Below are 87,069 nucleotides of genomic sequence, written 5' to 3'. Positions count from 1 at the left end.
AAATAAAACAAAAAGACAAGCATTATTGAGTCTTGCTTTTTTTGTTGATATTTGACATCATTTAAATGATAATGTTTTTACGTTTAAGATTATCAAGACAAGCATGGTAATATTGTGTATTATGTTCAGGATAAATAGGTGCTGTAATATCAACTTGAGCTAATACTGGATAGGCTGTCATATATTGACCGCGATAACATGGGTCAAACCATTTCATATCTGGATGATAACCGCGTTTAATCATTTCTGCCATAACGAGATAATGATACTGAAATAATTTATATGGGGAGTAGTTAAATACATAGTTAACCGTTTGGTGCGGGCGTTGCCAACCTTTGCCGCGCAATGCGCAACATTCACGATGCTGACCGAGTAACTGCTGACGCGGTAGACGAGCAATCAGCTTTTGGTGCCATAATCTCATGTATCCTCCAGTTTATAATTTTTCTATCTTAACAGCTGTACCATACGCTGCAACAGATTCTCCCAATTGTCCTGATGTTGTATCAAAACGAAACATGACAATAGCGTCGGCACCCAATTGTTCTGCAGTATCACGCATACGATTAACGGCTTCTTGTCGCGCATCATATTGTAGACGAGTATAACCCTTTATTTCACCACCAACAATTGATTTTAACCCTTGGCCAATATCCGAAATAATATTACGCGAACGGGTAGTTTGCCCGAAAACGTTACCCAGTGTTTCAGTTATCTTATAGCCAGCAATATGTTCTGATGTGATGACTATCATATCTGACATAAAAAATCCTCAATTCAATTTAATTTGTAACAATATACTTTTCATTTTAAACAGAAATAGATCATGATACAAACAAACTGATTGAGAAACATTTGATTAAATAACTAAGGAGTCGATGATGATCAAAATTATGATTGTAGAAGATGATAAAGATTTGCTATTGGCATTGAGTCAGGGACTTAGCAAATGGCAGTACGATATTATCCAAGTGCAAGATTGGCAACATGTTGCTCAAGAATGTTGGCAGGCAACACCAGCGCTTATTTTGATGGACATTAATTTACCTACTTATGATGGCTTTTATTGGACAGAGTGTATTCGTACAAAATCCAAAGTGCCAATTATTTTTATTTCAGCTTCTGCTATGGATCCTAATTTAGTCATTGCTATCAAGACTGGCGCTGATGACTACATTGTGAAACCCTTTAGCATGAATGTTCTGTTAGCTAAGATGCAGGCTTTGCTACGGCGAACAGTTGATTATTCAACGATACCGCAAGGTATTCAATTTGGGGACTATCAACTTAATGCAATGACAAATATATTGGGTAATGCGTCCCAGCAGGTAAAGTTAACAGCCACGGAAAGTATGATATTAAAATTGTTGATTATTAATATGCCACAAACTGTTTCAAAACAGCAACTATTAGAATTAATTTGGCAAAATGGCGCGTTTATAGATCAAAATATTTTGATGGTCAATATGAGTCGCTTGCGTGATAAATTAGCTCAGCTTGGATTAAGAGAAAATATCGTCACAGAACGTGGGAAGGGCTATCGTTTAGTAAATGACATTTAAACAAAAATATTTATACATTGCGCGTTTATTTTGGGATCAACGGTTATTTATTATTTTTTATATTGCCTTATTATTGTTGATTGCATTATTGTGCGCATTGTACGCACTACCCATGCAATTGTGCTGGGACTTAACACGTTTGACATGGTTACCAGTTATAGTGCTAGTCTTATACCGTGTTTATCAGGAGCATCAACAAATTAAGCAATGTCAATCTTATTTATCTGGTGTATCTCCAGATATTTATCATGCCAATAATATGGTAGAAAACAGTTATATTGATGTTATACATCAGTTTAAAGATAAAAGTGATACGACAAAAAACGATGCGTATCAAAGTATTCGAGAACATCAAGATTACTTAATGACGTGGAGTCATGCCATAAAAACGCCATTAACAGCTTTAAAAATACAAGCCGATTCACAAATGTTGTTATCAAATCATGCGGTTCGACAACAAGTCCTACTCATTGAACGACAATTAGAATTGTTATTAAATTATGAGCGCCTATCTGACTTTAATCATGACCTTGAGTTTGGATGGTTCGATTTGAAACGTATTGTTAATGACGTCGTGCAACGTTATGCGACATTTTTATTGCCAAAAATATATCGGTAAACGTTAAAATAGCTTCAGTTCAAATTTTGACGGATGAAAAGTGGTTAACATTCGTTTTGGACCAAATCATCTTTAATGCAATTAAATATTCTAAAAATGATAGTGAAATAACAATAAGTTGGCAAGTTAAGACGCTTAAAGTGATCGATACTGGTGTGGGGATTGCGGCAGCTGATTTACCACGAATATTTGAATCGGGATTTACCGGTCATAATGGTCGTCAATATAAAAAGGCAACGGGGATGGGTTTATATATGGCGCGTAAAGTTAGCGGGTATTTACAGCAGAACATTTCTATTACATCAATAGAACATGAAGGAACAATAGCGGCAATCCAATTTAGTACGCAACATATACGTTGAATATAACAAACTGTAAGGTTTCTAGCATTTCTGTAACTAGTGAAGTGTGAGGAAACCTTTTATAGTTAAGTTATGAATTGAAGGGGATGAATGAATATGACAATTTTAAGCTTACAGCATATACAAAAGCAGTACGATATATCGCAACAGAATGGCTTTTTAGCTTTACGAGATGTTTCCTTTAATGTGGATGAAGGCGAATACGTCGCTATTATGGGAGAATCAGGGGCCGGCAAAACAACATTGCTGAATATTATTGCGACTTTAGATAACGCAACAGGTGGCGAAATTATACTTAACAATCAGAATTTAAAGCAACTGAGTGAGAAGCATGCAGCACAATTTCGTCGCGAACATCTGGGCTTTGTTTTTCAAAATTTTAATTTATTAGATACCTTTAATAATGAAGAAAATATTTTATTGCCACTTGTCTTAGATAAAAAATCAGTTCCTGATATGAAAATGCGCCTAGCTACCTTGGCTAAGCAACTAGAAATTGAGGGCATTTTAAAACGTTTTCCTTATGAAATATCCGGTGGTCAAAAGCAACGTATTGCTGCGGCTAGGGCGCTGATTACACAACCAGATTTACTATTGGCTGATGAGCCAACTGGTGCGCTCGATTCACACAACACTGAGCGTTTATTAACAATATTTGAATCTGTCAATCAACAAGGACAAACTATACTAATGGTCACGCATAGTGCAAAGGCAGCGAGTCATGCTAAACGCACATTATTTATTAAAGACGGTAAAATTTTTCATGAAATATATCGTGGTGATCAATCAAGAACTGCATATATGAGTAAAATTAATGCCAGTTTAGAAGCGCTGAGTAATGACGATGAGGAGATGATGCAATCATGATTCATATTCGATTAGCTTGGCATGGTATCATACATCATCGCCAACAGTTTGGGCCTTTTTTACTAGCTAGTACTGTATTAATGGCAGTTAATTTTACATTTTTCGCTGTTCTAAATAACACAGGTTTAAAAACGATAGAGATGGGTGAAGCTATTCGGTCAGTGACCACTATTGGCACGGTATTTACAATTATCTTATCTGCTATTTTTATGTTATATGCCAATAATTTTTTGAATAAGCAGCGAAATCAAGATTTATCGATTTATAGTATGTTGGGCTTACGACTGCATGATTTACGGTTCATTGTAATCATTGAACAGATGATACTGTGGCTCTTAACAATAGTTATGGGTATTATTGCTGGGACAACATTTTTTAGATTATCTTTTCTTTTATTAAAGCACTTACTTGGATCCAATACCTTAGTGGAACAGTTACCAGTACGTGCTATCGTGAGTTGTTGTATTCTTTTTAGTGTGATATTTTGTTGCCTGATTATTTATAATATTTATCAATTGTATCAAGTTAAGCCGATTCAGTTAATGCGACAATCACAGGCTACTGAGAAAGCACCCAAGAATCGTTGGCTGATGAGTTGGTTTGGATTAGCCTTATTGGGTACTGGTTATGCCATATCTGTTATGACTAAACCAAATTTGAGTGCCATATTGCAGTTTATGCTTGCGGTGGTTTTAGTGACGGTGGGGACCTATATTCTGTTTATTATGGGTAGTATTACATTGCTCAAATATCTTAAAAGTCGACCTCATTTTTATTACCGCCCCAATCATTTTATTGCCGTATCGGGGATGTTATTTCGTATGAAGCAAAATGGGGCTAGTCTAGCTTCTATTTGCTTACTATGCGCTTCTATCTTAGTGACGATGGTTGCCTCTGTTAGTTTATTTGTTGGTGAAGGTCAATTGATTAAGCAGTGGAATCCGTTAGATATTATGACACTATCTCAATCAGATACACTGTTGCAACATGAGCAACAAATTGTACATTTAGGGCGTCAACATGATATTAAAATTGGTAACATCTATCAGGCAAGTATGACGACGCCGATAATTGGTGATTTTAGTGGTAATCAGTATATCAGTCATACCAATATATCGAAAGGTGTGTCACAGCTTTCGACAATGACGCTAGCAGATTATAATCAAATACAAGGGACGAAGCTTAAACTAAAAGATGATGAGGTATTGGTTTATACACAAGCTGATGATTTTCATCAGCAGACACTTAAAATTAATGGGCATACTTACCATAGCCAAACAATTGCTCACTTCAAATTAGCAGCTAACTACGGTCATAGCATCTTTAAGCCAATTTTCATTATTACAGCGAATCAGCAAGTAGCACAAACGATTAATCCACAAAAAATGGTTGCGCGTTAATGGCTTTAATCTGTATGGTGGTACCCAAAAGCAACGTTATCAGTTCGCTCAACAATTACAAACGCAACTTAAGTTGGATAACGCTAGTTATACAGCAAGTCCAATTTTAAGCTATACTTTTCATGCCATATTTGGTGGTTTAATTTTTGTTGGTGTATTAGTCAGTATGACAATGGCAATTGCAACAGCGTTGATGATTTACTATAAGCAGATTTCTGAAGGCTATGCTGATCGCTGGCGTTTTAAGACATTACAACAAGTGGGCTTGAGTTCAGATGAAACAAAGCAGGTCATCCATAGCCAAGTGCTATTGGTCTTTATGCTACCAATATTGGGTGCTACAATTCATCTGGGGTTTGCACTGCCTGCGCTTAAAAGTGTTTTGTCACTATTCTCAATGTATAATTTATCGTTATTACTAACCGTTAGTGGTGTCACGATTATATTATTAGTGGTCGGATACTTGATTATTTATGCGTTAACAACTAAAGCATATCAACGTATTGTCATACATCGTTAATCTGAATGGATACGGTATCTTGTTATCTAAGACTATCAATGCTAGACTATTCTATGTAAAATTTAGCTGATATAGTATCGAATAATGGTCGATTGTTTCTAGCCAGCACCCATGCTGGAACTATCATAAATGTTTTTATTTGATCGATAGCCATTTGTGCGTCGATTTTTTATTTGCCATAGTATTGAGATATCAATAAGCTAATACGTTACAGTATTGCATTGTATAGGAGAAAATAATGGAAAAATTATTTCAATTAAAGGAAAATAAGACCACCATTCGGCGTGAAATTATTGCCGGTATTACGACATTTGTATCCATGGCTTATATCTTCTTTTTAAACCCTCAAATTTTGGGCCAGGCTGGCGTGCCAACACAAGCGGTATTTTTAGCTGCTATTCTGGTTGCGGTTTTTGGTACATTGTTTATGGGCTTCTTTGCCAATGTGCCTTTTGCTTTAGCACCAGGTATTGGTATGCAAGCCTACTTTACCTACACCATTGTATTTGGCTTTGGTTTTACCTGGCAGCAAGCTTTAGCCATTGTCTTTTTGGTGGGTGTTGTCGATATTGTCATTACTTTAACACATGGTCGTCGTGCGATTGTTAAAGGGATTCCATCTGAGTTAAAAGCCGCTATTGGCGGTGGTATTGGATTATTTGTAACCTACATTGGTTTAAAAAATGCAGGTTTTATCAATTTTATTGTTGATCCAGGTAATATTGTGACATTGAACGGTAAGCCTTTTACTGGTGAAGCGCATGGGACACTTAATAGTATTTTAGCAAATGGCGGCGTAACACCAGAATTAACAAAATTTAATCATCCAAGTGCGCTGTTAGCACTTATTGGATTTATTATTTTGGTTGTATTAGTTATGCGTCGGGTACCAGGTGCTTTCCTAATATCATTGATTGTGACAACGCTAATCGGTATTCCAATGGGCGTTACGAATACGCATATTGGGGCAGGTACCTCTGTTGGTCACGCATTTAGTGAGTTGGGGCAGGTTTTTGGCCAATCACTGGGTGCACAAGGAATGGGTAGCTTATTCGATAGTTGGCATCATGCGTCGTTAGCATTAGTGACCATTTTTGCTATGGGATTGACAGGATTATTTGATGCAATTGGTACTTTGATTGGTATTGGTAATCAGACAGGGATTTTTTCAAAGCAAGATCAAAAGGCATTTGATTCAAGTACTGGTTTTAATTCTAAGATGGATCGTGCACTATTGGTTGATACATTTACGACAGCCTTTGCCGGTATTGTTGGCACATCAAATACGACGACGTTTATTGAATCAGCGTCTGGTGTTGCGGCTGGAGCAAGAACAGGATTGGCAAATATTGTGACTGCTATTGGGTTTGCCTTAATGATTTTATTTGCACCTTTTGTTGGTGTTGTACCAACAGCAGCCACTTCACCATTACTTATTCTAGTTGGGATTATGATGATGGGTGAGTTCAAGAAAATTTCTTGGGAATCGTTGGAAGTCGCTTTGCCAGCATTCTTTACATCCGTATTTATGGCATTTAGTTACTCTATTTCGTATGGTATTGCAGCTGGATTTATTTTCTTTATTATTGTGAAGTTTACCTTAGGAAAGTTTAAAGAAGTGTCACCTGTTTTATTGATTGTATCTGCTTTCTTTTTGGTTAATTTTGTGGTTCTGGCATTTATGTAAATAAAATGAAAACGCCTATTGTGGCGTTTTTTGATACAATTAAAATATGAAAATAGGAAAAGTAAAAATTTGGCAACAAGATCGTGGTTATGGTTATATCACACCTGATGAGGGTGGCGATGATATATTTGTACATTTTAATGGCATTGATATGCCGGGATTTAAATCACTGCATCAAGGTGAAGCAGTCACCTATGTTTTGGTTCAAGGCTACAAGGGCCTTCAAGCAGCTCAAGTGAGACCTGTTGATTCACAAGGAGCCTCATATTAATGGCTGAAAAAGAAACACTGATTGATGCTAAAGTATTATATGAGGGGCCAATCTTTGATATTGAAACACAAGCAGTTCAATTGGCCAGTGGCCAAACGGCTAAGAGAGATATTGTCCGGCATGTTCCAGCAATCGCGGTTTTAGCGTTTCAAGATAGTGATCATATTATTCTAGAGCGACAATGGCGAGCAACAATTGGTGATTTTATTTTAGAAATACCTGCTGGAAAGCTTGACCAACGTGATATTAATGATCCAATCCATGCTGTGAGACGCGAACTTAATGAAGAATTGAGAATGCATACTGATGATATCCATCAAGTGATGGGATTTTATGAAACGGTTGGCTTTTCAGATGCTTATATGCATTTGTATACGGCACATGATTTGCAACCTGTCCCAGAAGATGAACAATTACCGCGTGATGTTGGTGAAACAATGGATTTGGTAACTGTCAGTTATGATGAGATGCTTGCTATGTTTCAACGCGGTGAACTCAATGATCAAAAAACGATTACTGCATTTTTGTATTGGGCATTTATTAGAGGCAATTAAATGACAGATGAAGAAATGAGTCGTAGCGCACGGCATAGTGACCGTCTGAGCAAAAGGCAACGTGAAAAACAACGTGTTGCTGTTGAGCGAGAATATGCTAAAAGTCATCCCACAAAAGTAACAACTGTAACGCCAGAAACGCGGGAAGAAATGCGCTTGACGCGTAAAGGGCGTTATGAGTTGGGGAGTGATGGTAAATTAACAACTAAAGGTAAAGAAACAAGATTAAAGCATCGATACAATGTACTGATTATGTTTTTAATTATCTTGATTGTTTTATCGTATCTTTACTTCTTTTTTATCAATTAATGAATATGGAAAGGATCGTCTAGCAATATAATGCTAGACGTATTAATTATGAAAATTGGTATTATTACGCCTATGGCTGAAGAAAAAGGGTCTTTAGTTGCGGCTCTAGAAAATATTACTGTTAGGCAGTATGGCGGTTCAGAAATCATTGAAGGAACATATAAAAATCATGATGTTGTTTTGACTGAATCGGGTATTGGAAAGGTAGCTGCTGGTGCTGCTACTGCCATGCTTCTCAATAATTATGCACCCGATTTATTAGTGAATACAGGATCAGCCGGCGCTCTAGATGAAAACCTGGTGATTGGGGATGAGGTAATCGGGACACATTTAGCTTATCATGATGTTGATGTGACGGCATTTGGCTATGAATACGGTCAGTTACCTGCACAGCCATTGTATTTTGAATCAGATGCACAGGTTGTGACAGAGTTTACAGCGTTGACGACAACCCGTACTGGTCTGATTGTATCTGGTGACCAATTTATTCAACAAAGTCAAAAGGACAAAATTAAGGCAGCGTTCCCAACGGCACTATTAGCTGAAATGGAGTCGGCTGCAGTTGCACAGGTTGCAACACGCTTTGGTACGCCGTTTATCGTGTTACGTAGTGTTTCTGACTTAGCTGATGGGCACTCTGATGTGACATTTGATGAGTTCGTTGTTGAAGCAGGCCGTCGCTCAGCAGCGTTATTGCTACGCTATTTGGATAGTAAAACAGCATAAAGTTGCATAATATATTGAAATTAGTTATAATTATTATAGTTAATTTGCATATTATGTGAATGGGCGGGTCCATGGGGGACCGGCTCATTTTTTATGAAAATATGGCGTTGAATTAATGAAAGGAGTGAAATATGGCAAGTAAAGTCGAACAAACAGTAGCTCAACTAGTTAAACCGGTAATCGATGAGCATGGTGATATACTATGGGATTTGACTTTCGGTAACGAAGGTGGACAACGCGTCCTTAGAATTTTGATTGATAAAGCTGATCATGAATTTATTACCATGAATGATCTAACAAAATTAACAGAAGAAATTAATGAACTTCTAGACAATAGTGAACCGGATCCTATTCCAGGAACCTATATGTTGGATATTAGTTCACCTGGTGCAGATCGCCCGTTAAAAGCATTATGGCATTATCAATGGGCTCAAGAAGCAGATGAAAATATTTTGGTTTCCCTTTTTGTCGCAAAAAATGGACGTAAAAAATGGCAAGGCAAGATCAGTGAGATTAATGATGATGCTATCGTTTTGATAACTGACGATGAGACATTAACGCTTGCATTTTCTGAAATTGCAAAAGCATCGTTAGATGTACAATTTTAATTGATGAGGTTAATCTAATGAGTAAAGAATTAGTTGATGCACTAGATGCATTAGAAAACGAACGTGGCATTGATCGTCAAATCGTTGTGGATGCCTTAGAGCTAGCTTTAGCAGCAGCTTATAAGAAACAGTTTAACGCCACACAAAGTAATGTCGATGTCACATTCAATGATCGTAATGGTAGTATTACCATTAAGCAAATCAAGACAGTCGTGCTTGATGAAGATTTCGAAGATGAAGTGATTGAAATCCCATTATCTGAGGCATTGGCCATTAACCGTGCTTATGAAGCTGGTGATGAAATTCGCTTTGATGTGACACCAAAGAATTTTGGTAGAATCGCAGCTCAAACAGCTAAGCAAGTTATTATGCAAAAGCTTCGTGAAGCAGGTCGAGAAGCGATTTATAAGAAGTTCTCCGAATATCAAGACGAAATCATTACTGGAGAAGTTGAACGACAAGATGCGCGTTTCTTGTATGTTATGTTACCTGGTAATCAAGAAGCTGTTATGGCACAAAACGATCAAATGCCAAATGAACATTATCGGATGCATGATCGTATTAAGGTCTTGGTTTCAAAAGTTGAGAATAGTCCTAAGGGACCTCAGATTTTTGTATCAAGAGCAGCCGAAGATTTGGTAAAACGCTTATTTGAACAAGAAGTCCCTGAAGTTTATGATGGTACTGTTGAGATTATGAGTATTGCACGTGAAGCAGGAGACCGTTCTAAGATTGCGGTTTATACACATGATTCTGATTTAGATCCAGTCGGTGCCTTAGTGGGACAACGCGGTACGCGTGTACAGGCGGTGGTCAATGAGCTTGGTGGCGAAAATATGGACATCGTTGAATGGGTTGAAGACGAAGCACAATATATTGCTAATGCTTTGAATCCATCTGAAGTTGTTGATGTCATCTTTGATCCTGAAAATAATCATGCGGTGACAGTTATCGTTCCTGATAATCAATTATCTTTGGCAATTGGTAAAAAGGGGCAGAATGCACGTTTAGCCGCACGGTTAACAGGATTTAAAATTGATATTAAATCTGAAAGCGAAGCCGCAGATTTTCTAGCAAAAGTAGCCGAGCGTGAAGATACCAGTCAACCAGAAGAAAAGAACCAAAATTCTGATATGGATATGTAATAAGGAGGACTATATATGAAACCTCGTAAAATTCCAATGCGTAAAGATGTTGTAACAAGTGAAATGTTTCCTAAAAAAGATCTTGTTAGAGTAGTTAAAAATAAAGATGGTGAAATTAGCTTAGATCCAACGAGTAAAGCGAATGGTAGAGGCGCTTATATTAGTCTGAATGTTGACAATGCTAAAATGGCGAAAAGTAAAAAGGTACTTGATAAGGCATTTAGTATGAAAGTGAGCGATGAATTCTACGATGAACTTATTGCTTATGTTGATCACCAACAAGCACGTCGGGAACTTTTTGCTAATGATTCAGAATAATGATCAGAAAATATTGAATCTTTTAGGATTGGCAATGCGTGCTAATAAATTAGTATTGGGTACAGAACCAACACTAAGTGCAATCAAGTTGCAAAAAGTCGGCGTCGCTTTTTTCCCAAGTGATGGCGGTAAAAGCCAGGGAAAAAATTAGCTGATAAATCAAATACTTATGGTGTGACGCTAATTCAAAATTTCTCTCGCGAACAGTTGGTTCACGCAATTGGAGTTAATCGTTCTGTCTTTGCAATAGCAGATCGTGGATTTAGTCGGAAAATAAAAGCATTAATTTTAGAAAAGGAGCGGAACTAAATGGCAGAAGATAAAAATAAACTTACTAGCTCAAATCGTCCCGTAAGAAAGCAAGCAGTTCCAGAAAGAAAGGAATTACCTGCTTCACAACGTCGCCATGCGGCAAAGTTAGCAGATGGTTCGAAGCCTGTTAATAATCAAGCACGCCCAGCGCGTTCTGGTCGCCCAAATAATAGTAACAATAGTCAAGGACGTCCAAATACTAGTCGTCCAAATAATGGTGCAAATGCATCGTCAAAATCACAAACACGTGGTGGCGCTACGCGTCAACAAGGTCAAGGAGGACAGCAACGCAATAACAACAATGCTCGTCCAGGATCACGTGTAGCTCCCGCTCAGGGGCGTCCGGCAGTTCGCGAGAAGCGTTCATGGTCAACGAAGCCACGTGAGGGTCAAATCGATTACTCTGCAAAGCCTGATAACAGCCTTAAGCAGTATCGTGAAGAAAATGAAAAGAAGCGTGCGGCACAAAAGCCAGCACCAAAGAAGAAGCCAGCAACGCCTACAGCTGCTACAAAACCAGCTACAACAGCTAAACCTGAAGGTACTACTGCCAATGGTGCGGGTCGTTTTGGTGGTGCGTTGTCATCTGGCAATAACTCAGCACGTAATAACTCGCGTAAGCGTAATACGACAGGTACAGGCCAGCAAACACCACGTCGTAACGACCGTCCACGTGGTTCTAAAAAATCACGCCGTATTGCTGCTAAGCGCCGTTCAACAGCCCCAGTTACAGAACGTAAAGAGCAACCATTGCCACAGGTTCTTGAATACCGCGTTGGTATGAACGTTCAGGACCTATCTAAGTTGCTTCATCGTGATACAGCAGAAATTATCAAGAAATTATTCTTATTAGGTATTGTAACGAACCAAAACCAGAGCTTAGATCAGGATACGATTGAAATTTTGGCTGCTGATTATGGTATTGAATCTAAAGAAAAGATTCAAGAAGACGTTGCTGATATTGATAAATTCTTTGAAGATACGCATTTAGATGAATCAAAGATGGTACCTCGTCCACCAGTTGTAACAATTATGGGACACGTTGATCACGGTAAAACAACATTGTTGGATTACTTACGTCAATCGCATGTTACTGAAGGTGAAGCAGGTGGTATCACACAGCATATTGGTGCTTATCAGGCGCGTTTGAATGATCGCTTAATTACATTCTTAGACACACCAGGACACGCGGCCTTTACTGAAATGCGTGCACGTGGTGCAAATATTACTGATATTACAATTTTGGTTGTTGCCGCTGATGATGGTGTGATGCCTCAAACAATTGAAGCGATTAATCATGCTAAGGCAGCTGGGACACCAATTATCGTTGCTGTTAACAAGATCGATAAGCCCGGTGCGAACCCTGATGATGTGATGAACCAATTAATGGCCTATGATCTTGTACCAGAAGAATATGGTGGTGATACGATATTCGTTAAGATCTCTGCTAAGTTTGGTCAAAACGTTGATGCACTTTTGGAAATGGTCTTACTTCAAGCAGATGTTTTGGAGCTTAAGGCTGATCCACACACACGTGCGCGTGGTTCTGTGGTTGAAGCTCGTCTTGATAAAGGACGTGGCCCAGTGGCTACAGTATTGGTTCAACAAGGTACGATGCGTGTTGGAGATCCAATTGTTGTTGGTAATACTTATGGTCGTGTTCGTACAATGACAAATGAACGTGGTCAAGATGTTGCTGAGGCAACACCTGCAACACCTGTTCAGATTACTGGTTTGAATGATGTGCCACAAGCTGGCGATCGTTTCATTGTAATGGAAGATGAAAAGACGGCACGTGCAGCCGGTGAAGAACGTGCAAAACGTGCGCAAGAAGAAGAACGTCATTCTGGTTCTGTTGTAACATTGGATACATTGTTTAATAAGATGGCTGAAAATGCGATGAAGACGGTTCCTGTTATTGTTAAGGCCGATGTGCAAGGATCTGTTGAGGCTTTGACGGGCTCATTGAAGAAGATTGAAGTTGACGGTGTTCGTGTTGATATTATTCACACTGCTGCTGGTGCAATTAACGAATCCGATGTTACATTAGCTGAAGCTTCAGGTGCTATCATTATTGGATTTAATGTGCGTCCTACGCCATTGGCAAAATCACAAGCTGATAACGAAGCAGTTGATATTCGTCTATACAATGTTATCTATAATGCGATTGATGATGTTGAAGCAGCAATGAAGGGTCAACTTGAACCTGTATATGAAGAGAAGGTTATTGGTCAAGCCGAAATTCGTGAGTTGTTCAAGTTCTCTAAGGTTGGAACAATTGCAGGTTCTATTGTCACTGAAGGTAAAATTACAAATGATGCCAAAGTGAGATTGTTACGTAACAATGTTGTTGTTTACGATGGTGAACTTGGTTCATTGCAACGTGGTAAAGATTCAGTTAAGGAAGTGAAGTTTGGCTTCGAATTCGGATTCACAATTGCAAAGTATGATGATGTTAAGGTTGGCGACACAATCGAAGCTTATATTATGCAGGAAGTAAAGCCTAAGTAATTTTTTGAGGCGTTATCATCATAAAGTTTGGGAGGTACAAAGATGGCTAATCCACAACGTGCAGGACGTTTGAGTCAGGAAATTCAGCGTGATGTAACGGATTTACTGCTCAAAAGAGTGCGTGATCCACGTGTTCAGGATGTTACGATTACAAGTGTTGATGTTACGGGTGATTTGCAAGGTGCAACAATTTACTATTCTATTTTGTCTGATTTAGCAAGTGATGCTAAGAAGGCACAAGATGGTTTAGAGGCTGCAACTGGTTTAATTCGTAAAGAATTAGGTAGCCGTTTGACTGTATACAAAATCCCCGAACTTAAATTTGTTCGTGATACATCTGTGCAATATGGTAATCATATTGAAGAACTGATTAAGAAATTGCATAAAGAAAATTAATTCAAAAGCGATAATCAAGAGATTATCGCTTTTGTGTTAGAATAGTAACAAGTCATTAAATTAAAGGATGGAACTATGACAGAATTTACGCCATTACTTAACTCTAATATTACTGCCATGGCACCTGATAAATTATTAGGTTTTCAAGAAAAAGTACGTGATATTCCTGATTTGGTTCGCTTAACCTTAGGAGAGCCTGGGTTTGATGTTGATGAACGCATTAAGAAAGCTGCAATTAATGCAGTAGAACAGAACCGTTCGCATTATTCCGAAAGTCAAGGAGAGCGTGTTTTAAGGGAAGCTGCCGTTACTTATTTTAATAACACTTATCATTTAAATTATACAGATGAACGTAATGTTATTGTCACTTCTGGTGTAAGTGAAGCGATTAACGTGGTGTTTAATACATTGCTCAATGCCGGAGATGGTATTTTAATTCCGGAACCTGCATATGGTCCGTATTTTTCTTCTATTAAGTTAGCACGTGGTGAACGAATCACCATTGATACTGCCACAAACAATTTCAAATTAACACCGCAAATGATTATTGAAGCTGTCAAAAATGCAACAGTCCCAGTACGTGCTATTTTGATGAACTATCCCACTAATCCAACCGGCGTTACATATTCTCGTGAAGAGTTAGAAGCGTTAATAACAGTGTTCAAGCAAGAAAACCTATGGGTTATTTCTGATGAAATTTATTCAGTGCTAACCTATAACCAAGAGCATGTGTCATTAGCAGAATTATTACCGGAACAGACGATCTATATTAATGGTCTCTCTAAGTCGCATGCGATGACTGGTTACCGTATTGGGTTTATTCTGGCGCAAGCTGATGTCATCCAACAAATGCAAAAAGTACACGGTGCTTTAGTTTTTGCTGTGCCAACGGTAATTCAAGATGCTGCGCTCGTTGCATTACGTGATGTTCAAGACACGCCGTTAGCAATGCGCGATATCTACCAACATCGACGTGATTTTATTGTGGCACAGCTTGAAGCATTAGATTTTGATGTTGTTAATCCAGAGGGTGCCTTCTATGTATTTGCTAAGTTACCAGCTGATCTAGGCGAAGATGGTGATGCGTTTGCCTTGAAATTAGCCAATGAAGGTAAGGTAGCAGTGATTCCTGGTTCTGGTTTTAGTGATAGCGCCAAAGCCTACATTCGTATTTCTTATGCTGCCTCGGATGATGTCCTTAAAGAAGGTATGGCACGATTGAAAAAATATGTTGATAAATTACGGGAGAGATAAACATGGATTGGTGGCGTAAGCTTAGGCGTTTGCGAAAATCAAAATTAGTGACAATTAGTCGGCACCACAGTGATATGCAACCTTTGCGTATGGCAAAAACCGCGCACGACATCGCATTAGTTGCTCCGGCTACAGGCCAAATGCAACCACTGATAAATAGTAATTTAGAGCTATTTCGCAATAAAATGATGGGTGATGGTGTTATGATTTGGCCAATTGGCGGTAATATCATTGCGCCTGTATCAGGAATTGTTACAAATTCCTCTAGTGAACAATTGAATATTAAAACTGCCGATGATAAGGAAGTGATTTTGACGTTTGGCGGTGAAAATATTGGTATTGCGCATTTGGCACGATATCTAGCAGGACAACAACTTCATGCTGGAGATACAATAGGTACTTTAAATCAAAATATGTTAGCTGCTTATCCAAAGGGTATTGACATATATGTTATCTGGACAAATAATAATGTTCCGAGCATGACGTACGGATCGGTATATGCTGGACAGAATATCTGGAAAATCAACGGAGATAGTGATTATGAAGCCGCAACAGACGACTGATGGCATACTGGTAGTTAACAAACCAAAAGGTATGACATCTTTTGACGTTGTTGCTAAAATCAGAAAGAAGTTTAGCCAAAAAAGGTGGGACATGCTGGGACTTTAGATCCTAGTGTAGAAGGTGTTTTAGTCATTGCATTAGGTAAGGCAACAAAACTTATTGATGAATTGCAAACTCGACCTAAAACATATATTGGCGAAATATCTTTAGGGTTTTCTACGGAAACAGAAGATTTAGACGGTGATATTGTCGAAAAAGTACGCATTACACAACCGTTTACTGAGCAGCAAATTGATGACGCTATGGCAAGCTTAAATGGTAATATTATTCAAGTGCCACCTATGTATTCCGCGGTAAAGGTGGCTGGTAGAAGGCTTTACGAGTATGCACGTTCAGGTGAGCGTGTTGAACGCCCGCAACGTGATGCGACGATATATGATTATCATCGTACGTCGGCGACGACACTTGAGGATGATGTTCAGAAATTCAGCTTTGTAGCGCAGGTTTCCAAGGGAACGTATATTCGAACGCTGGCTGTAGATACTGGCAATGTCTTACAAATACCAGCTACAATGTCATATTTAAAAAGAGTGAGCGGTAGCGGTTTTGGTATTGACCAATCACACGATTTGGCGGACATTATTGCAACATCTGATACTGAATTACGCCAATTAGTCGTCCCAATTTCAGACGTGCTTACATGGTCACAACATAATCTATCTCAGGATGAATGGTTCAAAGTAAAAAATGGCCAAAAAATTTCGATTGATGATTGGCCTGCTAATGAAGAACCGAAGATGTTGTATTTTAACAGTGAGTTAAAGGCGGTTTATGTATTTGATCATGATAAATTGTTGTGGCGTTCACGATATGTATTTTCAAACGAGTAATGATGACAGAACTAATTAATTTACATTATCCAATTAAACAAGACATTGAACCCATGCCCCAAGTTGTGGCAATGGGATTTTTTGATGGTATACATTTGGGGCATCAAGCAGTATTGCAACAAGCCAAATCTGAAGCTGATGCACTTGGTATACCCAGTGCAATACTGACGTACGCGCCACATCCGGCGGTTGTATTCCAAAAATTTGATCAACCCATGCAATATTTGACACCATTGTCGGAAAAGCTAAGACTATTACAAGAAATTGGCATTGATTACATGTATGTGATGAACTTTACTTCACAATTGGCTAGAGTGAAGCCGCAAGCCTTTGTCGATGATGTTTTGATGCGTTTGAATCCAGTGACTGTTGTAGCCGGTTTTGATCACTTATATGGTCCTAAAAATAGCCAGGCGGACATGCAACATTTATCGAGTTATGCTCAGAATAGGTTTAACACGATTGTTGTTAATAAAGTTGATCATGATACAGAAAAAGTTGGTTCCCGACAGATTCGTCATCTTTTAAACAACGGACATGTAGATGAAGCGAATCAGCAGCTTGGCCGTATTTATGAAACAGCAGGATTGGTTGTTCATGGTGAAGCAAGAGGGCGAGAGCTAGGTTTTCCAACAGCTAATATTGAAACGACAATTCAACAGTTAGTGCCGGGTATTGGTATTTATGCGGTTGAAATTTTAGTCGCTGGATATTGGCGTTATGGCATGGCTTCAATTGGCCGAAATGTAACTTTTGGTGCAAAACGACCGATTACAATTGAAATCAACATTCTTGATTTTAATGAAGAAATATATGGTGAATTTGTTCGCGTTCGTTGGCACCATTATTTGCGTGGTGAAGTCAAGTTTGATAATGTTGAGACACTCATCCAACAGCTTCAACAAGATGAAATTGTTACACGAACATACTTTAAAAAGATTAAGCAAGAGATGGCTTAATCTTTTTTAGCATTCTAATAAAAGAGTGCTAAAAAGGGTTGCAATTTTTCTAGAATAGTGTATCATAATATTTGTTAGCAGTTAGAACTTAAGAGTGCTAAAAAGGTGTGTGGAATGTTAACAGAACGACAAAAATTAATATTAAATGCGATCATTTATGAATACACACAAACTGCACATGCTGTTGGATCGAAAACCTTGCAAAGTCAACTCAATATGAAAGTGAGCTCTGCAACGATTCGTAATGAAATGGCGGTACTAGAGTCAGAAAGTCTCATTAAAAAAGCGCATACATCTTCTGGACGTATGCCTTCGCATATTGGGTATCGCTACTACTTAGATCATTTAATGGTGAGACGTTATGCGACTGAGCAAGATGTCAATGCTGTGATTCAGTCGTTTCGTGGCAATTTCCATGAAATGGATGATTTATTGGATGAATGTGCACGTACTTTATCAACCTTGACTGATAGCACAGCAATCATCTTAAAACCGCAGCGACATGATTTGAAAGTTTCTGGCTTTCGTTTGGTACCATTAGAGGGACATCAGTTAATTGCTGTTCTTGTAACGAATGATGGCAAGGTAACAAGCCAAACATTTAAGTTGCCGCGTGAGCTATCGATATCGTCTTTGGATGATATGGTGTATTACATTAATAATCAAATTGTTGGACAACCAGTACACTATGTCTTGAAATTAATGCAATCCGATGAATTACCAACACAATTGTCGCGATTAATTCAAACACCGGCTGCTTTTCTACAGTTATTTGGAGATGTACTGGCACGTTCAGTAGTTGATCATGTCCATATTGGTGGCCGATTAAATGTCTTGGATTTTAGCGAACACGCTGACTCTAAAGATATTAAGCGTCTTTTGGAATTTTTAAGCGATCCATCATCAATTAGACGTATCGCAAATACATCTGGAGATAATGTAACGATTAAAATTAGCCAAGAAATAGGCGAACCATTATTAGCACCATTTACCTTATTGACGAGACGTTATACTATGCCAAATAATTCTCATGGCTTAATTGCCCTTTTGGGACCTATTCGTATGCCATATGCACGTAATATTTTATTGATGGATACATTTGGTGAAGCGCTTAGTCAGAAAATGATTGAATATATATAGGAGGTCACTTGCTGTGACGCAAAAACAAGAAGACATTCAAAAAGAAAATCAAAAAGACGAAGAAATCATTGAAGAAACATCATCTGTTGATGAAGTTAAAAATGAATCTGAAGAAACATCTGAAGTAGATCCATTACAAGAGAAGATAACTGAACTTGAAAAAGCAAACAAAAATCTTGAAGATAAAGAATTACGTTTGCAAGCTGAGATACAAAATATTCAGCAACGGAACGCACGTGAAACACAGGCATTACTTAAATACGACGGTCAAAAATTAGCAGCGGCTATTTTACCTGCCGTTGATAATCTGGAGCGTGCTTTAGATGTTAACGCTGAAGATGAAGTTGCACAACAAATTAAGAAAGGCGTAGAAATTACGCTAAATACTTTGAAACAAGCATTGAAGGATCGTGGTATTGAAGCGATTGGTACTGTTGGTGAATCGTTTGATCCAACAAAACATCAAGCCATTCAAAGTGTTGAATCTGACTTAGAGTCAGATAAAATTGCACAAGTTCTGCAGAAGGGCTATATGTTACACGACCGAGTTTTGAGACCAGCAATGGTTGCAGTTAGTCAGTAAGTATTAAGTATCTTGAGATTCAACGTTATTAACGTACCACTCATTAAAAAGCAAAATTGATTAAACTATTTAGAAAAGGAAGTATCAACATGTCAAAAATTATTGGTATTGATTTAGGAACAACCAATTCAGCTGTTGCCGTATTGGAAGGTGGTAGCCCAAAGATTATTACAAACCCAGATGGTGGCCGTACAACACCTTCTGTGGTTTCATTTAAGAATGGCGAAAGTCAAGTTGGTGATGTAGCTAAGCGTCAAGCAATCACAAACCCAGACACAATTATTTCAATCAAATCTCATATGGGTGAAGCTGGTTATAAGGTTAATGCCAATGGTAAAGACTATACACCGCAAGAAATTTCAGCGATGATTTTGCAATATATCAAAGGATATGCTGAAGATTACTTGGGCGAAAAAGTTGACAAGGCAGTTATCACAGTTCCTGCGTACTTCAATGACGCGCAACGTCAAGCAACTAAGGATGCAGGTAAGATTGCTGGGTTAGAAGTAGAACGTATTATTAACGAACCTACTGCTGCAGCCTTGGCATATGGTTTAGACAAAATTGACAAAGATGAAAAAATCTTAGTTTATGATTTGGGTGGTGGAACATTTGATGTTTCAATTCTTGAATTAGGAGATGGCGTTTTCGAAGTTTTGTCAACAAACGGTGACACACATCTTGGTGGTGACGATTTCGATGATAAGGTTATTGATTATTTGGCTAGCCAATTCAAGTCAGAAAATGGTATTGACTTGAAGGATGATAAGTTGGCATTACAGCGTTTGAAAGATGCTGCAGAGTCTGCCAAGAAGACTTTGTCATCTGCTAACGAAGCGCAAATCGATCTACCATTTATTGCCTCTGGTGCTAATGGGCCATTGCACTTGCAAACATCATTAACACGTGCTAAGTTTAATGAACTAACAGCAGATTTGATCAAGCGTGCTGAAGAACCTGTTAAGAACGCTTTGAAAGATGCTGGCTTGACAATGAACGATATTGATCAAGTGATTTTGAATGGTGGTTCAACACGTATTCCTGCTGTTCAAGAATCTGTTAAGAAGTTAACAGGTAAAGAACCAAATCATTCAATTAACCCTGATGAAGCCGTTGCGCTTGGTGCTGCTGTTCAAGGTGGTGTCATTACTGGTGACGTTAAGGATGTCGTATTGCTTGATGTGACACCATTATCATTAGGTATTGAAACAATGGGTGGCGTGTTTACTAAGTTAATTGATCGTAACACAACAATTCCAACATCTAAGTCACAAGTGTTCTCAACAGCTGCTGATAATCAACCGGCTGTTGATATCCATGTGCTACAAGGTGAGCGTTCAATGGCTACCGATAATAAGACATTGGGACGTTTCCAATTAGCAGATATTCCTGCTGCACCTCGTGGTGTACCACAAATTGAAGTGACATTTGATATTGACCGTAATGGTATTGTTAATGTATCAGCCAAAGACTTAGGCACACAAAAAGAACAAAAATTACAATTCAAGCAGCTGGTGGTTTGTCAGATGAAGAAATTGAAAAGATGATGAACGATGCTAAGGCAAACGAAGAAGCGGATGCTAAGAAGAAGGAAGCTGTTGATACACGTAATAAAGCTGATCAACTTATTTTCCAAACAGAAAAGACTTTGGAAGAAGTTGGTGACAAGTTGGGTGATGACGAAAAGAAGCCAACACAAGAAGCTTTGGATGCTTTGAAGAAGGCTAAGGAAGCTGCAACTGCTGAAGACGCTGATTTGACAGATTTGAAGGCGAAGTCAGAAGAATTAACAAAGGTAGCAGGCGAATTAGCTATGAAGCTATATCAACAGAATGCACCACAATCTGATGATGCTGATGCTGACAAAAAAGATGACAATACAGTAGATGGTGACTTCGAAGAAGTTAATCCAGATGACAAAAAGTAATTTTTAGAATTAATAAGTGCATTGCGTAAAATAACGCGATGCACGTACATATTAAAAAGGAGTTGGGGACGTGAATAACACTGAATATTATGATCGCTTGGGTATTGGCAAAGATGCTAGCCAAGATGAAATCAAAAAGGCTTATCGGAAGCTATCGAAAAAATACCATCCTGACTTAAATCACGAGCCTGGAGCCGAAGAGAAGTATAAAGAGATACAAGAGGCCTATGAAACATTAGGTGACGAGCAAAAACGTGCTCAATATGATCAATTTGGACCGGCAGGAGCTGCTGGCCAAGGTGGTTTTGGTGGTGGATTCCAGCAAGGTGGCTTTGGTGACTTTTCTGATTTGGGTGACATTTTTAGTCAAATGTTTGGCGGTGGCTTTGATCCAAATCGACCACGAAAAGGTCAAGATTTGCAATATCGTATGCACTTAACGTTTGAAGAAGCTATTTTTGGTAAAAAACAACCATTAAGTACTCTCGGACAGAAAATGGACAAACAAAGCAACATGAAGTATCTGTAACGGTGCCAGCAGGTGTTGAAACTGGTCAACAAATGCGTCTGGCTGGGCAGGGTGAAGCAGGTATCAATGGTGGACCACAAGGTGATTTGTTCGTTGTTTTCCAGGTAGATGCTTCGAAAGATGGTTTTGAAAGAGATGGTGCAGACGTCTATCTAGAGGTACCGATTAGTTTTGTCAGCGCAACATTGGGTGACGAAATTAATGTTAAAACGGTCCATGGCGATGTTAAGTTGAAAATACCTTCAGGTACACAAACCGGTACGGATTTCCGTTTGCGTGGTAAAGGAGCACCTCGATTGCGTGGTAACGGTAATGGTGATCAGTTTATTCGTGTCAAGGTTGAAGTGCCAACTAAATTAAATAAAGAGCAGAAAAAGGCGCTTGAAGAATTTCAATCAGCTACTAAAAGTAAAAAACGTGGATTTTTTGGTTAAGAAGTAAAGGCATGTGAAAACATGTCTTTTTGCATTTCATTTTAAGGTATACTGTAATGTATACAAAATTTTAACGGAGAATAACTTATGAATAAAGCGGTTGTTACTGTCGTAGGTCAAGATAAACCTGGTATTATTGCAGGTGTTGCAGCTAATTTAGCACAACACCAAGTTAATATTCTAGATGTTTCACAAACAATTATGGATGATATCTTTACGATGAGTATGTTAGTGAATTTAACACAATTGGATAAGCAATTTAACTTACTGCAAGATGATCTTAATGCTTTAGGCGAGAAACTTGGTGTAGAGATTCATACACAACGTGAAGAGATTTTTAAGGCAATGCAACAAGTCTAATAGTAAAAACTAAAACCACAATTTCTGGAGAAAACATGGATACAAGTCAGATCAAAGAAACCATTAATATGGTAGCTGAAGAACATCTCGATATTCGGACGATTACAATGGGTATTTCATTATTGGATACGATAGATTCAGATCCTAAAATGGCCGCCAAGAAGATTTATAACAAGATAACGCATTACGCGAAAGATTTGGTGCAAGTTGCTGATCAGATTGAGCGTGAATATGGCATACCCATCACTAATAAGCGTATTAGTGTGACACCCATTGCATTAATTGCTGGTAATACATCTGCGGAAGATATGTTGTACTACGCGCATGCACTTGATGATGCGGCTAAGGCAGTTGGTGTTGACTTTATTGGTGGCTATTCGGCACTAGTTCAAAAGGGCTTTAATAATGGTGATTTAGCACTTATTCATTCTATTCCAAAAGCCTTGACAGAAACAGATTTAGTCATGTCGTCCATTAATATTGGCTCAACTAAAGCAGGTATTAATTTAGATGCCATTAAATTAATGGGTGAAACAATAACGGAAGTATCAACTTTATCGAATACTGCAACGGCTAAGTTGGTTGTTTTTGCCAACGCTGTGGAAGACAATCCATTTATGGCGGGTGCTTTTCATGGTGTTAGTGAGCCAGATGTTGTGATTAATGTTGGTGTTTCTGGTCCTGGTGTTGTGAAACGCACTTTAGAAAAGGTGAAGCAACAACCCATTCATATCGTCTCTGAAACAATTAAGAAGACAGCTTTCAAAATTACTCGTGTTGGTCAAATGGTTGGTGCACTAGCAGCAGAGCGTCTCGGTGTTGAATTTGGTATTGTAGACCTTAGTTTGGCACCAACACCTGCGCGTGGTGACTCGGTTGCTGAAGTGTTGGAAGAAATCGGCCTTGAACAGGTCGGCACGCATGGGACAACTGCTGCTTTGATGCTTTTGAATGACGCTGTGAAAAAGGGCGGCGTTATGGCATCACAACGAGTGGGTGGCTTATCTGGTGCATTTATTCCGTTATCCGAAGATGCTGGTATGATTGATGCAGCACAAGAAGGCACATTATCATTATCTAAATTGGAGGCGATGACTTCTGTTTGCTCAGTTGGTTTAGATATGATTGCAATTCCAGGTGATACACCAGCAACTACAATTAGTGCTATGATTGCTGATGAAGCAGCAATTGGTGTTCAAAATAATAAAACGACGGCTGTACGTATTTTACCAGCGGTTGGTAAAAGCGTTGGGGAAATGGTTGATTATGGTGGCTTGCTAGGAACGTCTCCAGTAATGCCAGTCATAAACAAATCAAGTGCTGATTTTGTTAACCGTGGCGGACACATTCCGGCACCAATTCATTCTTTTAAAAACTAAACATGTGAAGAACCGTAAAGTATATTTTGCGGTTCTTTTTATTGAGGTGGCATGTTGTGAGCGAGTTAATTGACAGTCAAAATGGATAAATGATAAGGTAAACATAGTGAAAGCGTTCTATTGGTTTGATTTAGAAAGGAGTAGTAAATGACATTTACAACACCAGCATTACCTTACGAGGCGAATGCGTTAGAACCTTATATTGATGCCAAAACGATGACAGTACACCATGATAGGCATCATCAGACTTATGTGAATAACCTGAATAATGCTTTGAAAGACTATCCTGAATTCTCGGAATGGTCTTTGGAAAAGCTATTAACAAAAATTCACGAACTTCCAGAAGCATTACAAACGCCAGTACGTAATCAAGGCGGTGGTCATGCCAACCACAGTTTGTTTTGGGAGTTGCTAACACCTGATTTTGACCAAAAAATTCCAACGGACTTAGCTCAGGCTATTGATCAAAAATGGGGAGATTTTAACCAATTCAAATCAGAATTTACCCAGAAGGCAACGGGCGTGTTTGGTTCTGGATGGGCATGGTTGGTTAAAAATCAAGAGAATGAGTTGGAAATTATGACAACAGCGAACCAAGATTCACCTATTATGTCTGGCAAGAAACCATTGCTTGGGTTGGATGTTTGGGAACATGCCTATTACTTGAAGTATCAAAATCGACGACCTGAATATATTGAGGCATTTTGGCATATTGTTAATTGGCAAAAAGTAGATGAGTGTTTCAATCATTAGAATAAAAAGCAACCACAACTTTCGGACTACAGATTTGTGGTTGTTTTGTTATGCTAAAGATATCATGATCTAAAGGATGAATTATTTTGAGTCTAGATGAACAAGGTATTGGTAACTTTTTATTAGAAAGCGGTGATAGCTATTCGCATGAACAAGAACAAGTTATACAGCGCATAATGGATTTTATACAGAAAAATATTAATCGACAGCATGCTATTTTAACGATTAAGGGTGATGCCGGGACAGGCAAAAGCGTTGTGCTGTTTGAAGCTTTTTTGCAATTACAAGCATTTGCGTTAAATTCTTCAAAATCAGACTTGTTTAGAACAGAAAATCGCTTATTAGTAAACCATGCAGAGATGCTTAAGATATATCGTAAACTATCAGAGACATCAGCTATTCTAAAGAAAAAATACTTTATGAAGCCAACGCCGTTTATTAACCAAATGGATAAGTTGGACCAACTATGCGATGTTGTATTCATTGATGAAGCGCATTTATTGCTAACTGAATCGGATAATTACAATCAATTTCATCAGGAAAATCAGTTAATTGAAATTATTAAACATGCTAAAATTGTAATTTTGATTTTTGATAGTCATCAAGTTTTAAAGTTTAAAAGTCAGTGGTATGATGAGGACTTGAATCATATTTTATCGCAGTATACGCATGAAACGATGACGTTAAAAAAGCAGTATCGAATACAAGATAAGTACCAGGATGTTACGTCTTGGATTAACACATTAACAATGAATCGCATGATAGTCCCACATGTTCAAACAGACACATTTGATTTTCGGATTTATAATAGTGCGGCAAAACTTTATGAAGCAATTCAAAGACGAAATACTAGTAATGGCCTATCCAGAATGTTGGCGACAACTGATTATTCCTATACAGTTGGTAAGGGTAAATGGTATGTTTCGACTGCTGATTTTAAGTTACCATGGGATCAACTCAATGTCGGAACAGAGCCATGGGCTTTAAGACCGGAAACTATTCACGAAGTGGGATCAATTTATACCATTCAAGGATTTGATTTGAATTATGCGGGAGTCATTATCGGTCCAGGGATAACCTATGATAAAAATAAGCAAAAGATTATCGTTACATCGGATAGGTATCAAGATAAGGCGGCGTTTAGGGTAACCAAAGGGCACTGCTTTAATGAAAAGGATAAGCAACGCATTATGTTAAATGCCTTGAACGTTCTGCTAAAACGAGGACGGAAAGGGCTGTATATCTATGCTCATGATCAAGCGTTACGTGAGGCATTTAACAACATTAAGATTGATAAAGCTGTATAATTTACTATTAGTAAGTGATGAAAAAAGTATAAATTGAGGTGTAAGCTTATGACAGAAAAACAGCAATTTTTGCCGGTGGATGCTTTTGGTGTATGGTAGAGCCTTTTGATTCATTACCAGGCATTTTGAAAGTGAGATCTGGTTATACAGGTGGTCATACGGTTAATCCAACCTATGAAGCGGTTAGTTCACATACAACCGGTCATACAGAAGCTGTAAAAATTTGGTTTGATGATGCGTATATTTCCTATCAGGAATTAGTATCACTTTATTGGATGGTTGCTGATCCGACCGATGCCATGGGGCAATTTGCAGATCGTGGTGATAATTATCGACCTGTAATATTCGTAGCCGACGAATACCAAAAAAGCATTGCGGAACAATCGAAATTGGCGCTTGAAGCATCGAAGCGATTTGAAGATCCAATCGTTACTCAGATTGAACCAGCACAACCTTTCTATGAAGCTGAAGAATATCATCAAGATTTTTATAAGAAAGATCCAATTCGTGAGGCTGCTATGATGCGACCAAGAAAAGCCTATCAAAAGAAGTATTGGGCTGACAAGAAAGTGTGATAATGTGGCAAAATATGATAAAGAAACATTGCGAGACGAATTAAGTGCAGAAGCTTATGCAGTTACGCAAGAAGGTGCTACTGAACGACCTTTTACTGGCATGTATGATAATTGGTGGGAAGATGGTATTTTTGTAGATGTGGTTAGTGGTGAGCCATTATTTAGTTCCACGGATAAATATGATGCAGGTTGTGGCTGGCCATCATTTACACAGCCAATTAGCGCGCACCATATAAAAGAAAATGAAGATACCAGCTTTGGCATGGTTCGTACAGAAGTTAAATCAACAGAAGCACAATCTCATTTGGGGCATGTCTTTGATGATGGGCCAAAAGATAAAGGCGGCTTGAGATATTGTATCAATTCAGCAGCTTTAAAATTTATTCCAAAAGATCAGTTGGCTACTGAAGGATATGCGAGTTATTTAGCATTATTTAACTAAATTAGCATCAACGCTGACTGTATACGCCGCAGTTAAACGATATAGAAAGTAAATATATGCCGATGCTTAAGAAAAAACTAAAAATTCAAAATTAAAAACGAGTTTGTTTTGGTTATCAATTATTTTGTTACTCGTACTATCATTGGTACTTATTTTCAACCGACAAATTGCTTACTTTACAGTAAAGCATTATCAACCGCAGTTAACCACGAAATCAGTAGCCACTGCTAAAAAAGAAAAAACGAAACAAAAGAACTTTAATTGGTCAAAAGTGCATGCTTTAACACCACAACAGATTTTAGCAGCACGTACCAGCGCTAAGGATACACAATATATTGGCCTAGTAGCTGTTCCTGAAATTGGTGTGAATTTACCGATAGCTAAAGGTACAACAGATCGTAATTTGTCGTTAGGTGCGGGTACCTTATATCAAAATCAAAAAATGGGTAGTGGTAATTATGCTTTGGCTAGTCATTTTGTGCAAGGCAAAAGCTATAAAGATTTGTTATTTTCTCCCATTTACTATAAAGGTAAAGTTGGCCAAAAGATTTATTTGACGGACTTAAGTCACGTGTATACTTATTGTTGCACAACAGTCAAGACGGTTCAACCAACTGATGTTGCGGTAACGTATCCAGTTAGCGGGAAAAAATAGTGACACTCATTACTTGTGATTATACAGCAGAACGCGGTAGAGTAATCATGCAAGGTGAGCTCATTAAAACGACGACATGGCAACAAACGTCAAAACAGATTCAACAACAACTATCTGCAAAACAAAAGACACTATCTGAGTAGTGCCTTTTTATCTCTATATTTAATGGCGTAAGCATCATACAATACACAACGTCAGTACTATGTGTATTTTGGGAGTATAAAATGGAAAATGAAACCTTAAATATATTAAAACAACATATGTCAATCAGAGCTTTTACTGATCAAGTCATTACAGATGAACAAATAGCAACAATTCTGTCAGCTGCTGTTGCTGGTCCCAACATGGGTAATTTTCAACCTGTTACTTTTATTGAAATAACACAACAATCACTGAAACAAGCGATTACGGATGCTGTTAAAATGCATTATATTGCAACGGCAAAGCGTTTTTTCGTCGTTGTCATTGATTATAATAAAATATTAATAGGATTGAATGCAGAAGAAAGACAAAAAGCTGAAGATAAATTGAGTTATTATTCAATGCTAGAAGGTGCAATTATTAGTGCTGGTATTGCCCTAGGTCGAGCACAGGTTGCTGCAGAATCAATGGGGATTGGAACCGTGACGATGGCCGGTACTAATCGTGCACTTGAACTTTATCAGGCACATTTAAATTTGCCACGCTATGTTAAACCGGTAATGGGCTTTTCATTGGGTTACCCTGATCAAAATCCTGGCATTAAACCTAAGCTACCATTATCTGGTTTTTGGATGAAAGATACGTATCAACAAGTACAATTGGAAAAACAGTTGCGTTATATAACGAAACGATGAAAGATTATTATAAGAAACGCGAATTAGAACGGACCTGGACTAGTAACAATAGGGCATCGTTATTAGCTGATCAAAATTTAGCTGATTTTACGACATATGCCAAGCAACAAGGATTTAATTTAAAGTAACAATAAAAGCATGATTATCGATGTGTTGACCGGTAAACATGCTTTTTATTGTTATTATGAGCAATTCTTTTGAAAAAGTAGATGAAACAGATTAAAACATAGGTAACAATTAATGCGGTTAATGCATATAAATGAGGAGGTAAAAATAATGCCATGGACAAAAGATGATTTTCCACCATCACTTAAAAATCTGAAACCAGTTGTAAGAAACAAAGCAATTGAAATTGCGAATGCTTTGAAAGAAGATGGCTATAATGATCAGCGTTCAATTTCAATTGCAACACATCAAGCCGAAGAATGGTTCAAAAAACGACACCAAGATGAATCGGTTTATGATCAACGACGGCGAGATGATTAAATAGTGATTATTTATTCAAAAAGACAGTTAGCAGTTACAGTGATTTTCTTATTGGAATAGATTATGACTATGACGATTCAGTTAATGGATAGCTTACTTTTTATCTGTATATTTCAATACATGAGAGGGATCATTCGGTAATGTTACCGAATGATCTCTTTTTAATTATAATATTTCACAAAAGTATGTACATTTTAACTGTAACTATTTATGATGATAGAAGTGTTTATATGCATAGTACAATCAGAAAAGTAGGGGATATCAATGAATCAGTTAGTTTGGGATAATGTGTTTAAAAATGGTAGATTGCGATGGTGATTAGCACATTATATGTCGTCATATTTTCAATTCTATCAGCGCTATCGCGAGGTATTATCACCGTTATTGATCGTTATCAGATGGGATATCGTAAAAGTTCAGTGTTCACCGTCAACTTTTTCAATAATTTATTAAGTATGTTATTAGTAACTGTTGTTTTGATAATCATGACGATGCAACATCGTTTGGCTTTAAACATAACACCGTGGTTATTAGTGCGTATCATTATTTATGCTAGTCTCGTTCAAGCTGTGGCATTTGGCTATAGTGCCTTGTTTAGGCAAGTAACAGTTATGGATTCCGTGCTATTAAGCAAGTTGACAGACTTTGTGATTCCAATCGCTATCTTTATTACAACGTGTTATTTTAATTGGCATTCATATTTTATTTCCGTTGTGTCTACAATATTGGTTATCGGACTGTTTTTGTTACCAGCGAGGACAAATAATAGCAGTACTAAAATTTTGATTAAAAATTTTTGGCTAATTGGTCCGTTTTTAATTCTTCAGGCCGCATTATCGCCAGTGTTGGTTGCGGATATCAAAACGCCAGAGGCGTTGATTACTTTTACGATTTTAACGATTTATTTGCGATTTTTAATAACACTCACAGCTTTTTTGCGCCAACGTCATCAAGCCAATATGATACGGGAACAGGTGGGGAGCCGAGTTATGATGTTATATGGTACACGTGCAGTATTGACACTAGTAGCCCAACTAACTTTTACGTTAGCAACCTCTAGTCAAACATCAAGTATTGCATGGGTATTTCTCAACATGACATCGTTATTTAGCATTATATTATCGGGATTCTTTTTACGGGAAAAGGTGGATCTCAAATCGTTTGGTGTGATATTAACTATTATTGTATTAGGCATTGTTAGCAATTTTGTTTAAGATGGTATGAATGAAAAAACCAGTACATTAAGTACTGGTTTTTTGTATTTCTAACTGTACGGTATTGCACTTTGGAATAGCGTGTGGCTTAAATAAAACGAGCTTCCGTAATGTTAATTCGAGAGGAAATAATGAATTCCTAAAATAGTCAAAGACATATACAGTACTCTAATTATTTAATAAAAAATTGATGATTAAAAACTAATGTAAAATTAATAATAAATCCATTCATATATTATTTACAAAAATTGTTATCTCCTGATAATTTTGAGTAAAATTAAATTATTAATGAAAATATGATGAAATGTTATGCTTTGAACAAGATCATGGGGTATACTATCTAAGTGGACTAGACCACAAATACTATGAGGAGAGTCATATATGTCATTTGGAGAGAGAGTTTTACGCAAGAAACTTTACAAAGCTGGTAAGAGTTGGGTTATTGGTGGAAGTGCCGCGATGGTCATGGCACTAGCGATGGCGAGTGTACCTTTGCAGAGTGCATTCGCTGATGATGCAACAGTAACACCTAGTATCAGTGTAAAAGCAAATCAAGAACAAGATAACACAGTGTCAGATAAAGCTGTAAATGTTACAACAGAGAAAACAGATACTGCTGAACCGGTCACGACACCTAAGGGTGAAGAAAAAACTCAAACAAATGATTCGAATCAAGTAACAAAGAAAGATGTGTCACAATTAGAAAAGGCAACACAAAACGCTATTGTGTCACCAGCACAAGATACGAGCGATAAGCAAGTATCCGATGCTGATAAGCAAAACGCAGCATCCCCAGTCGCAAAAGATAGTGTCACTGATAAAGAACAGGCTGTGACGTCAGAGTCAAAAACAGCGAATATAGTTTCAGACAATCAAGTTCAGACTAAAACCACTAACGGTAAATATGTCGAAAATGATGGTCAATGGTCTTATGCATTTAGTAATGGTGAAAATGCTAAAGGTTTAACAAAAATTGATAATCATACGCAATATTTTGATAACAACGGCGTACAAGTTAAGGGGAAACTTGTCACAGTTGCAGGCAAGAATTATTATCTTGATCCAGATTCAGGTGATGCTGTCACTGGTGTTCAGCGTATTGATAATCAAGTTGCGGTTTTCAATACCACAGGTGAACAAGTAACAGATCAATTCTATCAAGACACCAATGGTGCCACTTACTATCTAGATGAAACAGGTAAGGCAGCCATTGGTTTGAAAACTATTGACGGTCACAATTACTATTTTGATAGCCTTGGTCAAATTAAGAAAGGCTTTTCAGGTGTATTTGACGGTAAAGTACTGTACTTTGATAAGGCTACTGGGCAAGAAGTTTCAGCAAATACTTCACAAATAAAAGAGGGCCTAGTGTCACAAAATACTGATTATACACAGCACAATGCTGCGCATAGTACAGATAAAGCAGATTTTGAAAATGTTGATGGTTACTTAACGGCCACATCATGGTACCGTCCCACTGATATTTTACGTGATGGGACACATTGGGAAGCATCTAAAGCAGATGATTTCCGACCAATTCTATCCGTTTGGTGGCCGGATAAACAAACACAAGTTAACTATTTGAATTATATGTCAGACATGAAATTGGTTAGTAATGATAACCAATTTAAGACAACAGATGATCAAGTTTCATTAAATGAAGCTGCAAATTATGTTCAGAAATCAATCGAAACTAAGATTAGTTTGAAAAAGAGTGTCGACTGGTTAAAAGAAGCAATCTCAGCTTTTGTTGTGACGCAACCACAATGGAATCAAAGCAGTGAAGATCCTAAGAATGACCATTTGCAAAATGGTGCATTGACATATGTGAATAGCCCATTAACACCAGATGCTAATTCTAATTTTAGATTGCTTAATCGTACACCAACAAATCAGACAGGCACACAAGCCTATAATTTAGATAATTCTAAAGGTGGCTTCGAGCTATTGTTAGCTAACGATGTTGATAATTCTAATCCTGTTGTTCAAGCAGAACAATTGAATTGGTTACACTACTTAATGAACTTTGGCTCAATAACAGCCAATGACGATACAGCTAATTTTGACGGTATCCGAGTAGATGCAGTGGATAATGTTGATGCTGATTTACTCCAAATTGCTGCTGACTATTTTAAGTTAGCTTATGGCGTAGATAAAAATGATGCAACAGCTAATCAACATCTTTCTATTTTAGAAGACTGGAGTCACAATGACCCATTGTATGTTTCCGATAAGGGAAACAATCAGTTAACAATGGATGATTATTTGCATACACAACTGATTTGGTCGCTAACAAAGTCATCTGATATTCGTGGCACGATGCAACGCTTTGTTGATTATTATATGGTTAATCGTAAGGATGATCATACTGAAAATGAGGCGATACCAAATTATAGTTTTGTACGAGCACATGATAGTGAGGTGCAGACAGTTATTGCGCAAATCGTTTCTGATTTGTATCCTGATGTTAAAAATAGCTTAGCACCAACTGAAGAGCAACTCGCTGCAGCTTTCAAGATTTATAATGAAGATCAAAAACTAGCTGATAAAAAGTATACACAATATAACATGGCTAGTGCCTATGCTATGTTATTAACGAATAAAGATACTGTACCACGTGTTTATTATGGTGATTTATATACCGATGATGGTCAGTACATGGCAACAAAGTCGCCATATTTTGATGCGATTAATACGTTACTTAAAGCGCGCGTTAAATATGTTGCAGGTGGTCAGTCAATGTCGGTTGATCAGCATGATATTCTAACAAGTGTTCGCTACGGCAAAGGCGCAATGACTAGCGCTGATAATGGTACTTCAGAGACACGCAATGAGGGTATCGGTACAATTGTTAGCAATAATAAAGATGTGAAACTTAATACTGGTGAAAATGTGATTTTGCATATGGGTGCAGCGCATAAGAATCAAGCGTATCGCGCCTTGCTTTCTACCACTGAATCTGGCTTGAATTACTATGATACCGATAATGGTGCACCAATACGTTATACCGATGGCAACGGTGATTTGATTTTTGGATCCCGAGATGTTTACGGTGTACAGAATCCGCAAGTTTCAGGATTCTTATCTGTATGGGTGCCTTTAGGAGCTGATGCCAATCAAGATGCTCGTACAGCATCAGATCAAACAGCAAGCACTGATGGTAAAGTATTCCATTCCAATGCCGGCTTGGACTCACAAGTGATTTACGAAGGATTTTCTAATTTCCAAGCATTTGCCACACAGGAAAATGAGTTTACAAACGCTGTGATTGCACAGAATGGTGACTTGTTTAAACAGTGGGGTATCACAAGTTTCCAATTAGCACCACAATACCGTTCAAGCACGGATACGAGTTTCTTAGATTCAATCATTCAAAATGGCTATGCGTTTACTGACCGTTATGATGTAGGTTATAAAACGCCAACTAAGTATGGTACTGATGAGCAATTACGTGATGCTATTAAAGCGTTGCATACAAGTGGCATTCAAGCTATTGCTGATTGGGTTCCAGATCAAATTTATAATTTGCCTGAACAAGAATTAGCGACAGTAACGCGGACAAATTCCTTCGGGGATGATGATGCGAACTCAGATATAGATAATGCCCTATATGTTGTCCAAAGCCGTGGTGGTGGTGAGTATCAAGCCCGTTATGGTGGTGCTTTCTTAGATCAACTACGAACACTTTATCCATCATTATTTAAAACAGCACAGATTTCAACAGGCGTACCAATTGATCCAACTGTTAAAATCAAAGAATGGTCAGCTAAATACTTTAATGGTTCTAATATTCAAGGTAAGGGTGAAGGCTACGTCTTGAAAGATAGTGGTTCTAATGCATATTACAAGGTAACATCTAATGATAGTAGTGGTAACTTTTTGCCTAAACAATTAACAGATGATCTATCATCAACAGGATTTACGCATGACAATAAAGGCATTATCTATTACACATTAAGCGGTTATAGAGCGCAAAATGCCTTTGTACAAGATGATAATGGTAATTATTATTACTTTGATAATACTGGACACCTAGTTACAGGCTTACAAAATATTAAGAATCATAATTACTTCTTTTTACCAAACGGTATTGAATTGGTTCAGAGTTTCTTACAAAAAGAAGATGGATCAACGATTTATTTTGGTAAGAATGGGCAACAAGTATTTAGTCAATATATTGTTGATCAAGATGGCATTGCCTACTATTTTGATGATGCTGGTAATATGCTAGATGACGGTTTTGCTACCATTGATGGGCATAAGCAATATTTCGATCAAAATGGCGTACAAGTTAAAGGCGAAATGATTAGTGATGATAAAGGACGTGCTTATTATCTACAATCAGGTAATGGTAATCTTGTAACACAGCGCTATATGCAAAATGAGGACGGCCAATGGTTCTATTTTGACGCTAATGGTGTTGCCGTAACTGGTATGAGAACGATTGATGGCATGAATAAGTATTTTTATCAAGATGGTCATCAGAGTAAAGGCAACTTCCTCAATATTGATGGACAGACATTGTACACTGATCCTACTGATGGGCATATTGTAACTGGTGTACAAACGATTGATGGTGAAGTTTATACTTTCGGTAATGATGGTGTGATGCTACGTAACCAATATCAGAGAAAGTCTAATGGTCAATGGTTATATCTTGATGATAATGGAAAAGCGGTTAAAGGCTTTATCACGCAAAATAATCAATTAAAGTATTTTGATGCGAATGGTGAACAAGTTAAAGATGGTATTGTCACTGATCCAAATACTCAGCTATCTTATTATTTTAATGGTACTGAAGGTGCAGCTGTAAAAAATGATTATTACTACTACCAAGATAACTGGTACTATGCTGATAAGAATTATCAAAGTGTGAAAGGATTTATTTCAATTGATGGTTATTTGCAACATTTTGATGAAGTAACGGGTATTCAAACAAAACAATCTAACTTAGATGGTAGTCATGGCACGAATTATTCATTTGATGATAAAGGAAATGCTGTACGAATTTAATGAATAAAGGATCCTGAATAAGTCATAATTTAGTGGATTCATAAAAATCTTGAGATTGACATGGTGTGATGATGCGCACTGGGCCAACTCAAGATTTTTTGTTTACTGTAAAAGGCTACTCAAATTAATAATTTGGAAAGCCTTTTTAAATTGTTATCGTATTATTTAAGAAATATATACACTAGAATTTGAGTTGACAAAATATATTCCATCAATTAATATAAACATTATTAATATTAATGATGTTTATATTAAAAGGGGAAGAAATGAAAAAATTGACATTACCGATAATATTTATTTTGGGTATATTCATTTGTATGTTGGATACAACAATTATGAATGTTAGTTTACCGAATATAAGTATTCATTTAAAATCGGGGTTAGATTCACTATCCTGGGCTTTGAACATATATCTTATTTTATTTGCTTCATTGACGATACCTTTAACGAGATTTGCTGAATTATATGGTATTCACAAATGGTTTTTAATCGGCGTATCTTTGTTTGCAATTGGGTCTCTCACATCAGCGTGCGCTAGTGGGTTACATATATTATTAATTGGTCGTGCCATTCAAAGTATAGGTGCGGCATTTGTGTTCCCTCTGTCTATGACATTGGGCATTAATTTAGTAGATGTAAGTAGCAGAACGAAAATGATAGCTATTTTGGGTATCACACAGGGACTAGCTGCAGCTTTGGGGCCAACGATTGGTGGTATCGTGACACAATTTTTGGGCTGGCGCTGGATTTTTTTGATTAATGTACCAATAACAATTGTGATTATTATTTTAGGTATCGCTAAGTTAACTTTTGATAAAGAAACGAATGCCAAACAGTCGATGGATGGTTTGGGTGCGGTGCTGAGTTTAGTATTTTTGTTTAGTCTTTCTTTAGGTATGATACAAGGGAGAAATTGGGGCTGGTTATCTTGGCCAACAGTGTTGTGCTTTATAATTAGTTTGGGTGGTTTTATTCTGTTTTTGATAACAGAAAAAACAAGTAAAAATCCTATGATACCATTACAACTTTTTGCTAATCCTTCATTTAGTCTTTCTGCAGTTATTATTATTTTGAGTAATTTATTTTTGGTTGCAACAACTGTTATTTTGCCTAGTTATTTTACAAATATTGAAAACTTTGATTCACTACATGCTTCTCTTTTGATTGCACCGATATCTATTTCTATTTTTATATTTTCACCAATATCTGGTTTTATGAGACAGAATATAAGTTCTAAATGGTTGCTAGCTGCTGGATTTTTAATAATGGTTTTGGGCTATTTTTGGTTGTCAAATGGGGCATTACGTCATCAAAATGATACGATAGTAGCCGGTATTGCAGTGGGAATGGGTTATGGTATGATTACAGGCTCTATTTTAATTATTTCAGCAGGTCACTTTACAGGTAGATTGTTAACGGCATCGCAAAGTGTTACCAGTGTTTTGCGTCAAGTTGGTGCAATGTTGGCTGTGGCTATTTTTATTACAGGATTATATAGCAATTTGAATACTGCTCGAGAGCATTCTATCTCATATGCTCAACAAAGCATTAAATCATTAAATATATCAGAAAAAAATCAAGATAATATATTAAAAACGATTAATATGAAAATGACTCAAACTGTTTTTCTACCCACGGATACATCACATTTACCTAAAACATTATCAACGTATATTTTGGAGACGGAGCAATATGCTAAGAACCAATTAACAAAAGCCTTTGAAAAATTGTACTTATTATCCATTCCATTTTTGTTGTTAGGTGTGTTGATCAGTTTATTTTTAAAAAATAAGTACTTATAATATTGTTTCATTGTTTAAAGTTACATTCCCATATCTAGCGGGGTATGGGTCCATTAATAGTAGTGTATAATGGCTAGTGACTTAAAAATGGAAGGTGTATTGATGACAATGAAAGGTAAAGAGATTATCTTAGGTATTCTAAAGGATAGCTCGCATACTGGCTATGAAATTAATGATATTTTACAAGAACGTTTAAACCACTTCTTTGATGGTACTTTTGGTATGATTTATCCAACTTTAAAAAAGTTAGAGCACGATGGCTTAGTAACAAAACAACAAATAACACAACATGATAAGCCCAACAAAAATGTGTATGCGATAACAAAGCAAGGGGAAAATGTTTTTTTGGAGGCATTGATAAAACCTACTACAGATGATGTGTTAAAATCGGACTTTTTAATGCGTATGTATTTTAGTGATTACTTAGATGCTCAAACGATAAAGCAATTTATCGAAGAAGAAATAGCACGAAAGCAATCTAAGCTGAGTAAATTAGAGTCTCAGTTGGATGGGTGGCGTAAGCAAGGAATGTCAGATACCAAAAAATAACCGTTGATTATGGCATAGCTCATTACTCAGCTACGTTGCAAATATTACGTAAAGCGTTAGAAGAATACGAATAATGATATATCAAAAATTACCTTTGCTTTGACATAGTAAAGGTAATTTTTTATTAGCTTTAAAAATGAATACAGGCGTAATAATGATATGATAAAAGTAATTTATAGATGTCATTGGAGTTGTTTATGAATCGAATCAAACAATATCGTCAAAAGAAAAAATTGTCGCAATACGAATTATCACAACGTATTGGTGTTGCTAGGCAGACCATTAATTTAATTGAAAATGATAAATATAATCCTTCATTGGCATTGTGCCTGAAACTAGCATATGCACTAGAAACCGATCTGAATACATTGTTTTGGGAAGTAGATGCATCATCAGCAGAATCATCACAGTAAGATCCTGATGTCTTTACATAAAACCTTGTTTACAAATGGTTCAGCGTCTTATTTACTGTTAAAATATAAGTACCAGAATTTTTAAATAACAAGATACTGGTTATCATTTAGAAAAGGTTAAATAAATATTTAATATGGAAAATTTTACATTTAAAAATGCAACAGACATCCGTTTCGGCGCGAATCGGATAGATAGTGAACTTCGTGATGCCGTGTCGCAATTCGGACAGAATATTTTGCTTGCGTATGGGGGCGGATCAATTAAAAAGTCAGGCTTATATGACCGTGTTATTAAAGCATTAGACGGCTTAAATGTTGTTGAATTGTCTGGTATTGAACCAAATCCCAAAATTGAGTCAGTACGAGATGGTCAACAGCTTGCTAAAGACAATGATATTGATGTTATTTTGGCCGTTGGCGGTGGCTCTGTTATTGACGCTGTAAAACTCATTGCCTCATCAAAATTTTATGCATCAGATCCGTGGGACTTAGTATTAGATTCAAGCAAGCGATTTGAAATGCCACAGGTACCAGTGGTTGATATTTTGACACTCTCAGCGACGGGAACTGAAATGAATGCAGGTTCGGTTATTTCAAATCCTGATACCAACCAAAAGTTAGATACTTTTGGTCCTAATACCCCCGCAGTATCATTCTTAGACCCGACTTTAACATATTCAGTTTCAAAATGGCAAACAGCTGCCGGTGCTATTGATATTTTCAGCCATTTAGCCGAACAGTATTTTGATACTGCCCAAAATAATGACGTGAAATCCGGTATGATTGAAGGTTTGATGCGGACAGTCATTAAATGGGCGCCAGTTGCTTTGAAAGATCCCAATAACTATGATGCACGAGCTAATTTAATGTGGGCATCAACGTTGGGATTAAATGGCCTTGTAGGAACAGGTAATGCGAATGAATGGACAGTTCATCCGATTGAGCACGAGCTATCCGCTTACTATGATATTACGCATGGTGTGGGTTTGGGGATTTTGACGCCACATTGGATGCGTTTTGCATTAAATGCGGATACTCAGTCATTGTTTGCTAATTTTGGTCGTCATGTCTGGCAACTTGATGGCGATAATGCCACGATAGCTCAGGCAGCCATTGATACTACCGCAGAATGGATTTCTAGTTTAGAGGTACCGATGACATTGACAGGTGTTGGCATTGAGAATAATGAACACTTTGAAGCAATGGCTACAAGCGCAGTGAGTGTGGGCCATTTGGATCATGGTTTTGTCCCAATGGCTGTTGCTGATGTTGTGGCTCTTTATGAAGCTTCAATATAATCATTAGATAAGCAGTGATAGAAGCATAATTGAATGACTGCTTGTTATTTTGACATGATTATTGATTTGACAAATATTTTTTAAATGCTAAATTTTTAAGTGTTAAATAATTAATCTTCGGGGCAGGGTGTAATTCCCGACCGACGGTAATGGTACAATGCTACCTTAGTCCGTGACCTACATATTGAATATGTAGTTGACACAGTGAAATTCTGTGACCGACAGTTAAAGTCTGGATGGGAGAAGATTTAAAATTATCTAGTTTTTAGTGTCGCGTTTAGTGGCTTTTTTGACTAGTTTTTTAAATTAATCTGATAATGAAACCCGATGTGATTAACACATCGGGTTTTTTGCTCCAAAAAAGGAGGAAAACAGATGAATGATTTAACACTCATGGCTTTGGCTGGAAAAACAGCAGCTCAAGCCAATAAAGATTTAACTTTTGAAAATCCCAGAGTAGGTGCGGTTATTGTGAAAGATAATGTTGTTTTGGCGACAGGTTATCATCATCAATTTGGCCAAGAACATGCAGAAATGAATACCTTTCATCAGCTGAAAGATCCTGCACAGGTTATTGATGCAACCATGTATGTGACATTAGAACCTTGTTCGACACACGGAAAAGTTGGTTCTTGTGCACAATCAATGGCGAAGTGGGGATTGAGGCGTGTTGTGATTGGCAGTATTGACCCAAACCCATCGACAAATGGTCATGGGGTAGCCATTTTGAAACAGGCAGGTATTCAAGTTGATGTACTCAACACAGAACATAGTCGTCGACTTAATCCTGAATTTCACTATTACTTTGAGCATCGGCTGCCCTATGTACAACTTAAATTAGCGACGTCTAAGAATGGTATTGTGTCGGACAATGCTAAGACACGTATCAAATTAACGAACCACAAAGCTGATATTGATGTGCATCAAGAGCGCGCAAGTAAAAGCGCCATTCTAATTGGTAGCCAGACTTTTCTCACTGATTGGCCGAGTTTAACCGTGCGATATCTAGCATTACATCATCCCCAACCATTACGCATTGTGTTAGATAGGCGTGGTAGATTACAAAACATTAAGTTTGATTTTTCAAATCGTTGGTTGATTTATACTGAAAATCACGCATTTGCCGAAAAGCATGCGTACGTTAAAGAAAGCCATAATGGCTTAATTGGTGTGCTTAATGACCTCGCGCAACAACAGCAGATTCAATCAATAATGGTTGAAGGCGGCCCCAGCTTGATTCAATCTTTTATTGCACAAGATTTATGGAACGAATATTTGATATATCGAACCGATAAATTATTATTGGACAGCGGCTTAGCAAGCGTGACATTGCAACAAAATCCAGATGAGATGCTAACTATTGGTAATGCGGTTAAGTTACGTTATTTTAATCACTTAGAAAAAGGGGTGTCATGATGTTTACTGGGATTACACAACAAATTGGACAAATTGATCATATCGAACATCGTCATGATCATACTTTACGAATAGGCATTACTACTAATCAGGATTATTTTAGTGATAGTCAGGTCGGTGCAAGTGTCATGGTAGACGGCATTTGCTTGACCATTACTTCATTTGAGCCACACCATGCATTCTTTAACATTATGATACCCACTTTTAAAGCGACAATTGTTAACCACTACCAGATTGGCGAAAGTGTTAATCTTGAAAAATCAATCTTAGCAACAGAACGTTTTGATGGCCATTTTGTCTTGGGGCATGTCGACACAACAGCACGGGTTATACAAAAGAAAAGATTAGAAGAAACAGTCTACTTTACTTTTCTTGTGGCGGACACGACTTTAATGTCGCAGATAGTGCCTAAAGGTTCGATTGCTATTTCTGGTGTGAGTTTAACCGTCATTAACACATCAAAGGACACTTTCCAAATAGGGCTTATTCCGCATACGGTGACTCATACGCATTTAGGAACGTTAGAAATTAATGACCTAGTGAATATTGAAACCGATATTTTAGCTAAATATCTAACAAAAGGGGATGCATGATGACGACAGAAGAGAGTATTGAAAAAGTAAAGATAGCAGTTAATGCATTAAAGCAGGGGGAACTCATTATTCTGACTGATGATCAGGATCGTGAACATGAAGGTGATTTGGTTGGTTTAGCTTCTTTTGTAACACCGGAAGCGATTAATCGAGCTTTAAGTATTGCGCGTGGCGTGTTAGCTGTTCCAATGACCAGAGCACGCGCTGAACAATTAGCCTTAGCACAAATGACGTCACACAATTCAGAAAAATTTGGTACAAAGTTTACAGTTAGTGTGGATCACATGAGTAGTACAACTGGGGTTTCTGCATATGAGCGAGCACATACAATTAAACAATTAGCTAATTTAAGTACGACAGCTGCTGATTTTGAAACACCTGGACACATTTTTCCATTAGTGGCCGAAGACGGTGGTGTTCTAAAACGCCAAGGACATACAGAAGGGGCTGTAGAATTAGCTAAAATTGCCGGTGTACCGCCAATTGCCTATATTATCGAAATTTTAGCTCAAGATGGCACAATGGCGAGAGAACAAGCATTATCTGATTTAGCACAAACACAGCATTTAACACAGTTGTCAATTCAGGATTTAATAATTTATCGCCAGGTCGCATCACAATATACAGTTAAACAGGAGACAACTGTACATTTACCAAGTACTTATGGGGATTTTAATTTAACGGAATACCGAGGAAAAGATGGTAAGCCACATTTACTGATGCAAAGCCGTCAATTGAGCACTGGGATACCATTAGTCCGTGTTCATTCTGAATGTCTGACCGGTGAAATATTTGGTTCATTACGTTGCGAATGCGGCCCACAATTACACAAAGCATTGGAGATAATCAATCAAGAGGGTGGCGCTGTTGTTTATCTACGTCAAGAAGGTCGTGGGATTGGTTTGCATGAAAAGTTAAAAGCATATGTTTTGCAAGAAAATCAATATGATACCTATGATGCTAATGTTGCTTTAGGCCATCAACCAGATGCACGTGATTATCGCCAAGCAGCAGAAATATTAAAGGCAGCGGGGATGAGCAAAATACGTTTATTAACCAATAATCCACAAAAAATGAAAGCCTTGATAGCATATGGTATTGAAGTCGTTGAGTGTGTGCCACTTATCACAGGAATCAATGATACAAACCAACAATACATGGCGACTAAGAAAATAAGTTCAAACACATGCTGTAATAATAAAGAAAGTAGAGTAATCAGATGATTTATAAAGGTAACCTAACACAACATGAAAACAGACATATTGCAATCATTGCAAGTCGATTTAATACTTTAATTGTGGAACAATTAATTCAAGGGGCAACAGAAGCTCTTACCATGCACGGTTTACAACAAGAAAATATTGATGTTATCTGGGTACCAGGTGCTTTTGAATTACCTATGATGGCTAACAAAGTAGCACAAATGCAAAAGTATGATGGGATTATCACACTGGGGGCAGTGATTAAAGGTGATACGGATCATTATGATTTAGTGATTAATGGTGCAGCAAATGGCATCTTACAAGTTGGGCTCAATACGATGCAGCCCGTGGTTTTCGGTGTGTTAACGACTGACACATTGGTACAAGCACAACACCGATCTGGCGCAAAGGCAGGTAATAAGGGAGCAGAGGTCGCACTATCTCTCTTGGAATTGATTGATGTTGATGAGCAAATCACAGTGTAAAATATTGTATGAAATATCATCTTAAGCTAGAATAATATGAATGATGTAATGAATATTATCGATGAGGAGTTGGAATTTATGACAGAACATCTTTATCAACAAGCAGAAGCTTTTCACCAAGTTTTTGATGACCGGCAACCCGAGCAACCAACGGCTTTAAATCAGGAAGAATTAATGAATCGTGTTGGTTTTATTTTAGAAGAACTAACAGAATTAGCCGTTAGTCATTGTCAAACAGAACAATCAATAAATCAAGTTTTTACTGAGATGACAGAGCGTCTCAATTCTGCTAAACAAAAGTTATTGAATAAAGCAGATAATACTAACTTACCTATTGTGCAACAGGTTGATTCATTGGGAGATATCATTTATTTAGCTTTTGGTAGTTATGTATTAATGGACGTTGAGCCAACGCATACGTTATCAGCAATCCATTCGGCTAATATGCATAAGTTATTTCCTGATGGTCAGCCACATCGCGACCCAATCACCAACAAAGTGCTCAAACCACAAGAATGGGAGGCAAAATATAAGCCAGAACCTAAAATTTCAGCTGATATTGAACAACAGGTTAAATATTCGCAGTTGTGAGTGGACATTATATAATAAGCGAGGTATCTTATGAAGCAATTGAATACATTGATTGGGCAACAATTAAATGCACTGTTGGAAAATGAAACCAATTCAGTATCAAATTTATCCAATGCAGCTGCATTAATTTTCCATAATTATGGGGATGTTAATTGGGCTGGCTTTTATATCTATAATGCAGACACTAAAACGTTAGATTTAGGACCTTTTCAAGGTAAAGTAGCATGTATGCATATTCAACCTGAATCAGGCGTTGTTGGTAGTGCGTTTTCACAGCGCAAGAGTCTTGTAGTGCCTGATGTGCATGCATTTGCTGGGCATATTGCCTGTGATGCTGATAGCAATTCAGAGTTAGTGGTTCCAATATATCGGAATGGTGAACCTTATGGTGTAATTGATATTGACTCACCTATTTTAAATCGATTTGGAGCAGTTGAAAAAGAAGAAGTGGAAGAATTAGCCGACGTTTTAAGCCGACATATTTAAGTTGGATGAAATAGTCATCTGATGTACGAATATAATATTTCAGTTGGGGATCTAGGTGTGTTGATATGGGGAATGTTATCCGATAGATATGGTAGAAAACCAAGTATGTTAATTGGTATTTTCCTAGGTATTAATATTGCATTACCTGTTATTTTAAAAAGTTCACTTTATGCTTACACAGATGTTATTGTCTTAGCAAGTGGAATATTCGGATTAATGTATTATTGTTTGATTAGTATGCTAACATTTATAATGAGTTTGCTTCATAACGGGCGCATACTTGTGTTTCCGCTATATACGGTAACGCTTATTTTAATATTTTTGATATTGTTATTAATAAATAAAAACATATATAGACAAGCGGACTAACGCATAGCAAAAAGCCAATTATTAGCATAATTGGCTTTTTTATTTTTAGAGTTTTTTGGCGTACACTTTTATTTTATTTAAGAAATTAGCACGTCGTTTTAGACTACTTTTTCTAACATTGGGAAACGATATTAAGGCGTTTACTCTAATGCCACACATATTTTCAAGAATTTGCTTTTTGAGTATTTTCCCATAATCTTTTTGTATATACTTAGCGATAAATTGTGGCGTATCATGCGTTACGATAATACTAGCTGTTTTTCCGTGTAATAGTTTGTGAGGTATTATTTTATTCGAATCATAAGAATAGGCAAAATTTTGTGCAAATACCTTATCTATGAAGCCTTTTAAAATTGCAGGCATGCTACTCCACCAAATAGGGAAGATAAAAATAAGGTGATTACTCCAAGAAATAGCTTCTCTATACTTTTTAGTTTCAGTAGATAAAAACAAATCACGACGCTTATTATTTTTATCGAAATTTAATACGGGGTTGAAATGCTCTTGATAAAGATCAATAATTTTAACATCGTGTTCGTTATTTAAGTTTTGTATAACAGCATCAAAAATTGCACCGTTAAGACTATTGTGATGAGGATAGGTATATATGATTAGTATTTTCATAACTATAATATATAGCATATGAGTGATATAACAATGAACAAAAGAAATGATAATGTTGATTTATGAAGATAAAAGAAAAACAAAAGATAAGCTGATATTTGCTTTGTATGAATTAACCAAAATAAAATCACTGGATAAAATATCAGTATCAGAATTAACAATAAAAGCAGGATTAAACAGAGGTACTTTTTATTTGAATTATGATGATTTTAATGACTTCATTATTTCCGTTGAAAGGGAACTGTTAGCTGAACTTGATAAATTATTGATTTCGGATCTAGTAGCCTGCGGTTTAGGTAAAGGTATTCCCAAAATATTTGAATTTATATTTAATCATATGCAATCTTTTAAGATAGTAAGTTTAGATGATGTCTTTTTGAAGCAATTTGAGAAACTGATTAGTGACTTCATCCAAACCAATAATGAGTTTAATATAACAATTCCTCAAAAGTATGCGCAAACACTGTTATTAAATTCAACAATTTCAATCATAAAAATTTGGGTTTTTGAACAATATCCGAGAAGTGTCGAGGAGATTACTGATATTTATTATAAAACCAGAACGCTTTCACCTATTGAACTGGTAATGCATGAGACTAACTAAATCTTTTGGCAAAGTAAAAAGACCTTTATATTAGATCTTTTTCTGCATTTTTATATCTGTAATGCCAAAGCCACTTTTTTGATATACATGTATCGCCTTATCATTATTACCAAAAACATGTAGTCCAATCGTATCAAATCCCATTTTCTTGGCTTCATTTGAAACGAGTTTTAGTGCTTGTGATCCGAAACCATTATTTTGGTAATCGTGATAGATTTCAAAATCAAAAATAAATGCCCTGGATTGATTCTCATTGTCAGCCCCAAACCAAATATAACCAACTATAACTGTGTCATCGTAAATAGAGTATAAAAAATGATGAGGCGTGTTAAGTCCTTTAGGTAATAAGCGGTCATAGGTCATTTGAGCATTTTGTTGAGCCTGTTTGGTTGACCATGACCCGACTTCAATTTTCTCTTTGGCATATTCATTAACTGCAAATGATATATACTCTTGAAACGCTTTAGGTTTCATTGGACTGAGTTTTAATATGATGCTTCTCCTTTAGAAATAGTGAGTTAAATAAGTTTATCACAGATATGCGACACATATAGAATATCGCATAAAAAGTTATCTGATGATGGACTCGAATTTTATTATTTACTGTATTTATTGATAAAATAAAACAATTCGCTCGAATGAAATTTGATATATCAACTATGCCGTTAAGGCGGAAAAATGTTACTAGAGCATAGGCAGGACATTTTGGAATAAGAAGAATAGTTACATCAATCTATTAGAATGATTGATAAAAATTGATGAAATATGATTGTGTTAGTCAAGAAGTAGAATAAATTAGGTTCCATAAAAAGTGCCAACCAGTCATTAGGACAACCTGCTAATCCTAAATGTGTTTTGCTTTTTGTTGACGAATCGGGACGACGTAAATGGTGTTCTATTCAGATATGTGGCAATAGACATAAGGTACAAAACATACTAAAGAAAATAAATAGAAGTATGTATAATGGTATTAAAAATAGATTTGGAGATTGATGATGATTAAATTGTTGCGTAATGTTAAAGGTTCTGATTTAGACAAAATATTGAATTTATGGTTAGAAGGGAATATTGATGGGCATGATTTTATTCCCCAGAAGTATTGGCAGAGTAAAATAGCAGTTGTGGCAAAGCTACTGCCACAAAGTAACATCTATGCATACTATGATAATTCTGAAAATATAGTTGGCTTTTTGGGTGAAGTGGATGGCTATATTGCAGGACTATTTGTAGACAGAAAATTTCAAAGATTAGGTATTGGTAGACAGCTGGTTGATTATATTAAGCAAGTAAATAACGAGTTGACATTATCTGTCTATGAAAACAACGCTAGAGCATTGCATTTTTATGAAAAGAATGGTTTTGTAGTTAATACAAAACAAATTGATACAGAGACGGGTGAGCTTGAATTTTCTATGTACTGGTCTCAATCAAATTTATAAATTTATAATTTCTCGATTTCAGTTTAAATTTGGTACGCCAAATTTACAAACAACGTTAAACGTATCCATATAATTACAAGTGTAAACATACGGAGATATACTTGAGAAAGCTATTAATAATTAGTAATCGAAAATGATGAAGTTGTTCATCGATTGCAAGAATCAAACTCTTAGACTATTTGATACGATTATTCATTAAGAAAGCATTAACATTAAAAAGTAGCACAAAAAAACACAACTAGATTTACTAGCTGTGCTTTTTACAATGAGGTGAATAATTTCAACGAAATTGATATGGATAAAAATTATTCATAAACAATAATATAAAAGGTTTTACACGATTAAACTCACAAACTATTACATGATATAATGACGACATCTAAACATAATATTATTTGTGAGGGAATAAAAATGTCAGCTGTACCATATATTATAGAGAATTTAAAAGGGGTTCTAAATCAATTTGGAAGCAAATATCGCACTGACATTGGAGACTGGGATCGAGATAAAATAATTAATCATCTAGAACTTTATACACCAGAATTAATTACAAAGTTACTACAGAATAGTGAAATATATGATAAGTTTGTTAACAAAGTTGATGAAGTAGATATATTAAAACTGAACGAACTTGTTGAGTTATTCAAAAATGATAATTTTTGGGAAGCAAGTGATGACATACCTGGAAACATTATTTTTGACAATACACTTTTGTTTGGACATGAAATCGATGATGCCTATGTACTATTAAACGGGATGTTTGCAACTCAATTACCACCATTGCTTAATCAGATAATATCTGCTGAATCTTCATCAGCATTGATTGAAGAATTGGCTCAGTATCCGAAAGAGAATTTGTTTAAAATTGATCCAAAAACAAATTTACTAACTAGATTTGTTAAAGGAGTTAAATCACCGGAAAATATTTTTGGAGGTAATTGGGCAACAGAGGAGATTACTTTTTATACTTTAAAAATTGATGAATCATGGCGTCCAATGGCTATTCCTAATATTAAACATGGTGTTATGTTTGCCTACAACAATTTACTTGTTGCAAAGTCAACATTCAATCAAATGTACGATAAAGAGAATCGACTTCAAGGTGTAACTAAACACTCTGAATCACCAATTATTGGTCGAGATGGATTTTTTCAAGAATGCTGTATGAAGAAATTGAACCATTATTATTTGACGATATTGATGAAGGACACATGGATTCAGTCGGCTTTATAGGCTACAATAATCAAAATAAATTTTTAAAGAAAGCAAATTACAACGTTACAGAATAGAAGCAACTTACCCTTATATACTTCACTTAGATATCAGCAAATACTTTGAGAATATTTATACACATCTACTTGCTCAAATTAAACCTCAAACCCTTATTTCACAAAAAATATAATAGTATTTTCAACTTATTTAAAGTGGTTAGACGAATATAACCAAAAAATTAATAATAATCACACAAAAAGCATAATTCAAGGTCCCATATCATCAAAAATATCTGCTGAACTTTTACAATTATCATTAGATCAGAAGCTCGAAAAAGCAATTTCAGAATTAAAATTAGATGTTAGTTTTACTAGATATGTTGATGACTATCGATTTTTCGGCAGAAATATAAAAGATTTAGAATTACTGAAAAATACTCTTATTAAGATATTTAGACAGCATGAACTATCTTTTAATGAAAGTAAAATTCAACTTTATAAAGGATTTGAACAGCAAAAGCAAGCGCATTTAGATCACTATCCTAGACTTATTAGAATAACTGGAGGTAAAAATATTCAACTTACTTTCGATGACTATTTGTTATTTCGTGAAATTTTGTCACAAGCAATACGTGAACAGGATGTACCAACCACAAAGTCTATTTTGACCATATTAGCTAAAAAATTAAAAATAAGCAAATAAAAATTAAAGATAGTTCACTAATCACTTCTTTAATTGAATTTTTAATAAAAACTACTTATGTTTGTCCAATAATTAATATGCAAATATATAAATTAATGAATGAGATTTGTAATGTTTTGAGTTCTAAATATCGAAATAAAGTCTGGAATATACTATTCAGAGAAATAGAATTAGTCGTTGCTAATTATTCTGATACTGATTTAGAATCTTGGTATTTTTATACTTTAGCCAATTGCGGAACCGCACATGAAACATATAAAGTAGTTAACAAATACCTGAAAAGTGTTGGAGAAAATTCTAGTGTAATTGTATTATCTGTTTTGCTAAAAAATAAAAGCTCACAAGCAAATAGGAAAATACAAGATTATATAGTAAAACAGATTAATAATTGGCAAACAGTATCCCAATCTAAATGGTGGTTGCCTCTCTCTAAATTATGGTTAGTAAAGGGCAACTTAGATTTAAATAAAAAATAAAAAGTTTATTTATATCAAATAATCGTTCGAGTTTACAGTGGGATAAACTTGGAATAATTGAATATTTAAGACAAAAATCTGTTAACTAATTTTTATTTATTATTTAGTTTAAATTTAATACATGTAGTTGAGCGCATCAATGTAAAATCAGACAAAAAAGTGGCTTAAATAAAATTGAAGAACAATTATATCACGATAAAAGACAACTACGTGAAGCTGGTAGTTAACAAATTACTTTGAGCTTAAACAATAGTGATTGTAATTTTTTTCAATAAATCCGTATACTAATCAGAACAAAGTTACAATCGAAGTAATATTGAATGGAGACAAATAATAATGGTTGACGTACATGTTGTAAGTGCTTTTAGTAAAGATAATGCTGGCGGTAATAAATCTGGTCTTGTTTTTGATAGACCCGATTTAACTTCTGTTCAAAAAATGGCAATTGCCAAAGAATTGGGATATGCTGAAACGGCTTTTATAACCGAATCAAAATTAGCAGACTTTCGTTTAGAGTATTTCACACCTACGGAAGAAGTGCCGCTTTGTGGACATGCTACCATTGCAACATTCGCTTTTCTGAACTTGACAAATAAATTATCGAAAAGTGACTATACAATAGAAACAAAATCGGGTATTTTGTCCATGAAAATTGACACAGACGGCATTGTATTTATGGAACAAAATGTTCCTACTTATTCTAATACGCTTACATCAGATTCATTTAATAAATGTTTAGATACAAATTCAATTGACTCAAAACTACCAATTCAGATTGTATCAACAGGATTGCGGGATATTCTTTTACCAGTAAGTTCAAGTAAAACACTTCAAGAATTAAAACCTGATTTCAAAGCTATGACTGCCTTGAGTAAAGAGCAAAATGTGGTTGGTGTTCATGCATTTTCACTTGAAGAGAGCGAGAGCAAAATTACTGCAATTTGTAGAAATTTTGCACCTCTTTATGATATTGATGAAGAGTCGGCAACAGGTACATCTAACTGTGCTTTGGCCTGCTATTTATTTAAATATGTGGAAAAGAAGTCACAATATATTTTTGAGCAGGGGTACAATCTTAATAATCCATCAAGAATTGTTGTTAATTTAACAACTCATGATGATGTTATTGATGGCGTATTTGTAGGTGGGTATGGTTATTTAGTAGAAGATAAATTAGTATTGGTTTAAATTATTAATTAATAGCAATAGACAAAAAGCACAGACGCAGACTTATGCGATGTGCTTTTTTAAGTAATTAGCATCTAATGCCTATGTTGCTTACAGTTTAGAAGGGGCATTGGTGTAGCAACTCAATTAATTAGAAAGTTAGAGTTGCAGGCTTATTTAGGTGGCTATAAAAAAACACTTGTGGAGACAGATAAAAATAACAGCGATACCGTTGGACTTTATCTAACCATGAGCATCAGAAGTTGTGCTTATTGGCTTTCGTTATGTAGCTCTAAAGAGACTATGCTTTTCTTGATTGGCAGTCAAGAATATAGCTATTTTGCAGAACCGTTTTCATGTTCAGACGAAAACACCGTTGCATAAAATCAATGTTCAATGTTAAAAAGATTAAAAAATGCCATAAAGTAGGTTTGTTTTTTAAGTTGAAAGTATCTTGAAAAAGTTTCCTTTAATATTTATTTAGTTACATCAAAGTTCTGAAAATCGTTTCGTCCTCATAACCATTAATTTGATTTAAGTTATTATTAAGAAGTATCTTTATAAAAGAAATCAAAAAATCTGTAAGTATGGTTTTGTATGTCGAAGCCAGTTCAAACTCCATTACTTCATTTTCAGTATTTACAAAATTAATTGTAATTGTTTTTTAATGAATGTAGGGACAAGCGAACTAGTCCGTCATCATCATAAAGTAATACCCCGTTATCTTCAGGGTGTACTAAAAGTTTGTTCCTGATAATTTTAAAAGTTTTAATTGAATCAGAGATACTTGATAATTCCTTCGTACCGTTCCATTTTTGTTGCATTATTATTTTTTCATCGAGTTATGCAGGACGTATAAATTAGAGTAACAACCAGTTATATATGTCATGTAATCGTCGAACGGCTTTTTTATAAACACTTTATGAGGTTGAACAGGCTGTTGTTCATCGTCGAAAAAATCGTCAACTATCAAATCTTCTTGTTTTTCAATGTTTTCTATATTGTTTAACGAGTATATAGTTAAAAGAATATAGTCAGTTATTGTTTCGATTGTATTGTTTAACTTAGACGATATGTTCAGACTAAAATTTGCATCTAATAAGTCGATGAGTAAAACTGCCAGATCTGACGGAGTATTGTATGTAATTGTTTTTTCAGATGTCGTTATTGCTAAACTGTTTTTATTTTCTGTAAAAGAAATTATTTTCATGTTTGAACTCCAGAAGATTAAAAAAATAGAAATACTAAGATAGATTAATACTAATATATTTTGGTGTGGTAAAAATGAGCAATTATTTCTAAAACTTTTGAGCGATATCTACAGAGGTGTTGCTGGAAAGCTTGTCATAATTAATTAAAAACTCATTTGCGGATAATGAAAAAAGCACATATTCATATAGAATTAGGACATATGATTGGAAAAGTGACGGTAATTAGGAGATAATACAAGTTTTTTGTAGCAACTTAAAGTATAAACTTATAAGCATAAGGTGTGAAACAGGAGTTGAAATACTTCTGTAACATTCCTTGTGCTTATTCTTTTTGTCAAATACGAGTATTCATTAAGAAAGTATTAACATTAAAAATCAGCACAAAAAACACAACTAGATTTACTAGCTGTGTTTCAGTACATTGAAAACTAAATATACTCTTGATTGATAAAATAATGCCTTCGACAACGTTATTAATAAGAATCAAAATTTAAAGTTATTTTCAATAACCTAATTTTATATGATTATCAACGATCAATCAAGCGCAGGTACAGAGAGAAAAGTCTGGTACTGTGTTGAAGAAAATCATAAGACCGATGAGATGAGCACTTATAGTGGCATATAAGTTGCGCCTAAGGCTTATGTCGCGACATATTGGATGTGAAAATTCTATAAAGTAAGTGAAAAATCAAGATATGCAGTGAGCCATAAGTATTACCTAAAAATTTACTTGTTTACAGAACTTTTCAGGAACATAATAAAGATAATCACTATTATTGAATTGAGGGAACAGTTTTGATAGATACTATAAAAATTTACGGAGTAGCTTCTTATAAGAAACAAGTGAATATTAATGCAAAAAATTAAATTTTATTTTTGGGAGTAATGGAAGCGGAAAAACAACATTATCTAATATTTTAGGAGGCCATTTAAAATCTGATGGGTGTACTTTTTCAGAAGTCGAAAATGATCAAATTTTAGTTTACAATAAAAAATTTGTGGAGAAAAACTTTAGCTCTGATGTGCCGGGAATCTTTACATTAGGCGAAGAATCTGTAGAAACCAAAAAGAAACTTTCGGAGTTAAAATCTCAAATTAAGGATAAACAAACCGAGGTACAAAAAAGAATAGTACAATATCAAAATTATATGAGAAGATGTCAATTCAGAAAACTGAAGCCAAGGATGTGTGCTGGAGTTTGCAACAAACATTTGGTAATCAGTTTTCCAAAGCTTTAGTTGGTTTTAGGAATAATAAAGAAACGTTTTTTAATGGGCTACTTTCAGCATGGGAAAAACAAAAGGGAATCAGCAAACATTGAGTCTAGACACTTTATTTGAAAGCTATTCCTTATTATTTCAAGATGATTCTAGCGTTTATGAAACATTTAGTAAAATTAATCTACACAATGTTATCAGTTTCAATAATAATGTTATTTTACAAAAACATATTAGTGGTAGTTCCGAATCTCAAATCGGCATTTTTATTGATTATTTACAAAACAGCGATTGGGTTAGGGCCGGGAAAGATTATATAGATGGCGATAGGAACGAATGTCCTTTTTGTCAACAAAGTTTACCTACCAATTTCCGTAAGCAATTGGAAGAATATTTTGATGAAACATTTCAAGAAGATGTTCATACATTGAATACTTTCATTTCAAGCTATAATTCATTCGTAAAAAATTAATTTGGAAACTTACAGAATTTACTAACAAAAATATTCCATTTTTGAAATTCAACAAATTGATAGTTGAAATCACTAATATTGAAACATTATTTAAATTAAATATGGAAAAACTATCGTATAAAAGTGAACATCCTAATGAGTTAGTAGAATTGGAGTCACTAATACCTGTTTGTGAACATGTTAATGAAATTATTGACAATATGAATAGCTTAATCGAGAGAAAAAATCTTGCAGTACGAAATCAAAAAGAAGAACGAAATGAATTTAAAAACAATTATGGACATTTTTGGCGGTACGAGCAAAAATAACTTTAGAGTCTTATAAAAAATGTAGATGGTACTCAAAAGGGTATTGATTCTATTTCTGAAAATATTGCAATTATTTCATCGGACACTAAAAATTAATTCAAGATACAGAAAAATTAGAGAGAACACTGACTTCTGTTACTCCTACAATTGAAATTATCAATAGATTACTGAATAATTTTGGATTTCAGGGATTTAAATTGACAACTAATACAACGGAATCATCAAGTTACAAAATTGTCCGTTCAGATGGAAGTGATGCTAAAAAGACATTAAGTGAGGGTGAATATAATTTTATTACTTTCCTGTATTTTTATTACTTAATATATGGAAGTCAATCACCAGTTTCAGATTTGCAAAATAAAGTAATCGTTATAGATGATCCAATCTCAAGTTTGGATAGTGGGGTATTGTTCATTGTTAGCTCTTTGGTTAAGAAAATTATTAATGACTGTCGTAATAATAAAGATATTAGCCAAGTTTTCGTTTTAACGCATAATCTTTATTTTTATAAAGAAGCAACGTTTTTGGGTAGTCGAGCAAAGTATAAGGACGATGAAGTTTTATATGGACGTTTAATAAAAAATGATGAGCAAACAGCTCTTATTACTTATGCAGAGAATCCTGTACAAAGTAGTTATGAGCTTCTTTGGAAAGATATTAAAGACGAGAATAGCTCTAGTGCAACTTGTTTTAATAGTATGCGTCGTGTACTAGAACATTATTTTAAAGTCATGGGTGGGGTTGATTACGAAAAATGTATTGATGAATTTGAAGGTGTTGAAAAGATATGTTGTAAATCTTTGATTTCAGTTATTAATGATGGATCGCATTTTATTTCCGATAATTTTGTGATTCAATTTGATGCTGAAAATATAAACAGATATAAAACTGTTTTCAAAAAATTTTCATATGCTTAAATCAAGAAAATCATTATCTGATGATGATGAAGTAAAATTTTAGGCGATGTCGCATAACATCATACATTAAAAATATAGAGATAGTAACTAAAATACAATATAATAAGTTTAATTTTATTTTTAAAATAACAGTTCGGAGAAACTTTTTTAATGAATAAATGCATTCTTTGTAAATTAGATTTGAATAAGCAAAACAAAAGTGTCGAGCATATTACATTAAAAGCATTAGGGGGTAAACAAAAACTAAAAATGCTTTTTGCAAGGATTGTAACAATAAATTAGATCAATATTTAGATGATCCTTTTAGGCAATCATGGACTAACATAAATAACTTTTTTTCCAACAAAGAAGGTCAAATTAGACTTAAAGAATCCGTGAGTGGAAAATATTATAATCTTACTTTTGACGCTTTTCAAAGAATGAAAGAAATAAAATTAGCTGATGATTCTTTTTTGGATAAAGAAAATGGTGACGTTGAGGGGATTTTTTTATCAAAATCTGATGCTAAAGCAGCGTATGAAAAAAATTCAAACTGATCCTACTCGTCAATGGACAATTAAAGAAACAACATCTTTCAATAATGAATATCAACAATATATAGAATTTGATGAGTATTTTTATGTTGAACTTTTTAAAATACAATTAGGATATATATTGGGGATTAAAAACTATTCTTGGGACAATATGAATTTTGCGATAAAATTATTCAGTAAATTACGAATTGAAGATACCAATAGTAGTCAAAGTAGTCTATTAAAAAACGTATAAAAAATGAGTGATTCACTAATTATACTATTTGGAAATAATTTTAAGTTCAATGAAGGACAATTTCAATTTAAAAATCAACCATTATCAGTTGTTCATAGAGGTCAATCTGAAGTAGTTGGAATAAAAAAATTGATGAATATGAATTTATGCAACTTAATTTATTTGGCTGTATTCCAATTATATATCCGATACTCTCGAATAATTATGTGACGCAGAGAATACGCGAACTTTTTATTTCAGATTCAGATGTTTATGACATCGAAAGTTTAAACGATTTATTTAATTAATACAAAATCTAATATTTAAGCGATTACAGTTGTGAAATTATTAAATTACATTATCCATAGAAATATAGTTAAATTTTATGCCTAAAAATAAAGATACCGAATACCGTTATATCAAGACTCAAGTCCGACTCATTATTAAATCTATCATTCAAACACTAAAAAAGATTTGGAATCAGTGGATTTAGAACAACAAGTGTATCTATTATATGTACCACAGCAACTTATCTCTAGCACAAGCAAGTTTTTATTAGAACAATTCGAACAGAATATTCAACAAGCTGGATATACAACACATATTGTTGATCAGTCATCACGTTTTGAGCAAGAAAATACCATAGTAGTTAAACTAGCAATTCCATGGAAGAATCATAATCATAAAAAGTTGGTGCAGTATTTAATTAACGAAAATGCGTATGTAGACAGCACGAGCTTTAAAGATTTAGAGCATGTACGAATTAAAGCAGATCAAAAATATCACGGAATCTAAAAAAATACAGATTATCAAATGTAAAAATTTGAAGTATCTGTATTTTTTTAGCAATTTAGTTGCGGAATCAAGATGTTATAAAGTATTGAATTAAAGACTAGAAACCGTGGACAGTAATTTAGCATTAGTGTATGACATTGCTACAATAGAATAAGAAGTGTCTTACAAATAAAAAATCAACCAGCGAAATTACAAAAATATTTCCGTAATTTTACCAATTGATTAAACATCTGGTAAATGACTTGCACTTAAAGTATAAACTTATAAGCATAAGGTGTGAAACAGGAGTTGAAATACTTCTGTAACATTCCTTGTGCTTATTCTTTTTGTCAAATACGAATGTTTATTAAGAAAGTATTAACATTAAAAATCAGCACAAAAAACACAACTAGATTTACTAGCTGTGTTTCAGTACATTGAAAACTAAATATACTCTTGATTGATAAAATAATGCCTTCGACAACGTTATTAATGAGAATCAAAATTTAAAGTTATTTTCAATAACCTAATTTTATATGATTATCAGCGATCAATCAAGCGCAGGTACAGAGAGAAAAGTCTGGTACTGTGTTGAAGAAAATCATAAGACCGATGAGATGAGCACTTATAGTGGCATATAAGTTGCGCCTAAGGCTTATGTCATTTTATCTAGAATAAATTGTGAAATGCTGACCTAACTAGCTGAAAGAGATGGTGAGTTTTAAATAGTCTAAATAATATGAGCTATCTACTTTTAGAAGATGCATTAAGAACAGGAACTTCTCCTATTTCTTTTAAAAAGAATTCAGGTGTTAAGTTATACTGAACTAGATTTGATTGAATGAATGACTCATCTATAGACTTGAGATTTATTTTACTGAATTCATTAATAAATTGAGTCAATGATTTTCTAATTTTTTAAGACCTTGTTTTCTTATAATTAAAACAGGATTTGCAAATCCTGCACCAGATTGTAAATATTTCACTGGTATTACCATAAAATAGTGTATTTCTGTATTTTTATAATTTTCGTTCATCCATGCTTGAGAGTTATTCATCTGACCAGTTTCCGATTTGTATATTTCATTTCTAGTAGTAGACACTTCACTTTTGTCCTCAATTGCAAAGTATTTACCTTTATCAATTGCCCACACATGATCTGGACCTTTTTTCTGATATTCATCAGGCCTATCAGTAACAAACCCTAATAACTTTCCTAAATCATCGACAGCGGTTTCAAAATCATCCTTCTTCACACCAAACTGCAAGTTATTGATGACATCGTCTGTATAGTTTCTCAATTTTTCAAACGTGTCAAACTGAGCTAAAGTAATAGAGATATTTTTTAAACGTTGTTGACGGATTGGACCTTCAATTAGTTTACTTTGTTGGTTGACAGGGGGAAGTAAAAGTTTTTTGTTTAAGTTATATGCTTGTAATTGGAATTCGAAAGATTTTTGAGTAGAAAACTGATAGTTTACTGTTGCTAAAAACTGTAGGTACCATGCTTGTTCTTCATCAGTAATTTCATGATTATCTGAAACAAATTTCAAAAATTGTTGATTGTATTCCTGAATATCAATTGTAGGATTTATTCCTCTTTTGAAAAGATTATTTTCCTGTTGAAGTCGTTCGAGATTGGTGAATTGTGGCTTTGAATAATCTATATTATCCATTTCCATTCTATAGTATGTTTTCCAACTTTCATTTCGGTTGTAGCTGTTACTAATAAGATCAACTAGTGCTTTTTTGCGGTTATTTCAGTATCATTATTGTAAATTTCATCTTGTGTTTCGCTAGATACTTCCATACCAATTTGAATTTGTTTTCTAGCCTGTGCGCTTAATACTTGTTCAGCATCATTACGTATAAATTTTATTAAATCCGAACCTATAAGAAGAATGACGGAGTAATCTGTGTCTGCTCTAACACTTCTTCCCATAGCCTGTTCAATTTTTTGTGTAATACGAATTTTATATTCAGTACTATTTTTCGTAATTTTATCAATATATTTATCATAAAGTGTTTGTGCACGTGGTAACCCATCAATAATTAAAATTCTACATCTATCATCAGGAAGATCAATTCCGTCGTAACGATTAACTAAAACGAGCGGATCAGTCTTAATCGGAGCATTTAACATTTGTAAATCTTTCTCCAAGCTGTCTTTAGTTGCAATTTTAGCTCCATAAGCCTTCCAATCTTCTGTATTGAAATAAGAAGGGGATATTGCAACAATGCCAAACCTTGAATTTTTTTGGAACCAAAATACTGAACTATATTAAATCTTTGTAGATTATTTGGTGAAATTAAGGAAGGAATTACGACTAATTTTTCTCCTGACCATCTCTCATTTTTATATATAAGCGGGTTTTTAATAGCACTTTTCTTAACTTGTAGATCTTTTATAAGAGTGGTGTCAGTAGAAGTTGTTGCAGACATAAATATTCTTTGATTCGCTGTATAATAGGATTCAAACATTTCAATGGGATAAACAAATGGGACAATTTCAATTCCAGTAGGTGATATTACACATGTACAAAATTTTAAGGTATCACGTAAAATCGGCCATACAAATGTTATTTCATTTGTATTTGATGCATATTTGGATAAAATAGATGTAATGCTATCCAATTTTTTTGCCAATCCCAATAAGGTACAGGTAAAAATGGTTCAGGTGACTTTTGTTTGATGTCATAGTTTATAATATCAAAGTAAGTCCCATTTCCTTGGCTTTGTATACTTTCATCAAACAATTCGAATATTTCATTATAAAGTTGTTGATGCTTGGATCGAGTAATATGTATTTGCATATTGCTTTTTATTATTTCGGTACTTGTGTGTGCATCGTCAAGCACAAGACCGTCAATTTTAATAGACTTGTTTTCAATTCCAAATATAGATTTACCGTTAAATAACTTATTTACAGTGGTAATTAAAATTTTTCTTCCTAGGCTTGCATCAGATGGTATTACGTTCGATGGACTTTCTATTACACAATATTTGATACCAAACTCCTCGGCCTGCCGAATTGTTTGTAAAACGAGATTTACAGTATTACACAAGTACACTTGCATTTTATTATTTTTTAGACGCCTCGACTCTAGCATGAGTAATCCAGTAATAGTTTTTCCGGATCCAGTATTCATTTTAAGAATAACGTCAGAATCGTTTTGCCTGCTATCAAACCAATCTTTTAAGACTGACTCTTGAGCCGGTCGAAGATTTCCGCTTTTTTCCGATTTTCTATCTAGCTTATCATAAATGCTAATAGGATTAGTGTCTACTGGTGCATTAATAGAATCAATTTTATTTTTAAAATTCACCATATATTCTCATTCTTTCTTTATATTTGTAACTTTAATATACACCTCATATTTTAATAAATATAGTATTAGTTATTTATATGGAAATACCAAGTAATATGTGCCTGAATTTTCAGTATACGAGTAAAATACAATATTACCGACTTGCATATTATTGATTCATTTTCAAACTAATTGTTTTTATAATTAATTGGTATTTTAATATGTATTGGGAAGTTAAAAGTAATGGGTCTAGTTAACCTCTTATGATAAAGTAATACACGGTGTACAATGAGTTTATTAATTAAACTCAAAGGAGAAACTATCAATGGCTCAAAGTGGAGACGTTTACAACATTGAAATCAAAGAAGTTCATATGAATTGGGGGACGAAACGTCAGACTCAAAATAGAGAATCCGTAGCAGGTGAAGGTTACATACCTATACCGGCACAAAAAGCAAAGTTATTCGACATTTTTAACTCCAATGCTCTTAAAAGTACTAATCCTAAAACCAGTGAGAAGCTTGGTGTTAATTTATTTGATTGTTATGACCAAAATGGTTTTGTAGGAAAAGTAAAAGCAACCGGGACATCACAAGCTGGCGATGTTTATGCTAAACAATTTAGCGGGTCTGGAAATCTCAAACTAATTGGTACTTGGTTCCAAAAAATAATATTTCTGCTGGTGACTGGATAGAAGTGAGCTGGATTAATGCAACTCAAATATTCATCAAAAAATTTGATAAATATTTTTCTCGGTGTTTCTTTTGATTAAAATGTGTATTCAAATTTTTCTACAATCTCTTTCATTTTGACAAAGCAGTGAGACTTGTTATAACTCAATATATATTATTAAATGCACGACAATCAAAGTAGCAAGCTTTGCTACTTTTTTTGTGAAATGTAGTAAAATTAATACTTGTTGTAAAACAAAAAATTAAAAAGGAGGATTTGGCATGAAAAATGACATCGTTAGCTTTTTCGCCGGAGTCGGTGGAATTGATTTAGGGTTTGAAGATGCAGGCGAGTATCGTACAGTCTATGCAAATGAGTTTGATAAAAATGCGCAACATACTTTTGAGACAAACTTCAAAAGCCGTGGAACATATCTTGATCGACGAGATATTAAGCAAGTTGATGCAAAAGAAGTCAAAGCAAAAGCACCAAATGCTAGTGTACTACTCGCTGGTTTCCCTTGCCAGCCGTTCAGTATTGCAGGTTATCGTCATGGATTTGAGGATAATCGTGGAGATTTATTTTTTGAAACACATCGTATCATAAGATTTTTACAACCTAAGGTTATCTTTTTAGAAAACGTAAAAAATCTTGTGACACATGATCATGGTAATACGTTTAAAGTTATTCGTGAATTTCTGGTTCATTCGGGTTACTATATTAAATGGAAAGTTCTTAATGCTAAAGAATACGGTAATATTCCACAGAATAGAGAACGTATTTATGTTGTTGGCTTTAAAGACAAAAAGGCATTTGATAATTTTAGTTTTCCAGAAAAAATTGATTTAACAACTAAGCTATCAGATATTATTGATTTTGATGCAAAAATTGGTGAAATCACAAAATTTGGAGATTTTTTGGAAGACAGGTTCTTCTATAAAGAAGATAAGCAAACTTTTTATCCTCAATTAGTAGAGGCTATGAAGAGTTCAGAGACTGTTTATCAATGGCGACGTCAGTATGTTCGTGAAAATAAATCAGGTGTTATTCCTACATTAACAGCTAATATGGGTACTGGTGGCCATAATGTGCCATTAATTCGTACTCACAATGGTGATATTAGAAAGCTCACTCCTAGAGAAGCCTTTAATGCACAAGGTTATCCTGAAAATTATCAGTTGCCAGTTGATGAATCAATGGGAGCATTGTATAAGCAAGCCGGAAACTCTGTTGTTGTTCCTGTGATTACTCGTTTAGCTAAGAGTATCAATAGAGCTATAGAATCACTGACAACAGATGTTAAATTGCCAAAAACTGATGACAAAGTAGCTTTAGTTTACACTAAGATGGATGGCCGTATGGCGGGTGAATCATTCACCGTTGATTGGTATGACGATCAGGCGACTGCCATTGAAGATGATGGTCACCTAAATAGACAAAAAGAGTTACCAATATTTGAAAATGACGACTTCTTCAATGCCATAAAGCGTGGTGGAAATTATGAGTTTTATTCGGTAGTTGGTTAATATATATCAGTAAGCACTTTTCATTAGAATTGTGCTTTTTTGTATATTCAGATATATTATAAAAAAGCTAAAAAAGAATCATTGTAATTTGTAAAAATATTTTATGATTTGTTTGCCTATGTAATTTTTGAATAGTAATATGATAAAATTACTTATATTTAGTTTTAATAGATAAATATAGATAAATAACATTCAAAATGTTAAATAAAATACGGATAGCAATTAATAATGAACAAAGAACCAGAAATAATTGAAATCAAAAATCAATTGGGAGATACAATAGAGCTAAGACAGCCAACAGATTTGTCTCAAGCAACAATTAAAAAATATAAAGAAGTATTTATTACTAATGCTTCCTTAGTTGCGGGAAATATCACTCAGATAGGAGCTCAAGTAGCTAACTCTAAATTAACATTAGCGCAACTTTTATCTCAAGCACCTAATGGTTTATTTTCTGCCACTACTAATCCAAGTAACCTTTCTAAATTTGCAAATGGGACCACAAGCACTATGTTAAAAACTCTTCAGGGCAAATTATGGAACATGCTGGATTTACTAACGTAAGTTTAAATAGCGCATTAAACCCAGCTATGGTATTGCAAGGTGGTATGCAAGTTATGTCAATGGTATCAGGCACTTACTATTTGCATCAATTAAATAACCAAATAAAGGAGATAGATCAAAAATTAGAAGAACTTATTAATATACATCATGATAGCAACATTGGAAAATTGATAGCTTCGGGAAAAGGCTTATCAGAAATTTCGAATCGCAAACATGTGGATTTAGCAGATATCTCAGCAATCAGAGAGTTTAAAAAACAGCTAGAGAAATATTTGAAGAATATAAGTTTAGCTACAAAAGAAAGAGTAGTGACCTAATTAATGAGGAAAACAAAAAAAGGAAGAAGAACTTTTAAATGACATCAATTTTAATACGTCAATAGCATTTGAAGCTAGTAAACTTTTTTGTTTGCTGAAACAATTGAAATTGGATCTAGAATGAAACTTAATAATCAAATTGAGATCATTCGAGAACTAACTGCACAATTACAAAAGAATTATGAAGATAGTTTTTATTCTAACTTTGAATATGAAATTTCTAGTTTGTACGCGACTAAGCAAAAACAAACTCAAGCGGAAATAATTGAAAACCAACATCGTTTTGACTCTGCAGTAGAGAGCTTATTTAAACCCAAAATTATACACCCTTGGGGAATACTTGGAGAATATATATACAAAACAACCAAAACAGCAAAAAATTATCATGATGTTCAAAAATCTAAAAAAAGATTTTCAATTGAAAACCTGAGAATGGAACAAATTATTGATCAAATATCCCAAAAGAAACAGTTAAATAGCTTAGATGAAGTGGTTATGCAAATTGTAGAGGTACCAAATATTCAAGCCGAGCTGATTTATTTGCCAGCAGACAATCAAGCAGATCAAAGAGTATTTATTCCGGCCGTTTCTTAAACTTAAGATTTTTATCAATATATATTGAAAGCACTTTTCATTAGAATTGTGCTTTTTTAATACACATAGGTATAATAGACATAACTTGTAAATATGTTATGGAGTTTTCTATGTGGAAATTACTAGATGAGAGTAATAAAAATCAATACAAACTATTAATCACTAATTTTGCTTCTTTAAGCGAAGCTTTTGCTCAGAAAAGTAGTGATGATAACATCATTATAGCGCCGATTATCAACTCAAAGTTTCAAGAGGCATCTTTTAAAAAATCATTTAATGCAACTATTGAAGACATTGGTAACTCATCATATGATGCTTCTGTTAAATTAGCAAACGGATCAAAATATATTATTGGTATTAAATCATTTGGTGTTAAATCAGGATTTCAAAAAATAGCTCAATTCAAGAAAGATAGCCAACAAGATGAATGGGGATCTATTATTGAAAGAATTAAAAAAAGGCAACAAGATGGTTCAAACGATGAAGACTTTGATGACTATTTAGAATTAGCAAAGAAAATAGCTGTTTTAAGAAACAAACGAATTTCATCATCTAAAAGCCAGTTGCAGGGATTTGATTTTGATAGCCAAGTTGAAGCTGTTTATCATGTCTTAATGCCATCAGGTTCGGTTAACAAAAATAAGCATAATGATGAGCCATATATATTAGTTGGTGAAACTTCGTACAGCAGTATTGATCTTAAACATTTGCAAATAATTGGTCCTACCAAGTCCAATATGTTGCAAAATTTTCAATTTACAGATGGTCAACATCTTTATCAATATAATTCGGCAGATAGTCAATTATTAATGTCATTTAAGGGTCATAATGGAAATGGCATGAGCAATGAAGATATTGGTGTTGAAAAATGGCCAGTAACTTATATTGAAGATCCTTTTAAATTGTTTGCTAATTTAAATTCTGAAACCACCAAGCCGGTAGATGATCACATCAGTCAGTCCGTGACATTCATGATAAAAATTGAGCGTAGATCAGGATTTAATGCATGGTATGGTTCTCCTAAAACCAAACTAGATAAAAATGATTCACGATATCACAGAATAGTGAGTTTATCACAACAGGATACAAGTTTGCCTAGCGACTGGCTTAGTAAATTTAATAGAGTTGCGTTTGATGTTTTTCATCAAATAAAGAAAAGATAGAGCGGGAGAAGTTGCGTTTTGAATTAACAAATTGTTTATCCAATGGCACTGAATTATTTGACCTCACCACAACTGTTTTATGGCGCAATTACAAAAATCCTTATGAAGTTTATATTCCACTTCCTAATTCAAAGAAATTTCATACAAAATATCCAGATTTTTTTGTAAAAAATGGGGGACTGTTGCGTGGTAATAAATTAGTTAGTGACAGGCCAAACCGAAGCTTTGAACTGGAACTTTTGCCGTCTGAGGAAAAAATGACGATGTTTATTAATCAAGATAACGGCAAAGGCATACAAAGTTTGTCCTCACAATTTATTTTTGGAGAATGGGTTTTGAAAAACATTTTCCAGCTCAAAGATCGTGAGTTGCTCACAACAGATACTCTCGAAGATGTAGGTATTAATGCTATTACATTTACAAAGTACGATGACAATCGTCCAGTATCAATGAATTTTACTTATGTAGATTCAGAAAATCCACCCGAAGATTTGTGGAATTAAATATTATTGCAAAGAATGTCTTTTTTAGGCGTTCTTTTATTTTGTATAAAAATATCAAAGGAGAAAAATTATGGTTAACAAATTTAATAAATTATCACTACAAGGCAAGAGCCTAGGAAAATTGACCTATGTAGGTCGTAATAAAGTTGGGACAAATGGCGACATTTCAGTCGCTGTGTTAAATATCAATGACACTCTAAATACCGAGAACATTACACCGCAAGCCGGATTTGATTTTGCTAAACCTTTTGGTACTGAATTGAAGTTAATCAATGCTTCAATAATTGGCGGTGAAGCACGTAGCAATCGACGTGGTGGGGCAAGAGTTGCCACAAAGTCTGGCATATTATTGCCAATGTCTGATTCACAAACCGATGACATACCAGAGGCAGAATATGATGCTGTATTTGTTTCTGGAAAAGATAAAACACCAGTTGGACGAGTTCGTTCTGCTGATGCTTTTGATAGTCATGATTTAATTTTATTTAGTGTGTCCCCAAACTATCAAACTGATAATCAAAACAATCCAGCTCGTGATGATAATGGTGAACCAATCATTTCAAATTATCAATTCAATTTTATGCAACAAAGCAAGTCGGGAGAAATTGACGATGATGATACGTTTATTCGTATTTTAATTGATCCAACCGAAAGTGAGAGATTACAAGTTGATTTGAAGCCTGGTGCAAAGTTAGTACCACAAGGATTGAAGTTTGCCTTTGTTGGTAATAATGCTACTGATTGGACAGTGTATGCTGATACACTAGTACCATTAACACCAAAAGAACCAAAATCTACGGAGAAAGTAAACACAGGTAAACCTGAGACTAAATAATGATTAATCATGAGATTAAGAAAGGAGTATGAATGGTCAATATTCCAAAACTCAAAATTAACTTTGAGTACGAAAAAAGAAAAAGAAAAATCCATCAAAATTCCTAAAGCACATACGTTAAACTTAGGCCGGGTTCGTTCGATTGTCCTATTAATTCTAATAGGGCTTTTTATTTACTTTAGTTATGTGCTGGTTTTAGCCAATGCGACTGCGCATAAGAATAAAAGATTACAACAAACAGTCGCTACTTTGAATCATCGTATTAATCAAGAAAATGCAGGCACAATAAGTTACAATCCATTAGTTGATCAGTACATGACTCAGTTTTTAAAAGTTTATTATTCACCAGCAAGTGATGATTCAGATGGTCGAACAAAACAGCTTACCCAATATTTGGCAAGCAATTTAACTTTGCCGAGTACCGATAAAAATACTGATTTAAAGCTGGTTTCATCAACATTGAATGGTATTTTCACCGTAGACACAGTCAAGACAGCGCAATACAGTTTAACGGTCGAAGCCAGTAACAAACAAAGTCATTTAACAGTCGATATTCCTTACCAACAGGATAACGAAAAGCTAACTATTACTGGCTTGCCGTACGTTGCCAATTCCATTAATAGTATCAGTCATGTGGGACAAGCTCGATTAACCAACACTGGGAAAACACTGAATAGTGAGCAAACCACAACAAAAGTTGACAAGTTTACCAAACAATTTGCCCAAAAATATGTCTCTTCATCAACGAAAGATATGGCTTTTTTGATGGCGGATCCTGTTGGCTTAGATGGCGCAGTTGATTTTGTTTCCCTTGATGACAGTACCATTAAGGTAGCTGGAACAATTAAACACCCAATAGTAACAGCGACTATGACCGTCAAAATTCATGATTCAGATATTACTCAAGTACAAACGATTCGCCTGTATTTGAAACAACAAGCTTCAACTTATTTCGTCACTAAATTTATCCAAGCATAGAGAGGAGAACTAATGGATATTTATAATGCTTTAAAACCTGTGTTACTAGGACTAGTTGTTATCATAGCAGGTGGTCGCGCTATTCAGCACTATGGTAAAAATGAAAACAAAGATATGTGGGTCACCATTTTAATTGGTGGTTTAATTTATTTCTTTGTCAATGGGCCAGCCAACACTTTAAATGCCTTTTCAGGATTAATGAATTCCGTCTTGAACTTTATTCAAGGATTAGGAGGGTAAAAATGTATAACTATCGTCGGGTGTATACGAACTCCGCCAAGTTTCGCACGATTTATGGCGATTTGAAATTGCCAGTCTTTATTGATTCAAGAGTGGCTGGGTTATTAACGATTACCACAGTAATTGATGTAGCAATTATCTTTATTTTTCAATTGTATCAAATTCAAAATGGCCGACTAACCTTTGGCTTTGCCTTACTCATTGTCTCATTATTTACCGTTTATAAACTCGATAAGGTTTTAAAAATTGATGATTTGCCCTTTGAAACAACCCTTAAATATGCGGTCTTACATTATTGGCGTTATTGGTTTCAGAAGAAACAACTTTATCAAGATCAACATTTAAACAGCAATCAGAAAAAGTATCAAATAATGTAATCGAAGAGCATGTGTAAGCATGCTTTTTATCTTGTCATCGTCAATTCTTAGAATAGGACAGGTTGGGGCAGTTCCAACCAGATGACACCGTTAATTAAAAAATTACTCTCGAAAGGAGTATCACGATGAAAAAAGTTCAATTTGAACGAAAATTAAAAACTTAACCAAACAGTTGACCAGAAAAAGTTCATCTTATTTATTGCTGGTTTCTTAATGATTGTTTTGATATGTCTACTGCTATTTGTATTTCACAATAAACAATCATCAGTATCGCATTCAGAAATTAGTCAATCTTCATCACAAGTCACTAATCAACCTAAGGAGGGAAAAGATTACACAGTTCAATATAGCAATTTATCGTTAATTAAACGAACAACTTTAAATTCAGCACTAAAAAAAGCTAGTTTGTTTGATTTCAAGTATTTATTAAATACTAGTGACGATGGTGGAAACGATGCTAAAATTTTAGTTTACTACAATCAAGCCAACCAACAATTGGTTTTTAAGTTCTATCAAAATGGCTATCAATCAGAGAATGATTATCAAATTGGTGGTTATGATCTCCAAAAGCAAACAGCTATTCACGGCTTACAAGCGTCAGCTTTTAATGGGCTACCACTAGTTTATACTTGGGAGAATTTACAAACTAAATAATGGAAAGGAGGAAAACATGAAAAGAATATTATTAACCTTAGCGGTGTTATTAGGCACGGCTTTTTTGTACCACAAAGTTTAGTGTTTGCAGATGGCACAATTGGTTCAGCCAATGCGAATAGCAGTGTCATTGGCAAGAGTAACAAAAGTAGTTTGAAAACCGATACCACTAAACAAACTAATAGTCTCAGTAATGATGGCTCGCCAGCGAATCAAAGTGAAAGTACCATCAGAGACAAACTCGGTGAAACTACTGGTTCACCGGATATGAATTGGGTAACGAGCAACATCTTAGCCAATTACAAACTGTATCACGAAGATGGATCAATCACTGATTTTGCCTTAGGGGCTTCGCATATTGTCACTGATTTATTTACGGCGATTAATTTAAATATTGTTTATCCCTTGTTTGACCAATCTTTAACCACGATGTTTGATCTCACTAACATTACCAATGGCGTAAACAATATCTTAACCGATGTCGGGCAATACACGAAAAATTCTTGGCAGAGTCAAGCTTTTAAAGGCTTACTTTATTTAGCCTTTGGCGTTGGTCTTGTTTGGGTGTTTGCCAAAACCTTTAATCATGGTGGTGGGTTGAAATCCATCTTAACTGTTTTAGTGATTGCCATTATTGGTACCGCTTGGGTTGGCTCAGGCAGTAAAGTTTTACAAACCATTAATACCTTAACTTCGCAAGCGCAAACACAAGTCTTTACGGCTACGAGTAATATCAACCAGACAAGTTTTTCTGACACCGGTGATAGTTTTCAAAATGCTTTACGCTATGTCTACTTTCAAAAAGCGGTGGCACGACCGTTTGCTTTAGGTAACTTTGGTCAAGCTGATGTCGCTAGTGCTTATCAAAATAAGGAGAAACAGGGGAATCCCTATCGTTTAATTGGGGGCAATGTCGATGATAAAGTGATTGCGAGTTTTGCTAGTAAAAATCATTACATCTCTAAAGATGGTGGCCTTGAATGGTATCAGTCAGCGATTGCCTTTATGTCACCCGTGATGTCCGTTGCTTATGGTGTGCCTTTACTAATGATTGGGTTAGCGAATTTACTAGTACAGTTAGGTGCTGTCTTGTTGTATTACTTAGCGCCATTTACAATTTTGATTTCACTGTTACCAAAATTTGCCAATAGTGCCTTAAAAACAGCCATGGGGGCACTGGGCTTACTCTTTGCAAAAGTTGGCTTGTTATTTGGTATTATGTTTGTTTCTTGGGTAGGTAATGTGACTGATGTGGTTGTGCCGGTTAAAGGCAGTGCCAGTGCGATGTTAAACTCGATTGTCTACATTACTTTAATGATTTTACTGTGGAAGAATAAAAGTTGGTTAGTACAAACGATTACTGGTTCGAGTGTTGCGAATAATGCCATGAATAAAATCAGTATGACCAAAGCTGGTCGTAAGGCCTTAAATGCCACTGGTGAAATGAAGAATCGGGCGAATCAACTATACAGTGGGGCTAGAAGTGGGTTAAATCAAGGCAAACAATGGCGTGATAACTATCAAACGAAACATAATTCAGAATTTGATGACAACGCTTTACGTGATGAATTGCGATCCGAACAACAAGCCCAACGCAAAAAAGATCGCAAAGAATACTTGGCCAAAGATATGCAAAAGCACGCTCGGAAGATTCGTAAACAACGTGCTGAACGTTTAAACAAAATGAAACAGCAAAAACATCAAACAAATGAGCCAAAACATGAACCTGATAATACACCGCGTTATCAACGGTCTAAAAAGCTTAAAGCAGACCAGGTACCTGTACAAGAATATGTGGCTCAAGAGGGTAGTCCAGAAAAGAATACTGCACCAAGAACTAGGTCACGTTATATTGTCAGAAGTACCTCAAATTCCATCACTCATCAACCATACTTACGTGCCAAAAGATTGAAAAAGCGATCACCCAACGATTTCAATCAGAAATTACAACAAAATATTGACCAACGCCAACAAAGAAAAGAACGACTTGAGCAGGAATTAAAATGAAAAAACTGCTTAAAGGTTATTTAATAGCAATTCTTGGTTTGGTGTTTTTAATTGTTTTAATCTTAGGTATGTTTGCGGGCAACAGTAACCAATGTCAATCAACAGATACGTCTGTGACTGTGACAACTAGTGCCGACAAGGAGGCAGTAGCGCAATCTATTCACGATAATCTGAAAAAAGTTTCTGGTGTCACTGAAGCTGGCATTGCTGGTTATTTGGGAAATATGGAAGTTGAAAGTGGGTTCAACCCGAAAAGTATTGAATCCAGTGCCACTTATGATGAAAGCAAAGCCATGAATCAAAGTTTAAGTGGTTACGCTTTTGGTCTCAATCAATGGGATAGTGCGAGGCGGGTTGCTTTATTAACTTATGCCAAAAGCCAAAATAAGCAGTGGTCAGATCCTAGTTTACAATTAGATTTTGCTTTAAATCATGACGGTACTAATTCTGATTTGTTAAAACAAGGGTTGAAAATGACTGATGTCAATCAAGCCACTGAATTTTTAAGAGCCAAATGGGAACGCGGGGGTCAAGGCACAACCACTAAACGGCAAGCTTTTGCCTGTAATTGGTATGCGGAATTTTCAAATGGCACCTCAAATACAGCCATTGATACCGCAACTGATGGTACCGAAACGACACAAAATACGGATAACACAACCAATAATTCTAGTGGTTGTGCAACCAATATTACACAGGGTATGGGCACGAGTGGGGCACCGGTAAAAGAAATACCTAGTGCTTATAAAAATAAAATCAAGGATACGAACTTTACCACTACATCGTCCACGAACACCTATACTTTTGGCCAATGTACTTGGTATGTCTATAACCGTATGCAAGAGTTAGGAACACCAGTTGAGAATGGTTTAGGAAATGGCGCTGATTGGGGCAAAAATGCCAAAGCAAAAGGGTACAAAACAGATAGTCAGCCACATGTGGGTTGGGCGGTTAGTTTCTCACAAGGTGCAGACGGAGCAGATGCCACTTATGGTCACGTAGCCGTTGTTGAAGCAATCAGTGATGATAAAAAACATTTCTTAGTCAGTGAGTGCAATGTCGTTAGTAGTGGGTCTGGTACAGTGAGTTTTCGTGAGTTAACGGCTGGAACAGGAGTCACTTTTATTCAAGGTAAATAAGAGAAAGGGGTAAGCATGAAAAATAGTCGTTTAATCATTTTTGCTAGTCTAGTGCTAGTTGGTATTTTAATCACGCAGTTGAATCAAATACCGAATCTGAATAAACAATTACTGCAAGCTAAAGCAACTTTAAAACAAGTAAAAACTAATCAAAAGCAATCGAAAACCATTATCTCTAGCCCACAAGCACAACAAGACAATGTATCCGGCAGTACAAAAAAGTTACTTCGTTTGTAAAAACCTTTAGCAATCAACCGACTTCAAGTTATTCCGATACTTTGAAAGGCATGGCATCACAAAAAGTAATTAATGAACTAACCCAGACCTTTGCGCCTAGTGTGAATTTTAGTGATAAGGCACATTATGAAGTGCCAGTAATCGCTATTAAAAATGCTTGGGGGTCTGATTTAGAATATTTAGTTATTGCTAAGAGTGATGCACAAAATGTGGCATACACAATCACTTATAATACTGATGATAAATTAGTCACTGATATGTCACGACTAAACTTGAAAGGGGCATTCGATAATGAAAAATAAAGTTCTGTTTAGCGTTATGGGTTTGCTTTTGGTTGGTCTTGGTATCATGATGTCAATTACAAATGGCAAAAGAGCAGAAATACAGCAAATTAGAAAGGAAGTGTCGCAAGTGAATAAACAACAAAAACAGGTCACGACACAAATTAAATGTTTACAGACCACTTATAATGGCAACGATGAGCAAGCGAAAAATGCCTTACTAGTCTTTGCAAAAACCTATTATACTTTTAGTAATCAATCAGATTATGACAAACGTTTTAGTAAAGTGTCCAGCATTTTAGCACTATCTAAAGACCAGCAAAACAACTTATTTGATAGCGGACTAGATGCCACTGGTGGCTCACGTATTGATAATTTGGGTCTAACTAGTCAATATCAAACAGCGACTAGTTATACTAGTGATTTAGATAATCAAACAATTGAAGCCCTAGCAACCGTTGTTGTCAAAACGAGTGGTACTGGTCAGAAAGCAATTAACCAAACAATTCTATTACATGGCTGGTTTGATACTCAAACACAGAAACTAACGTCCATTAAAATTAATCAGATTCAGTAAATGATTTTCGAACAGATAGTGGTAGTTTATTGAAAACTAGTTGATAAGAATTTTCAATCATTTTATCAATTTCCTGATCAGAAATTTCAGAAGTTATGAGTTTAATTGAATTCCAATGACGTTTATTCACATGGTAGCCAAACGTTACATCAGAGTACATTTCACGTAATGAAATATTTGATTCTGGTTCACCTTTTAAGGTAATAATTGAATTTTCCGAAATAGTTGATGACATAAGCCCAAACATTTTACCTTGTAAGTCAAAATAGTACACATCCCAATCGTTTCTATAATATACTTTCGCATGCGGTAAACTGTTTCCAAACTGCTGAAAGTGTTTTATTCTGGCTTTAATTTGTGGCTCAAACATAGTTCATCATCTTTCTAAACAAATATAGTTACTTGTATTATATCAATCAAACAAAGTAAAGGAGAAAATCTATGAAAAAGCGTCTTAGAGATCTTGATAAAAATAAACCATCAAGATCGCTGACAAAAATAGTCATCATCAAAGTATTACCAGTCATTGCATTTCTAGTGGCTGGTTTTTTGTTGGTTCCGTATGGGTCGATGTATTTTCAAAACAATAAAGTGGCTAATGTTAACACAAAAGCAGAAGCAATACTTTTCTACAATGCCAATTGTCCACATTGTCAAAAGGTCTATCCTAAAATATTTTGGCATAATGTTTTGAACTTTAACAATGAATCGAAGCAGATCCAAACGATTAATGTACAAAATACCAATAACAAGCATTATCTTGCTGACTTTGCTATTCAAGCCACACCAACTTTTATGAAGACAACCAATATCAATCAACGGTTAGTTTCTACTAACAGCCAACAAATTAAACAATTCATTCAAACGAGAGGTCATTAATTTATGGGTAAAAAAGTAAACATCAAATATGAAAATCCAGTTGTGCAGTATCAAGATAACTTGCTATTAACTACGGTCGGTGATGTGTGGGCTTATTATCAATTGAAGCCATTTCAAATCAATGTTGCCAACGCCCAAGACAAACAAAGCTTTAAGGAGAGTTTTATAGATGTCTTTGAACGCTTGCAAAAATATGATGATGTTGATTTAAAACTCATTCCCGCTGACATGGATTTAGCCGGACGTATTCAAGGCACTAGTCCTGATTGGGCTAAAGATATTGCCGAAGTTGCGCAATATTACATGGGACAAGAAGAAGTCAATATTTTAGAAAGTGAGTTTCAACCAGCTATTCGTGATGAATTTTATATTGGCGTGAAACTCAAAAATACTAATGTGGGAGATGATTTAAAAGATAAGTTTCAATTTGCCACGGATCTTATTTTAAGACGACTAGCTGAAACCATGCGCTACCAAGTAAAGTTTGATACGCAATTCTTTGAACGATTTACGACCATGAATGATGATGTACTCGGTATTTTAAGACCATTAGATGCCACTAAAATGAATGAAACCAAACTAATCAATTTACTAGGCACAAGTTACCATCATCAAAACACAAAAGACTTTGCCAACATGTGGGACACGACTTTTGATTTAGCCAAAATGGGCATTATAAAACGAGAAACCAAAGAAACAACCGATTATATGAGTCATTTGGTACTCAATTTACCAGACCGTTTGGATAATCTAGCTCTGATTCCGGAAATACAATCCTTTAAGTTTCCTGTTGAAGTTCATATCAAAGTCAACTTCCCCCAACGTGATGGCTTTAAAGGTATGAAACAAGAAACTAGGAGTTCAAAAGGAAAGTACAAAGATGAACTGCGTGATGCCTTAATTAGTGATGATGACAGTTCGCAACGGTCTAAAACTAATTATGCTTTGGCACAAGAATTAGCTGATGTAATGGATCGTAAAGATGCCTTTATGCAGTGGTTATTAGTATTAGTCATTCGTGATGATGATTTAAAACAATTAAAGCAAAAAATTCGTATGGTCAAAACGAGACTTTCGACTTTTAATCGTGCTATTGAGGTGTTTCAACCAAGTTTTAATCAAGAAATGTTGTTATATCAAAATCTACCCGCAACGAATTTAGGCGTGTTTAAACGTTGGCGACAATTCACGACTGCGCCTGCTTTAGCACAACTCATGTTTGGCACCAGTCATGAATTAGGTTCAAGGACTGGTTTTTATATTGGCCGAGTATTAGACACTAACCGTTATTTTAGTATTGATAGTGCAGTTGCCTCTTCAAGAACGCTACTGCTAATCAACCCAGTGATTGCTAATAAAGGAATTATTGGAGCTAAAACCGATAGTCCTCACATTGCCATTACTGGTGATACGGGACAAGGAAAATCGTTCTTGGTTAAAATTTTGTTGCTTTACTTAGCCATGTTTGATGTAAAGTTACTTTACGTGGATCCAAAACAAGAAGTTAGGCGTTGGTTTAAGGCATCACTTGAAAATAACGATAATCCGTTCTTTACCGAGCTGATGAATGCTTTTCATTATGTAACACTCAATGCTAATGATAACTCAAACGTGGGCGTGTTAGATCCGATGTTAACACTCAATAGTCAAAGTACGATTGATGAAATTCCGAGTGTCTTGACTTTGGTTAAAGAGATGTTAGTCCAGGTACGTGCTATCTCACAAGATATGGAGTTAGATACAGCGCTAACTAATGCCATTAAGCAAGTTTGTAATCAACGGTTGGCAGGTGAACAAGTCGGCACCATGGCGATTATTGATATTTTGAAACACGGTTCTGAAAAATCTAAACAATTGGCCAATTACTATGAGAGTGTCATTCCCGACAGTATGTTAAAACTAGCCTTTAGTGATGGTCATACCGATAGCATTGAGTTCAATAAGCAACGGACAATTTTAGAAGTTACTGGTTTAGATTTACCACATGCCGACCAGAAGTCAAGCAGTTATACGGAAACACAAAAATATTCGGTCTCGATTATGTTGGCGTTAGGTAAGTATTTGGAAAAATTTGGCCGGGAAGATACAACGCATTTTAGTGCCGAAATTATTGATGAAGCGTGGATATTTAATGCTTCACCAGCCGGACGGAAAGTGCTAGATGGCATTAAACGATTGGGGCGTTCGGAAAATAATATGTTGATTTATTCCACGCAAAGAGTTGGTGATGTCAATGATGAAAAGAGTAATGGGCAGTATGGCCAGATATTTGCCTTTGATAGTGCCGATGAAAGAGAGCGAGAAAACATTCTCAATCATTTTGGTTTACCAGTTACCAAAGCCAATCTAGAAATGCTCAAAGATTTGAAAAAGGGGCAATGCCTGTTTCGTGATATTTATGGACGTGTGGGTAAGGTGGTGATTCATTCGTTATTTGAAGAATGGACTAAAGCCTTTAAGACCGTTGATAAAAATGCTGGTGCGGAATTAGAAGCCAAGTATGGCTCGTAATCTTTCATCAATGACCTCTATGTTTTTCTGATTTCTTTTTTGCGATAGTAAGTAACGTTGCTCTTTTATCTCTTGATTTCTTAATGATTTATGTTTCCTTTTTCAAGTTTTTTGGCAGTTTGTGCTAGTTTAACAGCTTCTTGTGCTTTAGTACTAAGACCTGATTTCAAAGCCTTTTTGGCTAGGCGTTGCATTCTTTTCGGGTTGACCTTTTTTTGAATTTGCTCATTATTCGCTATATTCACTGTGTTGAAGCGAACATGATGCCAGTTTTCAATTAATAGTTCATAAATCAAACTGTCACGAGGTTCTGAAGTACCCAAATTTATTTTTGAAACCTCATAAACATCACCAGTTTTGCGTTCAAAAAATTCCAACATAAAAAGGTTGATCAAAAATAATGGTCAACGACAAAGAGTTATTATTTTGGTGCATATCTTTTCTCCTTAAATTACCGATAGAAAGATGGACAACCAAGGAGGAGGTTTACTGAAAACTATTACATTTATGTCCGGACTACCAACCGCACAGTGTTTTTACTTTCTGGTTGTTATTATAACACCAAGGATAGTTCCGTTTTATGTTCTTATTAAAAAAACTAATTGTTCAACAGACAAGGAGATTAATAATGACACAAAAATTTACAATACAAAACTTATTACAGTATTACCCAAAATATGAGGAGGGCATGGATTTAAACAAAGATATTGTGCGAAATATCCAAAAATGCTCTGATGACTTTCATGCTTTGCTGATGGAAAATAAAACGTTACATCAAATGACGTGTTTACGTGACTTAGATATTAGCTTACAGTGTTTTTATGAAAATGCTCAGGGATTACTGCAAGAAGGACGAACTGATAGTTTAGATATCTTTGGTTGGTATTTGACTATCAATGATGACTTTCGTTATGCCAAGGACAAATTACGAGGCAAAACAATTTATGTTTAGAAAAATTAAATATAGTGATCAATATCTAGCAAAGACTTTGTTTAAAAGGTTTTTGCTTTTTGTTTTTTGTTAGTATCGGTTTGTTTTGGATTTTGGTACTGGAATATTTTTCAAGCAATGATGCATGGGCAATTTAATTGGTGGGATATGTTACCAATTGGATTAAGTATTCTTGTGACCGTAGTTTTCGGTTGGAGTTTATATTGGTTTTATAAACATTATGCACCAAAACATACTGATATTTTTTCTCGCTACTTAAAGCGGATTGAACTTCGGCAGATGATTAGTCTACTAGTTGTTTCTAAAGGATTTTTTGATATAGAAACGACTGACAATAATACTTATTTAACCTACTATCCAAAACTAAAAATTAAAGTAAAGCATACCACTGGTCAACTATTGATTGAAGAGCCGATTGATGGTGAAAAGTATATGGCTCAATTTGCAGGTGGAGACTTTGATCAAAGTGTTGAAACAGCTTTATTAGCTGACCGACAAACAACTGAATTTATGAAAAATAAAATGATTAGTACATTTGCGTTTGAACCGATTAAGTTTAGACGGCAGTTATTGGCATTACAGCCACAAAAAGGTCGCTTACAACTTGCTAAAGGGATTGATTGGAAATATGACACATTTTACAATGCGTTGATTTCTGGAAATGTGGGTACTGGTAAATCATATACAATTTTTGCTATCTTAGGGCAATTACTGCAATTAACAAAGTACGTTGATATTATTGACCCCAAGCGTTCTGACCTAGCTAGCTTGAAATATATTGATGCCTTAAAAAGCAGAGTACACAGTACACCAACTGAAATCAATCAAGCGGTGATTAAGTATTATCAAAATATGATGGCACGTGCAGAAAAGATGGAAAAGATTAAAGCGACCGGAAAAATTGGGACTTATAAGGACTATCATTTTGAGCCATGCTTTTTAGTGTTTGACGAATTTGGTGCTTATCGAGAAATGAATGACCGGCTAACATTTAGTGATCCCGCCTATGAAGCCTATCAAATAGCTATGTCTAATCTCAATGAAATTGCTATGCTCGGTCGTGAATTGGGATTTTATCTTATTATTGGCATGCAACGACCTAGTGCCGATAGTCTACCAATGGCCATTCGTGGACAATTAAATTTACGAATTAACATGGGCGTACCAACACCAGAAATTGAAAAAATGGTCTTTCCAGACAATGACAAACAACTTCGCCCATTATCTTCACAACTAAAGGGGTGGGGCTTTATCAAAGTAGGTGATAGTCAAGTACGTGCTTTCTTTGCGCCAGAAGTGCCCAAAGAATTTAACTTGCATCAATGGTTAAGTGAGCAGATTAGAAAACGAGGACAGGTATGAACTCACAAGAAAAAAAGTAACGCAAAAGTTAATTGAAATCGTGAGCTAATAAAATTGGTCTAAAAAGTAGTAGTTTGTGAAAATTACTACTTTAACGACTTTGTGAAACTAAAAGATAACGTTTTGAGTGGCTTGTGAATTTTGCTATTTCACAAACAAAAAACAGGCTCTTGAAAGCCTGTCTCTACGTTACTTTGTATAGCAATGGTTATGTAAACTTATATTGGTCTAGTTAGGATTACCAGTAATTGCAAGCAAGACAAGTAAAATGATGACCACAGTAATTAAAATAATCGTACTCTTGACACTAATAAATGCAAAACGTTGTTCTGGGTGAAGTGTTGATTCAACTGGATTATTATCTTTGTTGGTCTGTTTTTTAGTCATTAATAATACCTCATAAGTTTATTTTATTACACCATATTTGATTTGATATAGCAATTAAGTACGGAAAAGGAAGACATTATTCATGAAATATTTAGCACGTAGTCCAACATAATTTTAAGTTCAATTTTATATGTTGCAAATCTTCAAAAAGAAAAGAGGAAATTATGGCTTTTGACGTTAAAAAAGTACAATCACTATCAGAACAATCGATTGCTGATTTAAAAACAATTGAGAAATTAGGAGATTTGGAACATCTCTCACAGCTTAGTGATGAATTGAAAAAATACTTGCTGATGGTAATTTGGAAGAAATTAGTCCGATGTTGCCACCATATATTACGGAAATTCGGAAAAACATTGGGTTCTTATTGGGTAACTATAAGTCAATTCGGACGCATGCGATCAATCGTGATAAAGAGTTGAATTCATTGTTGGATCAACTCTCACGAATCAAGTAAATAGGTAACGTAAACAAGTTGATGGTCTAATTCCTAGATAGTCAACTTGTTTTTTGTACATAGTGCTTGCTGGAGTAGAGTGGTTCGACCGACCGGGAGAGCCAGTGCCACGCCCTGCCCTTAGCGGAGCGTAAGAGGGCAGGGTGCGTGGTCGTGGTTAAACACGAATGACCATGAGTGTCAGCGACTGGCACGCACTCTGCTCAAGCAACCACAAAAAAACTTTAACCCCCAGTTACTAACAGGGGGGTTAAACCGGTAAAAACGCTGAAAGCGTCAACCCAATATGGGGAACAAATGCCGGTGTGAGGCGATTTAAATTGAAAAGCAAAAATGTTACATCAAAACCCCGAAATGTAACATTTTAAGAAAGGAAAGCCGACATGATCACGATTAACCACGAGCCAAAAGCTTACACACCTATTTTTCTAGGAACAACCCAACATGGCATACGGTTATCGTTGGAAATACTTATCATGGTCGGTATGGAATTAAACGATGAAATTATTGAGACTTATAACGTGACCGTCTCGGCTATTGTGTTAAGACAATTACCTCATATCGGTAGCGAAATTGCCATTAGGGAAATAACCGGTAATGAGTTAACAGGCTTTAAAGCAAAAATACGTAAGTCTGATAAACAACTAACAAATACTACATTAACCGAATTAGAAAAATTAGTTGATATTAAAAATGTTGGTCTGTACCAACTACTGAAAGGACAAAGTAATATGGCACAAGAAATTAATATCCCAAAATTTGATGCAAATAATTTAAAATACATCCGTCAAATATTGAATGAAAGTCAGGAGAGTTTAGCACAAAAATTAAAAATAACACGTCAAACTGTTAACCGTTTTGAAACTGGTGAACATAAAATATCCGATAGGTTTATTAATCGACTGTTAGCAGTTTATAAAGATTTAGCTGAAAGCATTGAAGTGCAATTTGATTGGATTTCTTTGACATTCCCGGATCTAACTTCAAAGCAAGTGATTAGAGATGTCCTCAATGTTCAACCTGATTTATTTTTGGAACGTCCAACATCACAAAATTTCTATACCCGTGAAATGGCCTTTGCTGGTGAAAAGAACATTTATATACAAGACTTTGCACCGATTAAAAACCCTGAAACACAGGCCATTGAACAAAAGTATGGGACGACGTTGTATTTAACTGGTAAAGGCACACGGTTATTTGAAAAAGCTTTGCTAGAACAAAATATCACTTGGCATGATTTTTTCAAAAAGCGAGACAGTATCGAGGACATTTAACTCGGTTAGATATTGCCATTAACGATAAATGGGGACTTCTAGATATGAATGACCTTGTAAAAGCCGTGCAAGAAAAACGTTTTTGGAGTAAATCAAAATCCTACGCAGTTCATGGCAACGTTGATGATGGTTGGACAGTAAACTTCGGGAAATCACCGTTTGTTATTCGTGCTTACGATAAGCGCAAAGAACAAGCCAGCAAAGGCTTTGACACAGACGTACAAAACCGTGTGGAATTAGAATTACATCAAGATAAAGCAGAATATGTCATTGATGAGTGGTTTGATCAACATAACAATAAAACATTAACCGAAATTACCTTTGATATTTTGTATACGTATCTTTGGTTTACTGATAAACCAATTGAGGAAAAGTTACTAAAAGCTGATAAAGTGCGTGATACGATTGAATCTTCCGTTGAACCAATGCCAGCTTGGTCATTACTAACCGCTTTAGGTCATAAAATGAAATTTGTTCGTCAACCCAAAGAACAGAGCATTGAACGGATTGAGAAGTGGGTTCTAGAGTCAGTGGTGCCTAGTTTAGCAGTCTTAAAGAAAACTGGTCATTGGGCAGAAGTGATTGAAGCTATGAATAGTGCTGAATTATCCTCTGAACAACAAAAATTGGTCAAAGCCACGATGATTAATGCAATTACACAAGCTAATCAAAAATTAACTATTAATTTTGAAAAACCCAAAAAGCGTTATCAAGAAATTTAAAAAGGAGAAAATAATGTCACAAAAAATATGGTTACAACCAGACCAACTAGAAAACTACGTTGATCAACTTCAAGGATTCAGAAACACGTATCAATCATTATTGACCGTTTTAGCATCTGATCGCCAGAATTTTGAGTTTAAACCTGGGGCACCAAACTTCCAAAACACACTTCAGATGTCAATGAAGTTACATCGTTACATTCAATCAGTGCAGTCACAAACCTTTGGTGATGTCCTGCTTTTCGGTAAAGAACTGGATAAGCAAGTACAAACTTTAGTTGAAACCAGTATTGCTTTAACCTTTGAATACCGTGACTTAACGAACTTATTAAATGGTCACGATGTTAATAGTGAAAATGGTATAAATCTGATTGAAGCCAAGTTAAAACAAGCGAAAAAACAGCTTTATGAAGCCTCACGCTAGGTAATATTAGGCTATTAATTTTTAAAACGTTTATCATCTTGATGTTATATATGTTTGTTAGTCTGAAATTGTACATTATTGAGCAAAGGAGAATGAAAAATTAAATGACAGCAGAACAATCAAAGAAAAGGAAACGACAACCACGATTGAATGAGAATCAGCGGTACCTAATCGAACATTTGTGGAATAATGAACAACTCTCACAAACTGATATTGGTCGTCAATTAGGTTATGATCCATCAGTGATTAGTCGTGAATTAGAGCGTGGCAATGTACTGGATTTTTCAAATTTAGATCGTCACACCTTATTAAGAATGAACATTCATGCGCGAATCAAGTATTCGGCGCAACGTGGTCAATATATCGCTACTAAAAAACGCTTTCGTATGGGACAAGGACTTTTACTAACACCAGAACTAAAAGAACTCATTGAACACTGGATTAATGTGGAACATTGGACGCCCGAACAGATTGCTGGCAACGTGCAAGATGTGGAAGTATCATCTTCAACCATTAGAGATTGGTCAAAAAGAGGTCTAATTAATATTCGTACCCACAAATATCATCGTCAAGATGGCTCACCTAAACAACGTGAGTTAGCCAAAAACCAAAGGGCAAGACAGCGAGAGATTGCACGGCTACGAGAAAACTTGCAAAAGAGTGGTGAGTTAGTTCGCCATTCCATCTATGATCGTTCACCGGTGGTGGCTAAGCGTAAACAATTTGGTCATTGGGAAATTGATTTAGTGTTACCAATGAAACAAAACAACGGTCAATATCAAGACCACTCCGCTATTATGACGGTCGTTGAACGAAAGACAAGATTTTACGCCTTGATCAAAGTCAAAAGTAAACAATCGAAAGACATGATTGAAGCGTTTAAACTGTTTTATGAACGTTATGGTAAAGCAGTAAGAACGATTACCGCTGATAACGGCTCTGAATTTATCTCTTGGGATTTCTTAGAATTTGTTCAAAAAGAACTTAAAATAAAACTCTACTACTGCACACCATCATCACCACATCAACGTGGATCAAATGAAAACCGTAACGGTAAACTACGTGATTGGTTCCCTAAAGGCACAAGTTTTAAGCCAGTGAAGCAACGACAACTAGATGAAGTCGCAGATAAGATGAACACCATGCCCATGCGAATAGCATTACAAGGTAAGAGTCCCATTGAGTTGTTTGATAAAGAATATAAAACGATGCAAAGATATCGCCGTGCTTATGAAAAACGGAAAATGAATAAGAAATAATTTATGTTTATTTTTTACAAAACTCATACATCATAAATAATCTTTTTACTGTAATGTATCTAAAAAACCAGGTAAAAACTGATTAAACATTTTACTGTTTAATTTCACATATTTATTTTTACCAGTCTTGGTCATTATTGTTAAACCAACGTCTCTTAAGTTTTTAAAATGATAAGAAGCAGTGGAATTACTGATATCTAATGTTTTCGCCAATTTCACCACAACTCATTTCACGATTTGCATCGTATAACATTTTTATAATAGTCAGCCTAATTGGATCGGAGAGTGCTTTAAATATTTGTACAAGTATTTCTTTTTGGGCTGACGTTATCAAGAGTCGGAACAGCAATGATTGCGATTGGTGCTGGTAATTTAATTGGTTCATTATTTGTCATCGTATCGTTACTCGGATAGGACTTTCAAAAGCATTTTTTAGAATTAATAATTTTGATTATATTATATCTTCTCATGTAAAAAATTTAAACAAAACAACGCACAGAAAAATGGCTTGTGCGTTGTTTTGTTTTATAAAGTTACAAACAATTATCAATCTACCTAACACAAAGATTTATAACTGCATGTTGGTTTTAGTTTTCTTACTAAAACAATTTTCACTTAATAACATTTTTTAAGAACCGTTTTGTTGTATGATAAGAATATGCTTCAGCAAATACTATGTACAAATTATCACGCAACACATTTGTTGATAATTTCATAGAAATATAAGGTGAAACAAATTTAATAAGTATTGAGTGGATAATCATAAAATGACACTTGTATTAAAGTTTAGTGAACAAAAGTATGTAGATGAGATTATAAAAGAAAAACCCAATATCATAACAGCTTATAATGTAGCTAATCATAAAGATAAAATAAAAATTGGTACTCCCTTTATTATTTTAACAGGTGGTGATGAACGATATTGGTCATCTGGTACTAGACGACCAACCCCAGGAATCGTTGGTTTCGGAAAAGTGAGTACCGAACTATATGACGTTGATAAAAAAGGATCAAAAATTAAGTCTTTCAAATTTGATATTGATATGAATCAAGGGATTTGGCTTGAATCAGCAGTAGATGCAAATTTTTTATCACTTATCCCCAGACATACAATGCATACAGTATTGGTCCAACAACTAAAAATCCGCCTAATCAAGCTTTAGTTGAAATTGATAATTCAAAAGCTTATGCTATTTTGCGCGCTCTTTTAGATAACCAGATTATGACTGAGAATGACATTTTAAAATGTTTCGGTAAAGAGTTTCAACAGTCTGTGCTTAATTTTAATATTGAACATTTGGTTCCAGAAAATATTCAGAAAATTGTTGAAAATGCTTTAGCGCAAGAATATCTTGATTATATGATGGTTAAGAGTAAAATGACTAAAAGTTCTGCTAAAACCTATGTAAGTATGATTGCTATGATTCCAAAAAGAATGGAATCATCAACCCACGAAATAGTGGATTCACCGTTTGATTCACCAGAACTAGTAACTGATGGTCAATCAATGACCCACATTTCTAGTGTGTTAAGTAATTACTATGCTGATTTAAAACAAAATCACTCAAAATTATTTGATTTAAACAAAACCATTTCTTCAATGAAAAAATTCACCGAATTTATGAACTGGAAAGATAATAAAGAAAGTTTAGAAGAAGACTTCGTACCTAGTTTTGATACTAGACTATCTTTGAAAGATAGACAAATTATTTACTTTGGTGCACCGGGAACTGGGAAAAGTTATTTTTTAAACAAAGAAAAAGAGGAGTTATTCGCTAAAGAAAATATTGAGCGTGTTACTTTTCATCCAAACATGACCTATGGACAATTTGTAGGTGTATTTAAACCATTTCCTGATGGTAATAATATTACTTACAGATATACACCCGGTCCATTGACACAACAGTTAGTAAAAGCATTACTGCATCCAGATTCTGCTTATTTACTAATAATAGAAGAATTAAATCGGGCAAATGTAGCATTTGTATTTGGAGAAATATTTCAGCTTTTGGATAGAGACATTAATTTTGAAAGTGAATATCCTATTCATATAGGGCAAGATATTCAATATTATTTTGATAACTACGTATATAATCAGCCTCAACTACAAAGCTATGTTAGCAATATGAAAGAAAAAATTAGTGAAAAAAGTGGTTTAGTTTTACCAGCTAATTTATTTATTTGGGCCACAATGAATAGTTCCGATCAAGGAATTACTCCTATGGATACAGCTTTTAAACGCAGATGGAATCAGCAATATTTTGGAGTAGACCAATCGTATAATCGAAATGATTTTGATAAATATTCTAAAATTAAAGTATCAAAGTCTAGTATTGACGGGCATGATGGTTTGATATCTTGGAATGATCTACGTCAATTTATTAACTCACAGCTAACTCTGCTTAATGTTCCTGAAGATAAGCTTTTAGGACCGTATTTTTTGTCAAAAAATGTACTTTCGTCAAATGAAAATATTCTTACTAAGGCTTTCATGAATAAAGTATTAATGTATCTCTTTGATGATGCCGCTAGACAACATCGTAGTAAATTATTTGAGCTGAAACAAATGCGCTTTTCTGAATTATTAGACTCTTTCGAGGCAAAAGGAATTAAAGTGTTTAAAAATTTTGATAGCAATGATTCTGAATTAACAACGCTGGTTCAACCAATTTAGGGAGTAGTCAAAATGCGCATTTTGAGATTTCAAGAATTAAAACATATTTCCTATGACGATCTAAAGTATGCATTTAAGTATTCAAATATTGAAAATTTTGATGAAATTATCAATAAACTGCAAATAGCCAATGTTCTGAAGCATATTTTCCCAAAACCAAGACTAGATGACCTAAATGTAGCTGAAAATATTACTATTAATTTAAGACAAGATGGCTATTTTACTTTTAAGTTTGTTGGTTTAATAACTATTGGAAACTATTGCTTAATAGTATACCCAAAATATATTAAGAATATAGATAATGATTTCCTGAATGAAAAGAAAAAATCAAACAAATTATTCAAGTGATTGACAAATATCAGTCTATAAACAGCATATATTTAGATTCAAATAATCAAGCCTATAGTAGTATGTTGCCGTTAATGATTAAAATTTTGTCCAGTTACTTTCATTATGGTCTGTATTGGACAAATCAGTCCATTATAGAAGAAAATGGTGAAGGGAATATTCTTTGGGAACAAACGATTAATCAATCAACAGCTTACATAATAAAAAATAGACCATATTATTTAAACTTATATACAAATAACCAGAAGATTAACGAAATGGATATTATAAGACGTATTCACGCGGTTGTTATAACTGATATTTGTAGCAAGTTACATGATGTACTAAATATTTTTGATTTAAGTGAATCAATTTTAACAACTGAAGTAATATCTGATTTTGGTGATGAAGATTACATTGAATACTTGTTGAATAAAGAGCTTAATAATCAGTTTATTACATATAAAAAATCTGTCCTTAATGATATTTTGCAGTACATAAAATATTTACAGAAAATGAATAGTGACATTCAACCTTTATTTTATGGTACTACTTCTTTCAATTTAGTATGGGAAAAAGTTTGTCAAACATTATATCACGACGATTTGTCGAGGAACATCAATGAATTGCATTTGAAATTAAGAGATGACGACGAAAAAATTAATTATGAGGGTGCGCGCACTTTGAAAGATATTGTAGAAAAGCCTATTTGGTCACAAGAGGACCTAGAGGTTTATGCAACTAAAACTCTCGAATTAGATGCACTAAGAGTTAATCACTCAGAAAAATGCTTCGAAATATATGATGGCAAATATTACCAAATTGAAATTAATGATAACAAGGTGAGTGGACAACCTGGAATTGAAGATATTACCAAACAGTACCTTTATCAACTAGCATTTTCAAAACTAGCAAAAATAAATAACTTTGTTTTTCAAATTCTTTTGTTATCCCAGTAGATGAGTTGCTGGAAGATAGCGGATTGGGTGTTCCATACGCTATGGCTAGTTTAGATATGTTAAATGAATTGAAGCTAAATAAAATTAAAGTGATTGCTAGAGACGCACAAAAATCATTTGCTGACTACCTACAAAGTATAAACTGAAAGGCTAATTGAACCAAAATTTTGGCTATAGTAGAAATTTTTATGCACTAGACTAAAAATAGCTTCAAAAGCATGTTGCATGTTAAATTGACTTTCTAGCAGGTAAAAAACAATTAGTATCATTTTAGGTCAGCTATTTTGCTAAATATTTCTATGCTTTTGATTAATTAAAGTCTCTGCAGCTTTTTTATGCAAGGTGTTCGGTTTAATTTTACAATCTGCC

Annotated in this window: 89 protein-coding genes, 11 pseudogenes and 1 riboswitch; of the genes and pseudogenes, 88 read left to right on the top strand and 12 right to left on the bottom strand. The window is 35.1% G+C overall.

From position 1 onward, the window contains the following. Positions 1–61: 61 nt before the first annotated feature. Both LEUFL_RS0102000 and LEUFL_RS0101995 read right to left on the bottom strand, forming a co-directional pair. Positions 62–424 carry a TIGR02328 family protein gene (locus LEUFL_RS0102000; protein WP_010007117.1) on the bottom strand — a complete coding sequence of 121 codons (363 nt, stop codon included), beginning with the start codon at positions 422–424 and terminating at the stop codon, positions 62–64. Positions 425–436: 12 nt separating this feature from the next. Next, complete coding sequence (locus LEUFL_RS0101995; RefSeq protein WP_010007116.1) at positions 437–763, bottom strand: heavy metal-binding domain-containing protein; 327 nt, start codon at positions 761–763, stop codon at positions 437–439. Positions 764–878: 115 nt separating this feature from the next. On the opposite strand from LEUFL_RS0101995, the gene LEUFL_RS0101990 reads away from it, so the two are divergent. The 47 genes and pseudogenes from LEUFL_RS0101990 to msrC all read left to right on the top strand — a co-directional run bounded on the left by LEUFL_RS0101990 (position 879) and on the right by msrC (position 44,302). Further along, positions 879–1,562, top strand: a complete 684-nt coding sequence (locus LEUFL_RS0101990) for a response regulator transcription factor (RefSeq protein ID WP_237697869.1) — start codon at positions 879–881, stop codon at positions 1,560–1,562. Further along, the gene (locus LEUFL_RS0101985) at positions 1,552–2,181 is read left to right on the top strand and encodes an ATP-binding protein (RefSeq protein ID WP_010007113.1); all 630 of its coding nucleotides are present in this window, start codon (positions 1,552–1,554) and stop codon (positions 2,179–2,181) included. The genes LEUFL_RS0101990 and LEUFL_RS0101985 overlap by 11 nt, the downstream gene beginning before the upstream one ends. 26 nt (positions 2,182–2,207) lie before the next feature. After that, the gene (locus tag LEUFL_RS0101980) at positions 2,208–2,543 is read left to right on the top strand and encodes an ATP-binding protein (protein ID WP_010007111.1); all 336 of its coding nucleotides are present in this window, start codon (positions 2,208–2,210) and stop codon (positions 2,541–2,543) included. 96 nt (positions 2,544–2,639) lie between these two features. Then, positions 2,640–3,410 (top strand): ABC transporter ATP-binding protein, encoded by a 771-nt coding sequence (locus tag LEUFL_RS0101975; RefSeq protein WP_029508605.1) that lies wholly within the window; start codon positions 2,640–2,642, stop codon positions 3,408–3,410. After that, positions 3,407–4,810 (top strand): FtsX-like permease family protein, encoded by a 1,404-nt coding sequence (locus LEUFL_RS11005; protein ID WP_050792566.1) that lies wholly within the window; start codon positions 3,407–3,409, stop codon positions 4,808–4,810. The genes LEUFL_RS0101975 and LEUFL_RS11005 overlap by 4 nt, the downstream gene beginning before the upstream one ends. Continuing rightward, entirely contained in the window at positions 4,800–5,330 is a 531-nt protein-coding gene (locus tag LEUFL_RS12350) for a hypothetical protein (RefSeq protein ID WP_050792565.1), read from the top strand. The genes LEUFL_RS11005 and LEUFL_RS12350 overlap by 11 nt, the downstream gene beginning before the upstream one ends. A gap of 238 nt (positions 5,331–5,568) precedes the next feature. Next, on the top strand, positions 5,569–7,017 hold the full coding sequence (locus LEUFL_RS0101965; RefSeq protein ID WP_010007108.1) for an NCS2 family permease: 1,449 nt from the start codon (positions 5,569–5,571) through the stop codon (positions 7,015–7,017). A gap of 46 nt (positions 7,018–7,063) precedes the next feature. Continuing rightward, the gene (locus LEUFL_RS0101960; RefSeq protein WP_010007107.1) at positions 7,064–7,288 is read left to right on the top strand and encodes a cold-shock protein; all 225 of its coding nucleotides are present in this window, start codon (positions 7,064–7,066) and stop codon (positions 7,286–7,288) included. Further along, complete coding sequence (locus tag LEUFL_RS0101955) at positions 7,288–7,842, top strand: NUDIX hydrolase (protein ID WP_010007106.1); 555 nt, start codon at positions 7,288–7,290, stop codon at positions 7,840–7,842. Before LEUFL_RS0101960 ends, LEUFL_RS0101955 begins: the two co-directional genes overlap by 1 nt. Next, a complete protein-coding gene (locus LEUFL_RS0101950; RefSeq protein ID WP_010007105.1) occupies positions 7,843–8,151 on the top strand; it encodes a hypothetical protein in 309 nt (102 codons plus the stop codon). A 48-nt stretch (positions 8,152–8,199) separates the two neighbouring features. Beyond that, on the top strand, positions 8,200–8,877 hold the full coding sequence (locus LEUFL_RS0101945; RefSeq protein WP_029508603.1) for a 5'-methylthioadenosine/adenosylhomocysteine nucleosidase: 678 nt from the start codon (positions 8,200–8,202) through the stop codon (positions 8,875–8,877). A 131-nt stretch (positions 8,878–9,008) separates the two neighbouring features. Then, positions 9,009–9,485 (top strand): ribosome maturation factor RimP, encoded by a 477-nt coding sequence (gene rimP / locus LEUFL_RS0101940; RefSeq protein WP_010007101.1) that lies wholly within the window; start codon positions 9,009–9,011, stop codon positions 9,483–9,485. 17 nt (positions 9,486–9,502) lie between these two features. Continuing rightward, positions 9,503–10,630, top strand: coding sequence for a transcription termination factor NusA (gene nusA, locus LEUFL_RS0101935; RefSeq protein ID WP_010007099.1), 1,128 nt, complete (start codon positions 9,503–9,505; stop codon positions 10,628–10,630). Positions 10,631–10,645: 15 nt separating this feature from the next. After that, positions 10,646–10,948, top strand: a complete 303-nt coding sequence (gene rnpM / locus LEUFL_RS0101930) for an RNase P modulator RnpM (protein WP_010007098.1) — start codon at positions 10,646–10,648, stop codon at positions 10,946–10,948. Continuing rightward, positions 10,935–11,257, top strand: a pseudogene (locus tag LEUFL_RS11000) (L7Ae/L30e/S12e/Gadd45 family ribosomal protein). The gene rnpM and the pseudogene LEUFL_RS11000 overlap by 14 nt, the downstream one beginning before the upstream one ends. Continuing rightward, positions 11,258–13,771 (top strand): translation initiation factor IF-2, encoded by a 2,514-nt coding sequence (infB, locus tag LEUFL_RS0101920; RefSeq protein WP_010007096.1) that lies wholly within the window; start codon positions 11,258–11,260, stop codon positions 13,769–13,771. Between the two features lie 42 nt (positions 13,772–13,813). Beyond that, positions 13,814–14,167 (top strand): 30S ribosome-binding factor RbfA, encoded by a 354-nt coding sequence (gene rbfA, locus LEUFL_RS0101915; RefSeq protein WP_010007094.1) that lies wholly within the window; start codon positions 13,814–13,816, stop codon positions 14,165–14,167. Between the two features lie 75 nt (positions 14,168–14,242). Next, positions 14,243–15,421 carry an aminotransferase class I/II-fold pyridoxal phosphate-dependent enzyme gene (locus tag LEUFL_RS0101910; protein ID WP_010007093.1) on the top strand — a complete coding sequence of 393 codons (1,179 nt, stop codon included), beginning with the start codon at positions 14,243–14,245 and terminating at the stop codon, positions 15,419–15,421. Positions 15,422–15,423: 2 nt separating this feature from the next. Further along, entirely contained in the window at positions 15,424–15,984 is a 561-nt protein-coding gene (locus LEUFL_RS0101905) for a PTS glucose transporter subunit IIA (protein WP_010007092.1), read from the top strand. Beyond that, positions 15,962–16,875: pseudogene (gene truB / locus LEUFL_RS10995) on the top strand (tRNA pseudouridine(55) synthase TruB). Before LEUFL_RS0101905 ends, truB begins: the two are co-directional and overlap by 23 nt. Before the next feature lie 2 nt (positions 16,876–16,877). Next, positions 16,878–17,834: a riboflavin biosynthesis protein RibF gene (gene ribF, locus LEUFL_RS0101895; RefSeq protein ID WP_029508602.1), complete on the top strand. Its 957-nt coding sequence runs from the start codon at positions 16,878–16,880 to the stop codon at positions 17,832–17,834. A gap of 114 nt (positions 17,835–17,948) precedes the next feature. Then, entirely contained in the window at positions 17,949–18,974 is a 1,026-nt protein-coding gene (gene hrcA / locus LEUFL_RS0101890) for a heat-inducible transcriptional repressor HrcA (protein WP_010007088.1), read from the top strand. Positions 18,975–18,987: 13 nt separating this feature from the next. Continuing rightward, on the top strand, positions 18,988–19,557 hold the full coding sequence (gene grpE / locus LEUFL_RS0101885; protein ID WP_010007087.1) for a nucleotide exchange factor GrpE: 570 nt from the start codon (positions 18,988–18,990) through the stop codon (positions 19,555–19,557). Between the two features lie 89 nt (positions 19,558–19,646). Next, positions 19,647–21,484 (top strand): annotated as a pseudogene (dnaK, locus tag LEUFL_RS10990) (molecular chaperone DnaK). A gap of 70 nt (positions 21,485–21,554) precedes the next feature. After that, a pseudogene (locus LEUFL_RS10985) lies at positions 21,555–22,447 on the top strand (DnaJ C-terminal domain-containing protein). Between the two features lie 87 nt (positions 22,448–22,534). Continuing rightward, positions 22,535–22,807, top strand: a complete 273-nt coding sequence (locus LEUFL_RS0101870; RefSeq protein ID WP_010007086.1) for an ACT domain-containing protein — start codon at positions 22,535–22,537, stop codon at positions 22,805–22,807. Positions 22,808–22,842: 35 nt separating this feature from the next. Then, a complete protein-coding gene (locus LEUFL_RS0101865; RefSeq protein ID WP_010007085.1) occupies positions 22,843–24,186 on the top strand; it encodes a PFL family protein in 1,344 nt (447 codons plus the stop codon). Positions 24,187–24,333: 147 nt separating this feature from the next. Beyond that, a complete protein-coding gene (locus LEUFL_RS0101860; protein ID WP_010007084.1) occupies positions 24,334–24,939 on the top strand; it encodes a superoxide dismutase in 606 nt (201 codons plus the stop codon). A gap of 86 nt (positions 24,940–25,025) precedes the next feature. Beyond that, a complete protein-coding gene (locus LEUFL_RS0101855) occupies positions 25,026–26,246 on the top strand; it encodes a DUF2075 domain-containing protein (RefSeq protein WP_010007083.1) in 1,221 nt (406 codons plus the stop codon). 65 nt (positions 26,247–26,311) lie between these two features. Next, positions 26,312–26,821, top strand: coding sequence for a peptide-methionine (S)-S-oxide reductase MsrA (gene msrA, locus LEUFL_RS0101850; RefSeq protein WP_029508600.1), 510 nt, complete (start codon positions 26,312–26,314; stop codon positions 26,819–26,821). 4 nt (positions 26,822–26,825) lie between these two features. Then, positions 26,826–27,263 carry a peptide-methionine (R)-S-oxide reductase MsrB gene (gene msrB, locus LEUFL_RS0101845; RefSeq protein ID WP_010007079.1) on the top strand — a complete coding sequence of 146 codons (438 nt, stop codon included), beginning with the start codon at positions 26,826–26,828 and terminating at the stop codon, positions 27,261–27,263. Between the two features lie 103 nt (positions 27,264–27,366). Next, entirely contained in the window at positions 27,367–27,918 is a 552-nt protein-coding gene (locus tag LEUFL_RS10980) for a class A sortase (protein WP_237697868.1), read from the top strand. After that, entirely contained in the window at positions 27,918–28,061 is a 144-nt protein-coding gene (locus LEUFL_RS13005; RefSeq protein ID WP_010007077.1) for a hypothetical protein, read from the top strand. The genes LEUFL_RS10980 and LEUFL_RS13005 overlap by 1 nt, the downstream gene beginning before the upstream one ends. Positions 28,062–28,142: 81 nt before the next feature. Continuing rightward, a pseudogene (locus tag LEUFL_RS10975) lies at positions 28,143–28,882 on the top strand (nitroreductase family protein). 148 nt (positions 28,883–29,030) lie between these two features. Continuing rightward, complete coding sequence (locus LEUFL_RS0101825) at positions 29,031–29,240, top strand: DUF2188 domain-containing protein (RefSeq protein WP_010007072.1); 210 nt, start codon at positions 29,031–29,033, stop codon at positions 29,238–29,240. A 311-nt stretch (positions 29,241–29,551) separates the two neighbouring features. Then, positions 29,552–30,454 carry a hypothetical protein gene (locus tag LEUFL_RS0101820; RefSeq protein WP_010007069.1) on the top strand — a complete coding sequence of 301 codons (903 nt, stop codon included), beginning with the start codon at positions 29,552–29,554 and terminating at the stop codon, positions 30,452–30,454. A 381-nt stretch (positions 30,455–30,835) separates the two neighbouring features. Beyond that, complete coding sequence (locus tag LEUFL_RS0101815; RefSeq protein ID WP_010007068.1) at positions 30,836–35,467, top strand: glycoside hydrolase family 70 protein; 4,632 nt, start codon at positions 30,836–30,838, stop codon at positions 35,465–35,467. 266 nt (positions 35,468–35,733) lie between these two features. After that, complete coding sequence (locus tag LEUFL_RS0101810) at positions 35,734–37,269, top strand: DHA2 family efflux MFS transporter permease subunit (protein WP_010007067.1); 1,536 nt, start codon at positions 35,734–35,736, stop codon at positions 37,267–37,269. 69 nt (positions 37,270–37,338) lie between these two features. Continuing rightward, complete coding sequence (locus LEUFL_RS10970) at positions 37,339–37,818, top strand: PadR family transcriptional regulator (protein ID WP_010007066.1); 480 nt, start codon at positions 37,339–37,341, stop codon at positions 37,816–37,818. A 197-nt stretch (positions 37,819–38,015) separates the two neighbouring features. After that, positions 38,016–38,231, top strand: a complete 216-nt coding sequence (locus LEUFL_RS0101800; RefSeq protein WP_010007065.1) for a helix-turn-helix transcriptional regulator — start codon at positions 38,016–38,018, stop codon at positions 38,229–38,231. 134 nt (positions 38,232–38,365) lie between these two features. Continuing rightward, positions 38,366–39,529, top strand: a complete 1,164-nt coding sequence (locus tag LEUFL_RS0101795) for an iron-containing alcohol dehydrogenase (protein ID WP_010007064.1) — start codon at positions 38,366–38,368, stop codon at positions 39,527–39,529. 109 nt (positions 39,530–39,638) lie between these two features. Next, a riboswitch (FMN riboswitch) is annotated at positions 39,639–39,781 on the top strand. A 123-nt stretch (positions 39,782–39,904) separates the two neighbouring features. Continuing rightward, positions 39,905–40,945: a bifunctional diaminohydroxyphosphoribosylaminopyrimidine deaminase/5-amino-6-(5-phosphoribosylamino)uracil reductase RibD gene (ribD, locus tag LEUFL_RS0101790; protein ID WP_010007063.1), complete on the top strand. Its 1,041-nt coding sequence runs from the start codon at positions 39,905–39,907 to the stop codon at positions 40,943–40,945. After that, positions 40,945–41,538, top strand: a complete 594-nt coding sequence (locus LEUFL_RS0101785) for a riboflavin synthase (protein WP_010007062.1) — start codon at positions 40,945–40,947, stop codon at positions 41,536–41,538. Before ribD ends, LEUFL_RS0101785 begins: the two co-directional genes overlap by 1 nt. Beyond that, a pseudogene (ribA, locus tag LEUFL_RS10965) lies at positions 41,538–42,733 on the top strand (GTP cyclohydrolase II). Before LEUFL_RS0101785 ends, ribA begins: the two are co-directional and overlap by 1 nt. A gap of 24 nt (positions 42,734–42,757) precedes the next feature. Further along, a complete protein-coding gene (gene ribH, locus LEUFL_RS0101775; protein ID WP_010007059.1) occupies positions 42,758–43,225 on the top strand; it encodes a 6,7-dimethyl-8-ribityllumazine synthase in 468 nt (155 codons plus the stop codon). Between the two features lie 78 nt (positions 43,226–43,303). Next, positions 43,304–43,816, top strand: a complete 513-nt coding sequence (locus tag LEUFL_RS0101770) for a pyrophosphohydrolase domain-containing protein (protein WP_010007057.1) — start codon at positions 43,304–43,306, stop codon at positions 43,814–43,816. A gap of 30 nt (positions 43,817–43,846) precedes the next feature. Continuing rightward, positions 43,847–44,302 carry a free L-methionine (R)-S-oxide reductase MsrC gene (gene msrC, locus LEUFL_RS0101765; protein ID WP_010007056.1) on the top strand — a complete coding sequence of 152 codons (456 nt, stop codon included), beginning with the start codon at positions 43,847–43,849 and terminating at the stop codon, positions 44,300–44,302. 414 nt (positions 44,303–44,716) lie between these two features. Here msrC and LEUFL_RS0101755 read toward each other — a convergent pair whose 3' ends face one another. Beyond that, complete coding sequence (locus LEUFL_RS0101755) at positions 44,717–45,295, bottom strand: NAD(P)H-dependent oxidoreductase (protein ID WP_029508599.1); 579 nt, start codon at positions 45,293–45,295, stop codon at positions 44,717–44,719. 52 nt (positions 45,296–45,347) lie between these two features. Here LEUFL_RS0101755 and LEUFL_RS0101750 point away from each other — a divergent pair, with 52 nt between their 5' ends. Continuing rightward, positions 45,348–45,899, top strand: a complete 552-nt coding sequence (locus LEUFL_RS0101750; RefSeq protein WP_010007051.1) for a TetR/AcrR family transcriptional regulator — start codon at positions 45,348–45,350, stop codon at positions 45,897–45,899. Positions 45,900–45,929: 30 nt separating this feature from the next. Here the strand turns inward: LEUFL_RS0101750 and LEUFL_RS0101745 are convergent, their stop codons facing one another. Then, entirely contained in the window at positions 45,930–46,391 is a 462-nt protein-coding gene (locus LEUFL_RS0101745) for a GNAT family N-acetyltransferase (protein WP_029508598.1), read from the bottom strand. A 312-nt stretch (positions 46,392–46,703) separates the two neighbouring features. Here LEUFL_RS0101745 and LEUFL_RS13465 point away from each other — a divergent pair, with 312 nt between their 5' ends. The 11 genes and pseudogenes from LEUFL_RS13465 (at position 46,704) to LEUFL_RS0101675 (ending at position 56,562) form a co-directional block, all read left to right on the top strand. Beyond that, entirely contained in the window at positions 46,704–46,892 is a 189-nt protein-coding gene (locus LEUFL_RS13465; RefSeq protein ID WP_133264668.1) for a CGNR zinc finger domain-containing protein, read from the top strand. After that, complete coding sequence (locus tag LEUFL_RS0101740; protein WP_133264516.1) at positions 46,892–47,338, top strand: GNAT family N-acetyltransferase; 447 nt, start codon at positions 46,892–46,894, stop codon at positions 47,336–47,338. The genes LEUFL_RS13465 and LEUFL_RS0101740 overlap by 1 nt, the downstream gene beginning before the upstream one ends. 411 nt (positions 47,339–47,749) lie before the next feature. After that, on the top strand, positions 47,750–48,571 hold the full coding sequence (locus LEUFL_RS0101735; RefSeq protein WP_010007047.1) for a site-specific DNA-methyltransferase: 822 nt from the start codon (positions 47,750–47,752) through the stop codon (positions 48,569–48,571). A gap of 797 nt (positions 48,572–49,368) precedes the next feature. Further along, positions 49,369–49,728 (top strand): hypothetical protein, encoded by a 360-nt coding sequence (locus LEUFL_RS0101725; protein ID WP_010007045.1) that lies wholly within the window; start codon positions 49,369–49,371, stop codon positions 49,726–49,728. 336 nt (positions 49,729–50,064) lie between these two features. Further along, a complete protein-coding gene (locus tag LEUFL_RS0101720) occupies positions 50,065–50,916 on the top strand; it encodes a PhzF family phenazine biosynthesis protein (protein ID WP_010007044.1) in 852 nt (283 codons plus the stop codon). 2,059 nt (positions 50,917–52,975) lie between these two features. Continuing rightward, positions 52,976–53,344, top strand: a pseudogene (locus LEUFL_RS13460) (AAA family ATPase); the annotation flags it as partial. Between the two features lie 49 nt (positions 53,345–53,393). Further along, positions 53,394–53,795 carry an AAA family ATPase gene (locus tag LEUFL_RS0101705; RefSeq protein WP_029508596.1) on the top strand — a complete coding sequence of 134 codons (402 nt, stop codon included), beginning with the start codon at positions 53,394–53,396 and terminating at the stop codon, positions 53,793–53,795. Between the two features lie 403 nt (positions 53,796–54,198). After that, positions 54,199–55,020 carry an AAA family ATPase gene (locus LEUFL_RS10960; protein WP_081458695.1) on the top strand — a complete coding sequence of 274 codons (822 nt, stop codon included), beginning with the start codon at positions 54,199–54,201 and terminating at the stop codon, positions 55,018–55,020. A 150-nt stretch (positions 55,021–55,170) separates the two neighbouring features. Further along, entirely contained in the window at positions 55,171–55,302 is a 132-nt protein-coding gene (locus LEUFL_RS13455; protein ID WP_010007040.1) for an HNH endonuclease, read from the top strand. A 234-nt stretch (positions 55,303–55,536) separates the two neighbouring features. Further along, complete coding sequence (locus tag LEUFL_RS0101680) at positions 55,537–55,788, top strand: hypothetical protein (RefSeq protein WP_029508593.1); 252 nt, start codon at positions 55,537–55,539, stop codon at positions 55,786–55,788. Positions 55,789–56,250: 462 nt separating this feature from the next. Beyond that, the gene (locus tag LEUFL_RS0101675; RefSeq protein WP_010007037.1) at positions 56,251–56,562 is read left to right on the top strand and encodes a hypothetical protein; all 312 of its coding nucleotides are present in this window, start codon (positions 56,251–56,253) and stop codon (positions 56,560–56,562) included. Positions 56,563–57,440: 878 nt separating this feature from the next. Here LEUFL_RS0101675 and LEUFL_RS0101670 read toward each other — a convergent pair. Genes LEUFL_RS0101670 through LEUFL_RS0101655 form a run of 4 tightly spaced genes read right to left on the bottom strand, consistent with a single transcriptional unit; the run spans position 57,441 to position 59,870 of the window. After that, positions 57,441–58,223, bottom strand: a complete 783-nt coding sequence (locus tag LEUFL_RS0101670) for a hypothetical protein (protein ID WP_029508592.1) — start codon at positions 58,221–58,223, stop codon at positions 57,441–57,443. A gap of 56 nt (positions 58,224–58,279) precedes the next feature. Further along, positions 58,280–58,684: a helicase C-terminal domain-containing protein gene (locus tag LEUFL_RS0101665; protein ID WP_029508591.1), complete on the bottom strand. Its 405-nt coding sequence runs from the start codon at positions 58,682–58,684 to the stop codon at positions 58,280–58,282. Further along, entirely contained in the window at positions 58,678–59,175 is a 498-nt protein-coding gene (locus LEUFL_RS0101660) for a hypothetical protein (RefSeq protein ID WP_141557404.1), read from the bottom strand. Before LEUFL_RS0101660 ends, LEUFL_RS0101665 begins: the two co-directional genes overlap by 7 nt. Further along, on the bottom strand, positions 59,121–59,870 hold the full coding sequence (locus LEUFL_RS0101655) for a DEAD/DEAH box helicase family protein (RefSeq protein ID WP_029508589.1): 750 nt from the start codon (positions 59,868–59,870) through the stop codon (positions 59,121–59,123). The genes LEUFL_RS0101660 and LEUFL_RS0101655 overlap by 55 nt, the downstream gene beginning before the upstream one ends. Before the next feature lie 304 nt (positions 59,871–60,174). Here LEUFL_RS0101655 and LEUFL_RS10955 point away from each other — a divergent pair, with 304 nt between their 5' ends. The 17 genes from LEUFL_RS10955 to LEUFL_RS0101580 all read left to right on the top strand — a co-directional run bounded on the left by LEUFL_RS10955 (position 60,175) and on the right by LEUFL_RS0101580 (position 72,513). After that, entirely contained in the window at positions 60,175–60,543 is a 369-nt protein-coding gene (locus LEUFL_RS10955; protein ID WP_010007036.1) for a phospholipase D-like domain-containing protein, read from the top strand. Positions 60,544–60,802: 259 nt separating this feature from the next. Further along, positions 60,803–62,047 (top strand): DNA cytosine methyltransferase, encoded by a 1,245-nt coding sequence (locus tag LEUFL_RS0101645; protein WP_010007034.1) that lies wholly within the window; start codon positions 60,803–60,805, stop codon positions 62,045–62,047. 228 nt (positions 62,048–62,275) lie between these two features. Further along, a complete protein-coding gene (locus tag LEUFL_RS0101640) occupies positions 62,276–62,611 on the top strand; it encodes a hypothetical protein (protein WP_010007032.1) in 336 nt (111 codons plus the stop codon). Continuing rightward, positions 62,584–62,928 carry a hypothetical protein gene (locus LEUFL_RS0101635; RefSeq protein WP_010007031.1) on the top strand — a complete coding sequence of 115 codons (345 nt, stop codon included), beginning with the start codon at positions 62,584–62,586 and terminating at the stop codon, positions 62,926–62,928. Before LEUFL_RS0101640 ends, LEUFL_RS0101635 begins: the two co-directional genes overlap by 28 nt. 87 nt (positions 62,929–63,015) lie before the next feature. Next, a complete protein-coding gene (locus tag LEUFL_RS0101630; protein WP_010007030.1) occupies positions 63,016–63,522 on the top strand; it encodes a hypothetical protein in 507 nt (168 codons plus the stop codon). A gap of 110 nt (positions 63,523–63,632) precedes the next feature. Continuing rightward, entirely contained in the window at positions 63,633–64,685 is a 1,053-nt protein-coding gene (locus LEUFL_RS10950) for a hypothetical protein (protein ID WP_050792563.1), read from the top strand. Between the two features lie 11 nt (positions 64,686–64,696). Next, on the top strand, positions 64,697–65,188 hold the full coding sequence (locus LEUFL_RS12345) for a hypothetical protein (RefSeq protein WP_050792562.1): 492 nt from the start codon (positions 64,697–64,699) through the stop codon (positions 65,186–65,188). Between the two features lie 70 nt (positions 65,189–65,258). Continuing rightward, positions 65,259–66,023 carry a hypothetical protein gene (locus tag LEUFL_RS0101620; RefSeq protein WP_010007029.1) on the top strand — a complete coding sequence of 255 codons (765 nt, stop codon included), beginning with the start codon at positions 65,259–65,261 and terminating at the stop codon, positions 66,021–66,023. A 9-nt stretch (positions 66,024–66,032) separates the two neighbouring features. Continuing rightward, positions 66,033–67,001, top strand: coding sequence for a conjugal transfer protein (locus LEUFL_RS10945; RefSeq protein WP_010007028.1), 969 nt, complete (start codon positions 66,033–66,035; stop codon positions 66,999–67,001). 12 nt (positions 67,002–67,013) lie between these two features. After that, the gene (locus tag LEUFL_RS0101610) at positions 67,014–67,241 is read left to right on the top strand and encodes a TcpD family membrane protein (RefSeq protein WP_010007026.1); all 228 of its coding nucleotides are present in this window, start codon (positions 67,014–67,016) and stop codon (positions 67,239–67,241) included. Positions 67,242–67,243: 2 nt separating this feature from the next. Further along, positions 67,244–67,618 carry a hypothetical protein gene (locus tag LEUFL_RS0101605; protein ID WP_010007024.1) on the top strand — a complete coding sequence of 125 codons (375 nt, stop codon included), beginning with the start codon at positions 67,244–67,246 and terminating at the stop codon, positions 67,616–67,618. A gap of 213 nt (positions 67,619–67,831) precedes the next feature. Continuing rightward, positions 67,832–68,272 (top strand): hypothetical protein, encoded by a 441-nt coding sequence (locus tag LEUFL_RS0101600; protein WP_010007022.1) that lies wholly within the window; start codon positions 67,832–67,834, stop codon positions 68,270–68,272. Between the two features lie 81 nt (positions 68,273–68,353). After that, positions 68,354–70,279, top strand: a complete 1,926-nt coding sequence (locus tag LEUFL_RS10940; RefSeq protein WP_010007021.1) for a CD3337/EF1877 family mobilome membrane protein — start codon at positions 68,354–68,356, stop codon at positions 70,277–70,279. Beyond that, the gene (locus LEUFL_RS0101590) at positions 70,276–71,418 is read left to right on the top strand and encodes a phage tail tip lysozyme (protein ID WP_010007020.1); all 1,143 of its coding nucleotides are present in this window, start codon (positions 70,276–70,278) and stop codon (positions 71,416–71,418) included. The genes LEUFL_RS10940 and LEUFL_RS0101590 overlap by 4 nt, the downstream gene beginning before the upstream one ends. A 15-nt stretch (positions 71,419–71,433) precedes the next feature. Next, positions 71,434–71,655 (top strand): hypothetical protein, encoded by a 222-nt coding sequence (locus tag LEUFL_RS13000; RefSeq protein ID WP_237697867.1) that lies wholly within the window; start codon positions 71,434–71,436, stop codon positions 71,653–71,655. Positions 71,656–71,705: 50 nt separating this feature from the next. Continuing rightward, entirely contained in the window at positions 71,706–71,957 is a 252-nt protein-coding gene (locus LEUFL_RS12995) for a hypothetical protein (protein WP_237697866.1), read from the top strand. Then, positions 71,947–72,513 carry a hypothetical protein gene (locus LEUFL_RS0101580; protein ID WP_010007019.1) on the top strand — a complete coding sequence of 189 codons (567 nt, stop codon included), beginning with the start codon at positions 71,947–71,949 and terminating at the stop codon, positions 72,511–72,513. The genes LEUFL_RS12995 and LEUFL_RS0101580 overlap by 11 nt, the downstream gene beginning before the upstream one ends. On the opposite strand, the gene LEUFL_RS0101575 is transcribed toward LEUFL_RS0101580, so the two are convergent. Then, positions 72,497–72,883, bottom strand: coding sequence for an MmcQ/YjbR family DNA-binding protein (locus tag LEUFL_RS0101575; protein WP_010007018.1), 387 nt, complete (start codon positions 72,881–72,883; stop codon positions 72,497–72,499). The two genes, LEUFL_RS0101580 and LEUFL_RS0101575, sit on opposite strands and share 17 nt — an antisense overlap. Before the next feature lie 71 nt (positions 72,884–72,954). On the opposite strand from LEUFL_RS0101575, the gene LEUFL_RS0101570 reads away from it, so the two are divergent. Then, a complete protein-coding gene (locus tag LEUFL_RS0101570) occupies positions 72,955–73,392 on the top strand; it encodes a thioredoxin domain-containing protein (protein ID WP_002814506.1) in 438 nt (145 codons plus the stop codon). 3 nt (positions 73,393–73,395) lie between these two features. Then, positions 73,396–75,903 (top strand): ATP-binding protein, encoded by a 2,508-nt coding sequence (locus LEUFL_RS0101565; RefSeq protein WP_010007016.1) that lies wholly within the window; start codon positions 73,396–73,398, stop codon positions 75,901–75,903. Between the two features lie 80 nt (positions 75,904–75,983). On the opposite strand, the gene LEUFL_RS10930 is transcribed toward LEUFL_RS0101565, so the two are convergent. Further along, positions 75,984–76,283 carry a YjdF family protein gene (locus LEUFL_RS10930; protein ID WP_010007015.1) on the bottom strand — a complete coding sequence of 100 codons (300 nt, stop codon included), beginning with the start codon at positions 76,281–76,283 and terminating at the stop codon, positions 75,984–75,986. 248 nt (positions 76,284–76,531) lie between these two features. Between LEUFL_RS10930 and LEUFL_RS0101555 the strand changes: the two genes are divergently transcribed. Together LEUFL_RS0101555 and LEUFL_RS10925 are read left to right on the top strand one after the other, a co-directional pair. Next, positions 76,532–76,855 (top strand): hypothetical protein, encoded by a 324-nt coding sequence (locus tag LEUFL_RS0101555; RefSeq protein ID WP_010007014.1) that lies wholly within the window; start codon positions 76,532–76,534, stop codon positions 76,853–76,855. Further along, a pseudogene (locus LEUFL_RS10925) lies at positions 76,848–78,217 on the top strand (cell division protein FtsK). Before LEUFL_RS0101555 ends, LEUFL_RS10925 begins: the two are co-directional and overlap by 8 nt. A gap of 228 nt (positions 78,218–78,445) precedes the next feature. Here LEUFL_RS10925 and LEUFL_RS12915 read toward each other — a convergent pair. Continuing rightward, positions 78,446–78,604: a hypothetical protein gene (locus LEUFL_RS12915; protein ID WP_010007011.1), complete on the bottom strand. Its 159-nt coding sequence runs from the start codon at positions 78,602–78,604 to the stop codon at positions 78,446–78,448. A 164-nt stretch (positions 78,605–78,768) separates the two neighbouring features. Here LEUFL_RS12915 and LEUFL_RS13385 point away from each other — a divergent pair. From LEUFL_RS13385 to LEUFL_RS0101525, 4 genes and pseudogenes are all read left to right on the top strand, one after another. Beyond that, a pseudogene (locus LEUFL_RS13385) lies at positions 78,769–79,061 on the top strand (hypothetical protein). A gap of 383 nt (positions 79,062–79,444) precedes the next feature. Continuing rightward, positions 79,445–81,057 (top strand): annotated as a pseudogene (locus LEUFL_RS10915) (replication initiation factor domain-containing protein). Positions 81,058–81,070: 13 nt separating this feature from the next. Next, the gene (locus LEUFL_RS0101530) at positions 81,071–81,481 is read left to right on the top strand and encodes a hypothetical protein (protein WP_010007009.1); all 411 of its coding nucleotides are present in this window, start codon (positions 81,071–81,073) and stop codon (positions 81,479–81,481) included. A 104-nt stretch (positions 81,482–81,585) separates the two neighbouring features. Continuing rightward, entirely contained in the window at positions 81,586–82,740 is a 1,155-nt protein-coding gene (locus LEUFL_RS0101525; protein WP_010007007.1) for an IS30 family transposase, read from the top strand. Positions 82,741–82,785: 45 nt separating this feature from the next. On the opposite strand, the pseudogene LEUFL_RS10910 reads toward LEUFL_RS0101525, so the two are convergent. Beyond that, positions 82,786–83,125, bottom strand: a pseudogene (locus LEUFL_RS10910) (ArsR/SmtB family transcription factor). A gap of 382 nt (positions 83,126–83,507) precedes the next feature. Here LEUFL_RS10910 and LEUFL_RS0101515 point away from each other — a divergent pair. Genes LEUFL_RS0101515 through LEUFL_RS0101500 form a run of 4 tightly spaced genes read left to right on the top strand, consistent with a single transcriptional unit; the run spans position 83,508 to position 86,700 of the window. Continuing rightward, the gene (locus LEUFL_RS0101515; protein WP_010007005.1) at positions 83,508–83,903 is read left to right on the top strand and encodes a hypothetical protein; all 396 of its coding nucleotides are present in this window, start codon (positions 83,508–83,510) and stop codon (positions 83,901–83,903) included. Between the two features lie 59 nt (positions 83,904–83,962). After that, positions 83,963–85,414 carry an AAA family ATPase gene (locus tag LEUFL_RS09075; protein ID WP_010007004.1) on the top strand — a complete coding sequence of 484 codons (1,452 nt, stop codon included), beginning with the start codon at positions 83,963–83,965 and terminating at the stop codon, positions 85,412–85,414. 12 nt (positions 85,415–85,426) lie between these two features. Then, entirely contained in the window at positions 85,427–85,762 is a 336-nt protein-coding gene (locus tag LEUFL_RS0101505) for a hypothetical protein (RefSeq protein WP_010007002.1), read from the top strand. Then, positions 85,759–86,700 carry an LlaJI family restriction endonuclease gene (locus tag LEUFL_RS0101500; RefSeq protein WP_029508588.1) on the top strand — a complete coding sequence of 314 codons (942 nt, stop codon included), beginning with the start codon at positions 85,759–85,761 and terminating at the stop codon, positions 86,698–86,700. Before LEUFL_RS0101505 ends, LEUFL_RS0101500 begins: the two co-directional genes overlap by 4 nt. The last annotated feature ends 369 nt before the right edge of the window (positions 86,701–87,069 follow it).

Source organism: Leuconostoc fallax KCTC 3537 (genome assembly GCF_000165675.1).
In the GTDB taxonomy this organism is placed as follows: Bacteria; Bacillota; Bacilli; order Lactobacillales; family Lactobacillaceae; genus Leuconostoc_B; species Leuconostoc_B fallax.
Note: the sequence above shows the minus strand (reverse complement) of the source record. Positions and strands in the feature narration are given on the sequence as shown.

Excerpts from the sequence above, each read along its gene's own strand:
- LEUFL_RS0102000 (WP_010007117.1), bottom strand. The coding sequence starts at position 424 with ATGAGATTATGGCACCAAAAGCTGATTGCTCGTCTACCGCGTCAGCAG.
- LEUFL_RS0101995 (WP_010007116.1), bottom strand. The coding sequence starts at position 763 with ATGTCAGATATGATAGTCATCACATCAGAACATATTGCTGGCTATAAG.
- LEUFL_RS0101990 (WP_237697869.1), top strand. The coding sequence starts at position 879 with ATGATGATCAAAATTATGATTGTAGAAGATGATAAAGATTTGCTATTG.
- LEUFL_RS0101985 (WP_010007113.1), top strand. The coding sequence starts at position 1,552 with ATGACATTTAAACAAAAATATTTATACATTGCGCGTTTATTTTGGGAT.
- LEUFL_RS0101975 (WP_029508605.1), top strand. The coding sequence starts at position 2,640 with ATGACAATTTTAAGCTTACAGCATATACAAAAGCAGTACGATATATCG.
- LEUFL_RS11005 (WP_050792566.1), top strand. The coding sequence starts at position 3,407 with ATGATTCATATTCGATTAGCTTGGCATGGTATCATACATCATCGCCAA.
- LEUFL_RS0101965 (WP_010007108.1), top strand. The coding sequence starts at position 5,569 with ATGGAAAAATTATTTCAATTAAAGGAAAATAAGACCACCATTCGGCGT.
- LEUFL_RS0101960 (WP_010007107.1), top strand. The coding sequence starts at position 7,064 with ATGAAAATAGGAAAAGTAAAAATTTGGCAACAAGATCGTGGTTATGGT.
- LEUFL_RS0101955 (WP_010007106.1), top strand. The coding sequence starts at position 7,288 with ATGGCTGAAAAAGAAACACTGATTGATGCTAAAGTATTATATGAGGGG.
- LEUFL_RS0101950 (WP_010007105.1), top strand. The coding sequence starts at position 7,843 with ATGACAGATGAAGAAATGAGTCGTAGCGCACGGCATAGTGACCGTCTG.
- LEUFL_RS0101945 (WP_029508603.1), top strand. The coding sequence starts at position 8,200 with ATGAAAATTGGTATTATTACGCCTATGGCTGAAGAAAAAGGGTCTTTA.
- rimP (WP_010007101.1), top strand. The coding sequence starts at position 9,009 with ATGGCAAGTAAAGTCGAACAAACAGTAGCTCAACTAGTTAAACCGGTA.
- nusA (WP_010007099.1), top strand. The coding sequence starts at position 9,503 with ATGAGTAAAGAATTAGTTGATGCACTAGATGCATTAGAAAACGAACGT.
- rnpM (WP_010007098.1), top strand. The coding sequence starts at position 10,646 with ATGAAACCTCGTAAAATTCCAATGCGTAAAGATGTTGTAACAAGTGAA.
- infB (WP_010007096.1), top strand. The coding sequence starts at position 11,258 with ATGGCAGAAGATAAAAATAAACTTACTAGCTCAAATCGTCCCGTAAGA.
- rbfA (WP_010007094.1), top strand. The coding sequence starts at position 13,814 with ATGGCTAATCCACAACGTGCAGGACGTTTGAGTCAGGAAATTCAGCGT.
- LEUFL_RS0101910 (WP_010007093.1), top strand. The coding sequence starts at position 14,243 with ATGACAGAATTTACGCCATTACTTAACTCTAATATTACTGCCATGGCA.
- LEUFL_RS0101905 (WP_010007092.1), top strand. The coding sequence starts at position 15,424 with ATGGATTGGTGGCGTAAGCTTAGGCGTTTGCGAAAATCAAAATTAGTG.
- ribF (WP_029508602.1), top strand. The coding sequence starts at position 16,878 with ATGACAGAACTAATTAATTTACATTATCCAATTAAACAAGACATTGAA.
- hrcA (WP_010007088.1), top strand. The coding sequence starts at position 17,949 with ATGTTAACAGAACGACAAAAATTAATATTAAATGCGATCATTTATGAA.
- LEUFL_RS0101870 (WP_010007086.1), top strand. The coding sequence starts at position 22,535 with ATGAATAAAGCGGTTGTTACTGTCGTAGGTCAAGATAAACCTGGTATT.
- LEUFL_RS0101865 (WP_010007085.1), top strand. The coding sequence starts at position 22,843 with ATGGATACAAGTCAGATCAAAGAAACCATTAATATGGTAGCTGAAGAA.
- LEUFL_RS0101860 (WP_010007084.1), top strand. The coding sequence starts at position 24,334 with ATGACATTTACAACACCAGCATTACCTTACGAGGCGAATGCGTTAGAA.
- LEUFL_RS0101825 (WP_010007072.1), top strand. The coding sequence starts at position 29,031 with ATGCCATGGACAAAAGATGATTTTCCACCATCACTTAAAAATCTGAAA.
- LEUFL_RS0101820 (WP_010007069.1), top strand. The coding sequence starts at position 29,552 with ATGGTGATTAGCACATTATATGTCGTCATATTTTCAATTCTATCAGCG.
- LEUFL_RS0101815 (WP_010007068.1), top strand. The coding sequence starts at position 30,836 with ATGTCATTTGGAGAGAGAGTTTTACGCAAGAAACTTTACAAAGCTGGT.
- LEUFL_RS0101810 (WP_010007067.1), top strand. The coding sequence starts at position 35,734 with ATGAAAAAATTGACATTACCGATAATATTTATTTTGGGTATATTCATT.
- LEUFL_RS10970 (WP_010007066.1), top strand. The coding sequence starts at position 37,339 with ATGGCTAGTGACTTAAAAATGGAAGGTGTATTGATGACAATGAAAGGT.
- LEUFL_RS0101800 (WP_010007065.1), top strand. The coding sequence starts at position 38,016 with ATGAATCGAATCAAACAATATCGTCAAAAGAAAAAATTGTCGCAATAC.
- LEUFL_RS0101795 (WP_010007064.1), top strand. The coding sequence starts at position 38,366 with ATGGAAAATTTTACATTTAAAAATGCAACAGACATCCGTTTCGGCGCG.
- ribD (WP_010007063.1), top strand. The coding sequence starts at position 39,905 with ATGAATGATTTAACACTCATGGCTTTGGCTGGAAAAACAGCAGCTCAA.
- LEUFL_RS0101785 (WP_010007062.1), top strand. The coding sequence starts at position 40,945 with ATGTTTACTGGGATTACACAACAAATTGGACAAATTGATCATATCGAA.
- ribH (WP_010007059.1), top strand. The coding sequence starts at position 42,758 with ATGATTTATAAAGGTAACCTAACACAACATGAAAACAGACATATTGCA.
- LEUFL_RS0101770 (WP_010007057.1), top strand. The coding sequence starts at position 43,304 with ATGACAGAACATCTTTATCAACAAGCAGAAGCTTTTCACCAAGTTTTT.
- msrC (WP_010007056.1), top strand. The coding sequence starts at position 43,847 with ATGAAGCAATTGAATACATTGATTGGGCAACAATTAAATGCACTGTTG.
- LEUFL_RS0101755 (WP_029508599.1), bottom strand. The coding sequence starts at position 45,295 with ATGAAAATACTAATCATATATACCTATCCTCATCACAATAGTCTTAAC.
- LEUFL_RS0101750 (WP_010007051.1), top strand. The coding sequence starts at position 45,348 with ATGTTGATTTATGAAGATAAAAGAAAAACAAAAGATAAGCTGATATTT.
- LEUFL_RS0101740 (WP_133264516.1), top strand. The coding sequence starts at position 46,892 with ATGATGATTAAATTGTTGCGTAATGTTAAAGGTTCTGATTTAGACAAA.
- LEUFL_RS0101735 (WP_010007047.1), top strand. The coding sequence starts at position 47,750 with ATGTCAGCTGTACCATATATTATAGAGAATTTAAAAGGGGTTCTAAAT.
- LEUFL_RS0101720 (WP_010007044.1), top strand. The coding sequence starts at position 50,065 with ATGGTTGACGTACATGTTGTAAGTGCTTTTAGTAAAGATAATGCTGGC.
- LEUFL_RS0101705 (WP_029508596.1), top strand. The coding sequence starts at position 53,394 with ATGGGAAAAACAAAAGGGAATCAGCAAACATTGAGTCTAGACACTTTA.
- LEUFL_RS13455 (WP_010007040.1), top strand. The coding sequence starts at position 55,171 with ATGAATAAATGCATTCTTTGTAAATTAGATTTGAATAAGCAAAACAAA.
- LEUFL_RS0101680 (WP_029508593.1), top strand. The coding sequence starts at position 55,537 with ATGAAAAAAATTCAAACTGATCCTACTCGTCAATGGACAATTAAAGAA.
- LEUFL_RS0101670 (WP_029508592.1), bottom strand. The coding sequence starts at position 58,223 with ATGGAAATGGATAATATAGATTATTCAAAGCCACAATTCACCAATCTC.
- LEUFL_RS0101665 (WP_029508591.1), bottom strand. The coding sequence starts at position 58,684 with ATGTTAAATGCTCCGATTAAGACTGATCCGCTCGTTTTAGTTAATCGT.
- LEUFL_RS0101655 (WP_029508589.1), bottom strand. The coding sequence starts at position 59,870 with ATGGTGAATTTTAAAAATAAAATTGATTCTATTAATGCACCAGTAGAC.
- LEUFL_RS10955 (WP_010007036.1), top strand. The coding sequence starts at position 60,175 with ATGGCTCAAAGTGGAGACGTTTACAACATTGAAATCAAAGAAGTTCAT.
- LEUFL_RS0101645 (WP_010007034.1), top strand. The coding sequence starts at position 60,803 with ATGAAAAATGACATCGTTAGCTTTTTCGCCGGAGTCGGTGGAATTGAT.
- LEUFL_RS0101640 (WP_010007032.1), top strand. The coding sequence starts at position 62,276 with ATGAACAAAGAACCAGAAATAATTGAAATCAAAAATCAATTGGGAGAT.
- LEUFL_RS0101635 (WP_010007031.1), top strand. The coding sequence starts at position 62,584 with ATGGAACATGCTGGATTTACTAACGTAAGTTTAAATAGCGCATTAAAC.
- LEUFL_RS10950 (WP_050792563.1), top strand. The coding sequence starts at position 63,633 with ATGTGGAAATTACTAGATGAGAGTAATAAAAATCAATACAAACTATTA.
- LEUFL_RS0101620 (WP_010007029.1), top strand. The coding sequence starts at position 65,259 with ATGGTTAACAAATTTAATAAATTATCACTACAAGGCAAGAGCCTAGGA.
- LEUFL_RS10945 (WP_010007028.1), top strand. The coding sequence starts at position 66,033 with ATGAGATTAAGAAAGGAGTATGAATGGTCAATATTCCAAAACTCAAAA.
- LEUFL_RS0101610 (WP_010007026.1), top strand. The coding sequence starts at position 67,014 with ATGGATATTTATAATGCTTTAAAACCTGTGTTACTAGGACTAGTTGTT.
- LEUFL_RS0101605 (WP_010007024.1), top strand. The coding sequence starts at position 67,244 with ATGTATAACTATCGTCGGGTGTATACGAACTCCGCCAAGTTTCGCACG.
- LEUFL_RS0101600 (WP_010007022.1), top strand. The coding sequence starts at position 67,832 with ATGATTGTTTTGATATGTCTACTGCTATTTGTATTTCACAATAAACAA.
- LEUFL_RS0101590 (WP_010007020.1), top strand. The coding sequence starts at position 70,276 with ATGAAAAAACTGCTTAAAGGTTATTTAATAGCAATTCTTGGTTTGGTG.
- LEUFL_RS13000 (WP_237697867.1), top strand. The coding sequence starts at position 71,434 with ATGAAAAATAGTCGTTTAATCATTTTTGCTAGTCTAGTGCTAGTTGGT.
- LEUFL_RS12995 (WP_237697866.1), top strand. The coding sequence starts at position 71,706 with ATGGCATCACAAAAAGTAATTAATGAACTAACCCAGACCTTTGCGCCT.
- LEUFL_RS0101580 (WP_010007019.1), top strand. The coding sequence starts at position 71,947 with ATGAAAAATAAAGTTCTGTTTAGCGTTATGGGTTTGCTTTTGGTTGGT.
- LEUFL_RS0101575 (WP_010007018.1), bottom strand. The coding sequence starts at position 72,883 with ATGTTTGAGCCACAAATTAAAGCCAGAATAAAACACTTTCAGCAGTTT.
- LEUFL_RS0101570 (WP_002814506.1), top strand. The coding sequence starts at position 72,955 with ATGAAAAAGCGTCTTAGAGATCTTGATAAAAATAAACCATCAAGATCG.
- LEUFL_RS0101565 (WP_010007016.1), top strand. The coding sequence starts at position 73,396 with ATGGGTAAAAAAGTAAACATCAAATATGAAAATCCAGTTGTGCAGTAT.
- LEUFL_RS10930 (WP_010007015.1), bottom strand. The coding sequence starts at position 76,283 with ATGTTGGAATTTTTTGAACGCAAAACTGGTGATGTTTATGAGGTTTCA.
- LEUFL_RS0101555 (WP_010007014.1), top strand. The coding sequence starts at position 76,532 with ATGACACAAAAATTTACAATACAAAACTTATTACAGTATTACCCAAAA.
- LEUFL_RS12915 (WP_010007011.1), bottom strand. The coding sequence starts at position 78,604 with ATGACTAAAAAACAGACCAACAAAGATAATAATCCAGTTGAATCAACA.
- LEUFL_RS0101530 (WP_010007009.1), top strand. The coding sequence starts at position 81,071 with ATGTCACAAAAAATATGGTTACAACCAGACCAACTAGAAAACTACGTT.
- LEUFL_RS0101525 (WP_010007007.1), top strand. The coding sequence starts at position 81,586 with ATGACAGCAGAACAATCAAAGAAAAGGAAACGACAACCACGATTGAAT.
- LEUFL_RS0101515 (WP_010007005.1), top strand. The coding sequence starts at position 83,508 with ATGACACTTGTATTAAAGTTTAGTGAACAAAAGTATGTAGATGAGATT.
- LEUFL_RS09075 (WP_010007004.1), top strand. The coding sequence starts at position 83,963 with ATGACTGAGAATGACATTTTAAAATGTTTCGGTAAAGAGTTTCAACAG.
- LEUFL_RS0101505 (WP_010007002.1), top strand. The coding sequence starts at position 85,427 with ATGCGCATTTTGAGATTTCAAGAATTAAAACATATTTCCTATGACGAT.